Raw genomic sequence first — 115,343 nt, 5'->3', positions numbered from 1 at the left:
TTAACATCAATGCGGTAGTCGAATCGATGGATGCATCTACTATTTATGATGTGCCATTGTTGATGTTAAAAGAACAATTGGACAAAACTGTTTTATCGAAATTAAAGCTGCCAACCAAAAACGATCCGGACATGGAAAGCTGGAAAGATTTCCTTGGGCGTTTAAAAAATCCAACTGCCGAGGTAAAAATCGGATTAGTGGGTAAATATGTAGAATTGCCTGATGCTTATAAATCAATTATCGAGTCTTTTGTACACGCCGGTTCGAAAAACGAATGTAAAGTTAAGGTAGAGTATATTCACTCTGAAGGCATTTTCCCTGATAATGTGAAAGAGAAGTTGGGCCATTTACAGGGTATTTTGGTAGCACCAGGTTTTGGTAGCCGTGGTATTGAAGGTAAAATTGATACCATTAGATACGTTCGTGAGAACAATATTCCTTTCTTCGGAATTTGCTTGGGCATGCAGTGTGCAGTGATTGAATTTGGACGTAATGTTTTAGGTTTAAAAGATGCGCATACTACAGAAATTGAAGAAAACACTGCTAATCCGGTAATCAACATGATGGAAGAGCAGAAAAAAATAACCAATAAAGGCGGAACCATGCGTTTAGGCTCTTATCCTTGCGATATTAAAAAAGGCACCAAAGCGTATACTATTTACGGAAAAACGCATATTAATGAGCGCCACCGTCACCGTTACGAGTTTAACAATGAATATTTAAAGCAGTATGAAGATGCCGGAATGTTGGCATCGGGCATAAATCCACAAACCAATTTAGTTGAAATTGTGGAGCTTAAAAACCATCCATTTTTCGTAGGCGGACAGTTTCACCCAGAATTAAAATCAACAGTTGCTAATCCTCACCCACTTTTTGTTAAATTTGTCGCCGCTGCGATGGAGTTTAAGAAAAAGAAAACGAATTAAAAGCAGTACAAACAAGAATAATGGATAGAAATACCTTTACAGGATTGTTCCTGATTATGATCATTTTGGCAGGATCATTCTATTTTTTGAAGCCCAGCGAGGCGGATATTAAAAAAGCCAAAGAAACGGAACGTTTAGATTCTCTGAAAAAAGCTGGTGTTGCACCAATACAAAAAGATACCACCAAAACTGCAGTTGTTAACCCAGTTGTAGATTCTCTAGCCTTAAAAGGTCCATTCGGGACTGCTATCAGCGGCACTGAATCGAGCACAGTTTTAGAGAATGAGAACTTATTGATCACTTTAAGCAATAAAGGTGGTAAAATTTCATCAGTAGAAATTAAAGGGCAAAAAACCTTTGCAGGCCAACCGCTTATTTTATTTGAGGGTAACCAGAATAAATTTGGTTTAAGCCTTAATGCTTCCGGAAAAGTAATCAACACCAACGATTTATATTTTACGCCGACCAAAACTGGCAATACCGTTACCATGCGAGCCAATTATGGCGCAAATGCATACGTAGAATATGTTTACGATTTAAAAGCGCTGAGCAATAAGGTTGCTTTCAATGTTAACCTGGTTGGCTTACAACAGGTAATTGCTGGTACCACCATTGGTTTAAACTGGCAAACTACCTTGTTACAGCAAGAAAAATCAATCGAAAGCGAACACCGTTACTCTGCTCCTTATTACAAATATTTAGATGGAGATGTAAACCACTTAAGTGTATCTAAAGATGAGAAAGAAGATTTAGCCAAAGGCAAAATCCAATGGTTCTCATTTAAACAACACTTTTTCTCGGCTTCTTTAATTGCCAAACAAGCTTTTGAAAAAGGAAGTTTAGAGGTTAAAATCCCTACAGCTCCCGGTCAGGTTAAGTTTTATGATGCCAATATGCAATTGCCGTACGCGCACACTGCAAACCAGGTTTATGAAATGGAGTTTTATTTCGGAACAAACAAATTCTCAGCTTTAAAAGCGCAGGGATATGATTTAGAGCAACAGGTTGATATGGGTTACTGGCCTTTAAAATACATTAACCGTTTTATTGTATTGCCTGTATTTAATTTCTTAAACAGTTTTGGCTGGAACTACGGCTTAATCATTTTAGTGTTAACTATCTTATTAAAGGTTGCTTTATCACCTCTTACCTATAAGTCATATTTATCAATGGCTAAAATGAGGGTATTGAAGCCAGAAATGGATGAAATTAAGGCTAAAGTTGGTGAAGACAACCCAACATTGGTTCAACAGGAATATTTAAAGCTTTACAAAAAGGCCGGAGTGAACCCATTAGGCGGATGTTTGCCGATGGTATTACAGTTACCATTGGTTATGGCTTTCTTCTTCTTCTTCCCTAACTTATTTGAGTTACGCGGCGAGAGTTTCCTGTGGATGAAAGATTTATCAACTTATGATGAGTTTATCAAATTCGGGGTTAAAATCCCTTTCATTGGCGATCACCTGAGCTTAATGTGTGTTTTAATGACGGTTTCTACCTTAATCATGACTTACTTTAACAACCAGGTATCGGGTGCTACAGGCCAAATGAAGTACATTGGTTATATTATGCCAATAATTTTCTTGGGTGTTTTAAATAGCTACCCTGCCGGATTAAACTATTATTATTTCTTAGCCAACTTAATGACTTTCGGACAGCAGTTCTTAATCCGTAAAATGGTTGATGATGATAAAATACATGCTTTAATTCAACAGAATAAAGCAAGACCAGCTGACGAAAAAAAGAAAAAATCTAAATTCCAACAACGTTTAGATGATTATATGCGCCAGCAACAACAACAAGCTAAAAAGTAATCAAGCTTAAAATAAAAGGAAACCCCCGATCGCTTAAAAAGTGGTTGGGGGTTTTTGGTTTAGCGTATGGCGGTTGGCGTTAAGTGATCGTCATCTCGAGATAGATTTCTCGGCTACGCTGCACCCGATAGCTATCGGGTCCGCTCGAAATGACGGTACTTTTTGAGGTTCAACACATTAACATCTCTATCAATAATATTGATTTTATATAATAAATTCAAACTTGAAATGACGGTCTTTGTGTTGATTATTGAAAATTGGTTATTGGTTATTGGTTATTGGCTTTTTCCCATGCTCCCTCTTACATCATCCATCTTACATCCCAAATCCCTTTTTTATTGTATATTTGGCATACAAGTTTCTTAATAAGACAAAATTTTCCAATTTTAGAAGATTAAATCTCAACCAACAAATTAATTATTTTTTTAAAATGCAAAAGAGACTAACAATTATTCTGTTTTTCGTTGTCAGCTTTGCCTACGCACAAAAAAAACCATTGAACCATAGCGTTTATGATACATGGGAATCGGTAGGTTCGAAGCAGCTTTCCAATAATGGCCAGTGGGCAATGTACAGTATTCTACAACAGGAAGGCGATGCACAACTTTACATCAACAACCTTAAAACCAATACCAAACTGAATATACCAAGGGGAACAAATGCGCAATTTAGTAACGACTCTAAATTTGCAGCGTTTAACATCCGTCCGTTTAATAAAGACCTGCGCCAGGCAAAAATTAAAAAAACCAAGCCAGATGAGCAACCGAAAGATTCGCTGGGCATTGCAAACCTTAGCACCAATGCGATAACCAAAGTAGCAAGGGTAAAATCGTTTAAATTCCCTGAAGAAGGATTTGGCGTGATGGCTTTCTTATCAGAAAAACCCGATACTGCAAAAAAAGCAGTAAAGCCAGCAGAAAAAAAGGATGGCGAAATGGATTTTGCTGATGATGAACCAACCGGAAAAGGCAAAACTGAAGAAGGAACCGATTTAGTGGTTAAAAACCTGTTAACTGGAACGGATAAAACCTATAAATTCGTTACCGACTATTATTTCAGCAAGGACGGAAAGCAGCTTGTATTTGCCTGCAGCGGATCTAAAAAAGATAAAACAGCGCCTCAGGGTGTATTTTTATTGAACACGGATAAAGGCACACTTAAAACCTTAATTAAAGGCAAAGGCAGTTTTAAAAACTTTACTTTCGACGAAGAGAGTGAGCATGTAGCCTTTGTGGGTGAACAAAGTCCGGAGAAGAAAGAAATTAAAGATTATAATGTTTACTATAGTTCTTTAAGCTTAGATACCGCACAAATATTGGTTGATTTTGATATGCCTGGCCTGCCTGCAAAATGGTCGGTTAATGGTGATGGAAAAATCACTTTCAGCAAAGATGGCAAGAAGCTTTATTTCGGCATCTCTCCGATCAAAAGGCCTAAAGACACTACGATTATCGATTTTGAAGTGGCCAAAGTAGATGTTTGGAATTATAAAGACGATTATTTACAGCCTATGCAGCTTAAAAATGCTGATAGAGACAGTAAAAAAAGTTATTTATCGGTAATTGATGTTTACAGCAGCGACCCTAAAGTAATCCCCTTAACGGATATTACCCTGCCAGATGCAACAATGATGGCTGAAGGAGATGCTGAATGGGTGCTGGCTTCAACAGATTATGGCCGTAGAATTGAATCGCAATGGAGCGGCTCCACCACTAAGGATTACTATCTTGTTGATACCAAAAATGACCAGAAGAAAAAAATTATCGAAAAACTGAATGGCTTTGCAACCGCTTCTCCTGGTGGTAATTACATCTTATTCTTCGATAGAAAAGCCGGAAGCTGGAATACGTATCAGGTAGCCACAGCTAAAGTAACTACCTTAACGGCAGGCCTGAACGTAAAGTTTGTTGATGAAGAGAATGATGTACCTGATTTGCCTTCAGCTTATGGTTTAGCCACTTGGACCGAAGGTGATAAGGCTGTTCTGATTAATGATAAATATGATATCTGGTCGTTCTCACCAGATGGCAAAACTGCCCCTAAAAATATTACAGCTGGTTTCGGTAGGGCAAACAGCATCACTTTCCGATACGAAAGGGTGCAGCAGGATAACAGATTTGAAAGAAATGCGGATAAATTTGTTAAAGCCAACGAACTGGTTTGGTTAGATGGTTTCAACAACCTTACCAAAGAAAATGGTTTTTACCGTACCAATGTGGGTTCGGCAAAAGCGCCTGAACTGGTTATAATGGCTAAAACAAAATATTCTAATCTGGCCAAAGCCAAAGATGCTGATGTTTACATTTACGATAAGGGCAACTACGTAGAATCGCCCAATGTTTACGTTACTACCGATTTTAAAACCGAAACCAAATTAAGCAATACCAACCCGCAACAACAAAACTACAACTGGGGTACTGCCGAACTGGTTAAATGGACAACCCCAAAAGGTTATAAAGCTGAAGGTATTTTGTATAAGCCGGAAAATTTCGATCCGAACAAAAAATACCCGATGATTGCGTATTTCTACGAAAAACTTTCTGATGGCTTGTACACTTACCAGCCACCTGCACCTACGCCATCGCGTTTAAATATTTCATATTTTGTTAGCAATGGATACCTGGTTTTTGCTCCGGATATCAGCTACGAAACTGGCCATCCAGGCCAATCGGCTGTAGAATATATCAACTCTGGGGTAGAAAACCTAAAGAAAAACAGCTGGGTAGATGGCAGTAAAATCGGTATCCAGGGACAAAGCTGGGGCGGTTATCAGGTGGCCTATTTAATTACGCAGAACAATATGTATGCGGCCGCTTGGGCTGGTGCACCTGTTGCCAACATGACTTCTGCATATGGTGGTATCCGTTGGGAAAGCGGTATGAACCGTCAGTTCCAGTACGAAAAAACACAAAGCCGCATTGGCGCTACCCTTTGGGAGAAACCAGAACTGTACATCGAAAACTCTCCGTTATTTATGTTTCCTAAAGTAAATACACCTGTTGTAGTAATGGCAAACGATGCCGATGGCGCTGTGCCATGGTACCAGGGAATTGAAATGTTTACTGGACTACGCCGTTTGGGTAAACCGGTTTGGATGTTAAACTACAATGGCGAAGCGCATAACCTGGTGCAACGCCAAAACCGTAAAGATATCCAGATCCGTGAACAACAGTTTTTTGATTATTATTTAAAAGGTGCAAAAGCCCCGGCATGGATGACCAGCGGGATCCCGGCAACCGAAAAAGGAAAAACATGGGGTTTTGAGTTAACCGACGATAAACCATAACTGAGTTTGGAGTTATAAGCTGAGAGTTTAGAGACCATAGCAATAACTAAAAAATTTAAATCCATAATATAAAGCAATAGCTATTATTATGGATTTTTTTTTGATCACATATTTATCCTTATTTCTCCACAAGATAAATATGGCAATCGCAATAGATTCCTAACGCCAATCTCAACTCCAGACTATCCCCCTATGAACTCTCGGTTAAAAAAGCTATTTTCACGCATCAAAAAAACTAAACAAATTAAATGGCATTAAGCAGAATCTGGTCGGGATTTATTATTGTAGCTATTGTAGTAGCGTGTATTAAATGTTTTTTCTTCGGGCAAAGCGATATTTTTAATTGGATGGTGATTGGTAAGGCCGATGATCCTTTGAACCCGCTGCACCTCAATGGCATTATCGAAACGTGTTTAGGGGCTGTAGACATCTGTTTAAAACTGATTGGCATTATGGCTTTGTTTATGGGGTTTATGACCATAGCCGAAAATGCAGGCGGGATCAGACTGTTATCCAGAATTGTGGGGCCATTTTTCTCTAAACTTTTCCCCGAAATCCCAAAGGGGCACCCCGCAACGGGACATATGGTGATGAATTTTTCGGCAAATCTTTTAGGTTTGGATAATGCTGCAACCCCATTTGGACTAAAAGCAATGGAAAGTTTGCAAGAGCTCAATCCTAAAAAAGATGTAGCTTCCAATGCGCAAATTATGTTTTTATGTTTGCATGCATCGGGTTTAACTTTGATACCGGTAAGCATTATTGCGGCTAGGGCATCTTTAAAAATTCCCTCAGCTAATCCTACTGATATTTTTGTACCCTGTATGATTGCTACTTTTGTGGCTACCTTGGCGGCTATGTTTATTGTTTCTTTTAAACAAAAAATAAATGTTTTTCAACCAGTAATCCTGGCTTGGGTTTTGGGCTTATCAACGCTAATCGGTGGTTTGGTAGTTTATTTAACCACTTTAAACCTTAAAGAATTACAATCCTTTTCAGGAATATTGAGCAATGGTTTAATTCTCCTGATCTTCTTTCTGATTATATTGGGTGGCTTGTATAAGAAAATAAATATTTTTGAAAGTTTTGTAGATGGTGCGAAAGGTGGTTTTGATACGGCAATCAGGATTATACCTTACCTGGTTGGCATGTTGGTTGCCATAAGCCTTCTGCGTACCAGTGGCACTTTCGACATTATAATTGATGGACTTAAAAGTTTGTGCACGGCATTAAATTTAGATTCCCGCTTCATTGATGGTATTCCAACAGCGCTGATTAAACCCTTGAGCGGAAGCGGTGCACGCGGGATGATGATTGATACGATGAATATCCATGGTGCAGATTCGTTCCCAGGTCGTTTAGCAGCTATTTTACAAGGTTCATCTGATACCACCTTTTATGTTATTGCTGTTTATTTTGGTTCAGTAGCTGTTAAAAACACCCGATATGCCGTTGGCGCCATGTTACTGGCAGATTTAGTTGGTATTATAACCGCTATTACACTCTGTTACATGTTTTTTGGTTAATAAACACCTACGATAAAAAATGCCTGCAAGATCATCTCCTGCAGGCATTTTTGCATTATAATAAAATAAATTAAAGATAGATTTACGACAACTGGGCTGGCAATGAAATTCTACTGATAATTTCGTCTATGGCATCGGGATCAATCGCCACATTTTTGGATGCACACCATTTTTCACTTTTATTATCTAACCAGATACAAAATGAATGGTAACCATCTAAAACAACAGCGTAAGTTTCATGAAAATCATCTTGAATACGCATGCAAAATCCTTTAAAAATTTTGCCTCTAACAATGAATTGCAGGGTTGAATAGTTTTCTAACATGGCTCATTATATTTTTGGTTAATTTATAACACTTTGTTAACGAGAATGTTTTGTTAATTTTAAGGAATCAACAAATTTTATTACTACCGTTAAAGAAAGCTTAACCTATGTTTAACATATTGGAATAGCCTTTAGCTATTAAACGTTTTTTTGCAGGTAAAAATATCTCGCACTGAAGATTTAATATTGTTCTTCCTTTCTTCACAATAGCGGTTTCTGCAACTATTTCATCGCCTTCACTGGCAGGTGCAAAATAATCAATATAGTTGTTTACGGTGGTATAACGCTCATTTAAACCCATGGTAAAAACGGTAGCGCCAATTAAATCATCAATAATCCCTGCGGTTACACCACCATGCAAAATCTGGTAAGGGTTGGTCATTTCTTTTCGGATGGTATACCGGCAAACCAGCACGCCATATTCTGCCTTTACCAAAACAGGTGCAAGCCAGTTCATAAAGTTAGATGGCGATGAGGTAATTACTTTTCCGGTTGATTGCCTTAAGAAATCTAACCGCTGCTCACTTAAAGATGCTTCCATATGGATGTAAGGTGTTGTGATGTAAGATGGATGAAGTAAAAATAGGGAAAAGTTTGGAAGTATAATATGAGATGGAAAATGTAAGATGGATGATGGGGATGAAAGTCCATTGCTCAAGATTCTCCAAATTGATACTTGATACTTGCTACTTGTTCTTAGTAGGAGAGGTTTGCCATAAAGGGTTACATTGATATAAAAGGAAATGGAAGATATACATATACCTCCCATTTCCTAAAACGAAACAATAAACCCTAAACAAGGATAGATGGAAGAAGTAAAATGTGATATGGGATTTAATTTTTTTCCTTCTTCATTTTAACTCAATGCTATCCATCTCCTTTCACACCTCTTACATCTTCCATCCTTAAAACGGTACAATAACCTTAAAGCTCATATTTCTGCCCATATTGTAAATGCCCGACCGTCCGTTGGGCGAAGCACTGTAATATTCAAAGTATTTTAATCTATTCAGGTTAGATTGATAGGCCACATTAAAAATATTATCTACCTGAAGAAAGATATCGCAGCGTACTTTACCATTTTTTGATTTGATGGCTGATCCTATCCCCGCATTAATCAATGTATAACCTTTGGTAAAGCTTTCAGTATCATCCAGTTCATAAAATTTATTTTGATCGGCTGAAACCGCGGCATCAACTTTAATATAAGGTTTGCTAAAAACCCCCATCGATTGCTGTGCGGTGGCTTTTATTTCTGTGCGGAGCTGCAAAGGTGGAATAAATGGTAAATATTTAGCCTTATCACCATGTTTATCCAATAGGGCTTTATTTTGGTTTAATCCGACTACATAAGCCAAACTGTTATTAAAACTTAACCATTTTAATGTGGAAGGATGAAGATTAACGGTAAGCTCTGCACCATACAAACGTGCCTTGCTCTGCTGGTACTGGTAGGTTAAATTACCCGGTACAATTACCACTGGATTTCCGCTCGCATCTGTTAAACGCGATTGGTAAATGTAATTCTGAATGTTGTTATTGAACAGTTCGACACTGATATCGGCATCTTTAAGGTAAGCAATAATGCCAATATCCTCTTGAAGGTTAAACTCTGGCTTAAAGGTTCGGTTACCCAGATAAACAATATGCGCACCGGGATCTAAACCATTTGAGCCTATTTCGGTAATGTTCGGTGCACGGTATCCCCTGGCAATATTGGCTTTGATCAACAGTTTTTCAGAGATATTATAGGTTAAGCCTAAACTTCCGGATAAGCCGTAGTAGTTTTTGTTAAAAGCAGGAAACTGCAGGTTCCCGGTCGGATCTGTTTGGTTAACCTGCTTGCCAAAACCCGTTTGCGGATTGGTACCTACAAAAAAATCGTTCCAATTGATATTTCTGCGGTCTAACCTGACCCCGCCCGAAACATCAACCTTGCCCATTGTTTTTTTGGCAAAATAAAAGGCGCCAATATCAAAAAGATCATAATCTGGGATCGGAAAATCGGTAGCGGCCTTACTCCTGTTCCCCTGGTACATTCCATTTACACCAATGGTGCTTTCTATACCCGAAAAATCGGGAAGGTTGTATTTAATATCGTAATTAAAGGTATTCAATACAACGTAAAGTCCGGCCTGGCTGGGCAAGGTTGGGTGGTTATACTCTCGCCTCACACTTTGCTGTCCGCCAATCAACAGGTTTAAATCGCTGTTTCCAAATTTGAACTGGCTGGTATTGTAAAAGCGGTAATGTTGAATGTGTTGATGTAAGGGATTAATGGAGTAGGTATTTAAATCGCTTTCTGGTACAATGGGTCTATTTTTAATATCATCTCCATCATCCAAAATCTGCCGGGTAAATTTCCTGGTTAAAGAATCTCTGCTCCCATCCGGAATTTCCATTAAATTATCATAATATGTTAGGGCCGTTTTAGAAAAGCCCCAATGTTTATCCACGCGGGCACTGGCCGATAGGTTGTATTCCCTAAAAGCTGTTCCGTAAACCAGTCCATCGATCTTATTTTCATAATTATGTGCTGTTTTTCCGGTTGCCCTGAGTGTAAATTTCCAATCGTTTTGAATATAGGCCAAACCAAGTGAGGCGCCGATCATACCATTGTTGCTCTGATAGTTGGTGGTAAAATCGCCTTTCAGTTTTCCAGGTTCAAAATCGGGGTTATACGGAATCATATTAATTACGCCCGCCAGTGCATCCGAGCCGTATGTTAAACTCGCTGGTCCTTTTACCACTTCGGCCCTTGCAATGCCGTATTCATCAACCTCTATGCCATGCTCATCGCCCCACTGCTGCCCTTCCTGCCTCAAACCATCGTAAAGGGTTAAAACCCGGTTGTAGCCCAGGCCACGTATAAAAGGTTTAGAAACATTCGGTCCGGTGGTAACGGCGGTAACCCCGGGCACACCTTTAACAATGGCTTCGATAAGGTTGGTATTTACATGCTGATCCATACTTTTTTTGGAAAGTACAGCAATGGGCACCGGACTTTTGCGCAGTTCTGTTGCACGGCTTACACCTGTAATTACAATATCGCTCAGGTTTGATTCCATTAAGGATAATTCTACATTCAGATCGGTAGTGTCGTTCTTAACCGTTACTTTAAGTTTTTTGCTCTGATGCCCCACTCCCGAAAATAAAACATCGTAATTGCCAGATGGAATGTTGTTGAACTGATAAGCACCGGCTGGATTTGATTTGGTTGATCTGTTTAAGACCAGTATTTTAACCGTGATATTTTCTGTCGGATTGGTTTTTGAAGTTACGGTACCCTTTAGCACAGCTTGCTGCGCATTGGATGCCAGGCTGATAAAAACAAAGGCTATAAGAAGTAAAAGCGCTCTCATGAAATGATATTTGTCTAAATATAAATTTAGACAAATCTAAATTTAATTTTATACTTATCAAATATATTTTTTAGATAATATTTAAAGCCTGTAAAAAAATTAAAATGAATTATCAAATCACAGTCGTACCTCATCTGGCAAATGAAAAAAGCACAACCTATAAAAAGAATTGATATATTAGTTTCAAACTCAATAAAGCCGCTATGGATAATAATACAGCTAAAAATTTAAAAGATGGCGACCAATGTTTGGTGATTGGTGGCACACATAAAGGTAAATCGGGCACTGTACGGGATATCAATACCAGCAAAACCGGTCATATTACCATTACGGTTGAACAGGAAAATGGAGTACGCTTTAAAACGTTGGGAAGAAACGTAAAGGTTGTGGCTCCAAGCAAATAATCAGTAAAGGTTCGATTAAAAATTAAAAGGCAGATTTAGAAAATTAAACTACTGCCATACCGTTATAAAAGTGGCTTTAAAGACATACTGAGTCTAAATGTAATGTCATAAGCAATTTAAGTAAAGGTGTAGGTGGCCACAAGTGCCATAATTTTTATAATTTTAGCATCAATATGCCTAATATGCCCGTAACCCCGCTTTCAGAAGCAGATTTAATAGTATTTGAGGATCAACTTGCCAACAAGGATAAATCTATTCAAGAGCACTTTTCTGTACTTACCAATTTATACCAGCGGTTTGAATTAAATGAGCAGGCATTGGGCAAATTTGAACACCTTGCCTCTGCACAGCGGATCAAAAATGATTACGAACTAAAAAAATCGCATTGGGATGGCGAACTTGCAGAATTAAAGAAACAATTTAAACTGCTCGATAACCGGATTGTAGCGGCAGAACAAAAACTATCGAGGGGTATTCCAGATGATCTGCTGATTATGGAAAAACTTATTACAGAGCAAGAGTTAATTGTTGCCGACCAAGAAAAACTAAACCAGGCCGAAGCTGCCCTCATTAGCCATGTGAGGGAAATCGATATAGAGTATGGTAAACAGCAGGAAAAGTTAAACCAGCAAAAAGCACAGAACGGAACTTCGGAAAAAATTGATGTGAAAGCTAAAATCAGCCAGATTAAAGCCACTGAAAAAAAACTAAAACTAAAGGTTAACCTTTTTACGCTCTTACCAATCCTGGGTATTCCCCTTATCATCGATTATTTAACCAGTAGTATTGGTATTTTAAGTACCAAACAGGGCCATTCATTACTTACTGGTCATCTCTTCTTTTTGGTTACGTTAATTTTAATTGAACTGTTTTTGGGCGATAAGATCAGAAAATTTGTTTCCTTCTATTTCGCATCAAGCTATCTTAAAACACAGCTGAACCTTCTTCAACAGTATACTAGCGAAAACCAGCAAAGCATTAAAAGGCTCGAAAACACCTATAAAATTAAAATGCCCGAGATCAATTGATCAGCGGTGCAGCTTAATGTTCCAGTATAAAATTGTGGGTAAAATGCATATTTAACTTGCTATTTTTATCTTAATTTTATATTCCAAAATAGAACAAAAACACGTCTTTTAGCAGAATACAATATTTAAACCACAAACAAATAAATTATGGCATCAATTAATCCTTACCTTACTTTTAACGGTAATTGCGAAGCTGCATTTACCTTTTATAAATCCGTTTTTGGAGGCGAATTTCCTTACATCGGTAAATTTAAAGATATGCCTCCTGCAGAAGGCAGCGCGCCTTTATCAGCAGAAGATGGAGAAAAAATTATGCACGTTTCTCTTCCCATCAGTAAAGAAACCATATTAATGGGCAGCGATACTGCTGAGGCTTTCGGACCTGCAGTTACCGAAGGCAATAACTTTGCCATTTCCATCAATACTGATAGCACTGAAGAGGCAGATCGCCTTTTTAATGGCTTATCTGCTGGTGGAAAGGTAACCATGCCAATGAACAAAACTTTTTGGGGTGCTTATTTTGGCATGTTTACGGATCAATTTGGCATCAACTGGATGGTTAATTTTGATGAAAACCCACAAATGTAGTTCGTATCCTTACAAAAAAGAGGCTGTTAACTATCGCCTCTTTTTTGCTCCATCCATTTGGCTACAAACCAGCTGCTTCGATCTTTATAGGCCATATCAATAAGAATTGTATACGGAAAATATCCAGATTTTCTATTCTATACTTTTTTATGGGGAATTACGCTATATTGGTTCTTTAATATTTTTCATTCAACATCGTAGATATTTTTTAGGGCGCCAATGTTCTTTTATCATTTATCCGAGCGGTAAAGAAGTTAAATATCATTCATTAAATATTCCAAAACGAACATGAAAGCATCTACGGAGATTGCGGAGATAATTAGAGATTTAGAAAAGGAAAAGTCCGATCTTAAGCTGGATAACGAATTATTAAAGCGCTTAAACATAGCTCTGAAGGTTGCCGAAGAAAAGAATGCCATATTAAATTCGATTATTGAATGTTCTGACGATGCCATTATCAGTAAAGATCTTGAAAGTATTGTAACAAGCTGGAATGAAGCCGCGGTGCGGATATTTGGATATAAGCCGGAAGAAATGATCGGACAATCCATCATCAAGATTATCCCTACTGATAGACATGATGAAGAACCGAAAATTCTTAGTCAACTTAAAAGCGGAATACGGGTTGACCATTTCGAAACCGTAAGGATGAAAAAGGACGGAACGCTCATCCACGTATCGCTCACCATATCGCCCATTAAAGATGGCTCGGGCAAAGTGATAGGCCTTTCGAAAATTGCGCGGGATATTACCGAACGAAAACAGACCGAAACAAAGAAAGATGAATTTATCGGTTTTGTTAGCCATGAATTAAAAACACCACTCACATCTTTGCGCTCATACATTCAGGTTGCCCTGCATAAGGCAAGAGGCGAAAAACAGGCGCAGATCAGTCATGCGCTATCACGGGCCGAATTTCAGACTAAAAAAATGGAAAGCATTATCACGGATTTCCTAAATATCTCCAGACTGGAAGACGGGCACATGAAATTGGAAATGGACAGTTTTGACCTGGCTCCACTGATTAGAAACTGTATGGCCGATGCGGCCATTACGAGTTCGAAACACGAATTGATATACGACGGTGAAGAAGAAGCCTTGGCATATGGCGATGCAGAAAAAATAGCATTGGTGCTCACCAATTTAATTAGTAATGCGCAGAAATATTCGCCACAAGGAGGCCCAATAGCCATCTCATGCACCAAACAAGATGATACTTTTTTAATTGGCATTAAGGATAATGGTATTGGCATTTCGGTAGAAGACCAAAAAAATATGTTCCAAAAGTTTTACCGGATTACCTCTGAACAGACTAAGCTCATTAGTGGTTTTGGTATAGGCCTATATCTCGCCTCTTCAATTATGGAACTGCATGGATCCAAAATCACCGTGGAAAGTGATTTGGGCAAAGGTTCCATTTTTACTTTTGAAATCAAGGCAAAAAAATAATTTCAGCTGTTTTTTTGGGCATAATTAGTTAAATTAGAAAGCATTATCTCTATTCTGCCTTGTACAACACAAAAAACATTAAAGCTGCTCATGTTCACCAATTTTACGCCTCAAGAAAAATCGGTTCATTACCCAGAAGATAGACGCCTTATTTTTGGCCTTAAACCTAAAGTGCTGCGTATTACCGCAGTAATTCTATTTATGATTATTAGCCTGGCCTGGGCGCAATACCTTATCTACGGATTACCTGAAGATCCATCGCTTAAACTTCCGCCCATCGAAAGTGTAGCTGTTAAAGGCTTTCCAACTTGGGTAATTATCTGCCATTGGATCAATTTTTTCTTTCTCGTGATATTAATCAGAAGCGGCCTTTCAATTTTAATGGACCATCCCCGCCTGTATTGGAACAATGGATGTAAGCCTGAATCGGAATGGCTAAAATTTACACCGCTTAAGGTACCCTTGGATAAGTGGTGGACGGCAAAAGACGATGCGCGTTACATCAGCCCTGTGTGGGCTTTACCTGGATACAGACATACCGTAGGCATTGCGCGTGGCTGGCATTTTATACACGTTCCTTTTTTTGTAACCAATGGGATAATATTTGTGAGCATGCTTTTTCTTACCGACCATTGGAAGCGTTTGGTACCAACAGATTGGCACATACTCTCTGATTCATGGAGTGTATTTGTACATTACATTACCTTTCATCTACCAGTTGAACCTAATGGATTTTACAACTACAATGCCCTACAAAAGCTTTCCTATTTTGGGATGGTATTTGTTTTAGCGCCTTTGGCTATGCTCAGTGGCATGTGCATGTCGCCTGCATTGGAAAACCGTTTTCATTGGCTGCCTAAAATCTTCGGCAATCGCCAAGGGGCTAGATCAGTTCACTTTTTGGTTATGCTGGCTTATATTGTATTTATAGTTATCCATGTTTGCATGGTTATAATAAGTGGCTTTGTTAGAAATATGAACCACATTACCTTGGGTACCGATAGTGCAGACGATAAAACAGGTATGTATATTGGACTTTCTATCATTCTTTTAATTATAGCGTTCTTATTTTTGGCTCATTATATTTCTTGGAAAAAACCACGGTGGATACAAAATAGCGGAGCATTGATTAATGGAACTTTATGGGAACTCACCATTAATAAACTTAAACCAAAAGCCTATTATACAAAAAAAGATATCTCCCCTTATTTTTGGGTAAATGGCAAATTACCTACTGACGAAAACTGGGTAGCGCTTTCGAAAAACGACTTTAAGGATTTTAAATTACAAATTGGCGGACTGGTATCAAACCCTATCGAGCTATCCCTAGCTGAATTGAAATCGATAGGTAAAGAACAGCATATTACCATGCACCATTGCATACAAGGCTGGTCAGGCGTTGCAGAATGGGGCGGATTATCCTTAAGCGCATTGATTGATCTGGTAAAGCCGCACCCAAATGCCAAAATTGCGGTGTTTTACTCATTCGGTGAAGGACTTTATGGTGGTGTTTATTACGATACGCACACTGTAGATAACTGCCGAAAACCCAGTTCGGTTTTAGCATGGGAAATGAATTACGAACCATTGCCACTGGCCTACGGTGCGCCATTGAGGTTGCGCATAGAAAACCAATTGGGCTACAAACAGGTTAAATGGATAGCGCGTATCGAATTTGTTGAAAGCTTTGCGCAAATTGGTAAAGGCTATGGCAGTAAAAATGCCGATGATGAATATTTTGACCTGCTAGCAAATACCTAATCACCTTGGTATAGCAAGCAAGGCGGGGATTTAAAAGTTACACAGGCAATGTAAAATAAAATGTACTGCCTATGCCTACTGTACTTTCTACCCCAATTTCGCCACCATGCCCTTTAATTATTTCGCTGCATAGATAAAGGCCAATACCAAAACCGGCAATTAGTTTATTATTTTGGCCACGATAAAACCTTTCGAAGAGTTTAGGCAACTCTCCTTCCATAATTCCCCTGCCTTCATCTTTAACCCTAACCTGCACATTTTCACCCATCTGAAAGCAGGAAACCTGAATTTTACTGCCTTTTTCGGCATATTTTACCGCATTGTTAATGAGGTTGATAATCACCTGAGAAATCTTTCCCCGATCTGCATTAACTGTTACCGACTCAAAAGAATCGAAATTAAACTTGTGTGTAGAATACAAAATTCTGGTTTCTTCTTCTATATCTGCAATCAGCTCAGCAATATCGAATGGAGCTTTTTCAATAAACAGTTTATTGGATTCGAGCCTCGAAAGATTTAAAAAGCCGTTGATCATATTCGTCATCCGCTTAGTCTTTTTAATAGATTGAGCAATGGCTTTTTCTCTCAATGCCTGGTTATCTTTACCGCTCTCACTCTCTACAAGCTGTAGGTAGGCTGAAAGGGATGTTAGCGGGGTTTTAAGTTCGTGGCTAACCATGCCGATAAAATCATTTTTACGCATTTCACTTTCCTTAATCTCGGTAATATCGCGGGTGGTTCCGGCAACAGCTTCCACTTCGCCATCCTGGTTAATTACCGGTGTAAAAATGTAATCGTAAATACGCGTTCCAAGTACAGCATGTGGGAAAGAAACTTCGCCCCTGATGGGCTGTTTGGTGGTTTTAACCAGATCTATTTCCCTCTCGTGCATTTCTGCATGCCAAGGTTCGTAACCATTATCAAGTAAACCCTTTCCAACAGCGTTTTCCCAGGTTTTGCCCCACATGGTTAGCAGGGCATTATTGGCGTAGATAAAATTATAGTTCAGATCAAAAACATACATTAAATCGGGCGTGTTATTGGTTATGGTTTCGTACAACCTTTTTTGCTGTTCCGATTGTTCTTTTGATGTTCTTAAGGCTTCTTCTGTTCTTTTGGTTTCGGTAATGTCACTAGCGGTTCCAAACCACTCAATAATTTCGCCCTGCTTGTTCAAAATTGGAACGGCGCGCGATAGTGTCCAACCAATTGAACCATCGGCCTGAAGTACCCTGTGTTCCAACTGGAATATTTTTTTCTCAGAAATGGCTTCATTAATAGCTGCTTCTACCTTAGGCCGGTCGAGCTCATAAATATATTTAGGTATCCAATCGGCTATGGTTTCGTCTGTATCAGTTAAAAAACCACGCCCATATAACTGGCGCATTTCCTGCCAGTTAGGGCTCATCCGATAAATGATATCCGATGTTGCTGTAACCAGGGCGCGAAAGCGCTGTTCGCTTGCAATAACAGTTTCTTCGGTAAAATTTGGTTGATCAGACAGCATAGTTTTGTTCTAATTTGGAGCAAAAAATACAAATATAACCCCAAATATCGATCTTTGTTTTTGATTTTCACCAAATCTTTTAACGGTTGTAAAGGCATTAAATACGAGCGTTATTTCAATGAAATTAACTACCGGTATTTAATGCTTAAGCCAATGCCATATCCTACTGGTGGTTTTTAAGCCATTCTAAACGGCGCTGGTCGGCAAGGTGTTTTATCTTAAAATTTTCGAACCGGGCTTCAAATCCATTGCCATCTGGACTGGCCGCCATAAGACCGATCATTACCGGTGCGTTATCCTGTAATGGTGCATTACGGGTCATGATGTAATTTTTATCATCGAGCGAATAAAAAATTTCTATGGCATCCAGCCTCCTTACGGCCTTGATCCAGATAAAAGGCGGAACTTTTTCTAAAGGCAGCACACTCCAATCGCTTTTCTCGTGGGTAACCACAGTGCTCACATTAAATTTACCATCTACAAACTCCACTCCTGTTTTAATGTAATTTTTATGATCGGTACGGATCATAAGCCCCATCTGATCAAAACGTGCTTTGTAAGCGCCCGTTAATTTAACTTTTGCCTCAAACTCACCACCATAGGTTGTATAATAAAATGGGGCATCATCAACGGTAAATCCATAATGCGAAATGCGCCAATAATCGCTGCTAGGTGTAACCTGCATCACTAGGCTGTTGTTTTTAATCTCCCATTTTTCGGGTTCGTTATACCACTGCATTTTTTCAAGCGTTTGCGCTTTTAGGGAGTTTAGGCTAAGCATAAGGCCAAGCACGAAAAAAATTCTTTTCATCAGTTTATTTAAATTTTATTGTTCTTATTCTGCGCTACAGGTAATGTAAGGCCTTTAAAACTTACTTCTTGGCTGATGTTTTATGTTCCGATCGCTTAAAACACCATCCATCTTTAGTAAGTTCGCAAAGTTATATTGAGTTTAAACTTAATTCAATGGTGATAAATAACCATAGCCAGAATACATCCTATGCGCAACCTGCTTGATATTAAACTACTGCTGCAGCCCTTTGAGACCTCGGCAAATCCTGAACTGAAATTAGAAAATGGCAGGCGCATTGCCCAAATGTATGCCCAGCTTGAAAACAGTCTTAGCGTACTAAGTGATATGAAAGCCAGGAAAAGCTATATTTATTATGGTCCGATTGCGGAGGAGATTGGTTTGGAACAACAGGAAACGGAAATTAACTCCATCTGGGAAGATGAATTGCTTAAACGCGTACATCCAGAAGATTTACAAAAGAAATACCGCCTGGAGTTTCAGTTTTTCCAGCTGCTAAACACCGTTGATGCAACTGAGCGCGCGGATTATCAGCTCATTACAAAACTCAGGATACGCAATTACAAGGACAGGTATATTCCCATCAAACACCGTTTATTGTACCTCAGCAGTGCTGAAAATGGCAGCATATGGCTGGCGCTTTGTTTATACAACAATGTTATCGATCATCCTGAATTTGAAATTCCGCAAGGGGCCATCCTGAATATTAGAACTGGTAAAATTATCGACCATAACCAACAGCGCTTTGCGGATATCCTATCGCCAAGGGAGAAAGAGATTTTACAGTTGATTAAGCATGGCCGCAGAAGTAAAGAAATTGCCGATAAACTGGCGTTAAGTATCAATACGGTTAACCGGCACAGGCAGAACATTTTTCAAAAATTAAATGTAACGAATGCACTCGAAGCGTGTAGGGTTGCAGAAACAACCGGCTTATATTAAAACCTTAAATACAGCGTAAGGAACTGCCTCTCCTTTGAACCGGCCATTCTTTTTCCTGCTATTGGGCTCTTGCCCTGTATTTGATTGATTACTTCTACAGAAACTGCCTCTCCTTTAAAATCCTGCACTAATTCCTGCCGGCAGAACCGACCTAACTACGTGATGTAGATGACGTTCCAGCCATGGCTTTCATTAGGTGATGTAGCTCACTGTGATGTGGGTGTAGCGAAACTACCACGACATCCGTTTGCGGGGTAAAACATATCTTACCACGAATGAAAAAAACATTTAACCTATTAAAAAGCTTAACAGGCGTATGCTTACTGGCCACCATACTGCTATCATGCAAAAAAGAAGAATCGGGAACGGAACAACCAGCCCCTACAACAGCAGCCATCTCTTTTAACAATGGCATAGCGGGCTTAGGCAAGCTCGATTTTTATATTAACGGTACCAAACAGGCCAGCTTAGACGGAAACCTTCACAGTGGCTATAGCGAATTGAAACCTGGAAGTATTGAGGTAAAAGCAACGGGCAGCATTTCTATTTCAGCAGCAGCGCAAACAGGTAGTGCTACTTTCACAGCTATTGCCGGCAAAAATTATTCTGTTTATGCCTGCGGGGCGGCTGATGCTCCACAAATTGTGTATTCGGAAGATAATTTAAATGCCCCTGCGGCAGGCAGTGGCAAGATCCGCTTTATTAATCTTTACGCAGGATCAAAAGGTTTAGATCTTAATGTGCGTGGTAAACAGCCGGTTTTCAGTAACCTCCTCTACAAAAATTCAACAAATTTTGAAAATATGGCCGCGGCCAGCGAAGTTAGTTTTGAGCTAAGGGAAAATGGAAGTGAGCAGGTTATCTTTAGCCTCGAAAAGGTAAAGATTGAAACAGATAAGATTTACACCATCATTGCTACTGCCAATAGTACCGAAATTAACAGTGCTGCTAAGCTGGTTATCATTACCAACAAGTAATCATTATAAAGCTGTAGCTAGGTGAAACTACCAGGCTACAGCTTTTTCTTTAAATAATATATCCATTAAATGGAGACCTAACTCAAGACAATCAATTTTATCTGAATGTTTTAAAAAAGGAACAAAATTCTTATCCAATAAATGCTAAAGATTTAATTCAACAGCTGTTTTTTAAACATATTGGGACTGATTCCAACCTCTTTTTTAAACAAACGCGAGAAATAGGAAAGGTTTTCGAACCCTAGCGCATAGGCAATTTCCGAAACTGATCTATCCTGGCCAATTAAGCGGTTTTTTGCTTCTGAGATTAAATAAATATGAATGTGTTCCAGCGCCGTCTTACCGCTTTCCTGTTTTAAAATATCACTTAAATAACCTGCAGAAAGGTTCAACTTTTCGGCCAGGTAATGCACAGAGGGCAGTCCCCTACTAGCCAGTAATCCGCTGGCCACATAAGTATCTATCTCCTGATTGAAACGGGTAACTGTTTTGCCCGAAATCTCTGTACGGTTAAGGAACTGCCTTTTATAAAACCGCTGACTGTATTTCAGCAGTGTATCTACATTGGCTAAAATGAGTTCGCGGCTATATTCATCTTGGTTATTGCGGTATTCGGTTTCAATTTTGTGGTAAAGTTCCCAAGCTATTTTCTCCTCGTTAGGCGAAAGGTGCAGTGCCTCATTGGTTTCGTAATCGAAATAGTGGTATTTTTTGATGCTATCGTGTAAGCTGTGTCCGTTCAGGTAATCTGTGTGGATGAAAATCAAAAAGCCATCTTCATCAAATTCGAGATTTTTCATCTCTATCAGTTGATTGGGCTTAAAAAACATCATCGAACCGCTTTGATGGTCATATTTGGTACGTCCATAAAGAATTTGCCCGGCCACAATTTTCTTAAAGCCAATCATATAGAAATCGCTGGTAAATTCCCTATCTCCAATGCTGCATTGGTGGTTGCACTGGTAAATGCTGAACATCGGATTTTCGGGTGGAGGAAAACCGTTTCCCTGGTGCAGTTCTATTAAACTTTTATAATGTTTCATGCCTTTAAAAGGTAATATTACAAGCTACACATTTGCGGTATATAGCTTGTAATAAAATATATTAAATGATCTATTAATGACCATGGGCATCGGCCGATACTGTAGCCCATTCTTCAAATTCGGCCAGGCGATCGGCATATACCTGCTTAACAGCCGGATAAGCCACCTTGCCCAATAAGAAATGCAAAGGAGGTTTAGGGCTATCAATCAAGGCCAGTACAGCCGGTGCTGTGGTTTCGGGATTACCCCAACTATCGGATGTAGCGCCTTCAAAAAAAGCTTTCTTAACCGGTTCGTAAACAGGATTAGGTGTGGTTTGAAAAGCAGAAGCACCAGACCAATCGGTAGAAAAACCATTGGGTTCGATTAAACTTACATTAATGCCAAAACCTTTTACTTCTGAAGCCAATGTTTCACTTAAACCATTAACAGCATATTTAGAGGCGTTGTATATGCCCAGTACTGGCAAACTTACTAAACCCAAGAAACTGGATACCTGGATAATATGTCCGGCATTTTGCGCACGCATTACCGGAACAATAGCCTGTGTTACCCAAAGGAGTCCAAAGAAATTGGTTTCCATCTGTGCGCGTGCCTGTTGTTCGGTGGTTTCTTCAATGGCACCGAACAGACCAAATCCAGCGTTGTTGATCAGTACATCAATGCGGCCAAAATGTTGCTTAACTTGATCAATTGCTGCAAAACAGGCTTCTCTGTTGTTCACATCCAGCTGAACCGGAAATACCGCATCGCCATAAGCTGCTACCAAATCATTTAAATCGGCAATATTACGTGCAGTTGCTGCCACTTTATCGCCACGTTCTAAAAGGGCTTTGGCCCAGATTTTACCAAAGCCACGTGAGGCACCGGTAATTAAAATTATTTTCGACATTTTTTCTTTGTTAAATATTGATAACAAAGGTATTGGCTGTGGCTAAGCACAGTTTACACAAAACACGGAACTATTAGCACATTTTGCGGTTGAGATACTTTTTTGGCCGGTGCATAAATGCCGGGTTACTGAGCCACGGTAAAAATGAAATTATTTTTTTCATAATTTGAGTACTTTTGTTACCTTCGTGCCGAGAGCGTTAATTTAGATACGGGGGCAACGGTGAAAGCTGTTCCCCCGTTTTTTTTTTGCGCGGCAATTGGGTCCGTATTCTAAATGATTTAAGTTTAAATCTGGTAAAGAAAATTTATTTATTTTTTCAAAAACCCCTTTCGGGAATATTCCGTATATCTCTTTTGATTTAAGAAAATATACCTGTAGGCTACCTACACCGAATAGTTTATGATACCTGAAACTTACCGTACAAGCTACCTCCTGCCACTTTTCAACTATCTGGAACAGTACCATCCCCTTTCATTAGGTTTTATGGCCGAACACCAGGCTTATTGCAAACACCTCCACATCAAGAAAAATAAATTCATTTTATCTCCAATTGATCAGAATGCTTCGCTGTACTTTATTATAAGCGGGATGGTGCGCGGCTTTGTGAAACATGGCGGAAAAGAAATTACCACCTGGTTCAGCTGTGAGGGAGAGGTAGTTGGCGCCATATTCCATCCCGAGCAGCACAACCAACACTCCATAGAATATCTGCAGGCCCTGGAAGATTGCGAACTGATCTGTATCCCATATACGCTTATCGAATCGCTATATTCTATGCACGTAGAAGCCAGTATTATCGGCCGGAAACTTCTCGCCTTAAAATATTATGCAGCCTCAGAACGGGCCTTGTTGGCGCGTATCCCAAATGCATCCGACCGCTATAAAAGGCTTCAGGAGAACCGTTCGGTACAGTTCGAGCGGATTCCTTTACGTCATTTGGCAAGCTATCTGGGCATGCGCATGGAAACATTGAGCAGAATCCGTAACAAGGATGCAGGTGGAAACCTTTAAAATACAAAAAACGGCCGTTTTTAATGGCCGTTTCTGATTAACAGGGTACTAAAACAAAAATTATTTCTTCTGGTTATGCTATTTTTTAAATTCAACCTTAAATCCTGTAACTAACCAAGCTGGATAATCACTTGGTTTTTGGATCACCAGTGCATCATCCTGTTGCGTCCAATTTAATTTCTTATTGCTGCCTAACATAGTAACATTGGCAATAGCTTTATCCAGCATTTTAGATTTTTTACCTAAAAGGTTCATTTTAATTTCACCCTGAGGAATGTTTAAGCAAAATGCATATAGATTGCCATTTTTAGTTGTATAGCGGATATCTGTTGCCTCGTACGTGCGCATATCTGCCAAACCTCCGAAGCGGCCTTTTTTCTGATTTGATTTGTTGGTAGAAGGTCCCTCGCCGTAAGCTTTCCAAGGCCTGGTGGCATAGATGCCTTCACCATTTATTTTGATCCAATCGCCTATTTCGGTTACAATTTTGATAACATCGGGCTCTAGGTTGCCTTCGGGTGTCTGTACAATGTTGATCAATAAATTACCGTTCTTACTTACAACATCTAACAATAGCTGCGCAATTTCGTCTGCACTCTTATATTTTTGGCCTGTTCTGTAGTACCAATCGCCGATAGATGTATCGGTTTGCCACGGAAAAGGGCTTATGGAATCCAGTACCCCTTGTTCTATATCCTGTGCCCATTTACCTTCTGAAGGTTGTTTTGGTGTGTAAATGGCCTCGAGCTTACCTTTGTTCTTAGCCAGATCCTGGTTATAGTAATGTGCAACCATTTCAAGGCCAATATCTCCAAAAGGCAACTTACTGTCTGAATAAAGAAGATCGGGATGGTAATTATCAACCAGCTCGTTTACATAGGCCTGCCATTTTTTATGCCATCCTGGGTTATTGGTAAGCCATTCGTTTATATTGCTCGAATCGGCAGGCAAATGGTAGAGATCTGCATATTTTGGATCTCGGCCATCATAAGGTATCCCTGCAAATTGGCCGGTTTTATCGGCTCCATGACTTGGCTGAAACCAATTGAAACTGGCCGCCAAATGTTCAGAAATACCAAAACGTAGTCCTTGTTTTTTAGCTGCTTGCTGCCACAGCCCTACAACATCTTTATGTGGGCCCATATTAACCGAATTCCATTTATGGATTTTTGAGTTCCATAAAAAAAACATATCGTGGTGCGAACCCATGCTCACAAAATATTTAGCTCCCGCTTTTTTATACAAAGCCATTAGGGCCTCGGGGTCCCATTTTTCTGCTTTCCATAGCGGAATAATATCTTTATATCCAAACTTAGAAGGTGTTCCGTAATTGGCTACGTGGTATTTATTCTGGGAACTGCCTTGAATGTACATTTTTTTGGCATACCAATCGCCCTGGCGTGGAACGGCCTGTGGCCCCCAGTGCGACCAGATTCCAAATTTTGCATCACGGAACCATTCTGGATATTGGTACTGCTTCAGGGATTCGTCTGTTGGCTTAAATTTTCCTTCATCAGTTTTCAACTTACTTTGCTGCGCTTTTACATTTACCGCCAAAGCAAATGCAATACAACCTACTAATAATGTTTTTTTCATTTAATGATTATTTAAATCGATAGATATCTCCCTAATGCGTTTGGTAGCGGGCGAATACAGTTGCCATTCAGTTATATTTGGTAAGCTATATCAAAAATAGATAAGCAATCCGATGTAAATTTGCATTAATTAGACTTTTTGTTTTAAAAATCCGACATTTAGCGCCATGATTAAAAGACTGTTGCAGCACAACTTTTCACTGCTCAATGTAGATTATGTAAAACTTAGTGCCAAGTGGGATTATCGAAATGTAATTAGCCCGTATTACCGCATTTATTATATAGACGGGGGTTCGGGCGAGCTCTCCGACCAAACAAATGTGTTGGCGTTGGAAAAAGGCTATTTATACATTATTCCGAGTTTTACGCTTTGCAATCTGCGCTGTATGGATCATTTAAGTCAATATTTCGTTCAGTTCTTTGAAGAATCGGCAGATGGTGTTTCTCTTTATGCCCAAAGCCGTGCGGTTTCCAAAATAAAAGCCGAGCAGATCGACATTGATCTTTTTAAGCGTTTGCTCGAAATCAATCCTGGCAGGGGTATCAACCGGTCGGACGATCCAAAAATCTACGAAAAAAATATCTTTTATAAGGAATACCAAGAATTGAACAACCGGCAGAGTTTGGCTTATTACATGGAAACGCAGGGTATTTTGCTCCAACTGATGGGCCGTTTGATGCAGTCGCAACCGTTTCCTAAACAAGAGCATAAAGCCACTCCTGTTAAAATTGCTGAAACAGTAAGCCATATTTTGGTCAACCTGCACCAGCCCCTATCGGTTACTATGCTTGCAGCGCGCGTTAATCAGCATCCAGATTATTTTTCGAGGCAATTTAAAACTTTTACAGGCGAGCGCCCTGCAGCATATATTCACCAAAAACGTATTGAGCGGGCACAGTACCTATTGGCTACCAGCCGGCTTTCTTACTCAGAAATAGCTGTGCAAACAGGTTTCGAAACGCTTTCTTATTTTTCAACTTCATTCAAAAAATTAACGGGAATGTCTCCCCGTGCATATAAGAAACAGGTGTATACGGTGGGCTTTACCCTATAAAATTAATGATTGCGGTTAAATGCGGTTCTATTTATCAACAGGCTGTGCATAATTTCCAAACCATTATTTCCTGCCTGCTATATACTTTAGCTTAAAATTAACACCATGGGCGCAATCACCAACGTAGAAGAGTATAGAAAAGCATTATTAAGGGTAAACCAGTTGATGAATAAAGGCAGTCAGGGGATTTCAAATGAAGAAATGTCGGAAATTACTGCTTTAAGGGCAATGGCAACCAATTATGAGAAGGTACGCTATGATTACAGCCGTTCTTCAACACTCAGCGAGCTCAACTCACTGGAATACTAATTAAGCTTGCTTTTTAAACGGCATAGTTAGAAATAAACAATTTCCACTAGCAAAACCGGAATTACCAGATTGGCCTGGAAAGTTCGCGCTTTGATTTTACTTCTAGGCGGAAATTAAAATCTTGGGTAAAATCATAGCTATACACTTTCAGCGCTACATTGATATCTTCTCTGAATAACTGGGAAACATATTTGCAGAATATCGGACGGAAAGAGGCCAGATTAACACCGGGTGTACATACAATCATTACCTCGCCCGGAGATTGCCGAACTGAACTGGCAATCAGTTTGGGCCAACGGAGTTTAATCTGTAGCGGTACCGATTCGTAGTAATTGCGGTCGATGTAAGCACCGGCTCCCCTAATCAGTTCTTTGGGCAGCACCTCTCCTGAAAGCTGTTTCCACTCTCCCCTGATCTTGGTTAGCCTAACCTCTGGTCCGTATTCTTCACTCAGGCACCAAGGATGATCAACGCTGGCCTGTACAAGCCGGCATACCCTGGGGTTTCCGTAAATATCTTTTGAGTGGTAATGAAGTTCGGTCATGAGATTTAGATGGGCTGCGAAATTAAGGATATCATCCAAAATGGCAAATTAAAACTATCAACAGTGTTTTATATTATTGCAGCCAACATAACCAAGCAGTCAACATCAGGGGAATGATCGGCTTATAAAGACCACACGGCCAGTTCGTAACCATCTGGATCAAGGAAATGAAAGCGGCGCCCACCCGGAAAAGAAAATATTTCTTTTGCAATGCTACCCCCTGCGCGCAAAACACTTTCTCTGGTTTTCTCTAAATCATCGGAATAGAGTACAATTAGAATGCTTCCTTTTACAGGTGTGCCTTCGGTAAAACCACCGTCTACAAAATCTCCTTCAAATGATGTGTATTGAGGTCCGTAATCGGTAAAGGCCCATCCAAATGCGTTTGCATAAAATGCTTTTGCCTTTAGGATGTCGCTTGTAAGAAATTCGAGGTATTGCACCTGTTGGTGCCTCAATTTTTGTGGTGTATTGCTATTGTCCATGATTTGTATTTAATTGATAAAAATACCAATAATATACTATGGCTTAATAGAAAATCAAAAAGCACCTGGGCTATTGTTATTTAGCATCAGTTGGGTTTCTATCCGGTGAACAAAATCGTCGATATCAAATGGTTTTTTAATAAAATCCTGCGCGCCACAATGCTCAGCAACCTGAACAGCAGTATAATTTGCACTCATCATCAGCACCGGAACGGATCTGGTTTCGGTATTTTCTTTTAACATCCGGCATACTTCCATTCCGCTTCCATCGGGCAGCATCACATCCAATACAAAAGCGTCGGCATACTTACCGGGCGCCTCGCTCATAAAGGAGGCGATGGTAGCATAGCTACAAACTTGATAATGTTCACTTCTCAGCAGAAATTCTATAATTTCCCTGATATCATTATCATCTTCCAACACACATATTCTTTTCCTTCCACCAAGCTTTCCCATACCTTTATTATCTTTATTACCCAACACTTACAAAGGCAACAGTAAACGCCGGATTAAGTTTCATTTTTGCACAGAATATAGCTATAGCGTGTACCAATATTTAACCTAAGTACCTAATTGATATAATAGTTAAGTGGATTAATGATTGAAAAATATAAAATTCAGTAAAAATTATGGTTTGGGTAAGGTAAACCAAAAGGTTGTTCCCTGGCCTATAACGCTATCAACACCAACCTGGCCGCCATGCCTTCTAATAATTTCAGCGCTGATGTATAGGCCCAAACCTAAACCTTGGCTGTTTTTAGATTTTTCGCCGGACTGCCAGTATCGGTCGAAAAGATGGGTAATTTTATCGGGCGCTATTCCTGCACCTTGATCTATCACCGAAAGACGGACTTCATTCTCCAATTCTTCCGTTTTAAGGATAATTATTTTACTCTGGGGAGCATATTTAAATGCATTATTGATAAAATTGATAATTACTTGTCCTATTCTATTCTGATCAGCATCTATGCTTATTGGCGTGGCATCGACCGATAATTTAGGCAACTCTTCTTCGCTGAGGTGGATATAACAATCTTCGAGGATACTGGAAAGATCAAACCTTGTTTTATTCAATGTAAGGTTACCTTCTGAATATTTTCCAGCCTCTAACAAATCTTCAACCATCCCATTTACCTTATTCATGCTGCGCACGGCCGAATCAAGTAATTTCAGCACAGCTTCGTCTGTTATGCGGCCTTTAATCCGGTCGAGCATTTGCAGGTTACCTTTCAGCGCGGTTAGTGGTGTTTTGAGTTCGTGGCTTGCAACAGATAAAAATTCATCCTTTCGCAGGTCGTAGTTCTTCTTTTCGGTAATCAACTGGGTAACGCCAACCATCCGCACAGCATTGCCTCTTACATCATACCTCGGACTTCCATTGGCCTGAATCCAGTGTAAGCTACCATCAGGGCGTTTAATCTGATACTGTGCGTTATAAATGGTATTTTTTTGGATTGATTCGGCTACTTTATCCCTCACCATATCCCGGTATTCCGGAATAATGGCATCAAAAAGATCTGCAAAGTCGAAACGTTCATCCAAACGCTTTCCAAAATTGAGTTTGCATTGGTCGCTGCATTCCATCAGGCCGGTGCTTAATTCAAGATCATAACTTCCCAACTTTCCGGCCTGTAGGGCGAGCGATAGTGTATGCTCGTTTTCGTTAAGCTTTTCGTTGGTTAAATTAAGCTGTTCGTTTGTCGATCTATACTCCTCATTTATAACAGCCAGCTCTTCCATCGTTGTTTGAAGTTCCTCATTAGTTGCCTGATACTCTTCATTTAGTACCTGAAGATCTTCATTTAGCGCATGGAGTTCGAGATTGACCTGGGCCTCTTTTTCCTGTCTTTCATCAAGTGCATTTTCTATTTTTAGCCTATCGGTAACATCCTTGGCCGAATTGATAATTGCATAGGTTTTGCCATCTTCGCCAACAACAGCTTGATAGCTAAAATCAAAAGGTGTAGGTGTAAGCACCCCATCTATATCCAAATTGGCAAAGGTATTCCTGGCTTCGTAAGTTGTAGATTCTTCCCAAACCTGCATCAATATTGGAATAAATTCGGCAAATTCGGGAGCGGCATCAATAAGTTTTTTACCGATAATGTTCTTATCCTTTTTCCATAATTTCAGCATTTCATTATTGATGTAACCGATATGCAGTTCTTTGCTGGTATAAACTACGATACCATCCAAAGCATGGGCAAGAATATGGAGAAGTTCTGCTGGGTTGGGCAATTGGTATGTATTGGGAATGTTCAAAAGAGTATTTTAATTTAAGGTAAAGATACAGAATTAAGCCCCCTACTAAAAGAATAAACCATTCCCTATTGGGGTGTTTTGTTTAATATTAGGCTTTTACCAAAGCCGCCAAATAAAAAAGCCCCTCCAATGCAAGAGGGGCAAATAAGTATTCTAAATCGTCCCGTTGATTTAATTTTTACCTACAACCAAGATAGGCAGATTTTTAAAAAAAATATATCCTCTACCAAAGGTTGTACCTGATATGTATAAAACTGTAAAGCAATAGCTTAGTACCCATATCACCAAATTCTTTTTGAACTTTAGATACACATAGGCGAAATACTATTGTAAGCCAGTGTACATGGCCCTAAAGGCGATCAAAAATTACTTATATTTGGTTAAATGCGATACACATCCCTGTTTCTCTGTAAAATCTACTTACCGCCTCAGCCTGCTACGGATGGATTGGTTGGCGTTCACAAAGTAGCTTATCTCCATCCTAAAATAAATTTGGTTTACGCTCCAATTACATCAACAAAAATCTAAATTAATTTTTTTTATGAATTTATCTAACATACAATCTCCAGGCGTTTATATCAATGAACTCAACGCTATGCCCAACAGTGTGGTTCCGGTTGCTACAGCAGTTCCTGCGTTTATCGGTTATACGCCACAGGCAAGCTTCGAGGGTAAATCTTACCTGAATGTACCCCAGAAAATTACTTCATTTGCTGATTTCATTGCGATTTATTGCTATCCAGATCCAGCGCCTCCAGCAGATCCGGCTAAACAGTATAGTCCCGAATATTATCTGGTAAAGCAAAATGCCCAGCCTACAGATCCTGACTATGTGTTGATTGATAGCACCTATTATTCCATACTTCCTGATGCCAGTACCATTTATTACCTATACAACAGCGTAAAACTGTTTTACGAAAATGGAGGTGCTGATGCGTATATTGTTTCGGTTGGAAGCTATGGCAAGCCATCAAAAACGCCGATGGAACCAGGCAAACAACTGGTCAATCTAAATGTTAAGCTGAGTGATCTTACTGCCGGATTAGCTTTACTCTGCAATGAACAAGAACCAACTATGTACATCTGCCCCGAGGCAACCTTGCTTTCTGTTGAGGATAATGGCACCCTGATGCAGTATATGCTTTTACAGGCTACAGAAATGCAGACTGCCATCTGTATTTTCGATGTAATTGGTGGGAAAAACCCTGACCCGATCCTCTACAAGCAAGATATCCAAACATTCAGGAATAATACTGGACAAACAGGGCTTAATTATGGTGCAGCTTACTATCCTTTTATCGGCACCACCCTAATGCAGACTACTGACATTGACTACACCAATTTATTTGGCGGTAATGTTGCTGCGTTGATGCCCTTACTCAACCCTGCAGATAATCCAAATCCAGCTGCTGCACAGATTTTGTCAAATATCATCAGTCCATCTGGCCCGCCCCTAACTGTCTCTCAATACCACCGTGCGCTACAAAATGCCAGTAAAACTTATAGTATGATTATTGCCCAGGTTTTAACTGGAGCAAACATTTTACCCCCGAGTGGTGCAATGGCAGGTGTGATTACAGTTACCGATAACCAAAACGGCCCATGGCAGGCACCTGCAAATACCAGTATTGTTGGTGCTGTATCACTCCCGATCAGGCTATCGGATAGCCAGCAAGCGGATCTGAATATTGATGCTGTTACCGGAAAATCAATAAACGCCATCCGGTTTTTTAATGGCATGGGAATTCTGATTTGGGGCGCACGCAGCTTGGATGGCAATAGCCAGGACTGGAAATATATCCAAGTGAGGCGAACAATTACTTTTCTGGAGCAATCGTGTAAATTGGCCTGCCACCCTTTTGTTTTTCAGCCCAATGATAAAAATACATGGGAAGCTGTAAAATCAACACTCAGCAATTTTTTAACATCGGTATGGAAAGAAGGTGGTTTAATGGGTGCCACGCCATCAGAGGCTTTCTCGGTTGATTGTGGTTTGGGAACAACCATGACCGGAGATGATATACTGAATGGTTTAATGACGGTATCAATTAAGGTTGCAGTAGTTAGGCCTGAAGAATTTATTGTCATTACCTTTCAACAGCAAATGCCTACATCTACATCATAATCTTACAGATATTAATACAGGTAGGATTTGACAATAATAATGGGAGATGGTAAAAATATTCTCCCATTATTATTACGCTAAAAAACAGCAAACTACTAAGGTTTTATTTCTGTAGGCACCAAGTGGTCATTGCCCTTTGGTTCTGCACATTGGTCGTTTTAATGGGCTCGTGTAAAGTGGCTGCGAGCTTATTGGTAAAGCTCAACAGCATATTCTGATTGACTAAAAAACGTTCGGAACCATCAGGCAATGTATATCTACCATTCCCAATTGGTTTAACCAGTTGCTCTATTCCAATATCCGAAGCCAAACGGCAGAAAAAATATCCCCCCGGGCGGATTACCCGCCACATGGAGTTTAGCATTTTTTCGAAATGCGGCAAATTATCTGCAAAATGAAGTACTGCACTACTGATCACCAGGTCAAATCTTTCATCTTCAAACGGAAGCTCTTCTACAAACCCTAACCTAAAATTATCTTCGGGCGCAGTTTCTTTGTATGGGCTTGCAAGCTGTTTAATGTAAGCGATGTTGCTAGCTGAAGAATCGATCCCGAAAACGTGATATCCGGTACGCAAAAAGTAATTTACATTCCTGCCCTGTCCACATCCTGCATCTAGAATATTCTGGCAGCCATCGTAAGTGCCCTTTAACAGCTGATCAAACAAATAAATATCGATGTTACCGATTAAATCACGTAGTTCTTCGTTCATGCTATAAATTGTAAACACAAAAATAACAATACAAAATGGATTGGCGCTATCGCTTTCGGATCTTCCTTACACCGCCATGTGCTATGCATCATGTGATAAAACCTTTGAGATATAACCATCAACAGGGTACAAGCGAACTTAGTAGCTTAATTCAATTTTTTAAGATGCGCTATACTCCAGAGCAAAAAAGATAAAAATCTACAGCGGACGACTACAATATTGATAATAAGCAAAATACCTAATAACTGGTATTGGTTAACACAACCATAAAGAATAAATTTAACCTAAGCATTCAGCACATTCTTTTTATGCCAGGATGAAGAATGGACTTTCTTTCTATCGTTTACACATCTAAATAAATACGCTATGAACCAAACACCTTACATCTGCCTCAAACGTAGCCCAAAAACCTTGGGAACAATCTTAAACCAACCTTAAAAAACTATATTATGGCAAATTGGAATCCAAACAACCTCGCTTGTACCACTCTTTGGACAACTCTGTTCAAAATGAAACAACTCGACAGCAATTTTACTGATAGTGGCGCGCTCAAAATGAGCGAACTGCTTTATTTCAATCCTTTGGGCACCGCCGCAGACAAGCTCAAAAGTGCTAAAATCATGGCCGATCAGCTTGATGTAGTATTTAGGATCGGCCGCGGTGCGGTGTATGAAAAAGACATCGACCGTGCAAAGGCTATGGAAATTTTAGTACCCATCCTGTTAAATGCTGATAAACTGGTGAAAGACCTGGCCGGTGCAGCAGATGATATTTACCGTTTTTGGCAAGAATCTAAAAGTCTGTAAAATTATGAAAAAACTATGCTTATTCTTAGTGCTGTCCACTATCTTAACCAGCGTTAATGCGCAGACTACATTAGATGATGCGTCGAAGATTATAAAAGGCAATGAAGGCAAGGACGATGGCTTTAAGGCCGCCATTTCTTCTGTCATCAAAGATCCAGATCTATATAACCACATCTGGAAAAGACTGATTGATAGCCTTGCGGGAGATAAAAAAAAGCCATGGAATTTCTTAAGAGACCTGAATATCAAGTTCAAGACTTTCCAAACTGAAGATCATCCCTCTACCAGCCTAGGACTGTCTTATGATTTCAATTTTGATTATGCCAAATATGCTGAAAAAGGGCTGCGCCGATCAGAAGTCAGCTTTGGGCTTTCGGCAACTGGAAATGTTGCGTTTAAAAAAGCCCTCAACCCAGCAGACTTTCTGGATAGCAAGCTCAAATTCAGTTATGTACTTTTCTTTGGTGGGGTGAGCAGTAAAGGTAACCCTGAAATTTTTACCGAGCTTAACCGCATCCAGGCAAACTTGGTGAAGTACAACAATCCGCAGAGTCCGGAGGCCCTAAAAGAATGGGAGAACTTTGATAAATTTCTGCAGCTTAGCGACCAATATTATATCGGCTTTATGCCCAAGGCGGCTTTGGAAAGTAATCAGGATTTCAGCAAAAAACAGTTTGCTCCGGGCCTTTCGCTCGATCTTGGCGCGAAAGCATGGTCTAATAAAAGTACCCTTGCCTGGCTAAACGTTTTTGACTATCCTTTTGCCCTGATTAGGCTCATTACCGGGGCAGACCAAACTTATACCGTGTACGGCGCAACGCTGCCAACCCTCCAGGGAACAATAGATTATGTTGTGCCACAGGATGATGCTGAACGGAAGAATCTCCTAGGAAATCTTGATCCTTTCACCCGCTTTAAGCTGGAAACCTCTTTCCGTACATTGGTAGCCAAGGTGGGTAAGGAAAAGGTATTTCTGAACGCTAACCTGCGCTATTACCGGGAACTGGGCGCTCCAACCGAGATTAAAAATGCCGGGCTGGCCAGTCAAACCTATTTTGTTGGAACACTGCAGAGCAGTTCAGGACTTTTTGTGAGCTATGCCAAGGGTAAACTTCCGTTTGATGCTAAATCTGATGCCATCTATTCGCTTGGACTTAATTTCAAACTCAATTGATCATAATACCGAAACCAGAAATTTAACTGGGTGGCACTAAAATAACAAAGGCTTTCAGTAATTAACTGAAAGCCTTTTGTACCCCGGAAGGGATTCGAACCCCTGACCCACGGTTTAGAAAACCGTTGCTCTATCCAACTGAGCTACCGAGGCTCATTTTTTAATGAGCTGCAAATATAGAAGTTCTATTTAATAAGTAAAAATATATTTGAAACTATTTAAAAGGCACATTTTCAATTTTAAATAAGTGTTTAAAATTGAAGCAATTAAAATCGAATTCAGCTAAAATATTTTTAATTACCAGTGGCGAAATACAGCAATATCACTTTATCTTTGTTTTTTAACAAAGGCTAGACCCTGAAAAATAATGATTAAAAAGTTAGTTAGGCGTCTTCACCGTTCCAAATATCATCATCAGCATGCCTGATTTCATCATGATTGGCGGTTACACTTTTCAGTTCTTCGTGGTGATAATTCCTTTCTGGATTTTCAGGCAATCCGTTATCATGCTCTAAAGGCGCTTTTCTTAAATGCTCGGGCTTTTTAACCTCTGGTAAATCATCGTGTATTACCGATGGCGTTAAAATTTTCTTTTTGGGATTATTGCTGTTTTCCATAGTTTTAAAAGCTCAAATTTCAAGCCACAAACAAAGGTGTATTTAAATTTTGGTAACCAACGCTATTTTAGGAAATATTTGAAGCAACGCTTGCCTATCCAAAGGAATTTTACTTATAGCAAAACAGATGCTTCTTTCCGAGTATTCAGTGATTCCGTGGCAAAGAAAAAAGGTTCTTGAAGATGTGAGCTATGGCAGTGGATTATAAATTTGGAAAGCAGGTTTCTGTTCTTTTGGGTTACGGTAGTCCTGCTCTACACTTTACTCGTTACACTCGTGACCGTTCCGATCACGTTTATTTATTGGGGCCGGTGCTGCTATTTGCGGTTTTAATAGCGATCGCATTTAAAGATCAAATTTTCGGTGTTTTTCTGAGCCTCCGTGGCAAAAAAATGGTTGATGGAAATAGCCCTGATGAGCTTAAGTATGGACTTTGGTAAGCTTATTGTTTTTCCTAAAAGAAAATGGTTCGTGGAGACACGAACCACGGCAACAGTGAAGATTGCATTTAAAGATCAAATTCTCCGTGTTTTTCTGAGCCTCCGTGGCAAAAAAATGGTTGATGGAAATAGCCCTGATGAGCTTAAGTATGGACTTCTTATTGTTTTTCCTAAAAGAAAATGGTTCGTGGAGACACGAACCATGGCAACAGTGAAGACTGCATTTAAGATCAAATTCTCCGTGTTTTTCTGAGCCTCCGTGGCAAAAAAATGGTTGATGGAGATAGCCCTGATGAGCTTAAGTATGAACTTTGGTAAGCTTATTGTTTTTCCTAAAAGAAAATGGTTCGTGGAGACACAAACCATGGCAACAGCTGTTCAAAATGAACAGTGTTAAACAGATGCACACAAAAAAATCAGTATTTATCTATGTGCATCTGTGTTAGGAGCAAAATATTACTTAGTAGTTGCCGGTTACGCCTATCTCTAAGCCCCTTAATTCGGCCAAACCGCGTAACCTACCAATTGCCGAGTAACCTGGGTTGGTTACTTTCCCCAAATCATCCAACATCTGGTGGCCATGGTCTGGACGGAACGGGATGGATTTATCGCGTAAAGCATTCTCTTCGGTGAGCGCCTTCATGATTTCGTACATGTTTACATCGCCGCCCAAATGATCGGCCTCGTAAAAACTGCCATCTTCATCTTTGGTAACGTTACGTAAATGCGCAAAGTAAACCCGTTCTTTAACGGCATTAAAAATTTCGAGGGCATTATTGTCTACCCCCGCACCTAATGATCCGGTACAGAAACAAACACCGTTAAAGGCCTGATCTACCTCTTTAATGATGTAATTAAAATCTTCTAAAGTACTGGCAATTCTTGGCAGGCCCAAAATTGGATAAGGTGGATCATCCGGGTGGATGGTCATTTTAATGCCTTCCTCGGTACAAACCTCTGCTATAGAGGATAAGAAAAACTTTAAATTCTCTTTCAGTCCCTGTGTACCGATGGCTTTATATTCGTTAATGCTGTTGCGCAGTGTTTCCAGTTCAATTTCCTTTTCGTTCGGGATCCCCATCAGCACATTGACGCGCAGGTCAGCTAAATCCTGCTCGGTTAATGTAGCAAATTTATGTTTCGCACGCTCTAAAATAGATGATGAATAATCAGCCTCTGCGCCTTCGCGCTTTAAAATATACAGATCAAAAATGGCCAGATCGATCCAGTTAAAGTAAAGTGCCTTAGATCCGTCGGTCATTTCCAGGTCCAACTGCGTGCGTGTCCAATCCAGTACCGGCATAAAATTGTAACATACAATCTTTATCCCACAGGCAGATAAATTGCGCAAAGAGGTTTTATAGTTTTCAAGGTACTGACCTGCATCGGCCCTACGGGTTTTTATGGCTTCGTGCACGGGTACACTTTCTACTACCGACCAGGTTAAACCGGCAGCTTCAATAATGGCTTTTCTTTCCTGGATATCTGCCAAGGGCCATACTTCGCCATGGGCAATGTGGTGCAATGCCGATACAATCCCGGTGGCACCTGCCTGTTTAACATCCTGTAAGCTTACCGGGTCATTTGGACCATACCAACGCCAGGTTTGTTCTAATTTTTTATATTCCATAATGTGATTACACAGATTAATTTTTTGTTTCTACACCCCCGAAAAAGCGGTAAATCCGCCATCAACTTTAATATTTTCTCCATTTACAAATTTTGAGGCATCGCTGAGCAGATAAACCAATGCCCCGATCAGTTCTGCTGGTTCGCCAAAGCGTTTAAATGGTGTTTTGGCAATAATCGACTGCCCGCGTGCGGTTAACGTTCCATCTTCATTGGTAAGCAGGGCCCTGTTCTGATTGGTAATAAAGAAACCCGGTACAATGGCATTCATTCTGATTTTATCATCGTAGCGGTTAGCCAATTCTACGGCCATCCATTTGGTATAACTCTCAATAGCCGATTTTGCCAGCGAATAACCCAATACCCGCGTAAGTGCCTGCGTAGCGGAAACAGAAGAAATGTTAACAATACTGCCTCCATTTTTGGCTATTTCTTTACCGAAAATCTGTGTAGGCATAATGGTTCCGAATAAATTTAAATCGAATGCCTGCTTCAACGCGTTAACGTTTAGGTCGAATACATCGCTCCCGGGCTGGATTACCGCTTCGGCAACGTTACCGCCAGCTGCATTTACCAAGGCATCTATACGGCCAAATTCTGTTATAATCCTTGCATTGGCATCAAGCAGATCCTGCTCGTTCAATACATCTGCTATAATATAAATGGCTTTACCGCCTGCATTGGTTACCTCGGCGGCTCTTTGTTTGGCTACCTCCTCGTTTCTGCCAATCACTACAATTGTGGCTCCGGCCGAGTTTAATCCGTTAATAAAAGCCTCGCCTAAAATGCCGGTAGCGCCCGTAACCACTACAACTTTATTTTTAAGCGAAAAAAGGCTTTCTGCTTCTTTCATCATCTGTTAAGTTTTTAAAATTTATTCTACTACTAAGGTGGTTATGGAGTGTGGTAAACTGGTTGTTGTTGCAGCTTCTCCTTTTATCCATAAACTATACTTTAATTTATCGTCTGATTGGTTCATCACCACTACCACCAACTTACCATCTGTATTTAAAAATGCTGTTGATTGCAGTTTATCACGGCTACTAGCTGCACCAATCCTTTTAGCGCCTGGACGGATAAATTTAGAAAAATGCCCCATATAATAATAGGCATTTGTGTAAATCAATTTATCATTTTTAGTATCGGCGTGTACGGGTGCAAAACAGAAATTCCCCACGTGGTTTGGTCCACCTTTTTCATCTAAAAGAATATTCCAATCTGTCCATGCGGCAGTTCCGGCATTAAAATCATTGATCATCGAATACCCGTAACGCTCACCCAATGTCCAGTCGTCCAATTTGTTAACGTCGTATTTTTCTTTGCAACCTTCGGTAAAAATCAATGCTTTATCCGGATAGGCTTCGTGCGTTTGTTTTACATTACCGAACTGCATACCACTGCCTGTCCAGGTTTCGTACCAGTGGAAACCAATGCCCCAAACATATTTTGCCGCATCATTATCGTTTAGTATGGTGCTTGCACGCTGAAAAATCTGATCGCGGTTATGGTCCCAGGCAATTAGTTTTTTTGAAGAAAGACCTGCTTTTTGCAAAGTTGGACCTAAAAAACCTTTGATAAAATCGCGTTCTTCTTCTGCTGTAAACACGCACGATTCCCATTTCTGTTTGGCCATAGGTTCATTTTGAACGCTCAAGCCCCAAATTGGGATACCCATAGCCTCGTAAGTTTTAATAAATTTAACGTAGTGGTTTGCCCAGCTCTGACGGTAAGCAGGCAGTAAGTGTCCACCCTGAATTAAGCTATTGTTATCTTTCATCCAGGCTGGTGGCGACCAAGGACTCACAAACAACGGCAATTTACCTCCCGATGCGGCAATGGCCTGCTTAATAAGCGGAATTTTATACGTTTCATCGTGTGCTACACTAAATGTTTTTAAATCTTTATCGTTGTCCTGCACATAGGTATAGCTACCGCTAGAAAAATCGCAACTGGCAATATTGGTACGCGCTAGAGTATAGCCAATGCCTTTATCTTTACTGTAATAAGCGGTTAAGAGTTCTTGTTGGTTTTTCTTCGATAGCTTGGCAAATGTTTCGGCAGAGGCATCTGTAAGTGCGCCACCTATACCTACCAAAGTTTGGTATTTTACAGTCGGGTCGACAAAAATACAGGGCTCTGTTTCAAAGGGTTGCTTATTCTCAACAAAACTTAATGTTTCGGTTTTACTGATGCGGTATTCCGATTTATCGGCAGTGGTGTAAACCGTTACTTTTTTATTGGCAACGGTATAGGTTTGCACGGGTTTAACCACTTTTTTGTTTTGGGCAGCCACATTAAATGCAGTTGCCAAAATCAATAGCATGTTCAGATTCTGTTTCATTATTATATGATTTAGTATTTCTACGCTTTAAAGCAGCGTATTTATCCAATTATGGACAGTCGAATTTCCGAATAAATTGATCATTTTAGCCATAAACAATCAAATTTTATCTATCAATTTCATATCGAAATTAGAACATGCCCCTAACCGTTTAAAGCTTAACATGATAAGCTATAAATCTCCTTTAAGCTATTTTAAACTTTTATTGATCTGGTTAAGCAGGTAACCATTTAAATCGGCATCGTACTCCCAGAACATTACACCCCCCATTCCATTCTTCAATACATAATTACACTTCTCCTTTACCGATTTTTCATCATCAAAGGTCATGTATTCTTGACTCACCGGATTGTAGATATAGGAAGCCCTAGCCTCTTTATCATAATATTTGGTGAAGCCTTTTTGGTTGATGAGACTATCTTTTATAAAAGTATAACCCTTTCCATATCTGCCACTCAACACTGAATCGCCTAAACCATTTGTTGAGCTGGGTTTAAGTGTAAAGGCCCTGCTGTAAAAAGCTATGCCCATAACCAACTTAGCGGGTGGCACGCCTGCAGCCACAAATTCGCGGAAACTTTTATCGGCATAATTATCTGCAGGGTGTGCTTTGGAATTGTAAAGGTTAGTATGGTGCCCAGCAAAGTTTCCGTTGTAAAAATCATAGGTCATTAGGTTAACAAAATCCAGGTATTGCTGGGCTTTATCCATTTCGGTATGGCGGATAAAATTAGTAAAACCGCCCACAGCAATGGTTAAAAGCTTTTTGGCATGTTGCTGCTTTTCGAGCGTATCGAGCTCCAAGCGCAACTCTTTAAGCAATAAGGTAAAGTTCTGTTTATCTTCGGGCCTGTAAACATTCCCCTCTTCGCCGGCAATTGCAGGGTACTCCCAGTCGATATCGACACCATCCAACTTATATTTCTCGATAATTTTAACCGCACTTTGGGCAAAGGCTTTGCGCGAAGTATCGCTAAGCGCAGCATCAGAAAAGTTTTCGCTCCAGGCCCATCCACCAATAGAAATCAGGATTTTGAGCGCTGGGTTTTTAACTTTAAGCTGGTTAAGCTGCTGTAAATTAACCGTATCGGTTGCCTCGCGGTGTAAAAATGCACGGTTATTTTTTACATCAACAAAAGCATAGTTAATGTGCGTTAATTTCTCTGCCGAAATTTTACGCACATCTACCAGCCCTTTATAACCACCAACATAGCCTATAATTACCTTGTTTTTAGGTGCACGGTCGGTACGCATTGCTACAAGTAGACCTGCGGTGATTACAATACAGACAATTAGCTTTAAAATCCTCATGTGGTTAGTTTTTACTTCTTAGCAAAGCTTCCAGATAATAATAATCGGCATAATTGATAGGTACATCTATTTCTGAATTTGCCGGACGGTGGCCTGTACTGTGCTCTAAAATAAATCCATAATTATCGCCCGGTTTGCTGGTATATTTTGTGCTCAGGGAACGTAAAATTTTATCAGCGGCTGCTTTATATTTTTTACCATTTGTGCTGTATTTTGCCAATTCGTAAAGTGCCGATGCGGTAATCGAAGCTGCAGAAGCATCTCTAGAAACATTAGGGATTTTTGGATCGTTATAGTCCCAATAAGGAATTCCATCAGCTGGCGTAATTTTACTGTTTAAGATAAATCCCGCAACACCATCAGCCTGAGCCAAATATGCTTTATTTTTAGTTTCGCGGTAACACATGGTATAACCGTACAAGGCCCATGCCTGTCCACGTGCCCAGGCCGATTCATTAGCATACCCTTGTGCCGTTACCTTTTGGCGAACGTTCCCGGTTAAAGTATCGTAATCGATTACATGGTATGAGCTAAAATCTGGCCTAAAATGATTTTTGATGGTAGTATTGGCATGAGAAACGGCAATTTTATAAAAAGATGAATCTCCTGTCAGTTTGGTGGTTTCGAACAATAGTTCAAGGTTCATCATGTTATCGATAATAACCGGATATTTCCATTTATCGCCATTATGATCCCAAGATTTTAAAACACCAGCCTTTGCATTAAACCTGGTAGAAAGTGATTTTGCCGCTTGGATAATTACCGCTTTGTAGGCCGGATCGTTGGTTAATCGGTATCCGTTGCCAAATGGGCAGTAAATCATGAAACCAAGATCGTGCGTTCCCTTGTTAAACTGCTCTTTTTTGATGTCTTCCGTATATTTTTTAGCTAGGTCAAGCCATTTTTTGTCCTTAGTATACTGATAAAGGTACCAAAGTTCTGCAGGAAAAAATCCGCTGGTCCAATCTTTAGAAATCACCATTTTAAACTGCCCGTTTTCTACAGTTCTTGGCGAAACCAGATTAGGTTTTACTTTTCTGGCCGAATCTACATTTTTGATCAGTACTTCGGTTTGTTTGGCAGCAGATGCAAAGGCTTTGGCAACATTTACTTGTTGTGCTTTTACTACGCTGAAAGACAGCATGCTTAATGCCGTTATGGTTAGTTTTATATTCATGTTATAACCAGATTAATGGGTTACGGATAGGTAAATTTCTAATTACTTCTTCTACTTGTGGGTTATGGTCTAATTTTGCCCAAGTGGCAAACCAATCGCCTTTATTGTATTTAACAGCACCAAATAATAAAAATGGCTGTGCTACGGGCCAATTCTCCCAATACATCACGTCGGGCTGTAAGGTCCACTTTGTTTTATCGGCTATAAATGGGTATAAATAGTTGATTGCTTTTTTAATTGATTTGCCATCTGCGGTTTCAAAATCCCAGAGGTTATCTTTTGGGATAGAAAGGATCTGGCAGAGCATGGTCATGGCATCCAGGTTAAAGATCGAATAACCGTAAGGCTTTGTTCTCACAGTTTCGAGCGGAAAACTTCCATCATTACCCATCTGGTTGGGTAAAAGAATGTTTTTATAACTGGTACGCAGAGAATCGAGCATATTTTCATCGCCACAAAGTTTGGCAAACGAAGCCACCTGCATGGCCCAACAGGTGGCATGGTTATTTTTTACGGTTTTCTCCTGAATGCCCGGTTTGCTCGTGTTGAGCCATAAAGTATAATCGGCAAACCATTTTTTAACACCCTTGGCCGTTTTAGGATCGAAAGCTTTGGCTTTCTGCATCACAAATGCCCCCTGTGCTACTTCCATTAAATGAATGGTATCGATAATGCCATAGTTACGGCCTGTAAATTTCCCTTTAACGGCCTGCGCAAAAAGCAGGTTGGGATTCATTAGGGTTTCAGCGTTAATAAACCAGGCCTGAAAATGCTTAACGGCTTCTTTCACGTATTTTTCATCGCCGGTAATTTTGTAGGCAGAAGCTAAAGCGCCGATAATCTTACTAAAACGAACCATGGCTTTGCGGTGGGCCAAAAAGTTATCGGGATTGGTCAGTCCATCCCTGTTGATATAAGGCCCATCAGGGTTTTGTGGATCGGGCCAGAAATAATCGGCTTCGGAGAAGAAGTCGTGTTTTCCACCTGCACTCCTTGGCGAAGAGGAAGCGGTAACGGTAACCGGTTTTTGCTGCATGGCCGAGGCGGCCTCGGCCAATACCTGTTTTTTAAGCAAAACTTCTGCCTGCTTTTTTAAATCTGTTCCTTTCGGATTGTCTTTCTGGGTTGCAATGGCTCTCGCGGTTAAACAGAGCAGCAGCAATAATGCATAAGGGATGATTTTTTTCATTGGTTTATTTCCTAGATGTAGCTTTATAATGTTGTAAATACCGTTTTTAAACCTTCTGATGCGACAGAAACAACACTTTGACCTTTGTTTAAGTGCACCTTGATGATGGCCCTGCCATTATAGGCCTGCACCTTACGTGAACCGGAAGAAGTACCTTGATTATCAATCAATTTACCATCACCAGTTAAACCAAAATTAATCCAGTTAATGGCATCCAAACAGGCTATTCCTTTATCATCAAATAGTTTAACTTCTATTGTAGCCACATCGCCCTGCTGATCGATCTTTTTCAATTCCATTTTAGCAGGTTTGGTCCATTTTTCAGTTTGGTAGGTAAACCTGATTTCGTCGGTAACAGTTTCTTTTCCTTTTTTGGCAATTACTTTTACCGTATTTTCACCTTTTACGAAAGGAAGATTCCAGCGCAAACCTGCCGCAGGGTAATCCTGGCTATTGCGTTTTTTGCTGCCGAAACTTTTTCCGTTCAGGAAAATTTCAGCCTCGGTGCAGTTCGAATAAACTTTTACCATTTTCTCTTCACCAGCATCGCCCCAGCGCACAGGCCAGGTGTGGCCATAAAGATGAACCATTGGTTTATCTGTCCAGTAGGATTGGAAAACATAATAAGCTTCTTTCTTGGTAAAATCGCGTTCCACTACCCCTTTTTGGTTCATGTATGGAACGGGGTTATCAGGACGAACCGGTGTAGAAAAATCTTTAAAAGGCCAGTAAGCCGTACCACTTAACCAAGGCATTGTTTCTTGCTCTTTTAAATGCCAATCGATTAAATTGGTAATGTAAGATTCGCTCCAATCGCCATCCTTAGAAATCCTTGCCGCCCCACCGTACAAAGAGGCATCGCCTGCACGTTCATCGGCGCTGCCACCGGTTTTAATTTTACTTAAGGCCTTATCGGGGTTTTCTGAATGCCTTAAAGCATGACTATCTCCGCCCCACTCTACATGTAAAAACCGTTTTACCTTGGCAAATTCATCTTCCGAAGCTTTTTTATAATCGGTATAGGCGCCACGGTACCAGCCCGCCCAAATGGATGGAGAATATACATCAACAATGTCGCTACAGAAATCGCACCTGCGGATAGCGGTATAACGCGATTTATCTAACTGGTGCGATAAATCGTTCAGCTCTTTCATAAAAGCCCTGATTTTTTCTTTATCAAATTCAGGAAAATCGCCTGGCCAGTCGTTTTCATTGCCCATGCCCCAAATAATAATGGATGGGTGGTTGTAATGCTGCTCAACCATATTGGTGAGCATCCTTTTAGCCTGCTGTTTGTACACATCGCCGCCCAAACCGCCACGGCACCACGGAATTTCTTCCCAAACCAATATGCCCAAACTATCGCAAAGGTTTAATACAATGCGCGATTGCTGGTAATGGCCCAAACGGATAAAATTAACGCCCATATCTTTCATCATCAGCATTTCGGTCCTGATCATCTCCTCCGTCATGGCTGCTGCCACACCTGCATGGTCTTCGTGGCGGTGCGTTCCGCGCAACAACAAACGCTTTCCGTTTAGGTTAAATGGCCCCTTTTCTACAAATTCGATATTGCGGAAACCGATTTTTTCTTCGCCTTTGTAATTCCCTGTCGAAGCAATTACTTCGTACTGCACCGTATATTGAACTGGCTTATCGGTCGACCACAGTTGCGGCTTCTTCACTTCCAACGCCCATAAATCAATATCGCCGCTTAGGTTGCTGAGTTTTTTCTCTGTTTTGGCCACCATTTTACCGGCTGCATCGAGCAATTTTAACTGAACAATGGCTTCGCCAATGCCCGAAGGATTGTACAAACGGGTTTTAACATGCAGTTTACCCACTTTCCCCTGAGCATCTACCTCTGCTTTGGCAAACATTTTATCGACCGATAAGGCCGGCGAGTAAACCAAATTGAGGTAGCGGTAAAGACCACCGTACACATTAAAATCTGAAAGATCAGAAGGGATCATTTCAAGATCTCTTGTGTTATCGGTTCTTATCGAAACGGGAACTTTGCCCTTAAACTGTTTTTGGTAAACATCTGTTTTTTTGAAGGCTGCTACAGCCTCGGTAATATCAGCCGTCCATTCGTCGTAACCACCTACATGTGTGGCTACTTTCGTGGTGTAAACATACACTTCTGTCTTTTGTCCGGCGCCTTCAAAATGCAGTACCGATCTTCCGTTTTGATAGGGATTATCGATTTTAAGCTGTGTACGGTACCATGCTGGCCCCTGATAATAATTTACATCCGGATCTACCGCATCTTCGGCATTTACACAATGTGGAAGATTTACTTTCTGCCAAAGAGGTACTGCTTCAGGATTTCCTACGCCAACCGGGCGTACAGCTTCCCAAATGCCGCCAAGATCTTGCTTTAAAAACTCCCAATTGTTATTTAAACGGACAGATTGCTGTGCGAACAGCAATTGATTGGCAAACAGGGCAATAAATAAAAATAAGTATCTAACTAACTTTAACATGTATATTGAATTAAACTTTTAAACGCATTTTTTTCTTCTCTAAAAAATTTACGATTCCAATTACCAAAAAAGCAACAAAAAATGACCTTATGATGCCCCCAAAGCCTGAACTTAAAAAATGAGGGAAGTGGAAATGTGCCAAATGCAAAAAAGAGTATAAGAGGTAAGGAATAAGGTAGCAGGTTAGCGTACTGGTGCCTGCAGGTTTGATGATTTTAAACCAGTCTTTTTTCTTTTTCACATCAACAACATAAATCAATACCTCAAAAGCGATAATGGTAATGCCCATGCATACAAATATCCAGGCCGGAGTGCTGTAAATCTTAGAAATCCCCCCTGTGTAAGGTCTGATAAACATGCCGAAAGCAAACGATAAAAGACCATAAAAGGTAATCAGTATCCAAAAATCGAGGTATTTTTGATACCCGATCAGCTTTTTGTACATAGAGGTGATCAACACGCCGCCCAACATTAAGGTAATGGAAGAAGCATCGCCGATGATCCATAAATGGTAAGGAAACAGCCCCATGTGCGAAGTAATGTTGATGGCCGCAAAGGCTACAAAAGCCAGCATCAGCAGCAAAATATTTCCTTTTGAAAAAAGATATACAAAAGCCGAAACCAGATAAGCCCAACCAATAATACCCAGAATACCCCACCAATGCGGCTTTAAACCTTCTGGATTTTCTGCCGAACCGCCTTTATATAGCACAGCTAGCAAAACAATCAACACAATACCGACGCCGATAAAGGCATTCTTTTTTACTTTGGAAAGCGTTGCGGGATAATCTAACCACACCAGAAAAAAACCTACAGTTAGTAATATGGTATAAACTGGATAGGACAGCAAAGCTGCCTGCTCATTATAATTTTCTAAATTAACATGAAAAAAGCCCATTATAATTAATGCCAAGGCCCTTAAAACAAGATAGCCGGATATAGAAAACTGCCCTAGGCCTTTATCTTTTCTGCTTTGGATGGCAAATGGTAATGAAAGGCCAACGATAAATAGAAAAGCTGGAAAAATCAGGTCGGAAAAGCCCATCCCATCTGCATCGGCGGGTGCATGTTCTATCCATCCAGGGATATGCGATACGCCTGCAACATCGTTCACAAAGATCATTAGAAACATGGTTATGGCCCTTAAAACGTCGATAGATAAAATACGGAGCGGCAGCTGGTTCATATTTATGGATTAATAGATTTTTCTAAGCTGAATGGCATTTAAAATGGGTTTACCCTGAATGGAATTGAAATCAACTGAGATGCCTTTGCCATTGTGAACGCTTATCCTTGTTGTTTTTTTAACGGCTGTGGTGTACCCAAAATCGGCAGCAAGGTTTACCTTATCCATAAACGGCACACCATTAACAGCCACATCAAAAACACGTTGTTCTTCTACTTCTTTTTTGTGGTTGTTATCTAAATTATAAGCCAAAGCCTCTTTAGTTTCACCCCCCACCAGTTCAGCAAAGTGCAGTGCTACTTCGTATTCACCATCGGGTACATCGAATTTAAACTGCTTAATGCCTACCTGCTGCGTTTGGTAAACGGGATCGTTATCGGTACCTAAAATATTTTTATCGCTGCCATAGGTAATGCGGTTATTGGTTCCTTTGTAAGGTTCGCCACCTATCCAGCCCCAGCTCCCTAATTTGTAAGCTTGGTCGGGCATCCAAAGCTGATGCTCTTTTTCGTCGATATAAAATCGTTTCGAACCTAGGAGGATATTGATGTTTTTAAAAGGAATTTGGGTATCGGTAAACTTAAATGGCTGCAACTGGAAATTGATATCGGCCTGATCGCTCTGATCGCCCGACACTACACGCAACTGGTTTTTGCCAGCAACAAAAGGTACCTGCCAATCGATAATGTGGTCTACAGCTTCTTTTACGCCCAAACTTTTACCGTTTAAGAAAAGCTCAGCAGATTTGAGGTTTGTAGCTACCTGAAGTGGCTGCGTACTGTTCAAAGCGGCCGAATCTGCTGTACCCGTTCTATCTTTCCATTGTGCTGAAGTGATTTTAAGGTATGGTTTACCCAATAAATAGGCCTGATAAAGGAAATAAGTATCTTTTGGCTCGCGACCAATGGTTAACAGTCCTTTATTATTGATGTGCGGCATGGTTTCTTCGCGGGTTTCGGAGTTGAAATCGGCCAGGTTCCAGGCTTCACCTCCGGCTACAAAAGGCCTGCTCAGCATGGCATTTAAATACACCTGGTTGAATTTGACACCGTACTCAACACTTTTATCGAAACGGATGGGCGAAAAAGACCGGACCCTCGGATCGGCATCTGCACCATATTCGGTAACGATAAAAGGTGTATTGGGCAATTCTTTGTGGTGACGGTCTAAAAACTTGGCAAAATCTTCCGGAACGCCCGAATACCAACCAGAATATAAGTTCCAGCCTACAATCATCGGGATTTTTGTTAAACCTACTTTGTTGTAAATATCCCATGCCCCATGGTTAACCAAAAGGGTATATCTTGAAGGATCCTGTTTACGGGTTAAACTATCCAGTTTTTGAGCAAGTTCGCGTACATGGTCGAAATAAATCTGCTGACGGGGTTTATCGTTCGAAAATTTTAAGCGCAGCAAAATCTCGTTCATATAGGCCCAGATGATGATGCTCGGGTGATTGAAATTCTGTTGGATCATCTCTGTCTGCATATTCAAACAGTTATTGGTAAAAGCTTCGCTTTCGGTAATGGTGTTTACCACAGGGATTTCTACCGAAGCTAAAATACCCAAACGATCGCAGGCTTCTAAAATCTGAGGATCCTGCGGATAATGGGCTACCCTTAAAAAATTACCGCCCATGGCTTTAAGCAGCTCTATATCCCTGATCTGTAAAGCATCTGGGGTAGCATTCCCCCTATTTTCGTAATCTTGGTGACGGCTTGCACCGATGATTTTAACCGGTTTATCGTTTAAGAAAAAACCTTCATTTGCATCGAACTTAAACCAACGGAACCCCAATGGATTGGAAACCTGATCGATTACAGTTTTTGTTTTTGCATCTATAATTTTGGTTACCACACGGTACAGGTAAGGATTTTCAGGCGACCATAACGTTGGTTTCTGGATGGATTTAATATCCTGAACGACCACCATATTAGCCCCTTTATTGATATTTACCGCAGTGGTTTGATTGGCAACGGCATTGCCCCTTGCATCGAAAATTGTGTTAATAACCTGAACTTTTTGATTGGCTGCTGAAGCGTTATCGATTGAACTTTTAACCTGTACACTGGCTTTTGAAGCCGAAATCTGCGGCGTAGTAATGAAAATTCCGCTGCTTCCATTTTCTTTTTGCGAAAAATGAACAGGATTGGTAATCAGCAGATTTACATTGCGGTAAAGGCCACCAAAAAAAGTAAAATCGGCCGTTAATGGTGGAATATCTTCATTGAAACGGTTATTGGCCCTTACTTCGATTACGTCGTCATTATAATTTAGAAAAGCTGAAATGGGTACAATAAAACGGGTATAACTGCCAATGTGTTTGGCTGCAGATTTGCCGTTAACCAATATTTCTGCCTCTTGCGCTACACCATTAAAAACCAAAAAAATGTCTTTTCCTTTTGCAGTTTCATTGAGTTTTAGTTTACGTTTATAAATGCCCAGGCCACGGTAATAGCCAGGTGCATCATCCAAAACGTCTTTATCATTCCAGGTATGTGGGACATTTACCTTTTCAACCGGACCGTTTTCTTTGTTAAATTCCCATTGATCGTTCAGGCTGATGGTTTTCCGACCTGCATCCTGAGCAAAGCTGGTTAAGCCGGTTGCTGCTGCAATAAGTATTAATAAAAGTGATTTCGCTTTTAACATTCGTTTAGTTTTTCAGTTCAGTTTATCTGGTTAGAGTGGCCACAGTGTATTTCTTTTTACCACAAAGGCACCAAGTTTTTTTATTATCCATGGTCTGTGTGTTCATAGACCATTTATTTGTTCTTATCCATGGTCTGTGTCGCCACAGTCCATATTGTTATTTTTCACAAAGCTTCTCCGTGTTTCTATGTCTCCGTGGCTTTTCCATGGTCTGTGTCCACACAGACCATTTATATTTTTCATAATGAACATTATACAAGTCCTTCATGCTTCTGTGTCTCCGTGGCTAACTATTTTTTTGCCACGGATGCACGGAGGGCACGGAAAGTTATCTTACCCACCATGGTCTGTGTCCTCACAGACCATTTGTTTGTTTCATTCAAATTTCCTTACACAAATTCGCAAGCCACCACTTTCCATGGTTCGTGTCTTCACGAACCATTTATACAAGTCCTTCATGCTTTATGTCTTCGTGGCTATAACAACGTAAAATCTTTCTCAAGCTTAATATTGTTAGAAGCTGTGCCAATCATCAATTTAAAATCGCCTGCTTCGGCTACCCATTTAAGCTGTTGGTTATAAAAAGAAAGATTTTCTTTATCAATTGTGAATGTTATCGTTCTGCTCTCTCCTGCTTTCAGCATTACTTTTTGAAAATCTTTCAGTTCTTTAACAGGACGTACTATTGAAGAAAATTTATCCTGCAGGTACAATTGCACTACTTCTTCGCCAGCGTATTTACCGGTATTTTTTAGGGTGAAGCTTACCATAATTTTTTCTTCCGGTTTGATCTGTGTTTTATTCAAAGCCAAATCAGCGTAATCGAATGTAGTGTAGCTTAATCCATAGCCAAAGGCAAATTTCGGACTGTTCGGCATATCTAAATACGCAGAACGGTAACGGGTATCTTTATCATTTTTAGCCGGACGACCTGTACTTAAATAATTGTAATACAAAGGAATCTGTCCCTCATCCCTTGGAAATGTCATCGGTAATTTACCAGATGGGTTATAATCGCCATAAAGCACATTGGCCATGGCATTACCAGCTTCGCTACCCAACCACCAGGTGTACATGATGGCTGGAACATTATCGGCTGTCCAGTTAAAAATTAATGGGCGGCCAGCCATTACCAATACCACTACGGGTTTCCCTGTAGCCTGGATGGCTTTAATCAGCTCTTCTTGCACGCCAGGCATATGTATATTGGCCCTACTTTTGGCTTCACCGCTCATATCCAATGTTTCGCCAACCGCCATAATAACCACGTCGGCCTGTTTTGCAACTGCTACGGCTTCAGCGAAACCGGTTTTAGAAGAATCTGCCACTTCGCAGCCTTTCGCATACACTAATTCGGTTTGACTGCCTACCTTATTTTTTAAACCCTGATAAAGTGAAACCAGGTTATCTTTTTCCCAGGCAATTGACCAAAAGCCCTGCATATCTTTTTCCGATTTGCCCAATGGACCAATTACTGCGATTTTTTTAAGGTTTTTGGATAATGGCAAAAGCTCTTTTTCGTTTTTCAACAGCACAATGCTTTTCTCGGCCATTTTTAAAACGGCTTTTCTGTTTTCGGGAGCGTTCAGTTCTTTTTCCTGGCGGCTTTCGTTACTGAAACGGTATGGATCATCAAATAAACCCAATTCGAATTTCTTGCGCAGTATTCTTCTTACGGCATCATCAATTAAGGCCATTGGCACTTTTTTATCTGCAACTAACTTGGCTAAACTCGGTAGATAACTTCTACTTTCCATATCCATATCGCTACCGGCTTTAATCGCCAGTTCGGCAGCTTGCTCTTTGTCTTTTGCATAACCATGGGCAATCATCTCTCCAATCGAACCCCAATCGCTTACCACAAAGCCCTGATATTTCCAGAGGCCTTTTAAAATATCGCGTTGCAGATAACTGTTGCCAGTTGCCGGAATGCCATTCAGGGTATTAAAAGAGTTCATAAAAGTTGCTGCTCCGGCATCAACTGCAGCTTTAAATGGTGGCAGATAAGTTTCCCATAGTGTATGCTCACTCATATCAACAGCATTGTAATCTCTTCCGGCAATAGCGGCACCATAAGCGGCAAAATGCTTGGCACAGGCCATAATGGCATCCAGGTTACCTAAGCCTTTCCCCTGAAAACCCTTTACACGAGCAAAGGCAATTTTTGAACCCAGGTAGGTATCTTCTCCGGCCCCTTCCATTACCCTTCCCCAACGCGGATCCCGGGCAATATCAACCATGGGGGCAAATGTCCAATGTACGCCAGCTGCAGCAGTTTCGCGTGCTGCCACCCTGGCCCCATTTTCTATTTCGGCCAAATCCCAACTTGCTGCCTCTGCCAAAGGAATGGGAAAGGTAACGCGATAGCCGTGGATCACATCTAATCCAAAAATTAATGGAATTTTCATGCGCGATTGCATAGCAACCTCCTGAACTTCGCGGGTTTCTTTTGCGCCGCGTACATTCAGCATAGAACCCAATTTACCATCGCGGATATCTTTTAACTTATTCGGGTTATTGGTGATCGGCCCTGTGGCATCCCGATCGCCAGTGTATTGGTTCAACTGCCCGATTTTTTCATTTAATGTCATCAGTTTTAAAACCGAATCAATCTTCTTTTCAATCCTTTTATCCTGCGCCGAAACCTTTGAATAAGAGGCTGCTAAAAGTAAAGCGAATGGTAAATATTTTCTCATCAATGTTTTTTCTATTTAATTCCGTCTAAAATTCCTTGATAAGCTGCTTTCCGCTGATACTGCGCATCAAATGGCAAAGGCCAATCAGCGCGCTTGTAAAAGGAAGGTATCCAACTATCTGTATCGGTAACATTCCATTGCGTAATGCCGTATTGTTGATTTTTTGGAATAGAGTTGTAGGCTTTAACAATAACCTTGTATTTAGCGGCCTGTTGCTCGCCCAAAGCCACAGTATAGCTTGCACCTGGTACATTATCGGGATTGAGCGAAATATCCAATTCCGAAATATGAACCTTTAAACCAGTTGCTGCCGCAGTTGTAATTGCAGATGCTAGGTTTGCATCGCTTTGGGTAACACGGGTATGCATCTGCAGGCCTATTCCATCAATCGGGATGCCTTTGCTTTTTAAATCGCTAACCAGTTTTAAAATTGCCGTGCGCTTGGTAACGCTATATTCGTGCCCATAGTCGTTATAAAAAAGCAATGCACTGGGATCTGCTTCATGTGCATATTGAAATGCCCTACCAATATAATCGGGCCCAAGTTTCTGTAACCAGATGGTATTGCGCAATGTTCCGTTCTCATCAATGGCTTCGTTTACCACATCCCACGACACCACCTTGCCTTTAAAGTGCCCTAAAACGGTTTGAATATGGGTTTTGAGTAGATTCTCCCAATCTGCAGTGCTTCCCTGAAAGTTATTTACCCAATCGGGCAGCGATTGATACCAGTTTAATGTATGACCATGAACACGCTTGCCATTGGCGATGGCAAAATCGACCAGGTAGTCTGCATCGCTCCAATTGTAGGTATCTTTAGCCGGATGTACTGCAGCAAATTTCATGGCATTTTCTGCCGTAACGCTATTAAATTCTTTAATAACCAGATTCCGGTAATTGGCATTACTTTTTAACAGATTTACATTAAGTGCAGCCCCCATCGGGAAAGGCATGTTTTTCTGTAACGTAATTTCTTCAGTACCATGGTTTGGCCATACCAAGCCTGGGTCGATACTCGTATTCTCCGACTTGGCGCAGGAGATACTGAGCAGCGACATGGAAAGTATCAATTTCGAAGTGAAGCCAATTTTCTTTAATCTCGCTATCATCCTATTTGTATTTGGTCTGTACCTGGTTGTAAAAATCTTTCAGCACGTAAAACGCTTTCTTTTTCTTACCGGTTTCGCTAATGAGGCCTTTACGGTTCCAGAAATTCTGATAAATAGGGTGCTGTCTTCTTGGCGACCTAAAATCGGTCAAAATCCAAGGCGTCATACCGCGCAATGCACTAATTTTACTCAATAAGGTAATCTGGTTTTTGTATAAAGCCTCCTGATATTCTTCGCTCCAACGGGTATTTTCATCGGCATGGAAACCACCAAGGGCATCGCCACCGAACTCGGTTATTACCACTGGTTTTTTATACTTGATATCGAAATTGTATTTGGTAATTTCTGATGGATTACCGCCCCAGTACCAACCGGCATATTCGTTAAAACTTACCAGATCTATTTTTTCGCCCAATGGATCGTTTAAAATAATGTTATTCCCTTCGCGGTGAACTTCAAGCGCTGCCGCTACTAAACGGGTATCGTCTAAATTGCGGGCAGTTTCGGCCAAATTGCTCATAAAGCTTAAACGCGCACTACTTAAAGGTGTTTCGTTACCGATAGACCATACAATAACACTTGCCCTGTTTTTATCGCGAACAATTAAATCGGTTAATTGCTGCTTGGCATTGGCGTAAGTTGCAGGGTTGGTCCAGCTAATGGTCCAATAAACCGGTACTTCTGCCCAAACCAATAAACCCATTTCATCGGCCAAGCGGATCATTTCTTCGTTGTGCGGATAGTGGGCCAGGCGCACATAATTGCAGTTCATATCCTTTGCCCACTGCAGCATCATGCGCATATCGCCTTCTGAACGCAAACGACCGGCTAAAAGCGGATTTTCGTCATGCAGGGAAATGCCCCTTAAAAAAACAGATTTACCATTTAACAAAATGCTATCGCCATCTACCTGAATGGTTCTGAAACCAATTTTATCGTTAATATTTTCTTTATCGGTTTTAATGTTTACGGCATAAAGTTTAGGGTTTTCAGGCGACCAAAGACCCAGATTGTTCCAGGTAAACTCATCGGCTATTTTACCTTCCGAATCGGTTTTATATTTCTTTTCGAGCTTGAGTTCGGGAATGGACAAGGTAACTTCCTGACCTGAAGTGGCATCGGCCAGTTTAACCGAAAAATTAAGGAGGTTATTGTTTCCTTTTACCAATTGAAGTTTGTAATCGCTGATAAAATGATCAGGAAATTCGGCCAGAAAAACATCGCGGGTTATGCCGCCGTAATTCCACCAATCGGTATTTACGGTAGGAATTTCGTCCTGCTTGCGGGTATTATCTACTTTTAGTACAATTGAATTTTCGCCTGCCTTTAAGTTGTTGGTTACATCAAACTGGAAAGGGGTAAAACCGCCTTTGTGCACGCCAAGCTTTTTGCCGTTTAAGTACACATGTGCTTCGTAATTTACCGCTCCGAAATAAACGAAATACCTTTTTCCTTTTTCGGGTTTGGCGTCGAACTTTTTGCGCAGCCAAACATTGCCTTCGTAAAGTTCGAGTTTTTCAGCCTGCGAGTTCCAATCGCCCGGAACGTTCATCTGCGGCGAATGATCGAAATCGTATTCAATCAGTTCTGATTTGTCTTTTTGAACTTTATCATCAAAATAACCTCCTGTTCCGGTTTTCGACTGATCGAAAGGTTCGTGCCTATAATCGTAATACCCATTTTCGTAAGGATCTACAATGTAATTCCACTTGCCATTTAGGCTTTGGATATTACGCCCTTGAATGTTCTGTATAGCCGTAACCTGACCGTAACTGATTGATGAAAGAAGCGAAAAGCAGATTAAAAATACGCTATAGGTTGTTTTTAGCATAACTTAAGTTTTTATTATTAATTAATTGATCGTTTCAAAACTAACAATTAATTAACGGACGGTGTTTCCACCGCCCGCCTAAATTTGAGCAAAATTTAGTTTTTGTTTAGTAACCAGGGTTCTGTCCCAGCTTTGGTGCTTTGTTTAATTCGTTCTGTGAAATGGGGTACAGGTAGTTTTTAGCTGTAAATACCCTGTTCTCTACCGTAAAAGGCGTGTAGGTAAAAGTGGTTGGACCTACCTGCGTAATCCGCATTCCTGTAACAGGTTTGTTAAACGTTATTTCTCCTTCTTTCCAGCGGCGTACATCGTAAAAACGCTGCTCTTCGAAGCAAAGTTCTACCCTGCGCTCGTTATGGATCCTTTTGCGCAATTCATCTTTTGTTGGTGCCACATAACCATTGGCTGCCGGGTTGGTGGTTTGCAAAGCTGGCATAGCCACTCCGCTCCTGCTCCTAATCGCGTTTAAGCTGCTTAAAATCTGTGTTAAAGCGCCAGTACCCTGTGCTTCGTTTAAGGCTTCGGCATAGTTTAAAAGCACTTCGGCATACCGGAAGAAAATCCACGGACGGCGAACCGTAGCACTGTTACCTGCCCAAGATGCACTCTCGCTCAAATATTTACGCATATAATAACCTGTTTTGGTTGCATTTACGTTTAAGCCTAAACCATCTTTACCGCCAACAAAGGTTTCAACCGGCTTACTTTTAAATAAAGTGAGTAGGTAAGCTGCATTGCCCGGAGCTGTTGCTGGCTGAATTGAAGCCGAGTTGTACAATATGGTAAAACCAAACCTTGGATCGCGGTTTGCGTAAGGGTTGGTAGCAACATAACCTGAACCTGCATCGGTAATTGGTCTGCCTGTGGTTTTCATTTCAAATGCATCTACCAATTCTTGTGTAGGGTTGGTACGGCCATTTGCAGCATCGTAACTGATTGGCGCATTGTTCAGTTCGATGGTATTGGTATTTAGTGTAGCGGTTGCAAAAATGGTTTCAATGTTAAAGGCGCCATTGTTCCATAACCAAATGTTTGGATATGAGGTGTAAATACCATGTTTGCCGGTATCCATTATCCTTTTTGCGGCATCTGCGGCAGCCTGCCATTTGGCAATATCGCCGCTTGGGTTGTACTGTGGACTAGCGGCATACAGCAATAATCTTGCTTTTAGCGCCATGGCAGCCGTTTGGGTAGCCCGGCCACGGAGTGGGGTATTCCACTCAGTTGGCGATAAAGGTAATCTTGAAATGGCTTCCTCGCAGTCATCCGAAATCTGTTTCACACATTGGTCAAAAGAGTTGCGTGGCAGATCCAGATCGTCGTTTACGGTAAGGGTACGGGTTACGATGGCAAAACTTCCGTAACGTTTAAGCAGTTCAAACTGAAAAAATGCCCTCAAGAAAAATGCCTGGCCTTTTAAGCGCGCTATTTGAGGTGCTAGTCCTTGATTAGCCGCATTGTTTAGCGGAAAAGTTTCATCAGCCGGAACAATAACCGCCCCATCTATATTTTCGAGAAACATATTGGCCTTGCGGATGCCCGAATACATGTTAAAATACACATCATCAAAGGTTTTAACCGGACTCCAGGTACCGTTATTCAATATATTTATGGATGAGTTTTGATTAGAATTAACTGCCTCATCAGAACCAGAAGCCAATAAAGCGCCATCATCCAGATCGTATCGATCGGAAAGTGAGGCATAAACATTATTCAGGAAATTTCTGGCGTAATCCGGATTGGCCCAAAGCTGCGCCTGGGTAATATCGTTACCCCCACTAAATTCGCCGTCCTGAAGAAATCCGTCTTTTTTACATCCAGCTGCATAAATGGCCACAACAGCTAGGATTAAATAAAATATATTTTTTTTCATCTCTTTTAGTTTTTTTTAAGGAGGTGAAACTTATAGGGTTTTATTTATCCGTTAGGGAAAGAAAACAGCTGTAAGTTTCACTGTCTTAGCTATTAAAATTTCAAATTCACACCGAACGAATATATTTTCATATAAGGATAAGATGAGTTGTAACCCGATTCTGGCAATTCCGGATCGATTGGAAGATCGCCGAGTTTATCAAAAGTGAGCAGGTTTAAGCCACTGGCATAAAAGCGCAGCTGTCTGATCTTTAATTTTCTGATAAACGATGGCGACAGTGAATAACCGATCTCCACATTTTTTAACCTGATATAATCGCCAGACCTGATCCAGAAATCAGAAGTGGCGGTATTGTTGCCACGATCAGTTAAAAGTAAACGTGGATATGGTGCACCAGGATTGCTTGGGGTCCATCTATCAACACTGAACTGGTTTAAAAATCCGTTGTTTGTATTGCCTGCGTTTACCAATTGCTGTATGGTAATCGATCGGCCGCTGGTACCCTGAAACAAGAAGTTGGCATCGAAATTGGCATACGAAACAGAAGCTCCGAAACCAAAGTAGGCTTTAGGTACAAAGTTGAAATCGGTTCTTACGCGGTCCAGATCATTAATTACGCCATCGCCGTTCTGATCTACATATTTGATATCGCCCGGTTTAACATCTTTTGATAACAACTGTTTTGCCGATGCATCTATCTGTGCCTGGTTTTGAAAAATACCATCTGAAATGAGCATCATGCTTACATAACCTGCTGCAGAATTGGCTGTAGCGGCAGGAGAAATTACACTTGAAATTGGATGCCCCAATTGTTTTTGATACTCTGGCAAACCTGCGCCCTCATTTATGGCCAGGATTTTACTGGTGCTGTAGGTAAAGTTACCAAACACATTCAGGTTTACGCCACCCAGTTTTTTGTTATAGTTTAGGCCAGTTTCAAAACCTTTGTAAGAAGCTTCTCCCTCGTTAACATAAATTAGCGCCTGACCTAAAAGACTTGGCAATAAAGAGGCCGTAGTTAAGTCTTTTCTATTTTCGTAGAAATAATCGGCACTGACAGATAGCGATTGTTTGAAAAGTTTGGCATCAAAACCAACACTGGTTTTATAAGCCTTTTCCCAGGTAAGGTATGGGTTGGCCAAAGCCAGTTGACCAGAACCACTTACGCCTGTGTAACCTGTACCGAAAGTATAACCTGCAGCGCTTCTGGTAAAGAAATCGTTGTAGGCAAATCTTCTAGCTGTACCAATGGCATCGTTACCCACCAGACCATAAGAACCTCTAATTTTCAAGAAATCAAGAAAACCAGTTGATCCTTTCATAAAATCTTCGTCAGAGATAATCCATCCGGCTGATGCCGCAGGGAAAAATCCATATCTAGAATGAGGGGCAAAATTTTCTGAACCCGCATACGAAGCTGTTAAATCAAGAAAATAACGTTGGATATAATTGTATGATAAACGGTTTGACCAGCCTTCGCGTCTTACATCCAAGCTACCGAAAGAAGCATAGTTGGCTCTCGAAACCCGGGTACTGAATTTAATATCGTGTTTTCCAAAAGTTCTGTTGTAATCAAATCCTGCCCAAAACTCACTTTTTCTAATATTTCCAGAGAAAACGTTAGATTGATAATCAACCTTGGCAGGCGTACCATATGTTGTATATGTTCCATCGGCCTTAAGCTCGGAAGTTGCATATTGCTGGGTAAAGCCCGAGCGGTACAAACCGGCAATATCATAGGCATAAAACACCTCGCCCGTTAAACCTTTTAATATGCCATCCATTTTTTGGCGGGCACTAAGGGTTGCCATCATATTACGTACCAGATCTGTACTTGCTCCTCGGGCCTCAAGCATGGCCTGTGGGTTATTTTGGGTAAAAATCGATGTTCCACCGTACGATCCGTTAGGGTTTATTACCGGGAAAGCATTTGCAGGCAGGGAATAAACGGTTGACAGGAATGTTGCCGTACCCGCATTTGGAAAGGTAAGGTTGGTAATCCTTCCACCAATATCCAAAGCCACATCCAAGTTTTTATTTACATGCAGATCGATATTTGTACGCAAGTTATAGCGGTTAAAATCAGTGTTGGCATCATAGGTATCGTTATGTCCGCCTTTGTAAAAACCACCTTGTTGATAAGCACTTAACAGGGTATAATATTTAATAAAAGCATTGCCACCGGTTACGGTTGCTACATAACGCTGTGTAGGTGCTACGCGTTTGGTAAAATCCCTAACAAAATTATTGTTTGGATATTTAATCGGGTCTGAACCATCCTGATAAGCCTGTAAAGCGGTAGGGCTGTAAATAGCTGTACCACCACTGTTAATCGAAGCCTCATTGTACAAAGTTGCGTAGCTGTAAGAATCTAAAGGAGCTGCAATCTGCAATGGCGCCTGTAAACCGGCCTGGGCATCAAAAGTAACGCTGGTAGAAGTTGCACTACCTCTTTTCGTTTTCACATAAACCACACCATTTGCCGAATACATGCCATACCAGGCTAAGGTTGCCGCATCTTTTAATACACTAACACTTTCAATTTCTGCTAAATCCATCGATCTAAAATCGCGTTCAATACCATCTACCAATACCAAAGGCTCCTGGTTGCTGTTGTAAGATGAACGGCCACGGATCAAGAAGCTGGATACATCATAACCAGGTTGCTGCGAACCGCTCGGGTAAATGGCCAGTCCCGGTAATCGGCCGGTAAATACATTGGTTAAGGATGATGATGGAATCTGTGGAAGGTTATTGGTACTTATTGTACTGATGGTTGCTGTAACCTCTCTTTTCTTCCTTACACCGAAAGGGATGTAAACATTATCGTCATCGCCAGCATCAATTAGTGCTTTGCTTAAAATAATATCGCCTTTGTTTACTTCTGCAGCTGGTTTAAGCAGCATAAGGTAGCCCACATATTTAAAAACAAGTACATCGCTTGTAGAGGCCGAAATGGTAAAAGTTCCATCAGCTCCGGTAGCTACCGATTTATTGGTTTTATCTTCCTGGATGGAGATGGCCACTCCGGCCATAGGCTTCTTATCTTGATCTACTACCTTGCCTGATACGGTAATCTGCTCATCAGGCGTTTGGCTGTAAACGTTTAGCATGCAAACCCATAAAAAAAGCAGGCAGGCTATATATTTATATTTTGATTTTAATAATTTCATTTTGAATAATCTTTTTAGCGTTACATTGATTAACTCACTATTCCCAACCTGGATTTTGTGCTAATACACCTTTGCTTTTATAAATTTCTGCTCTTGGAATCGGATACAGGTTTTGTTTCTCTGTCCAGGTTTTTTGGAATGTCTGGCTCAGTACAAATGGCGTATACACGAAACTTCCGTTGGCCTGTTTAACCACATCCATCCCTTTCATCGGAACGCCAATGGTTGTGGCACCAATTTTCCAGCGCATAATATCATACCAGCGGTGATCTTCGAAAGCCAATTCTATGGCACGCTCGTGTCGGATCACGGTACGCATTTCATCTTGCGTCATATTGGCTTTAAGTCCGTAAAGATTATCTGCTCCAGCTAGTATTCCGCTGCGTTTGCGGATGGCAATTAACTGTGCATAAACAAGGCCGTTAACATCGCCTGGGCCTACAGCCTCATTTTGTGCTTCGGCATAGTTTAGCAACACCTCTGCATAGCGGAAATAAATGTAGTTAAGCAAAGTAGTACTTCCTCCAACGGTACGGTAAACCTCTGGCCAGTACTTTTTGCAATAGTAACGGGTAGCGGTGTAGGTAATGGTTGTGCTATAATCAAGTGCGCCTGCTGGTGTAGACCACATTTGTATTGCCCTTCCCTGCCAAGGCCTATCATTATAAATAATATTATCGTAGAAGCGTGGCTCACGGTTGGCATAAGGTTTCTGCGGATCGTAGCCCGAAGTAGGGTCGGTAATGGCTTTTCCATTCGCCATTTCGTACATATCTACATGGTTCTGCGTAGGGTTCATCTGTCCCTGCGCACCACCCGATCCTGGCGACATTGAAAAATCCTGCATCATTTCTCCTGCCAAAGGTGTATTGCCCTTAATCCTGATCATGATATACTCGCTTGAAGTTGGCACATTCAGTATATCGCCATAGGTTAATTGTAATGCATAATTTCCAAACTCGCCGTTCATAATCCTTAAGGCGGCAGCAGCGGCAGCGGCCCATTTTGTTTTATCGCCAGTTGGGTTATTTAGCGGGCTTGCGGCATATAAAAGTACCCTGGTTCTTAAAGCCTGTACCGCGCCTTTGGTTGGGCGGCCATAATCTGCCGGAAGATAATCGGCATCGTTGCCCAATTTGGTTTCAGCAATGGCTAAATCAGCCAGGATGTATTTGGTTACCTCATCAAATGAACTGCGTGGCAGGTTCAACTCATCATTTACGGTGTAAACTTTATCCACAATGGGTACACCACCAAATCTTTTGGTCAATTCGAAATAAGACATGGCCCGTAAAAAACGCATCTCTCCTTCTACCCTAACAGGCTGAAAAATAGGCACCGTTGCAGGGGGCGCTGGCGGCACATCGGCAAGCCTCGATAGCATTTTGGTTTCGATGGCAATACCTGCATACATTCTTTTCCAGATATCGTAAATATCGTTTAATGATGCACCGTTAGAATGATCGTGATACAAACCACGGTTTAAGGTGGTTACCGTTCCTTCTGAGTTGCCCGAAACAGCCTCATCCGATGCTTGTGCCACACAGCCACGGTGATCGTTAAACCTTACATATTTATTGATTACGTAATTGTAGGCATTATCGGCAAATCTTGCTGCCTGAGCAGGATCTGCAAAAATTTCATCCTCGGTTAAAGCTACACCAGGTGTTCTCTCTAAATAGTCTTTTTTGCAGGAAATGGAAAACAGCGTTAATAAAATAATGGCTGTATATATTCTGTAGTTCTTCATGATCTTAAAATTGAACGTTTAAACCAAAATTGTAAATTCTCGATGTTGGATAAAGCGCCTGTAATGGGAAAGCCATATTTACGGTGTTTACATTTTCCGGATCGATATAAAACTTATATTTTGTCCAGGTGTAAATATTCTGGCCCTGTAAGAAAAGCCTCACATTGCTCAGCTTCAGCGAACTCATCCACGATTTTGGAAGTGTCCACGCCAGTTCAATGTTCCTGATTTTTAAATATGCCGAGTTCTGTAAGGTAAAATCGTTTAGTGCATAGTTTAAAGATGCTGTACCGCGGGCATGCAGGGCTGGCCAGGTTGCTGTAGCAGCAGTAGCTGGTGTCCAGGCATCCAACATAAAAGGATACATCTGCTGACCGTTGTTCTGCTCGTTTAAAATTACGTTCGAACTCACGTTAGCCACCCCTTGAAATAATGCAGAAAGTGAAAACCCTTTGTAGCTAACCCTTGGGCTAAAACTATAAATGTACTGTGGTGTATTGGTATAGCCAATTGCATCCTGATCCAGGTTGGTAATAACGCCATCGCCATCAAGATCCTTAAATTTTAAATCGCCTGGAATTGGGTTGTAGCCAGATAATTTTGGCGAAGCCGCAATATCAGCAGCCGATTGGAAAAAACCATCGGTCTTGTAACCAAAATACTGGCCAACGCTTGTTCCTTTTCTCGCCAATGAAAAAGGCATTCCGTCAGGTTCGTCGTTTTCGAGGATCTTATTCTTATTATAACTCAATTGTGCGTTTAAGCCCAGGGTTACACTGCCAACCACACGCTGGTAATCGAGCTCCACCTCATAACCTTTGTTGTATACAATACCTTTGTTTAGGTTTGGGTATGAGTGGCCAAACAGTGCTGAGCCACTTAAGGTTGGTGTTAAAATATCTTTACGGGTTTCGTCAAAAACATCGACCGTTAGTTTTAGGTTATCGCTCAAGAAACGGGCTTCCATACCAATGTTTCTTTTGGTACCGGTTTCCCAAGTAACTTTATCATTTCCTAAAGCATTATCGGCAATGTAAATGGTTGGATAATTAACCAAGGCCAAAGGGTTTCCGAACGGTGCACCAGAGTTACCCTGATAAGTGGTTAGGAACAAAAAGCGGTTATCCGAAATCCTATCGTTACCTACCTGACCGTAACTTCCCCTTATTTTTAGATAGGTTAAAATGTTGTTCTTTTTCCAGAAAGGCTCGTTGGTAAGGGTCCAACCTGCCGATACTGCCGGAAAGAAGCCATAACGCAATCCTTCTGCAAAGTTTTCCGACCCGTTGTAAGAACCATTAAACTCGGCAAAGTACCTTTCTCCGTAGTTATAAGTAACACGACCTACAATACCCTGCGATGCTCTTGGAGGTGCTGTAAAAGCTGTTCCACCGGTGGTACGGATAAGCTGACGGGTGCCCAATAGCAATCCGCCAACGTTGTGCTTGCCAAAATCGCGGTTATAATCAAAACCTGTTTGCAGGTTCATGTTGGTACTTCCACCGGTTACACCACCATCCTGTACGGCCCCCAGAGGCTCATCTCGGTTACGGGTATCGGTTGATAAGGTAGCTTGCCCTGTTGCCGGATTATAAACATAAGCGGCCCAATTGGCGTTCCGTCTTTCTGTATTGTTATAGTAAGAATCGTAGCCAAATACCGTTTTAAAGCCCAAACCTTTGGTAATGAAACCTAATTTATAGTTGAGGTTAAAGGTACTCTCGATGGTATTGTTATCGTCGTTACGGGTTCCGAAGCGGGTTAATACCGCAAATGGATTCCAGATATTGGTACCGATATTCGGGTTTGCCGTTATCCTGCCATCCGGAAGCGTTACCGGATAAGCGTAAGCCGGAACCTGTAAAATACGCGAAATCATCCCCTCTATCGTATCGTACGAGAAAGCAGAAGAAGACAATAAGCCTGCTGGCTGGTACCTGTTGGCAAAACGGCCGCCCAATTTAATTCCAACTGTAAAATCTTTGTTCAAGGTTAAATCTACGTTCGAACGGAAATTGTAACGGTTGTAATTGGGTACGGTATTGATGCCATAAGGCGAATCAAACTTTTTGAAGATACCATCCTGGAAGGCATAACCTGCCGAAACAAAATATTTGGCGATTTTGGTTCCGCCGTTGATGTTGATATTATGCTGTGTTTGAGAATAATACTTTTTGGTTAAATAATCAAACCATTGCACATCAGGATAGCCGATCGGATCTGATCCATCCTTAAATTTTTGCAGTTCGGCATCGGTAAAGAATGGTGCCTTACCATCGTTAACGTAAGATTGGTTTAGTAATGAAGCATTTTCGAAAGCCGGAAGACCAACAGCAAGACCTGTATAGGTTTGCAGCGCATAGTTACCGGTATAGGTAACCTTGGGTTTACCAATTTTACCTTGTTTGGTGGTAATTACGATAATACCATTTGCTCCCCTGATACCGTAGATGGCTGTTGATGCCGCATCTTTTAACACCGTTACGGATTCGATCTCACTGGCATCCACATCAGAAAAACTAGGACGCTCTACGCCATCGACCACTACAATTGCAGCATTGTTGTTCCCGTAAGTAGCCACACCCCTTACCTTTAACTGAGCTCCATCGGCACCCGGCTGCCCACTGGTTTGTACCGCCAATAAACCTGGCAATCTACCAATTAAAGCATTTGTAGGACTTGGCGTAGGCGATTTCATCACCTCTTCGGCACCAATCTGCGCAACGGCACCCGTTAAAGTAGATTTCTTCTGTACGCCGTAACCCACTACAATAACCTCATCCAATCCCTGCGAATCGTCTTCCAAAACCACATTTAAAACTGTTTTGTTGTTAACAGCCACTTCTTTAATGGTGTAGCCCACATAAGTGAAAGTTAGGGTAGCATTAGCGCCTACCTTTATCGAAAACTTACCATCGTTATCGGTTACCGCTCCAATTGTTGTTCCTTTAACCCTAACACTTACCCCTGGTAAGGTTATCCCCTTGTTATCTTTTACTGTTCCGTTAACCGTGCTTTGTGCATAAGCAGAAAAGGAAGAACCGATCAGAAAAATAAAGGCTAATGTATAAAATACCTTCAGCCATTGATTTTTTTCAAATCCAACAGATGACGGCGTACTTCTCAAATTGTAAAGTATATCCATAATTGTTATAAATATTAAATCTATCTTGTTAAAATTTAATGCGTAGTTAATACTGATTAACCAGATTTGTAAGGCTTACAGATCCAATTAATTTAATGTAAGATATTGCTCAGCGTAAAGCTGTTAAGCAACCGGTAAAAACATTTGCTTAGGCGCAGTTAGGCATCTTCAGAATTGTAGGATTTTGTCTTTAAACAGTAATATTTATGAGACAAAATAAAGTTAGTATTGGTAACTAAACTTGGTATTCCAGTAATAGCCCTTTTAAAACTGAAATTGGTTTGGGATGATTTCGTCATTGTTATTTGGTTAGTTTGTGTTAGCGGTAACGAATTTAGAAAAGGAAAAAACATAAAAGTGTTTTTAAATAGCTTAAAAGGCTATAAATTCATTTGAAACTACATTTCAAACGTTTGAAATAATTGCGTTTTTTTTCTTATCTATGCATTGAGATTGGAAAAGATGATGAATAATACTCCTGTTACGCTAAAGTTCTTGGCTGAAAAGTTAAAGATGTCAGTATCAACAGTATCAAAAGCGCTTAATAACTACCCTACCATAAATGAATACACCAAACAGCGTGTTCAGGAAATGGCGCGCGATCTACATTTTACCCCCAATAAATCAGCAATCAATTTAAAGGAGAAAAAATCGCGCATTATTGGTATTATATTACCTAATCTGTTAGACCATTTTTTTACCAGAAGCATTTACGGTGTAGAGCAGTTTGCCACGCAACATGGATACAATGTTATCATCAGTCAGTCTCACGATGACCTGGAAAAAGAAATCCAATCGGCCAATATGTTGTTAAGAAGCCGTGTTGATGGTTTAATTGTGGCCATTTCGAAACATACGCAGGATTTTGCGCATTTAGATCAGTTCGAAAACATGGGCATTCCGGTAGTGTACTATACCCGTAACCCGAGTTTTAACTTAAGCTGCCACAAGGTTTTGGGCAATACCTTTCAAGGATGCTACCAGGCAACTAAATTCCTGATTGATAGAGGTCACAAAAAAATTGCGTATTTGGGCGGGCCTAAAATGATCAACTTTACCCACGACCGTTTTAATGGCTACATTAATGCCTTAAAAGATAACAGTGTTCCATTTTCTTCAGAACTGGTGGCTTATACCGATTTTGACAAGGAGAACACTATATCAGCTATACAAAATCTTTTTGCCAACCGCGAAAATATGCCAACGGCCTTGGTAGCTTTTAAAGAACCCATTTTATTTGATGCCATAAAATACCTCAGATCGATAAACCATCCAAAGTTTAACGATATTGAATGTATAGGCTTTGGCAATACTTCATTTATCAGCTACCTGGATTCGCCACCAATTGCTTCGATAGAGGAAAATCCCGAATCGGTTGGAGAAAATGCGATTAAATTACTCATACAGCTTATTGATAAGGAAATCGATATACAGAACTACCAGAAAGTAATGGTTGATTGTAAATTGGTTGTGCACGAATAGGTGGAAAATACGCCCATATTTATCATTGAGAAATGATACAAACCCTTAATTACCATTAAGCTGATTAAGAGATAACCTTTCCATCAAAACTTAATGTCCTTAATACCTTAATGATCAAAACAAGCCTTTAAATTACCATTAAGAAGTTAAGTTGATTAAGAAATAACCTTTCCACCAAAACTTAATGTCCTTAATACCTTAATGATCAAAACAAGCCTTTAAATTACCATTAAGAAGTTAAGTTGATTAAGAAATAACCTTTAAAAACTTAATGTCCTTAATACCTTAATACCTTAATGGTCAAATAAGCATTAATTATCATTAAGCATTTAAGCTGATTAAGAAATAACCTTTAAAAACTTAATGTCCTTAATACCTTAGTGGGTCAAAACAAGCCTTTAAATTACCATTTAGCAGTTAAGCTGATTAGAAATAACCTTTAAAAACTTAATGCCCTTAATACCTTAGTGGGTCAAAACAAGCCTTTAAATTACCATTTAGCAGTTAAGTTAATTAGGAAATAACCTTTAAAAACTTAATGCCCTTAATACCTTAATGGTCAAAACAAGCCTTTAAATTACCTCAACGACATAGCGCTTCCCTTAAATTGATTCCGATGTTTTTCGTTGTATACAAAAGCTGCAACAATCAATAAGCCTGCAACACCTTCAAAAGCCACAACCATTTGTGTACCAAACAAATGCGCCAGGTAACCCATCAATAAACTGCCGATCGGCAATACTCCTTGATAGGCCATAATATAATAACTTAATGTTCTGCCCCGCATTAAATCATCAGCGTGGGTTTGCAGATACGTATTAATAGATGATGTTTGGGCCATTAAACCCAAGGCAGCCAAGCCGGTACATATTAACGCCAGCACCAAAGATGGAGAAATGGCCAGGGCAACTACCGAGATGGCCAATAAAATTCCCGAAAGCATAACTATTTTCTGCAGGTTCTGATTGGCTTTTAAGGTGGCCATATAAATTGCCCCGAAAAAGGCCCCGAATCCTGCCGCACTTTCGAACCAGCCAAAAGTTGTAGCATTACCATTAAAAATATCTTTGGCAAAAACCGGCAGTAACGTAGTAAACGGAATAACCAACAAGCTCGAGGCCGCCATCATCAAAACCATCGAAGCCAGATCGGGCGATGCTTTAAGGTAATCGTAACCTTTCTTTAAATCCATCCAGATGTTCTCTGTAGATTTTTTATGCTCAGTAAGTTTAAGCTTCATCATTACCATACAGCCCAGTACCGCAATAAAACTCACAAAATTGATCAAAAAACAGATATCCTCGCCCAGTGTACTTAAAATAACACCTGCCAGCGCCGGACCAATTAAGCGAGCCGCATTAAACATGGATGAGTTAAGTGCTATGGCATTTGGTAAATCTTCTTTATCATCAATTAAATTTACCATTAACGATTGCCGCGCAGTTACATCAAACGCATTTACCAGCCCCTGTACCAAGGATAATGCTGCAATCCAGAACATATCGTACACCTTAAACCAGATCATTAAAGCCAATGCCCCTGCCTGTAGCATTAAAATAACCTGGGTAATCACCAAAATTTTGTACTTATTGTGCCTATCTACATAACTGCCTGCATATGGCGCCAGCACCAAAGATGGTATTAAGCTTAAAAAAGTAATTAAGCCCAAAAGAAAAGCCGAACCCGTTAAACGGTATACCAACCAGCTGATGGCTACACGCTGCATCCACGTGCCTATTAACGAAATGGCTTGTCCTGTAAAAAATAACCTGTAATTATAATGCCTTAGCGAACGAAAAATACTCATGTTTAAAATAGTAAAGTAACTTTACAAAAATAGAAATTTCAGACGAAACTATAAAACGCAAAAAGCTCATTTTTATCACCTCAAAATCATAAATGATACATTCATTAAAAAAAAATCATCAACAAAAACAAAAGCTTATATTTGTAAAGTTTATTTACCAATAATATGCCTACGCAAACACAAGATATAGCCGCAAAACTAAGAAGTACCGTTACACGGTTAACCAGGCAGCTGCGCAAACAGAATGTAAGTTCGGAGTTTAGCAATGCAGAGCTGTTAACCATGTCGTTGCTAGAGCAGCACGGCAAAATGTTATCAACCGAACTGGCCGATATGGAAAGGGTTTCTAAGCAGGCTATTTCACAGATCATTAACCGTTTATTCGAGGCCAAATGTGTGGAGCGTTTTCCAAGTGAAGAAGACAAACGCAAGGTATTTATCGGTTTAACCAAACTCGGAGAAAAACACATCATCGCCAGCAGAAAGATAAAAGAAGAATGGCTGGTTCAAACCATGGAGAAAATTTTTTCCTCAGAAGAAATAAACCTGATACAGGCTTTCCTCCCACTCCTTTCGCGCCTGGTTGAACATAATGGTTCGAGGGTATAGTTTTCTTTTTTCCTTAGCTAAATAAGCCTTATCTTGCAGCTTTAAAATGGCACTACACTTTACATCAATAAATTCGGGCAGCAACGGCAATTGTTACTACGTGGGTAACGATAACGAAGCCATTTTGGTTGATGTTGGCTTAACCTGCAAAGAAGTAGAAAGAAGGATTGCGCGTTTGGGCCTGTCCATCCAAAAAATAAAGGCCATATTCATTTCGCACGAACATAGCGACCACATTAAGGGCTTAACTGTTTTTGCAAAGAAATACAAACTTCCGGTATACATCAGTTCCGCTACCTTAAAAAGCAGCCGATTGGTTTTAGATCAGCACAATACCTTTTCGCTAAACCATTTACAAAATATCCAGATCGGCAATTTAAAGGTTTCGGCCTTTTCTAAATTTCACGATGCAGCAGATCCTTATAGTTTTACCGTAGAATGTAACGGTGTAAGGGTTGGTGTATTTACCGATATTGGCGCCGTATGCGATCGATTAATCAGTCATTTCAAAAACTGTCATGCCGCTTTTTTGGAGGCCAATTACGATACGCAAATGATGGAAAATGGCAAATACCCCTATTTCTTGAAAAGAAGGATTATGGGCGGTCACGGTCACCTTAGCAACGCGCAGGCGCTGGCACTTTTTACCAGCCACAAGCCAGATTACATGAGCCATCTTTTATTGAGCCACTTATCTAAAGATAATAACGACCCCGACCTGGTTGAAAACCTTTTTAAAGCAGTTGCAGGCAATACTTTTGTTAAAGTAGCTTCACGTTACGAAGAAACGGAAGTATATTACATTGATTGCAATCAAAATGCACAAACAGCTTACAGTTTTAACCCAGAACTTTACCAGCCAGAGCAGCTTAATCTTTTTTAAAGGCTTAAAAACTTATTTTCCCAATACTAATTACCTTTTTGTAGCCTATTTCTCTTGGTTATTTAGAAAACCATGAAAATTGGACAGTTTTCTGACAATTTATTTCTTTTCCCAAAAACATTTTTAACTGTATCTGGTTATTACTATACTTCATAAATAGTTTGTTTGGTTTATTTGGGGCTTATGGATTTAAGCCCCTTTCTCTTTCCAAAAAACTCCGAGGGTACTAAAGAATATTTTGCATTTTGTTTGACCGTAAAAGGAATATAAGAGTCATTAAGCACATACGTCACAAATTTTAACAATCTTAGCTTATCGACATAAAAAAAGGTAAAATAGCTCTTCACCATCTTACCTTTTTAAATCTTTTCTAGAAAGACTATTCTCTTATCATGCTCACCTTTCCCATCTCACATCATCCATCCTTACAGATTTTTAACAATTGCCTCATCCAAAGGCTTAGTTTTTGAACGGAAACGGTGAACCAGCTCCCCTTTTTCGTTGATCAGGAATTTCTCAAAGTTCCATTTGATATCTCCTTGCTCTTCTGTATTGGTTTGAGAAGTAAGGTATTTAAACAATGGACTAATGTCATCACCCTTTACGCTGCTTTTTTCTGCCAACAAAAACGAAACATTGTATTTTCCTGTACAAAATTCTTTGATTTCGGCATTGGTAGAAAATTCCTGTCCACCAAAATTACCTGCAGGAAAACCAATTAGCACTACTTTTTTGCCGTATTGCTTTTGAAGTTTTTCCAAATCTTCGTACTGAGGGGTATAACCGCATTTAGAAGCAGTGTTAACAATCATGATTTTTTTGCCCTTAAACTGAGAAAGTTTAATTTCTTTACCATCAATAGTTTTAAAGCTAAAATTGTAAACATTTTTTGGAGGCGTTGGCACCAAAAAGTTTAGTAGAATTAAAATTGTGCTTATCATCGTTTTTTATTTTTATATACGAATATAGGCACAAATAGTTTTCGCTGAGGTAATGTTGTTGTAAATTAAATGATGGGTTATGCCATAGCAGAAACTAGAATGATGCCGCTATTCTAAATATGGGCGTCAAAAAAAATAATTCGGACCTAAAACCAGTGGTATTTAGGCTAATAAATCGCCTTACTTGCACATACTTTAATAAAAAATTTGTATTAAATTCTATTCAGGTTTGGATTTATGCTTTAATTATAGCTTTATTTGCACAAAAACGTATTTCATGGCCAAAAATTTATTAATCGTCGAGTCACCCGCAAAAGCTAAAACTATAGAAGGCTATCTAGGCAAAGATTTCCTGGTGAAATCTAGCTATGGCCACATCCGTGATTTAGTTAAAGGTGATATGGCAATTGATATCAACAATAATTTTGCCCAGACCTACGAAGTACCGGCCGACAAGAAAAACGTTGTAGCCGAGCTGAAGAAACTAGCCAAGGATGCCGAAATGGTATGGCTAGCATCCGATGAGGACCGCGAGGGAGAAGCCATTTCTTGGCACTTATTTGAAACTTTAGGCCTAAAAGTAGAGAAAACTAAGCGTATTGTTTTCCATGAGATTACCAAACCTGCCATTTTAAAAGCAATAGATAGTCCACGTGGAATTGATTACAATTTGGTAAACGCCCAGCAGGCACGCCGTGTTTTAGATCGGTTAGTGGGTTTCGAACTTTCTCCTGTTTTATGGAAAAAAGTTAAACCATCTTTATCAGCCGGCCGTGTACAATCTGTTGCCGTACGTTTAATTGTAGATAGAGAAAGGGAAGTTTTAAACTTCAATGCTGCTGCAGCTTATAAAATAACCGCGCAGTTTTCTACCGGAAAAGGAAAAGAACAGGTTAAAGCAGAACTTCCGCAACGTTTTGAAAGCGAAGCTGATGCTGAAAAATACCTTCAGGATTGTGCCCAGGCAAAATTTCATATTACGAGTTTAGAAACAAAACCTGCAAAACGCAACCCAGCTGCACCATTTACCACTTCAACCCTACAGCAGGAAGCTTCCAGAAAACTTGGCTTTTCGGTTGCACGTACCATGCAGGTAGCGCAAAGGCTTTACGAGGCCGGTAAGATTACCTACATGAGAACAGACTCTGTAAACTTATCAGAAACCGCCTTAAATGCCGCTGCTGCCGAAATTAAATCTGCTTATGGCGATAAATACCATCAACACCGTGTATATAAAACAAAATCTGCAGGCGCGCAGGAAGCTCACGAAGCCATCCGCCCTACTTATTTTGACAGGCACACGGTAGACGGCGATATTTCAGAGAAACGTTTATATGATCTGATCTGGAAACGTTCGATAGCCTCGCAGATGAGCGAGGCGCTGTTTGAAAAAACAACTGCTCAGATTACCGCTTCTACCCGCAAAGAACATTTAGTTGCCGAAGGTGAAGTATTGAAATTTGATGGTTTCCTTAAAGTTTATCTCGAATCGACCGATGATGAGGAACAAGAGGAAAAAGAAGGTGGATCTATTTTACCTCCTTTAGCCAAAGGGCAGGAATTATTTTTAAAAGAAATGCAGGCTACAGAGCGTTACTCGCGCCCACCTGCACGATATACGGAGGCCAGTTTAGTTAAGAAATTGGAAGAGCTTGGCATCGGCCGACCATCTACCTACGCCCCAACTATTTCTACCGTACAAAACCGTGGTTATGTTGTTAAAGAAGATAGAGATGGTAAGCAGCGCAAATTTACCGCGATTGTCCTGGCAGATGGAGTTGTTAAAAAAGAGATAAAATCAGAGGTAACCGGTGCCGAAAAATCTAAACTCTTTCCTACCGATATTGGTGAAGTCGTAAACGATTTCTTGGTAGAACACTTTAAAGGAATTGTAGATTTTAATTTCACGGCTAAAGTAGAAAAAGAGTTCGACGAGATTGCGCAAGGCTTACAAGAGTGGACCAAAATGCTTCATTCTTTTTACAGTCCTTTCCATACCGAAGTAGAAACCACATTAGAAACTGCCGAACGTGCTACGGGCGAACGCTTATTGGGCTTAGACCCCGCAACAGGCAAAAATGTATATACCAAAGTTGGTAAATTTGGTCCGCTGGTTCAAATTGGCGAACTTGATGAAGAAGAAAAGCCGCGTTATGCAAGTTTAATGCGCAACCAATCGGTAGCTACCATTACTTTAGCCGATGCTTTAGAATTATTCAAATTACCGTTTCAACTTCCTGATTTTGAAGGAAAAGAGGTTGTAATCGGTGTAGGCCGTTTTGGCCCATATGTTAAATGGGGCGAAAGTTTTATTTCACTTCCTAAAAATGAAGATCCGCTATCGGTTAATTATGATAGGGCTGTCGAAATTATCCGCGAAAAAATGGATGCCGATGCGCCTATTGCCCATTATCAGGGTTTAGGGGTTACCAAAGGCAAGGGCCGCTTTGGTCCGTTCATCAAGTGGAACGACCTTTTTATCAATATTCCGGCTAAAGGTTACGATTTCGATAATTTATCGCAAAGTGATATTGAAACCTTAATCGGTAAAAAAGTAGAAAAAGAGGCCAACAGATATATTAAAACCTGGGATGCAGAGAAAATTTCTATCGAAAATGGCCGTTGGGGACCGTTTATCCGTTTCGGCAAACTGATGCTAAAACTCAGGAACAATGAAGCTACCAAACAAAAATATACACCAGAAGAACTGGCTGATATTGATTTGGAAGTAGTTAAAAAAATGATTGTGGAGCAAGTGCCAAATGCTTTCGAAACGAAGAAAAAGGCACCTGCAAAGAAAAAAGCAACGCCGGCTAAAAAAGCTGTAGCAAAGAAAAAATAAATCATCGTCACCCTGAACTTGTTTCAGGGTCTCTATGTTGTAAGCGATGCTGAACCAAGTTCAGCATGACGACAAAGTACTTTTATGAAAGCAGATTTACCAGAAAATACCGTAGAAGATATTGCCATGGCCGTTGTGCTGATGAGCGAAACCCCGGAAGTAAAAAACTGGACAGTTTATCTTGTTAATTTAAAAAACGAGCCAATCACCAATGTTTTAATTAGCTCTAAAGGTTATGGTGAAAAAGACGGCAAGCAGGTTAAAACTTCTGTTTTGAGGCATTTTGTAGGTGATATGGAAGCACAATCATTTGCTGGTGTTGAAGCTATAGATCCTGAAGTTTTTGGCTTAACCAACGAATACTGGCTCAGTTATTACATCGGCAGCACCATTTACGATAAAAAGTTTATTTTCCTACCAGAAAGCATCATCGATTCTAATCTGATCAAAATTCCATTGGTAAATAGACCTGGGGTAATGATTAAATAAATTGGGAGTTTGGGGTGGTGAGTTTGGAGACCACTGCGGCGCCCCAAATACACCTTTTTAATACCCTAGGTTATTTGCACCCAAAACTGCACACTCCTAACTGTAAACTCCAAACTGAACTAAGGCACTTTAACAGCCTGTCTACCAATTAATTTCCAGCCGGCTTTTTCCTTACTCCAAATTAACAGGATATACAGTTTTACATTTCCTGGAACGTTTTTATCATTCGTTTTAGCACTTAATGTGTGGCGCACCAAGGCAGTTTTATTTTGAACAATAACGGTTTGATCGGTTAAATTGATATCCACAAAATCAGATTCTGCAGAAAGAAGAGAATGCATAAATTCTTGCTTGGTTTGAATTTTTCCGCTTGAATGACCGTAACTCAGGTTATTCAGGATTAATTTATCAAGTGCTACACTGTCAGGCGTAACCATCAGTTTGGTTAACTTATTTACAGCAGCTTCTACATCTGCTTTTTGGGCAAAACAAAAACTGACAGAAAATAACAGGCCTGAAAAAATTAAAAGTTTCTTTATCATATCTGGTTCTAATGAGGTTGATGCTGTAAACTTATCCAAAACCATGCAAAGGAACAAGTTGTAAGGCTTAATTTTCAACATAATTTCTTTTAACGTGAATTTTAGTTAATTTTCATCTGGAATATGCTGTATCGAATAATAATCATTCCGCTCGACACCAGCTTTTTCGCACATCTAAAAACGAAATTTCATTACCAATGGAACAACCATCTACCTATCAATCTTCTTCCAGAAAGAAATTTATCTTTATCGGCTTACTTGCGGTATCTATAGCAGCCATCGTATTTATTTATTTCAACAGGAAGAAAAAAAATCACGAAGAAAACCAGGCCTATGCAAAATACATAGAAGCTTATACCTCAGGAACCATTTCGAAAAAGAGTTTTATTAGGGTGCATCTGGCCAATGCGGCAACAGGGATGCAGGATTTAGGCAAAGCAGATTCGCGCGAACTTTTCGACTTCTCCCCTTCCATTTCAGGAAAAACCTATTGGATTGATCCGCAAACGGTAGAATTTAGGCCCGACGAAAACCTAAAACCTGGCAAAAATTACGAGGCTACCTTTAAACTATCAGAAGTTTCGGCAACGGAAAAAGGGCTTGAAGATTTTGATTTCGAATTTAAGGTAATTACCCCTGGCCTAATGCTTTCGCAGAACGGATTGGTTTCGCAGAACAATACGGCACTCGATTACATGAAACTAACCGGCGAAGTAGCCACAGCCGATGTAGAAGAAACCGGCAAGATCGAAAAAACCCTAAACCTTGATTTCGGTCAGAAATTAAAAATCAAATGGCAGCACGATCCTGCAAAAAACATTTCGAAATTCACGATCGATAGTATTAAAAAGGCAGGCAGCGATCAAAATCTAAAAATAGAATGGGATGGCGACCCCATTGATGCCGAACAGAAAGGTGAAATAGAAATCCGTGTTCCGGCATTGAATAAATTCGAAATATTGGATATGAAAGCCATTCAGGGGGAAGAAGATTACGCACTCGTGCAGTTCTCAGAGCCAATTGGCGTTGGGCAGGATTTAACAGGGATGATTACTTTGGGTAACCTGAGCGATTTGAGATATACTATTGATGCCAGTCAGGTTAAAGTGTACGCCGCAGAAGAATTGAAAGGTAATTATGCCCTAAATGTAAATGCCGGAATAGAGAACATTAATGCCAAAAAACTGGCAAACGGTAAAATGGCCAACCTTATATTCGAAGATAAACTGCCGGCCGTAACCATTGCTGGTGGAGGTACTATATTGCCCAATTCAGGCAAACTGGTGCTGCCATTCGAAGCCATCAATTTAAAAGCAGTTGATGTAACGGTCATCAAAATTTACGAAAACAACATTCCACAGTTTTTTCAAACCAATAGCTACAAAGACGGTAACGAACTGCGCCGCGTAGCCAAACCTATTTTGCAAAAAACAGTGCGTTTAGATGAAGACAAGGCGCTGAACCTGCATAAAAAGAACCGTTTTACACTTGATCTGGATAAAATGATCCGTACGGAGCCAGGGGCCATGTACCGGGTAACCATTGCTTTTAGGCAGGAATATAATGCCTACAACTGTAAAACCGGCGAAGAAAAAGTGGGCGATAGCGAAGAAGATAGTGAATATGGAGATTATGAAGGCTATGGAGAAAAGATTGATGAAGATGACGATTTTTGGCAGCGCTACAACAATTATTACCCGCCAAATTACAGATGGAGCGATAAAGACAACCCTTGTACCCCATCGTTTTACACCAACCAACGCTGGGCCAGCCGCAATTTAATTGCTTCTAATATAGGTTTGGTGGCCAAAAGAGGCAACGATAATTCTATGCTGATTGTAGCAACAGATTTATTAACGGCGAAACCACTAAGCGGGGTAAGCCTCGAACTGATGGATTACCAAAAACAGATCATTTTTACCACCAAAACAGATGGAGATGGCTTTGCCAAATTCGACCTTAAACGCCAGCCCTTTTTATTGATCGCAAAAAATGGTTCTGAACGTGGTTATTTAAAACTTGATGACGGAAGTTCGCTCCCTTTAAGCCGTTTCGATGTAGGCGGAGATGTGGTTCAAAGTGGCCTAAAAGGCTTTATTTATGGCGAACGCGGTGTTTGGAGGCCAGGCGACAGTTTATTTGTTTCTTTCGTTCTGGAAGATAAGCTCAAAAAACTTCCGGCCAATTATCCGGTAACCATGGAGTTTTATAATCCGAAAGGACAGCTTTATAAAAGATTGATTAACGGTAAACCTTTAAATGGATTTTACACCTTCAAAACAGCTACAGAAAGTACGGCCCCAACAGGCAACTGGATGGCCAAAGTTAAAGCAGGTGGTGCAACTTTTACCAAAACCCTAAAAATTGAAACGGTAATGCCTAACCGTTTGAAAATTGATTTCAACGTAGGCAACCGAAGCTATTTAAGCGCAGGAACCTCTGCGGCTACCCTATCGGCCAAATGGCTGTTTGGTGCTGTTGCACAAAACTTAAAGGCTAAGGTAGATGTAAACCTAAATACGACTGAAACTAAATTTAAAGGCTTTGAAGGTTTTAGCTTCGATAACCCTACCGTTAATTTCGAATCGCAGGTTAAAACCATTTTTGAAGGCACTTTAAATCAGAACGGTACGGCGCAGATTAACACCAATTTAAACGAAAACAATACCGCACCGGGTGTTTTAAGGGCTAATTTTACCACTAAGGTTTTCGAACCTGGCGGTAATTTCAGCATTGATAATTTTAGCATACCTTATCACGTGTACAGCAGTTATCTGGGCATTAGGCCGGCAAAAGGCGACCGTTTAAGTGGTATGCTGGTAACCGGACAAGACCATAAAATCGAAATTGTAAATGTTAATACCGATGGCAAACTTTTAAGCGGAAGTAAAACTGTTCAGGTAGAATTGTATAAAACACAATGGCGCTGGTGGTGGGAACAGGATGATCAGTACACCTACGCCAATTTTACACAAAACCAGTTTAACAAGCTGGTAGAGAGCCATCAAATTAACTTAACCAATGGTAAAGGAAGCTGGAATTTACGCGTTAACGAACCAGAATGGGGCCGTTATTTAATTTTGGTACGCGATGTAAACGGAGGCCATGTTACCGGAAAATCAGTATATGTAGATTGGCCTGGTTGGGCGCAGCGCGAGCAAGGAAGCAACCCAACTGAGGCCTCTATGCTATCATTCACGGCCAATAAAGAGAAATTTACCGTTGGCGAAGACATTACTTTAACGATTCCTACCGGCAAAAACGGCAGGGCGCTAATATCTATTGAAAATGGAAGCCGGGTATTAAAAACTTTTTGGATAGATACCAAAGCCGGACAAACACAATTTAAATTTAAGGCCGAAAAGGAAATGGCACCTAACGTGTTTGCCAACATTACCTTATTGCAGCCACATGCCCAAACGGTTAACGATCTACCGATCAGGATGTACGGGGCTATTCCACTTTCGGTAGAAGACCCAGAAACTATTTTAAAGCCAACCATTAAAATGGCCGATAAAATTAAACCGGAAACCGAAAACACCATTACCATTGGCGAACAGAACGGCAAGGCCATGACCTATACTATTGCACTGGTTGATGAAGGCTTACTGGATTTAACGCGCTTTAAAACGCCTGATCCACATGGTGCTTTTTATGCCCGCGAAGGCCTGGGTGTTAAAACATGGGATTTATTCGATTACGTTTTAGGTGCCTGGGGCGGAAATCTCGAACGGATATTAAGCATTGGTGGTGATGGTAGCATCAATAAAAACCTAAACCCTGCCAAAGCCAACCGTTTTAAAGCAGTTGTGAAATTTATGGGTCCTTTTACTATTGGTAAAGGAGAAAGTAAAACACACAGATTTAAATTGCCACAGTACATTGGCGCCGTTAGGGCTATGGTAGTGGCCGGACAAGATGCTGCCTATGGTTTTGCAGAAAAATCGGTCCAGGTTAAAAAGCCGCTAATGGTTTTGGCCACCTTGCCGAGGGTTATTGGCCCGGGCGAGCGTTTTACCTTACCTGTTACTGTTTTTGCTACCGAAAGCAACCTTAAAAATGTTTCAGTACAGCTTCAGGCCAGTAATTTAATTGTTCAGGGCAACAATAAACAACAGCTCTACTACAAGCAAACCGGCGAGCAAATGACTTATTTTGAAGTTACTGCACCAAATACCGTTGGTATTGCAAAAGTTAAGGTTACAGCGCAAAGCGGTAACGAAAAAACAGATTATGATGTGGAAATGGATATCAGAAATCCAAACCCATATGTAACCAACGTTGTATCTGCCACTGTGCAGCCACACACCAAATGGGCGGTAAATTATGCACCTATCGGGATGACTGGTACCAATTCAGGATCGCTCGAGGTTTCTTCCATCCCTGCTATTAGCCTGGGCAAAAGATTGAGTTATTTGATCCAATATCCTCACGGCTGTATCGAACAAACCACCTCTGGTATTTTCCCTCAGCTATATCTGGATAGATTGAGTCCATTAAACGAACAGCAAACGGCAAAAACAGAAAAGAATATTAAAGCCGGAATAAACAGGCTTAAAGGTTTCCAAACTACCGATGGTGGTTTATCTTACTGGCCGGGAGAAGGCAGTTCTGACGAATGGGGAAGCAATTATGCGGGCCACTTTTTAGTTGAGGCTCAAAATGCTGGTTATACCCTGCCTGTGGGCCTTTTAGATGAGCTGTTGCGTTATCAAAAATCAAAAGCAGCTAACTGGGCACCCAACAGCAATAATTTTTATGGTGGCGATTTATCTCAGGCTTACCGCTTGTATATGCTGGCCTTAGCTAAAAAGCCAGAAATGGCCGCAATGAACCGTTTAAAGGCCTTCGAATACCTGTCTGTTGCCGCAAAGTGGCGCTTGGCAGCCGCCTATAAGTTGGCTGGCCAGAACGATGTTGCCCAAAATATGATTAGGGGCTTAGATACTTCCATTCAGGCTTACAAACAATTGGGTGGCACATATGGTTCTGATGTACGCGATGAAGCGATGATTTTAGAGACGCTAACTTTATTGGGGCAGAAAGCAAAAGCTGCCAGTTTATTGCAACCTTTAGCGGCTAAATTGGGCGAAAATACCTGGTACAGTACGCAAACAACCGCTTATAGCTTATTGGCCATTGCCAAATTCTGCGGTACCAATCAATCGGCCAATAAACTGCAATATCAATATGTATTGGATGGAAAATCGGCAACTGTAAATGCGAATCAATACCTCAACACCACACCTGTAGTTTTTAAGGGAGGTACAGCTTCTGTTAGCAACAATGGCAATAATGTGTTATTTGTACGTTTGGTATTAGAAGGACAACCTGTTGCCGGTCAGAACAATTTCTTACCTAACCGCCCAGAGGTTTTGGATATGAATGTAATTTACAAACGCTTAAACGGAAAGATTTTAGATCCGACTACGCTGAAACAGGGTACTGACTTTTATGCAGAAGTAACGGTAAAAAATCCAGGTAGAATGGGATACTATGAACAAATGGCATTAACTCAGATTTTCCCTTCAGGCTGGGAAATCATCAATACCCGCGTGAGCGATAACCAGAGTATCCTGGCTTCATCTCCTTTCACCTATCAGGATATCAGGGATGACCGTGTTTTCACTTACTTCAACATCAGGGAAGGCGAAAGCTTGGTGTACAAAGTATTGCTCAATGCCTCTTATCTGGGTAAATATTATTTATCGGCTGTTCAGTGCGAAGCCATGTACAACAATGATATCTCGGCTACTGAAGCAGGCAAATGGGTACAGGTAGTGAAATAGTGTAGAAATAGTGGTTCGTGGAGACACGAACCATGGCCAAATATCGTTCAAACCTCGCAGGTTTTAAAAACCTGCGAGGTTTCTTATCATCAAATTTAAATGAACAAAAAGCCTAAATAACAATGGATAAAATATTTAAAGTCAAAAGAATGAGTTATTTGGAGAACTACCATCTTGATAGTGGTTCGTGGAGACACGAACCACGGCAAAAAGAAGAAAAATGATATCGAATTCGATAAATTTATTTTTAGATAAATACTTACAGCCTCGGTTCGTGTCTCCACGAACCGAAACTAAATAACAATGGATAAAATATTTGAAAGTAGAAGAAAGAATTACATAGAAATTGGAGAGATTTATTTTTGGACTGTTACCATTAACAAATGGCAAAAATTATTGGAAAAAGATGAATTTAAAAATATCATTTTGAATTCATTTGAATATTTAACTTCTTTAAACAAACTTGAAATTTTTGGCTTTGTTATCATGCCAAATCACATTCACGTAGTTTTGAGAACCAAAGAATTAAATGGAAAAGAAACTGTACAGGGTTCATTTTTAAAATATACTGCTCATGAATTTAAAAAGCTTCTAACTACAAATGATCTATTAAATTATCGGATATCTTTGGCCAATAAGAATTATGAATTTTGGCAACGAGATCCTTTAGCCATTCACTTGTACTCTCCGGAGGTTGCTTACCAAAAATTAGATTACCTACATAATAATCCTTGCACAACACACTGGCAATTGGCTTACGAACCTGAAGATTACTTATATTCGTCGGCATCCTTCTATGAAAATGATGATTTAAAATATTCATTTTTGAAAGATCTGAGACTAAAATTTTAGTAATAATTAACAATGGTTCGTGGAGACACGAACCACGGCAAAATATCGTTCAAACCTCGCAGGCTTTAAAAACCTGCGAGGTTTCTTATCATCAAATTTAAATGAACAAAAACCCAAAAGCATTCCTTATTTCCGATCTGATCTGCTTTGCCCTGCTTTTGGCATTTCTGTTTTCATTGCCGTCAAAACTGTTTAAAACACCTACATCCTATGTAATTGAAGCCAGCAATGGCAATTTACTGAGTGCTGCAATTGCCAGCGATGGCCAATGGCGTTTTCCTGTAGCCGATAGCGTTCCCGTAAAATTTAAGGATTGCATCATTGCTTTTGAAGACAAAAGGTTTTATCATCACATAGGTATCGATTTTTTAGCCATGAGCAGAGCCATGCGTCAAAACCTTAAAGCTAAAAGTGTAGTAAGTGGCGGCAGCACCTTATCCATGCAGGTAATCCGCTTATCGCGCAAACAAGACAGAACCTTTTGGCAGAAACTGCTGGAGGTGATTTTGGCCATACGTTTGGAAACAAAATATTCAAAAGAAGAAATTTTAGGCCTATACGCTGCCAATGCTCCATTTGGAAGTAATGTGGTGGGCCTAGAAGCTGCCAGTTGGCGCTATTACGGTAGAAATGCAAAAACCCTTTCTTGGGGCGAAATGGCAACGTTAGCTGTACTTCCGAATAGTCCATCGTTAGTTCATCCTGGTAAAAACGCCACTAAGCTGATCAAAAAAAGAAACGATTTATTAGATAAACTCGCAAAACTAAAATACATCGATCAGGCCACAGCCAATTTATCAAAATTGGAGCCTGTTCCAGGCAAACCGATGCCACTGCCTCAAAATGCACCGCATTTATTAAACCGCTTTAAAGCAGAACGGACTACCCTCCGCATTTCCACTACAAAAATTACTTCTACCTTGGATGAAAATATCCAGTTAAAGGTTAATGCCATTTTAAAACGCTACAATAACCGGTACCGGGCAAACGACATCAACAATATTTCTGCCTTGGTATTAAATGCCAGAACCGGTCAGGTGCTAAGCTATGTAGGCAATATTTATCAGCCTGAAAACGCCGATTTACAAAGCCATGTCGACATGATTAAGGCGCTTAGAAGCCCTGGAAGCACTTTAAAGCCATTACTTTATGCCAGCATGATGAATGATGGCTTTATCTTGCCGCATACCTTGATTCCAGATATCCCTACTCAAATTGCCGGTTATTCGCCACAGAATTATGATTTGGGATACGATGGCGCCATTGCCGCAGATAAAGCCTTAAGCCGTTCGTTAAACATACCCGCTGTAAAAATGCTGCAACAGTACAAATACGAACGTTTTTACGATAAGCTTAAAAAACTAGGCATAGGAACCTTAAACCAACCTGCCGATCACTACGGCTTATCCTTAATTTTGGGCGGTAGCGAAGTAACCATGTGGGATTTGGCCAACACGTACATGGGCATGGTACGTACTTTAAACCATTTCAATACTTTTAAAGGCTTATACAATCCGGCCGATTACCAGCCTGCGGATTATGTAAATGTTCCGCAAAAAGAAGAAAAAGATTACCAAAGAAATTCATTTTTAGATCATGGCTCCATTTGGGCAACTTTTAATGCCATGGAAGAAGTAATGCGCCCAGGTGATGAAGGTTTATGGGAGCAGTTTTCATCATCGCAAAGGGTAGCCTGGAAAACCGGTACCAGTTTTGGTTTCCGAGATGCCTGGGCAGTAGGCTTAACACCAGATTACGTGGTGTGTGTTTGGGTGGGCAATGCCGATGGCGAAGGCAGACCGGGTTTGGTAGGAATTGAAGCTGCCGCGCCTGTTTTATTCGATATATTTAGGTTATTACCCAACGGAAAGTGGTTTGAAACGCCCAGCACCAAACTAAAAAAGATCAAAATATGTAAACAGAGTGGTTACAAAGCTGGAGAATATTGTGAAAATACGATTGATGAACTGGTTCCACCAGCTGGCGAAAAAACAGCGGTTTGCCCTTACCATAAATTGGTTCATTTAGATAAAACAGGACAATATAGGGTTACCGACCAGTGTGAAAGTGTTACCAATATGTTGCACACAAACTGGTTCATTTTACCTCCCGCCATGGAGTATTACTACAAAATAAAAAACAGCGATTATAAACCACTACCTCCTTTTAAAGATGGATGCAACAGCACTGGCGGAAATAGTGTGATGGAAGTAATTTATCCCAAAAACAATGCGGTTGTATATATTCCTTTAGAATTAGATGGTACAAGGGGTAAAATTGTGATTAACGCAGCACACAGAAACCCACGATCAAAAATATACTGGCACATTGACCATGAATATATAGCCACCACAACTAATTTTCACCAATTGGCCATTAGTCCGCCACCCGGAAAACACACGTTAACATTGGTTGATGAAAATGGAGAAAGACTGGTACAGAACTTTACAGTTTTGGATAAGGAAAAGAAGTAAAATAAAAAACACAACAAACTGATATTAAAAAGATTACCAAATTAAAACTACTTTAATTATCTTTATTAAATCATTCGTCCTTTTCGTTTTTTTTTCTGACAACAATTACGTTTTCACCTTAAACCAGACTTGTTATGATCAGTAAATTGGGTTTTACCAAAATGGATATTAACGAATTTGAAACATGGGTTTCGAATTTGCGGATCGCCAGAACCATCTTATACATTCAGGAGCACCATACCTGGAGTCCAAGCTATGTTAATTTCAAAGTTGATAACCATTTTGAACTCCAACAGGGTATGAAAAGTTATCACGTCAGTCATAACGGCTGGATGGACATCGGCCAGCATTTCACCACCTTTCCTGATGGTGCCATTTTAACGGGAAGAAGCCTTGAAAGTACCCCCGCATGTATTTTAGGCTTTAACTCAAATGCCATTTGCATCGAAAACCTGGGCAATTTTGATACGGGCAAGGATGTAATGACCGCTGCACATAAAGATACAATTGTAAGGATGGCGGCCGCGCTCTGTAAGAAATTTGGCATTGCTGTAAATAGCGATAAAGTGGTTTACCACCATTGGTTTAATTTAACTACCGGAGTAAGAAACAATGGAACCGGCAACAATAAAACCTGTCCGGGTACTAACTTTTTTGGTGGTAACAAAGTGGCCGACTGCAATTCAAATTTCCTGCCTTTGGTAACTGCAGCTTTAAATGGTACGGTTCCGCAGGGGGCGCAAAACATTGTAAAATATGTTGTGGTTACAGCAGATACACTAAATATCCGTGAAGATGCTGTTGCCCAAAGTAAAAAAGTTAGTGGCGTTGAGCCTGCCCTTTTAGGGGCTATTTTACGTGTGTATGAGGAGAAAAATGGCTGGTATAAAATATCTGCTTCGCAACAGCATTGGGTAAATGGAAGTTTTACTAAAAATGTAACACGCGCCACAGTTAATGCCACTACTTTAAATGTAAGAAGCGGTCCAGGTACCACTTTTCCAAAAGTTTCTGCACTGACCCAAAATCAAGAGGTTTTTATCGTGGAAGAAAGTAATGGCTGGTGCAAAATAAGCAGCGATAACAAATGGGTTAAGAAAGAATTTTTAAGTTGAAGTTCATCTGAATTTCCACTATTGGCTCCCCGTTTTTCGGAACAAGTGGTCGAAATGCTTTGAATAATTGCTTTTCGAACAGCTAATATTCATTAATACCTATAGAACACACCGTCATTTCGATCCGATAGCTATCGGATGGAGTAAAGCGAAATGGAGAGATTTATTTAGACAGATTTCTCGACTACGTTGCTCTCCGCTCGAAATGACGATATTGTGAGTGGATTAATGCAAGTTAACTTCTTTATCATCACCGCTTACTTTTAGATAATAAATATTCCTCAGAAAACATACGGCTCAAATCCTCATAAGTTATCTTTCCACTTTGCAAAAGCACTCCCTAATTTAGAAGTAGCTAAAAAAGATTGTACCGGATCATCAATAAGCGCAATTCCCTGTGCTTCTATAAAACTGTAAAGCTTCTGGTAGTCTGGATAATCGGCATGGAATCTTTGCAATTCTTTTTCCAAATACTTTTTATCAAAACGTTTTAAGGCCTGTTTTTCTGATTGCCCCATTCTTTTTGCAAAATCTAAAAAGGTAAGGCATTGATAAATTAATCCGGTACCGTAGCGCAGTAAAGCCAAAAAAGTTTCAAAATCTTTGGCAGCCACATCGAAAGGAATACTTTCAGCGCTGATTAATATCACTGGAGAGGCATTTTCACTTTTCCAGATCGCCCAACCCGACCCATCGTTTGATTCGGCAAAAACCTCCAGGTCAGCCGAACGGTAATCTGCACCTATCAATTTGGGTAATTTGCTATTATCAGCTACCTCCATATCTACCGTAAAACCTGGTTCGCTAGCTAAAAAGGACTGAAATTTATTTACAAGATTTTCCATAAGCCAACTAAGTTTTATATCTGTCCAAATTTTGGGTTAACATGGCTTGTTCACCCTGTAAAATACGTGTTTTCAGTTCATTGTATAAATCTGTTTTATCGGTACCCGTAAATCCTACCTCGCCAAGATCTTTCCAATTATCATGTGTTTCTGCCTGATTTACCACCCCTCTCATCGTTTGAACATCAGCAGAAAGTTCGTTTTTCAATAAATCGACATTTTCTGCGCGCTTTTCTTTAGGCTTTTTGTTCTTATCGAGCCTAATTGCATCAACAGCAGCAGTAAAAGCTTTTAAAATCGGGCTGCTTTTTGGTCCAAAGGTTCTGCCTGCCTCGTGCCTGTATTTGTGTAAATTAATTACATAGGCCGAAGGGGCATGGCTTCCATCCAAAACATCTTTTATTGGATGGCTTGCCGGAAAATAAGGTTGGGCTGCCGAATAAATCAGCGCGGCTGCCTGAGGTTGATGATCGCCAGTCATTTGATCGCCTTTCGGAATCGGCACACTACCGTAGGTACCGGCCAAACCTTCTAAAGCGTATCTTTTTCTAATATCTGATAAATTTTCCCTTCCGATCAATGATCTTAACATAGCCGTTAAAGTGATCGAATTGGTCCAGAAATCGTTGGCATATTTTTCTAAATCTGCTTGCTGAGCTGGGTTTACTGCCCTTCCGGTATTGTCGTCAACTTTAATGGTATTTAATTTCTGCAGGTTTGGCGCTACACCCGTACGGTATAGGTTTTGTGCAGCAACAGCCTGAACATGTTTTGGATCTGTACTTGCAGTGGTATCAATAATATCCTGTAAAAATTTAACGATGGTTATGGGTTCGCTAGCCATCATTTCTACCCGATTTCCTTCACTCCCCCTCACAAAAATTAAATGATGCTGATTGTTTACATCGTCAAACTGTTCAGTTCTATCATACCAGGTATCATCACTAAAGCCTGATGGTGAATCGCAATTTGGAGAAAAAACAGTTAAAGCAGCAGTGTGGTATTTCCTTGCAGGAATTACAGTATGATTCCGATAATGATAATAAGGATACAAAATACCATGAACAACCGACATTCTTGGTCTTACTGTAAAATTGCTACGGTCTATATAGGCATTTGCCACTGTATTTGGCAGGGTAGAAATATATTGCAAATTATCAGGAACTCCAGTTGCCGCCTGTGCCTCTGCCCTACAATCCGTTTTATAATCGGTCCACCGCTCTCCACCTGCAGCAAAATCGCCAGACGGCGGGTTAATGCTGTAGTGATAAAAATCTGGCCCTACTTCATTATTTGGTCCACCGCCACCCGGTGGGGTATTTGGTATGATTGGCGTACCAGACGATTTTGGCGTAACACTATCTGCAAAATAAATTTTTCCATCGTACGGCGGCAAGCCTATAGCCCAGGCCGGACAATTGCCTGCTAAATTATTGCAGCCACATTCTATATTTGCGGCCATGTGCCAAGGTAAAATCATTGCCCATCTGCCGGTTTCGCCTTTGGCATCTGCCGCCCAATCAAACCCGGCATCGTGCTGCCTACAGCCTTCGTGGGTATTACAATCCTGAAAATTATGATACTCCCAAACAATACCTGTTGCTGGATCAAGCACTGGATGTACAGGTATCATTTTACATGTATCGCAGTTTACCCCACATGCACCTCTGCATAAAGCACCGCTTGCAATTCCCGGATTGTCTTTATAAACGGCAATCGGACCAGCAAGCCTAGGGCCAGGACCGTATCTACCCCCATGACCGGTGCCCGTATCATCCCAATTGCCTCCATGTAAAGATAGCGGCAGGTATCCGAGCGCTTTCAAAATACCGCACAAACCGGTAATTAAAGGACAATCATCAGTAAATCCACGTTCTCTGTTAATGGCTAATGGGATATCATCAAAAGGGATGTTCGAAAAAGTTGGTGGTGCCAGTGATATGCCCAAACCGCCAGGGCCGCCCCACGAAACACTTCCGGATAAGCCGAGCGACGCGGCTGCATCGCCATGCCATTGATATGGTTCCCAATAAATTCTGCAAAGGTTTAATCCCAAAACACTTAACTGTGCATAAGCCCCGGCAAAAAGATCGGCTGCAAGGCCTAAATCAAACTGAAAATCTGGACTAGCCGTAATTACGCCGCCACTATAGCCTAATGAGCCGCCTATATGCGTGGTTTGCGCACCGATGGCCCTTATAAATACTGCTGGACCACCTTCGGCACCTATTACCGGTATATTTACTGGAATAGGGATATCGCCAACCGGCAAAATACCAAACAAACGTAACTGCCCTTTTAATCCACCTGTAAAAGTAGCTCCCAACGATAAGGCACTGGTAATACTAATGCCTCCGCTAATGCTATAATTACTGGTGAGCGGGTTAATTAAAATATGCGTTGGATCAAAGCAGATAGGACCAATTTGCGCGCCAACTTCAGGTGTTATGCTTCCGGTAATGCCTATTTCTCCGGCAATAACCAAAGAAGGCGGTATTGGCAATTCAAAAATTGGAACCATAAAATCTTTGCTTATGGTTGGCAGCGTAAATTGAAATGCGTGCGCATCAAGCGGGCAACCGCCCGGTATATCAATTTCTAAACCGCTGCTGGTTATATTTACGCTCACACCAAAATAATCGGCCAATGCCTGCGCCGCCTCTCCCGCTTCAGTGGCCAGCCAATCTACAGCTTCTACACCTGCATCGTAAACTGCTCCTGCGGCATCGCCTACAGCCTCGCCAACCGCACTGGCGGCATCTCCAACTGTATCTGCAGCGTCGCTTAAGCCTTCACCTACGGTATCAACACCATCAGCCACATCATTGGCAAATTCATCCCAACTGTAGCGCTGAATTTCTGGCGATGCGCCCTGTTGCATGGTATGTGTTAACTCATGCGCCAGCAAAAACTTTCCACCCTGCGAATTTGGGTTATATTCGCCCTTGTTAAAATAAATATTATTGCCAACCGTAAATGCACGAGCATTAATGCTGTCGTTCATTTTTGCGGCATGAGAGGTATCATGGATGCGTACGCCTGAGAAATCTGCCCCCATTTTACTGCCCAGATCGGAACTTATGTGCCCGGGCAGCGTTGTACCTCCACCCCGTGTTGCCGAAATGCCCGATTGTACGCTCGCCGGTGCCGTTCCTCCTGCGGCAGAAGCCGATTCTGACTTGGCCTGCAAAACCTTAGGTTGGTCTATTTCTTTGATTTCTTCTGCCTTACGCGATAATTTTTCTTTGCTTTCGCTGCTTGCACATTTGCGCTGTAGCTTAGGCTTAATGGGTTCTTTTTCTTTGCGGGAAACCTGTTCCTCGTGTTCGCAACTGGTACATTTACGCTGTAACTTTGGCTTTTGTTCTACTGGCTTTACCTTAGGTGCTACCTGCTCTTCATGTGCGCAAGTGGCACATTTACGTTGTATTGAAGGCCTGCTCAGTGTTCTCATGACCGCAGTTTCTTTGCGCGCTATTTTTTTATCCTGACCACAGCTACTACACTTGCGCTGTACACGCATAGGTGATGCAGCAGCACCTAAACCAGACATACCAAGACCTGCGTTGCTAGGCATACGCATTACCCTTTCGGCAACCTGATCGGCTTCTTTTTCCTGTGGATCGTTTACTGCGCCTACTTTTAGTTTGGTTTGCACACAGCCATTTCCTGGCCTGCTGTTTGTAACAGGCTTAGATAAAGAATTGCCATATGCCAGTGCCGTACTCATTGCTACAATGTGCGCCCTGATTTTTTTAGTTCGCGTTTAATACCTTCTATAATATCTTTTTGCCTGATTTCTTTACCGCCATCTTTAAGCATCTGCATGGTTGCGTATTGTACGATATTGATAATTACACCACCGGTAAGTTCGAATTTCTGTGCAATCTCATTTAAATCTATTTTGGATTCTAGCTTGGTTAGCGCAGAAAAGCCCTGTTGCCAGAGTAAAACACGTTGGCTAACCTGTGGCATTGGGAATTCAATAATCGACTGAAAACGGCGCAAAAATGCCTGATCGATATTTTGTTTAAAATTACTGGCGAGTATAACCAAACCATTGTGGTCTTCTATCCGCTGTAACAGATAGCTCGTTTCCTGGTTGGCATATTTATCCCGGGCATCGCTTACATTGGTGCGTTTTCCAAAAAGTGCATCTGCCTCGTCAAAAAACAGTATCCATCCCTGGTTTTCCGCTGCATCGAAAACTTTCGCCAGATTTTTGCCTGTTTCACCAATGTATTTACTTACCACCCTGCTTAAATCGATACGGTAAACGGGTAAGTTGTGTTTTTTGCCCAAAACGGCTGCAGCCAACGATTTACCTGTTCCGGGCTGTCCGTAAAAAAGGGCTCTAAAACCTGGTTTGATCCTGTGTTTTAACCCAAGCTCATTCATCATGGTGGTGTTATGGGTTAACCACGAATTTAAGAACGCTAAGTTTTCCCGGGTATGTTCGGGTAAAACCAGATCGCCATACTCCATATTGGTTTCTATTAAATGGGCCGGAAAATCGGCCGAAAACCGGGGTTTGGATCTTTCGCCAGTGGTAAACTCTTCAAACCAGTTTTTATTGATGTGCAGGGGAATACTCGAAATGGGTTCGCCTGGGGGCAAAGGTTCATATTCCAGCACATTTAGCGCAAAAAGCGGATTACGGGCATCAAAGCGTTTTAGCAAATCGAACCTCAACATCAGGTCATCAGCTGCCAGCAGAAATAAAAATGTTTCGGCTGTAGGTAGGAAACCACTAAATACATTTCCTTTTTTGCCACCAAACTCGGTAAATATCTGTCCTGTTTGCGGGTTCTGCACTAAAAAAATATCCAGGCATTGTGGCTTAATCTGCGTTACCATAGCCAAAAAGAGCAAAAAACGATCGGCAAACTTCAGTTGATGCTGGATTAAAAAGCGGGCATAACTCGAATTGGAATGGCTAAGATCGGGCGGCTGTATATTAAAAATACTGGTATTTGCGGCAACACTGCCTGCGTTAATGGCGCTCCGAAGCAGCAACACTTTTTCAAACCAGTTTAATTCGGCCAAAAGTGCATCTGCATTCTCCTGCAGGAGTGTTGTGTTTACCAGTTCAGGTTTATCAAATAGTTGTTCCATGGTAAGCGAATTATGGATAATGACCAGGGTATGGTATCTAACAAAACATCAAATCCTTTTCTTTCTACATGTAAGTTATAGCTGCCATCCCGATAGATTAAACTTCCGTTCCTGATTAAGAATGTTTGTGTTAAGCCTTCTATAGATGTTGATCCTAATTTTGTCCAATGTTGGATCAGCACATTTTTTAACGCTACGCTTTCTCCCAGCTCTTCTTCAGTAAAACTGATTTCGTTCAGCGCTATTACCGCTTCGGGTTCGGCACCGCACAGTATTTTGTTAAAAACCAATCTGCTTTCATCTTCGGGCATTTCGTTGTACACCAGAAAATGCAGATATACTATTGCTTTGTTGCGACAAAATTCATCAATAAACTGATTGCCGTTGAGCAGTTTTAAAACATTAAACAGGTTTTTAAAATAGGGATATAATATGATCAAGCCTGCATTTTCAATTAACATCGAAGCGTTCTCAGGTACTTTATTCTGCTTAACGGGTATCGTTTTTTTAATCACTTGAATTGTGTTTGTTTTTTTCTGGATCAGGCCTTTGCTATTGACTATAGTAGCTAATAATTTATTCAACTGCCGAAGCAGGGAGTTTTCTTTATCGAGTTGAAGTCTTACCATGCTCAGCTCAATAGCAGCTACTAACGCTGGTTTAAATGCTGGCTTGTATTGCATAAAACTGAATAGCCAGGGTCCAAAATTATCGATAGCTGGCTGCTGCACATTTGTTACGACATTAGCCAACCAATATTCAAGCATAACATTAAATAAATCAGCTTTAATATTTGATTCTAAATACTTTAAAATTTGTACATCTGTTTTAAAATGATGATACCGATAAAAAAACAGTGGCTTACTAATTAACTGTATTAACCTACTGTAACTTTCGCTGTGCTGTTTAATAGCTGCTACAAATCCGCTGAAGAGGCTTTGATCACTAAGGTAAATATCCAATAAAATTTCGGCAGGTTTAAATGTAACTTCAGCAGATAACCACCACGGTTTTAAACCGGTTTGGCAATAAAAGGCTAAACATTCGTAAGCTGAAAAATGGATAGCCGTATCCTGAAGTATCTCCTTACTATCTTTTAAACTTTTTTGCTGCTTTCTAAGTACATCTATAAAGGAATTAACTTCAACATCCAAAACAAGATCGGTATTCATTTCAGCAAAATTCTGGCTTCTGAAATAACCGTAAAAATTTATAACAATCTGTTCCTCAATAGACTGAATAAGATTACCTAAAGAAACATCTCCTAAATCAATATTCAACTGATCGATGCGGATAGTCTGATCTGAAGCAAATTCATCAAAGATGTTGTTAAAAATATTTGGCAGCCGGGTTTTACAGAAGATACCAATTTCTGCCTGCACCTTTTCCCAATCCTGTTGGCTATTAACAGTGAGCAACATTTTTTGCGATTGGATAAGGTGATTGTTCATTTTTTTAACCCGTTAATTTTTACCGAACTCGAAATTTTCCTGAACGTCTGCATCTTTGATTTCAACCTGGCGTTCTTGTTTAATACCCAAATGATTGCCATCAACAACGGTTAAGATATAATTGCCAGGACTTAAATCCACGCTATATGTTTTAACGATAACCTCGTACTGTTTAACCACCTCTGCCCCCGTTTTTGCGTCGGTTACCGAAACTAAGTACCGCTGGCCACCGTTCAAATTACCAAAAAGCTTATGGGTTTCGGCATTTATCCTACCCATCCCGATAAAGAAAGTAATCCTATCAGCGCCTACTTCTTTTCCGGTTTCTCTTTCAATTACGGCGTATTCCAGTTCATCAATGGCAATAACCGACCGCATGGCCCTGCTATTTTTCTCTACGATTTTCGGATCCAGATTATAAACCAATATCTGTTTTTTCAAATTTGGCCTAGGTTCGTAAGTTTCTTCTTCAAATGTTACCGAACCATAAATAGGATCGCTTTTAACCACTACTTCGTACGATTCGGGATCGTACAGGTTATTAAGTACCTGTATTTTTGACGGGGTTACTTTTTCACGGTTATATACAACAACCCTCGAAATCGGCACCACCAAAGGTGTAAGTTCTTTATTGCGGTAATTTTTGGGATTACAATCGCAACAGTCATCATCTTCATATATCGTAAAATCGGCAATTACATTCGAGGCTATTCCATCTATCCCTTTAGTCCCAAGCTCTTCAACCAATTTATCGTAATAGGCATTAAATTTTCCTTCAAACTCACTTAAATACTTTGTTTCTTTTCTTTTTAACACCTGCACTTCAGCTTCATCATCAAGCGGCTTTCCCTTCTCAACTTTTTTTCTTCTTTCGGCCAAACCGGCTAAAAGCTTGTCATATTTGGCCTGCTCTTCTGCTTCTTCGTTTTTACTTTTCTCTATATCAGCTGTAATCGCCATTCTTTTAACTTCCAGTTCGGCAGATAAAGTTTTATTTAGCTCGTTTATTTCTTTGCTTTTATCCGGAACAGCGCTTTTGCGCATTAACACAATCCGCTCTTTATATTCTTTATCAAGCATTTTAATTTCATCCGTTTCGGCACCACGCGCTTTTAGTCTTTCCTTTCTGCTGGCCAGCTCTTCTTTAATCGTTTCTTCTTCTTTCTTCAGCTGATCATCGCTCAACACTTCCCTTTTCTCTATTTCGGCCACTTTATAGGCCAAGGTATCGTTATGCACAGCTTCTATTTGGGTCATTTCGTTTTCCTTTTTATCCAAGTACGACCTAATTTCTGTGGTTTTGGCATTATAACTCAGTTTAATGGCCTCTTCAGCTTTGGTAATCTCGGCTATTTCAGCTTCTTTCGCCGCTGGAGCAGCCGCGGCAGGTGCTTTTGCCCTATTGTAATTTTCTTCTTTGCCGGTATGGTAAAGCAAGAGTAAAGTATTGCCTTTATTTATCCCCGCCAAATGTTCTACAGCACCAGCAGTACGGATATAATCATAAAATGAAGCATTTACACCCAAACTTTTATTCCGCTGCAGCCTAATATCCGTTAACGTTCCGATGTTGATATAGGGTCTGATCATCAGCGTATTGATTAGCCTATGCACCAAACTGGCTATCATCAGGTACGAGATAAGCTTTGCATCCAGCTCTTTATTAATCATATCGGCCAAGAGCCTCATTCCTTTTACATAAGTTCCGATCAAGCCTGTGTAAACCGATTTAAATTTATTTTCATCAAAATCGGAGAATTCGAGCGGCAATGCAGCTATTAAATCTTCAATATTATCGTTAACACGTGCCACCAGGCGAAGGGCATCGCGCTGTGAATCATCGGTTGTTTGCTCCAAACGGCCTTTGCTGTTATTTATTTTTGCATAATTGGCCATGTTAATCCGCTCGCCAACCATACCTGCTTTAATAAATATACTGTTTACATTGGTAAACACCGATGTTTTTTCTGTTCTCATAGCGGCATCATCAAAGGCTGCTTTGCCCACAGTATCTGTATTAACGGTAGCTTCTCTTTTGGTATTTACACCACTTACAGCATCCTTTGCGGCATCTTTTACATCGTCCAGCCTGGCAACCATTTTTTCGGCCAGGGCGGTATATTTGATCAGGTTATTGAGGTAGTAAAGCATTACATTGCGCCACACCAGGTATTGCGAATCGAGATCAGGATACCTGCAAGTTGTTTTAACCACGCCACCGGTACCCATAAAAATAGAACGGACTTTAAACGGAAGATTAAAAGCCCGCTGTAATTTCTTATAAACCTGAACAGCTTCATCCTCTGGTACAGCCAAATGTCCTTCCATTCTGATAAAGCTGGTATCGGTAAAGTTGTACAACAAAGGTGCTTCTAACTTGCTCATACCATACTCCTGAACGTTTGCAGGCATTTGATAGTGATAACTTAAAGGTTTACCATTATCACAGCCATGACATAGCGATTCGTTCCAGTATTTTTCAAAATCTTCGATATTTGGATCGAAATAAATTGGCAGTGCCCGTTTACCTATATTTTGCCATTTCTCTTTGCTCGGTGTAGCTAAAATTCCTTTCTTTCCCTTTTCAGTCAGGTCATCGTAATAACCGTTGAGCATAGTGTAGGTTCTACCAAAAACGGAAACCAGTTTCTTGCTCCAATCTTTATATTCGTTAAACAAGGGCGAATATTCAAATTCCTGGCGGTTGGTTGAAGGTGGACAGGCTTTGGTACCAAGCATTAAGTGCATTGGAAAAGCATCTTCTTCGGGCAGGCAAGCGCTATGCAGGTGCATGGCTATGCAACGCAGCTCCTCATAAGATTTAATGATATCTTCGAAAGCATCGTAAACATACTGAAATCCATAAGCACTACCGGATAGGTATTTTGCAGATAAATCCATCAGTTTCTGCTCCCATTTATCCCTAATGCCATCAAAATCAACAGCAGGAAAATGACGCTGTAAAGCTGGCAGTTCTTTATAAATGATAGCAAGTTGTTGGGTTAACTGGCTGAGTATGGCTGCAACAGGACTCAAATATGCATTTACCAAAGCAGGGTAACTTTTTGCTATGGCAGCAGTAATGAGTGCACGTGGATAATCAATGTTTTCTAACTCATACAGAGCAGGATACATAGCGCCACCTTTATTTTTATTTAAGGTATTGATATCTACCAGATCCTGAGTTTTTATGAGCAATTTACGGACCGTATAGGTATTTTCCCTGCCCAAATCATCGCAGCTTTTGCCCAAACAGCTTTTAAGGTCTTTGGAAGCCGATTCTAAAAACAAAACAACCACGTAATCGCTTAAAATCAGCGAAGCATTAATTGGCGTGGCAGCCATTGCAGCAGCATTTTCTGTGGTTACCAGCTCTATCAGTGGCGCATTGTTAAAATATTTATAGCTTAATCCATCAGGCAGGGTGTATGGTTTAAAATGTGTTAACTCGCATTCGCCCAGCGAGATCAAAAAACCCCAAGAGGTAACCCCAAGACCTTTAGAAACATGTACGGTATTTACGCCAAAAGTAACGTGCAAACCACAAACAATGCCCCTTCCAATTAATCTGATTCTGGTTAATCTGCTTTCTTGAAACAAGAACTGTTGCATGGTATTAAGCTGACCTGCCGTAAGTACCTGGTTTTCTTCAAAAACCGTTGTTTTATTAATGAGTTCCATAGCTAGATTAATTAAAAAATGCCAATGTTAGTTTGATTTAAGATGAGTGGATTTTTCTGCACCTCGTTTTCGTTGCAGCTGTGCAGCTTACCTGATGGATAAACACTCCTTAAACCCTGTATGATTTCTATAAAATTTTTAAGCGCTTTAACCCTTTCCGCATCGCCTGCACTGGTGGTATTGATTTGAATAAGCCAATTTTTATAGGCCTTTTCAAACTGATCCATCTGTAATGGATTTATCCAACATACATTAAGCACAACGTGGGCAGGACACTCCTCACGCAATGTTTTCTCGATATAAGTTCTAAAATTGCGGTCGCGGAAACGGTCTGGCCAATAAGGCAATACGGCTGTCATTACGAAACTGTAGGTATCGGCAATTTTGCACTGCACGCAATCTACATCGGTATGGATATTTAAAAGTTTGTCAAAATCGCGTTTTTTAGGCCGCAGTAAAATATGTTCAATCAGGTGGATGCCTTCTCTATCAATAAAGGTTTTATTAAAAAAATCGAGCATATTGCCCGCAGCCAGTTTTTCCATCCCCGCACGGATAATAATTGTTTTGGGCGTAACGTTTTTAATGGCAAACAGCTTGGTGTAACTAATTTTGGGTGCAACTATAAAATCGAGTTCTATATCCGAAATCAGGGTTGTTTTATTGTCTGCATAACTGATAGCCAGTATCTGAAAATCAATTGTTGCTGCTGAGGGCTTAATTAAGCTCAGGGTATCGCCAATGCGCAGCCTATCGGTTAAATCAGTGCCGGTTATGGTAAGCTTGCGGCCATTTTCGAATAGGTAGGCATTAAATGTTTCGGTAAAACTTAATTGTCCATCCGGATAGTTATTAGGGAGTGTTTCGTTAATTTCTACCTTGATATTGGCGCCTAAAGCCACTGTATTGTTTACCGTATAAGTGCCATTATTGGCTAGCGAGCCTACAATTTTAACGATTGGATTGGCGGTGCTATCTTCAATAATCTGTGCCAGAACATAATTGTAATTTTTAGCCTTGGCTTTACCCATTACATTGCCGTAAATATCAAAAACCTCGAAATGGTAATTGGGCGTGTAAACAGTTACATTCTGTGGCTCGTAACGGTAATAATCTTCATCGGCGGCAAACCTGATGAGTTTCCATAGCAAGCTGATTTCGGTATTGTGCTTTGTTTCAGCAGCATCGATACCCTTAACTTCAGGCCCTTCAATTTCTCCGGTTAATATTACTTTACGGCCAGCATCTTCAACCGGTTTATCAAACAGCTCGTATCCGATTTTGTGCAGGTAAGGTGTAGTAGTGGTATCAACCGTATGCGATAGCACTTCAAAATAATTTAAAACCGGTGGACTCAAGTTTTTCCGGCTAGCCAAAACCTGGTTACACAATTCTTTGGTACACAACGCAATATGATCGCCAATTAATGTATTTACAGCGGTAAGGGTTAAGGTTGAATTTTTACTTTTTGCAATAATGCGCCCATCTATTAAATCGGTCAATAGCAGCACCTGGTGTTTACCGGCTGTGCTGCCTGCTACAACTTTATAATTGTTGATATGCACCGCGGCACTTATCAATTCTTCCATGGCTGATTTTGCTGCAACCACATCTGCATAAGGCCCAACCCCTTCAAAAAGCACTTTGGTAGAAACTTTGGTCACTATATTCCAAGTAGTAGAAACGGGCAAAATCCTGAATGCTTTAGAAAAATGAAGGTTTTCTGCTTTTTTTGCATCTACCCCCAAAAGCAGGCCAACGCGTTTTTCGTAACCAGAAACATTTTTATAAAACCAGCTAAGCTCATTGCGGTAATTAAAGGCTTTGCCCCTGTTGCTGCTAATTTCGGGGTAGGCATTTAAAAATGATAATTTATCTTTAATCAGTTCTGCTCCCGCTCTTTGTCCATCAATGGTATAGGCAATGAGGGCATAATCGCTAAACTGCTCACAAAAACGGGCCAAAAGGTGATCGAGAAATCGGTTTTTACGTTTTTCGAAATCGCGCTTACTTTCGGTAATCTGCTGCAGATGGGCCGTGTAGCCATCGCTAAAAATCCTTTGTTCAGTGGCATTGGGCACAATATCTATGTGGCCCGCCGTAGCTTTTAACGGTTCGCTGAAATAGGTTTTATTTAACAGAGGCTGCCCAAACTCATCTTGCTCCTGATTGAGGCTGAACAATGCCTTCAAGCCATTTATCTGCTGTAAATACCCATATAGCAGCTGATCAAAAAATGATAGAAAGCCCTTAAACTGTTTGGCCTGGGTAATCCGCAGGTTTCTTTCATCATCGGTTGTTGGCAAATTCGGAATTCCTTCCGACCCTACCCCATAAACCAGCGGAAAATCCTGTTGTATGGAAGTATAATCGGTGGTTTCGCGCCATTCGCCTACCGGCAAAGCACGATCGAGGATTGGATTTTCAGGGTAGCGTTTACGCGATGTAGCAAAAAGCTTTTTATATTTCGCCACCATTTCATCTTTATCAAGTGATAAAGGAAGCTTGTGTTTATAAAAAGATAAGTTAGAAAGGTTAACAGATAAACGGGGCACATAAAATTGATCTATGGCTAAGGAAAGGCACCATTTAACACTTTTCTTACTGATGTTGAGTACATTATCTTCAGGAAAATTTGCCAGCTGCAAACCACTAACAGATTGAACAACTTCCTTGCCATCAATTTTTACATCCATAATGATCCTGATCAGATCACTTACATGGATGGTACATTTCTGTTCGGATGCGTTCAGTTCGTCGTCATCAATAAAGCCATGTTCGAGGGCCGGGCCATCAAAAATATCCTCAGTAGTTTTCCCCCTGTTTTTCATATCGGGCAAGCTGTAGAAATATACATCGGGCGATAAAAACTGGGCAATCTGAAAATAAATTTCGGCAGCAACAGCAGAAGCATCAACAAAAGGATCGATTTCGATATCGCCGCATATGGCAATTTCTTCTACTTTGAGGGCTTTAGTACTTAAATAATCTTCGCAAAGCGGCCTGTTATCGTTTAGTCTATCTTCTGCTTTCTGTATAATGCTTTTTATTAGGCCGATTTTGCGTTTATAGGTTTGCAAAGGGCCATTTAAGGCGTTAAAAATAAAATCATTTACCTGGTCGTCAATTTCACTTAAGCCGCTCAATGCTACCTTAACGCCGGCAACAATATTAGTCCCGGTAAAGGTTACAGTTTTATCGGCATCATTGCTATCAATCAGTTCGTAACCATCTGGCAGCTCATCCACTTCAATTTTTAAACTTTTAATCTGCGGGATTATGGATAGATCCTTGCTAAAATCGACACTTACATCATCCCATCTCGGAAAATGGATCTCTATTTTTACTTCTACGCCTTCCAATAGCGGATCGGCAGCTGCCGAAAGGTTATGGATAATATAAACGGCAGAAATAGCATTGGAGTTTAAATCGCCGTAAACCAGTGATTGATCAAATTCTATCAGAAAATTATAGAGCCCTTTCACAAAAAAGCCTGTTCCATCTGTAGGTGTCGGAAAATAATCCAGCTTTTGTTGCACTTGGTTTACATAAAGCTTCATTTCGGCTTCATCGGCAGGAATTACCCAAGCATTTTTTATGCCCAGGGTTTCTGTTTCCGCCTGAATGGCCACATCCATCAAAAGTTTTCTAAAATCTTTAATGGTAACCGGTGCATTGTGCAGGATCTGCCTAGCGGTAAAAAAATTACGGAAATCAATCCCAGCCTCGGCAGCATTTGGGTCGTTCGCCAGTAAATCCTGCATATCAAAAGTTAAGCGGTAGCCCAAATCCGTAATGGCATAACAAAGTGCCTCGAGCGTGGTTACCCCCGGATCGTGAAGATTATAATCGCTCCAATTGCTTTTGCTTAAGGCCTGGATACGGTTAATCCCCATTTCACGCAGTTTATCAAACTGCATGCTCTCCTGCTGTGGACCGTTTTTCGATATGGTTTTTAAATCGCTCATTTATTACAACCGCATTCGTTAACTGGAACAAAATCACTATCTGTTATTATGGTATTATCATCACAGTCTACACATTCACAATCGGGGTTACTGATCCCGGAAATATCATTGATATTGAGGATGGTATGCTCGGGATAAGCAGTTAAAATACTTGCCGCCGTAGCTGTTTCTGCTGTTTCTAAATCCGTGGTTGAGATATCCTCTAAACCGGCAGGGCGCAGCAGGTACATTTTAAAACAGGTAATATAATCTACATAGGCCAGCTTTTCGAGCTGATAGATAATGGTCGATTTTTCTATCTTACCACCAAATTCCATCTGAGTAGCCGAATTACCGGTCCAAGGGGCCAACAGTGTTTTGATTTGGGCCTTAAGCTTTGGCAGGTAAATATTTTCTTCGAAACCATTGTGCAGTTTTACATGAAAATGAAGCTTAATCTGCTCGAATATTGGATTTTGCACATTTAGCTTGGCAAATACCGAATTGGTTTTGGCCAAATAGCTTTTTATCTGCTCTAATGTATTTTTAGAAACCTTTGGCTGTAATGGATTTGGCGCATTGCTGATCGAAATATCGGGCACAGCAATAATGGTTACCTGGCCCGGCGATAAGGCATTATAACTGCTTACATTGCCGTTATAGAAAGTATGGTTAATGCATTTTGCCGTGTATACATTTGGAAACTGGGCCAAAATTAGGCGTTCATAATCCCATAAGGTAATGGCACGGCGTTTATGCCTTAAAATTTCGCTCACCCTTAAATAATATTCGTTGCCGCTCTCTGCCGCCTTTCCATCAAATGAGCCATAAGGCTGAAGCACTTTTTTAACGGCACTATCGGGTTCTTTAAGTTTAGAAATCACCCCTGCTTCGATGGCTATTTGCTCGGGCACAACATCATCATAAACAGAAAATTCGGCTTCACTGGCTTGGGCGGTAATTGATATGATATCGCAAACGGCAGCTGCATTGGTAGTTACCGAAGCCCTTAGCCACAGTAAACCACTTGGTAATAAGGTATTATCTGCATTTACCGTTTTAGGAATATTTAGGGTAACAATACCGGTGGTTAAAAGTCCATTGGTTTGCTCTCTCAGTATCTCTATGTTTTTAAACTCCTGCCAGATGTTATGCTGCAGGTAAGCCCATTTTACGATAGCTTTATCGAAATCGGGATCGGCACTGCCCTCGCTTACCATAAAGAGCATGCTCAGGTTCTGGGGAACAACCGCATCACTTAAACCAATGTACAACTCGCCCTGGTTGGATTGGTTGGGAAGTAAATGCACAGCACCGTGGGTATAGGGATGTGCTTCTGCAGACCCAAAAGGTACAATAAAATAAAATTTATGGATGCGTGTATCATACACGGTTTTATCGCTGCCTGCTGCAAGCTGTATGGTTGCGGTACAGGTATAATCAATACTCAAATTCTGAATTACGGGCAAATAAGGGGCATTGGGCAGCACCGTACTGCCCGGGGTGGCTACATTATCCAATACTGCTTTGCTAAAAGCCGGTTGGTAGTCTGATTGACCGAAATTACCTGCGGTAAAGCTAAGTTTTAGGTAACCCCGTTCGGTATCTAAGGTGTAGTTATCGCCAGCATTGGTGTTGTAATCGGCTTCAAAATGCTCGGGGGTGCTTAATGTTTTGGAAAACTGAGCGGGTGGTGCAAGCGTATCTGAATCCGAATCGCCAAAGAGGTTTATTTCACTTGTAGCGGCTTTAATCCAGTTTCGGTGGGCAAGATAAGCAAGCTCTGCTTTAAAGCTCGAATTGTTTACGTAAACATCGGCATCTCTACCATTGCTTGCATTGGCCAAAACGGTATAAGCATCATAATAACTGGCAAAAGAAAGTGGTGGCAGGTTTAAAAAATCAAAATTTAGCGTTAAGCTTTGCAGTTCATGCTGAAAAACCTCGCTGCTGCCTATATAAAAATTAGCGCCAATGCTTGGTGAAGTCCCGAAAATAGCCATTGGTTTTGCGGCATCCAATTTGCCCAGACTATTTTGTACGGCAAGGTTTTTTATACCGGTTACGCTTGTATTTATGGTAATGCTGTTAATTGCGGCAAAAGTTAAGCTGGCGTAAAGGTTAGCCGCAGAAATGACCTCGACTTTCAAAACCGGAAAACTGGTTCTCAAATCGTTTAAATGAATTTTCTGACTGTAATTTATAAACTTAGGCTTACTTTCATCGGCATATAAAACCATTTCCAACTGGTTGGTGCTGGTAAAACTTACAGAAACGATATCCAGTTCGGCCCAGTCTTTTTCGGCGGTAAGCATCACCTTAAAATTTGCGGCGCTAATTACCGGAACTACGCCATACGGTGCATTGTATACAATGTTGAGGATTATTTTCCGTTTTCCCTCAGCCATCCTGAACAATGGAGAACTGATTGCAAAACCGATATTAGCTGTATCGCGTTTTATATCTCCACTGGCCAGGTGTATGGTATCGCCAAAAGTATCCCAGCTTCCATCCTGATTAAGCAGTTCCCCTCCCTTGCCATCGCTCGAATTGGCTATTGGCGAGGCGTAGATTTTGGTTCTTTCGGTTTCATCAACCTTGATTGATTTGATACTGGCCACCTGTGCATGGCTAAAGCTAAAAGTGGATAACAATTTATAAAACTGCTCTTGCTTTTTACTGTTTTTAGCCGCTTTGAATGCTGTTTTATCGTTAAGGATGTATTGGGATATGTGTTTGGCCAATTCAACAATCAAATATACCTGATCGGGCTTGGCCGCTTTTTTTTCAAAACCCAGAACGGTTTCAAAGAAATAATCCAAATGTTTGCCGGTAAACTGGTTAAGGTCTTTTTGGGCTATAGCATACAAATCCAAAAAGGCATCAAAAAGCGCCAAATGTGGCTCCGATGTACCATCCTCCCGAACTTCATCTAGGCTAAAAACACCTTTCCAGTCGGTTTTCTTCTCTATTCCATCATAATAATAATGGTTAACATAGGCTGCCAAACTTTCGCAAAACTGATAAAGACTGGCCTTACTTCTTTCATCAATGGCAACAAAAGATGCATCCAGGGCTTTTGGTAAGCGGTTTAAACGGTTTGTTCCGTTTCTTGGTGCAGTATTTTTATTGCAATTGGTACTCATATTTTCAAATATTTGTTCCTTCTGTTAAATAATAAGGGTAAACAATATTGTTCCGTGTATTGGTGCTTCTGATGGTGTAGGTTACCACCAGGTTGATGATCCCAAATTCCACGTTTTTAAAAACATCAAGTTTATCGAGTTTAATGCGCGGCTCGTAATAAATTATGGCTCTCCTAATCCGCTCGGTAATGCGGGTAACCAGCGTAACATTAATCGGTTCGAAAATTAAATCTTCCACGTTGCAGCCATACTCGGCCTGCATTACCCTTTCGCCTACAGCTGTTCCGAAAAGAATTTCAAGGCTCTGGTTAATATCTGCAACATCGCTTACCATACTCGTGGCAAAGCGGTTAACGCCATCGTACTTAACGATTTCTGGTGGGAATGCCCAGCCTTTGCCTAAAAAATTGCTTTCTGTATCCATTGCTAACCAATTGAAACTGTTGGACATCCTACCACGGCACTTGCGCCGCATATACACGTATCGCCTGTTCTTACTGCAGGCAAACCACCTATCAGCACGGTTGCGCTTCCTGCCGGGAAAGGACTTACCGTTGGCTGGTGGCTATTGGGCGGCAACACACATACATGGTTATCGCCAACTACACTGGCTGGCATACCACCAATTAATACTGTTGGTACCCCAGGGCCAATAATTGTTCCGCCGTGGTTGGTGGTATCGGTAACTCTTGCTGCGTTTGCCATGTTTAATTTATTTGTACCATACTTCCTTTAACTTTTGTAATGGCCGAAGAACTCACTTCGGTGCCTGCGCTTCCGCTCAGTTTTAATTCCGCGTTGGCATTGGTGGTGATGTTGGTTCCATCTATTTTAAAATCGCCCGAGGCTTTCAGGGTAATATCTTTTATGCTTTCGATCTTAATCCCATCGGCACTCATTTCTATTTTATTGCCGTTAATGTCCTGAATGGCCACCTGTTTCCCGTCTTCATCCAGTGTGATAAAATTCCCCCCGGGTGTTTCAATCTTGATGATCTTCTTATCATCATCAAACAAAACCTGCAATTTAGATCTGGTAGACAATCCCTTTAGGTTATTATCATCTTTAGCTTCTAAATGAGGTGGGAATGCGCTGCTGTACAGCCTGCCCAAAATCACGGCATCACGCGGGTCATCGTTAATAAAACCAATAATTACTTCGTCGTTTATTTCGGGGTTCCAAACCCATCCATGATCTTTTCCGGCATCAACGCTGGCCAATCTTGCCCAAATCCCATCACCTTCCTGTGCTACGGTGGGCAGGCGCACCCTTATCCTGTTTTCCCCATCCGGATCGCTTTCCAACTGGGTAACGATGCCGATCTGCAGTCCGTTTACTGGCGGAATAATTCCGGTAGCCTGCTTTTCTACAATGTCGTCAAAATTGTAACTGTGCAGTTTTTTATCCAATCCAAACTGAACATGGCTGTACCAGGCGGCTTCGCCAGAGTAGGAATGGATTACCCCGGTAACCCAGCATTTGCCACTAAAGCGATCGCCAAGGCCCATCAGTTCTACAATAATGCCGGGCTTTAACTTACTATCGCCCTGCACCCTAAAATTTCCAATAACACGGTTTAGCCTGCTTCTAAATAACTGGGCGGTTGCCCATTCGGCCGATTCTTGCTCGGCGACGTTTCCCGAATGGTATAAGCTATTGTCTTCCCAGCCCAATACCTCTGCAAGATCATCGCCCGATACATTTCCCTGTTGCGGTAAGGTTTTAGCCGCCGATATACTTTCTTTAACTTCTTGATCGGTATAATTCCAATTTTTGGTGGTTACCTGCGGATATTGTGTGCGGGCATCCATTTGGGCTTCAAAATCATAAATTTCTGTTCCGTAGGTGTAAGTTGCCGTACTCTGTTGACCTGCATCGGGCATACCAATGGTTAATTTCCCGGCCTCGGTTATTACCAAGGCACTGTTCAGTTCGGCCCGGGTGACGATAAAATCCCAATTGCTGCAATTAAACTGCACAAGCTGTTTGTGCTGCAGGTCCAAGCCATCAATATCGGCGGAAATTCCGCTTTGCCCAACCAGATCGGTTATTGCATCGCTATCGCTCACCTCTTCCCATATTTTATTTTTCCGGCCAGCGGTAAGTTTAATGGCCTTATCGCGGCATTCTATTTCCATCTGACTGCCTTCCTCGTTGGCCTTAATGGTCTGGCTGATGATTAAGCCCGAGAATATCACTTCGTTTTCGCCATTATAACCTGCAGCAATACTGATTTCGGCACCCGGAATAAAATCGGCCCCATTGCTCAATTCGAAATTCTGCGAAGCAGCACTGCCATCCATTACCACCACAGTGGCTTTGGGTATGGCATTAACCATATTGGTTACCACAATTTCCAAAATACCAACAGCATCGGATAAAGCTTGTCCGTTTATGGTAATGCTAAAACTTTGTACTCCTGAGTTAGCTGGCATGGCATTTATTTTTCAATAGGTGGAAAGGAAATATTCTGTCCCTGTTTTAATTTTCTGAAATTGTTCAGTTTATTGGCTTTGGCCACTTCTAAATAATATCGATCCGTTTTATAAATATGGTACGTCATTAAGGGAAGCGAATTATCGCCTTCTACGTTTCTGTAATGTGTTAAATCGGGCGAGCTGCGCCTTTGTTCGTTAGATTGCTCGGTAAGCGAGGTATAACTGGTAAAAGTGCAATCGGTTTTGGCCCTCAAGGGTTTCCCGGTATTATCAAATAAGGTATAAGTAACCTTAACTGCCGTAAGCATGCCCTGAAAAGTAAGCTCTCCCCAATGTATTTTCAGGAAATTTGGCTGATGTGTATCTTCTTTAATCTTAAAACAGGTATCGATAAATTTCTCAATTACCTTATGTACCGTTTTATTGCTTTGTACATCACCCTGAAAAGTAGAATTACCCGAATAGGAAGCAGATGTTGCATCCCACAACAAATCGAGGTTTAGCTCTTTGCCCCGGGTTGATTTAAATTCCCCTACACCATCGGCGGCATTAACGGGCGCTGCATTATCGAGCTCGTTTTTATAATCGATGAAATACGTATTGGGATTATACAATACCTTAAATGTTTCGATTGGTGAACCCGAAAAATTATGATCAGAATAAACATCGATTACGAGTTTTTCTAAATTACCCAATTCATCATGCAGCTGACTTAAAGCCATAATTACCTCTCATTCTTATTTTTGATCTGCAACCTCAGCTCTTCCAATGCCTTTTTTATTTTCTTATCCGTTACGGTTTGCCCTGTTCTGCTTGGTGGTGCAGAGCCGGCCACGTTATTGGTTACGGTAGCGGTAATGTTCAACTCTCTAATTTCTACTGGCATATTAAAAATCTATTAAACTTCTACCCGTCTAAAATATTGATGGGCAAACTCAATGCTTTCTATCACCAAACCATTCTGTTGTGCATTAAAACCTTCAATGCTCCACCGTACCGGATAGGCATTTACAAAGTTCCAGGCCTGCAATGGCTCGTGTTCATCGTTAAGCAGAATCAGCGTGATATCTTTCGGGCTAAACGTAAAACTTTCTACACATTCTTTAAACCAGTGCATGGCCTTTGAGTTAAACAACAAACCCCGTTTTAAGGTAAGGTTGCTATAGGTTATGGCCGTTGGCAGCTTGTGCGCAAAACGGTTTTCGCCGCCTTCCTTATATTCTTCTGTGGTAATGTTGGCCTCTAAACCTGTTGCATCTGTAAAGCCTATATCATCTACCCCATCGTAAGATAAACCCTCTATCTGCAGGAGGAAATGAAAACCAACCGGAGGAAAGGTGGGCTGTATTTTGCCTTTTAACGCCATGCCCTAGGTAAATTCGATGCTCAAACCTTCGTGTACCAGTTCTACAGTTTCAATGGCTACTTCGTTCCCTGTTGAATTTAGGGTTGGCCCATCTACTTTTGATGGCCATGCACGCCTAACTTTCCAAACTACTACAGGTTCGTGACTTTCATTCAGTAAACTGATGGTAAGGTCTCTCCGCTCAATTTTATTTAAGCTTACGGTATTAAACCATTGAAAAAGTTCATTGTCACCTTTGGTGATGCCCCTTTTCATGGAAATAGCAGTGTATTGCTGCATTCCTGGCATTTTGGTTACATGGTATTCGGGAGAGTTTCCTTCACGGTAATCTATTGATTGGGTTTCGACTGTTAAACCACTAACCTCCGTAAAACCAATTCGTGATCCGCCCCATTCCACCTGAAAGTGAAACACCGGCAATGGATAAGTATTTGCCATAATTTTATAATTTATGATGTATTATTCTTGTAGTTTATGTGAAAATTTCAGGATGATAAATTCTGCCGGTCTAACTGCGGCCATACCGATTTCTACATTCATCCTGCCCTCCAAAATATCAAGCGAAGTCATGGTCACGCCCAATCCAATCCTGACGAAATAAGCATCATCGGGCTTTGCTCCCTGTAAGGCACCCTGACGCCATAATTGGTTTAAAAAATTCTCGCACATGGCTTTAACCCGCAGCCAGGTATTGGCATCGTTTGCTTCAAAAACAACAAACTCAGTGGCTTTTTTTACGCTTTCTTCAACAAAATTGTAAAAACGCCTTACTGATATATACCGCCATTCGTCATCGTTTCCGGCCAAGGTGCGGGCACCCCAAACCAAAGTTCCTTTCCCTGTAAAAAAGCGGATTACATTGATTGATTTGCCTGTAGTTGGATCGATATTAAGGGTTTCCTGCTGTTGTGCAGTAACCTTTAAAGATGGACCTGTAACCATTTTTATACTCTCGTTGGCCGGGGCTTTCCAAACACCACGGTTATTATCCACGCGGGCCATAACTCCGGCCACTGCACTTGATGGAGGCAAATCGATTACGTTTTTATCTATCTCGGCTACCAACGCGCGATAGGTACTTAAGTCCATAGCTTTTATAGCCGCCAAGGTTAAGCCATTGTACGGTCCATCGGCTGCATTTACCGCATGTTTTACCACTATGCTATCATCATAGCCATAGCTCAATGTACTCTGTAGCCATGGATAATAAACCGCACCGTATTTTAAATAATCCATACTGATATCATCGCGTACTACACCGGCATCGGTAAAGGGAGAATCTGTAAGTACCCAGGCATCAAAAATGGCAATACGATCTTGCAGTTTAGCACATTGTGCCAAGGCATAATCATAAACATCCTTATAACCAGAAGTAGCCCCAAACGAAGTATGCCTATCGGTGAGTACGAGCATGGTTGGTTCATCTACCTTGGCTATTGCATCTAAACTGGCTTTAGCGGCTACATTGGTTACGGTTGAAGCATAATTACCGCTCGAAACAATGTAGCAAGGCCCACCGCCATTTGCATAAAACATTTGGATGGCATAGTACATGTACCGGCCGCTTACTGCGCTTTTTTTAGCATCGCAGGTAATTACCCGTTTTACTACTTTACCACCAACTTCGGTATCGGTTATGGTAGGTATGCCTGTAGATTGAAAAACAGCAGTTTCTGGATTGGCCCCACCGAAATATTTTTGATAATCGAGAAAAGAAGTAATGCGGATGGGCGTTGGCAGTTTACCTACAGCCGGCAGAATATCGTTTCCGTTTTCATCTTTAGCAAATTCAGTTCTACCCATAAAAGCAGGAATTGCCGTTTCAACAGGTGCTATTGATGCAGGCAGTTTACTTATTTCCTCTATATAAACGCCAGGGGTTTTATAATTGGTTGCCATAATTTTAAGATTTTGCTAATAGGTGAGAAAATTTAAGTACGATAAATTCTGCAGGCCTAACTGCAGCCATGCCAATTTCTATGATCAGCCTTCCTTCTAAAATATCGAGCGCCGTCATGGTGATGCCCAGGCCAACATTCACAAAAAATGCATCTTCAGGTTTGGCACCGGCCAAAGCGCCCTGCCGCCAAAGTTGGTTTAAAAAGTTCTGGCACATGGTTTTTACGCGCATCCAGGTTTTGGCATCATTCGGTTCAAATACCACAAACTCAGTTGCTTTCTTTATCGATTCTTCTACCATGATAAACAGCCTTCTAACGGGCACGTAACGCCATTCATTATCGTTTCCGGCCAAAGTTCTGGCTCCCCAAACCAAAGTTCCCCGGCCAGCAAACCTTCTAATTACATTTATACTTTTGCCCGAAGTAGCGTCAACATTGAGGTAATCCTGCTCCTCATCACTAATGGTAATCAAAGGCTTATCAACCGTTAACACGCTCACATTGGCAGGTGCTTTCCATACGCCGCGTTCGCTATCTACCCTGGCTATAACACCCGCCATAATACCTGATGGGTAAAGGGGCACGGTATAGGCATCTAAGGCAGCTTTTATCTGGTTGAACAGCACAAAATCATTGCTATCAAAACCGCCTTTTAAAAAGGGATCGCTTACAGTAATTCTTGGTATATTTCCCTTCGGATCATAAGCAATGGGGATGGTATTGCCTGCACTGCCCGCTGTTTTAGCTGTAATGGTTACTACTGCAAGGTTAACCGAGCTGTCTATCAAAGTGGCTAAATCGGTATTGGCTGCAATTGCAGTTCTTAAAGTACCTGCTGTTGCGGCTTCATCGGCTCCAATAGCTACGCCTGTAGGGCCAAAAGTAAAGCTAAAGCCAGCAATAGAAATAGAATGTCCGGTTAATGTTAAGCCATCTACGGTAATGGTTGCGACAGCTTTTACGGCAGCAACCGGGGCCGCGGTATCAATAACCTTGGTAATTGATTTTTTTGCATTCACCACTTTTTTGTAGATACCTAAATTATTGCCACTGCGGTTGTCGGCAGCAATTTTGATATCAGCATCTGCCACGCGGTTATAGCTGGCCCCACTTTGTATCTGCGGGTAATAGGCTGCGCCATATTTAAGGTTATCGGCACTCACCAAATCATTTCTAAATTTATCGGCCACCAGATAGGCTGTTGCCTGTCCCGCCTGTGGTGCATCTAGCAAGGCAAAGCGATCTTGCAGCTTTGCACACTGGGCAAGCATCGCATCATTCAACTCTTTAATGTCTGAGTTGGATCCAAGCGCAGTAATTTCGGGGATAAGCAATAGTGTAATCTCATCTTCGCGCTCGCAGGCCTGTAAACCCAGCTTTAACTCTGATTTGGCTATATCCGGCGTATCTTCAAAAGTACCTACTGATACCACCCAGCAAGCACCACCGCCATTTTCATAAAACATCTTTACATGGTAGTACAACAAATAGCCCGAAACGGTTGTAGCTGGACTAACATCAATCTTTGGCAGTAATTTTCCCGGTTCTGGCTCGTTAATGGTTACTTCGAGCACTTCGGGAAAAGCACCACCAAAAAAAACTTCAAACTCCAATAAGGAAGTAACCCGAACCGGCGTATTAATGGCAAAAGCCACTCCGTTTTTTTCACGCTTTGCGGTATAACCGACAAAGCCCGGTATTGCGGTTTCTACTTGTGCTATTGATGGGGGTATTGTCGAAATCTCTTCAATGTATACTCCTGGATGTTTATATGTTAGCGCCATATCATAATGAATTATTTTTAAACATATACATATATTTTACTCTCCTCGCCCGCCTGTTTTTCGGGTATCGGATTTGGCAAATTCTTGGTTAAAATAACTTCTGTTCCACCGTCCTTTTTACTCAGTTCTAAGCCTATTTTCACTTTTTGGTAAAATGGAATCTTTACGTTGCTTTTAAAGAGCAGTATATCCGCGTCGGCAATTTTATTAATGGGATCAGGATCGTTTGCCGGTATGGGATTGCCGGCAAAGGTATATTTAGCATAAACCGGGTTTCCGCTCGGTGTACCATCTAAGCTTTTATCTTTTACCAGCAGGTCAAAATCATCCAGATCTATACCGCTTTGGTTAACCACATAGTATTTCCAGATGGTAGATTTCCTTAAAAAACGGATGAAAAACTTGGTTTCCGTAACTGCGGCATTGCTTGCAGGCAGCTTTAATTCGAGTACCCCAAAAATGGATTGGGCACTTAAAGTATTGCTTTTAAAAATTTTATAGCTCAATAAATCATTTCCGGTATCGGCTGCATTTTTAATCGATATACTGTACAGGCCATCCGGCAATCGGCTCATATCCAGCAGTTTTTCAAAAAAGTCACTGCTATTCACTGCAATTTTATACGGACCACTAACGGGCTGCCCATCGGTATCGAAGGCAATGACCAGGTTATTTGTGGTTGATGAATTTACCCTTAACGTAGCCCCGGTATTGGCCGGCGGAAGGGTAAAAGTCAAATTCATTAAATCGCCCACAATCCCGTCTATAATCTGGTATTTAAGATCAGGATTTAAGGCATTATTCGAAAAGTAGATCTTTTTATTGCTTAAAAATTCCTTATCAGGAGCCGTTTCATTGAGCTGTGTAATACCCAAAAACTTTGCGGCCTGGTTAAGAAAAATGCCAAACTGCAGTGTCGTATCAGCAAATACTATTTTAGTTTTTAAATTATCGCCTACTTCGGTAATTACATTAAAACCGCTGTTAAAGGCTTTTAGCAACCAGCGCTGGTTAACCATTGTTTTTTGTGAGGCCATGGTGGGCACAAAGCGCAAATCGTTACACAAATTATCTTCGTAGTAATTGTGCTGCACATTAACTGAAAGCAATTTGCGATAAGCCGTCATAACTTGGTTTTTGTGTTTAATAAAATATTTTCCACTATTCCATCTGGCACCAATTGAACATTTTCCTGTACGGTAATCATCCTTATTTTGTATAAAACCGAAGGCAGGTAACTATGCCCTATAATGCTCCAAAAATGATTCATCTGTTCAAAATTGAAGCTAAAAAGCTCAGCACTTAAACGTTCTATGTTGCTATCCATAGTGGCCAGTAAAGGGGAATTGGCTTGGGTAAATACATTTTTGCTTTGAAAAAAGGAAATTACCTGCGAAAGCTTTTTTAAGCCTTCCAAATAATCCAATGTTGGCGATTCCGTACCGGCCTGGTTAAAATTTGCAGAAATGAGTACGTACAGGTTCAGGTAAATATCCGGATTACGGGTTTCTATTTCACCCATCATGTTCTTCACGGTAACGCGCTGATCTTTGATGGCCCTATCCTCTTCAATGTTCATTAAAGTTATGCCCATTGTTTTTTCGGGAATGGCCAGTTTACCCTCCGAAACAATGCTACTCACCACAATAAAATCATCATTTGCTGTGTTGGCAATATGGTTTAAATATCCATTTATTTCTCTCGAAAGGAAGTCCAAAGCAGTGTTAATCATAGATAAAAAAGTTGAGCAGATTTGTTTGGTAATCAAACGATTAACATAAACTTAGATAGGAAAACCGCTATAGTTATTAACATTTTAAAAAAAAGTTATCAACAATAAAAAAGGAATAAAAATGGCCTATTGCAAATTATTTAAGCACTTATTTCCTAGAAATCAATCGACGAAAAACCTAGTTATTAACAGCCTAATTATCAATTGTTTAAAATAGCTTAGGGGAATAATTCGAGTTTTTTGGTCACGGCAATTTATATTTTCACCAAAACAGCACTAAAACTCGGCGAAAAATGCATAAAAAAGGCTCAAACAGCCCAAAAAAGCGCATTATTAATAATACACGGGGAAAATATTTTTTGATTTCAGCAATAATCCCGTGATATGAACTAGAAATAAAAAATACGGATGACAATTTTTAGAAAGGTTTCTGCATGGATGGATGAGCAGCTTGCAATACCTGCTAGCCATAAGCTACTTATATCAGCTTTATAGATTGAGAAGGCTTAAATTTCGGTTCTTGTTACCACCAGCTTGCGCGCAATTGTACCGTAAACAATAAGGTATTGCGCAACCATGTAACTGGCCATAATTAATGCGCCGGCCTGCGGAAAAGGCTGGGCAAATTTGTTTACAGCCAAGGCACTATCAGATAGCAGAAAAGATAAGGCCCCATACAAAATCAATTTAAAACTAAAAATATTCACCTTGCCGTAGCGGTTAACAGCCATTATAGCCATTACCGTAATGATAATAGCATACATTAAAACCGGAAACTGCATGGCCCCAAGCATTGGCTGCAGGTAAAAAAACAAACCCGAGCAAAAGATGGCAAATACGCCTACAGCCCACAAAAAATAAGGTGTTTTATGCTTTGGATTGGACTTATGATCTAACGTAAATGCCCTGATGTAAAATATATGGCAAACCAAAAAAGCAACTAGGCCATAAATAAAAAAGCTGGGATGTTCACTTTGCATCATCAATAAAACATCTCCCAACCAGGCAAAAATAAGTCCGGTGAAAATCCTTTTGTGAAAACGGCCTTTTAAATTGGTTTCCAGATAAAGCCAGATCAAAAGTATCACTACAATAAGTGGTTTAGAGAAACTCCGCAACTGGGTATTGCCTACATATTCGGCATATAGCTGAACTACAAAAACTAGAAAAAAAATAAATGAAAATAATTTAGTCTTCATCGGAATTGGGGTTTGCCTTTTGCAAATTGAAAAACCAAATTACGGATATTAACTGGATGCCAACAAAAATTACTTGATATCCGACAGGAAATTTCAGCAGCAATAACAATAAGATACTAAATATCAGCCTAAAATATTCGAATTTAACCTGCCATTGTTTTTGCTCTAACAAAGCGCCGCAGGTAATTAAGGTGAGTAAAGTAAACACCGTTGCCGATATTAAGGAAAGCGATTCCATTTTAGCATACGAAAATAATATGGCCGAACCTGCGGCCAAAGCTACAACAAATTGTGCCAGCACATAGCCTGTTAGTTTGGATTGATACTCTGGGTTGTACTTCCTGTATTTTTCGGCGTTAATTTCTGGTGCCTGCTGAAAACCGCCCAAATGTGCCGGAAACCAACCCGGAGGCTTTAAAAACACTTTAATTTTATCACTCATTTTAGGCGATTCCTTAGCCGTTTTGATCAGGTCGTCCCAGTAATGAAGATTGGCCCAAACCGGGTTCCAACTTGCCAAAGGTTTGGTTATACCATAATAAACCTCTTCTTCTTCTTTTTGAAAAGTGCCGAAAAGCCTGTCCCAGATAATTAGCGTACCTGCATGGTTTTTATCAATGTACTTTGGATTAGAGCCGTGGTGTACCCGATGGTGCGAAGGCGTATTTAAGATGTACTCCAAAAATCCCATACGTTTAATGGCCCTGGTATGTATCCAAAACTGATATAAGGTATTAAACGAACTCAACGTTAAAAACATAATCGGATCGAAACCGACAAAAGCCAAAGGCAAATAAAACACCCAGCTAAACCACCCTTGAAACCAGCTTTGGCGTAAGGCTACGGTTAAATTATATTCTTCTGATTGGTGGTGAACAATATGGGCTGCCCAGAGTGCGTTGACCTGGTGGCTCATCCGGTGAAACCAATAATAAAAAAAATCGACGCCAATGAATAAAAGTATCCAAATCCAAATGGTTTTAGGCAGTTCGAAAAAACGCCAATGTTCAAAAATGTATTTATAGCCAAAAAACAGCGCCGTTTTCATAAATATGCCCGTAAGCTGCTGACCAATCCCCTGACTGAGGTTTGCAATACTATCGTTAAGCCGGTAATAGTTTAGCTTTTTATAGAAATTATAAGCCAGTTCTATACCTATCAGGATGAAAAATACCGGAACAGATAACGCAATGTAATCTACTTTCATAGCATCAGGAGAAAAATATTTGGTTAAAATTATTCAGAAAGAGCTTAAAATTACTCATAGTTTATTTAAATGCCAAGGTCTTCGCTATGTTACCATTAACAGCCCAATAGAAGAACCGTTATTTTGATCCGATAGCTATCGGATGGAGCCAGCCAATTTTTCATTGGCGGTGAAACTATAGACACAGATTTAGCTTCGCTGAGCACTTCGTGGTTCTCGACTACCTTACACCCGATAGCTATCGGGTCCGCTCGAAATGATTGTTATGATAAAAACAAATTTTAAGCAGCTATATTATAATTGTTTTTATAGCTCTCCTGGTTTTTTATAACTGCTGCAACTCTGAGCGCTATTTTGTTTCTGACCGCGTTAATTATGC

81 protein-coding genes and 1 tRNA gene (1 of these 82 running past the window's edge) are annotated in these 115,343 nt (G+C 40.7%); 28 read left to right on the top strand and 54 right to left on the bottom strand.

Going from position 1 to position 115,343, the window contains the following annotated elements:
* From ACS5PU_RS04025 to ACS5PU_RS04010, 4 genes are all read left to right on the top strand, one after another.
* A protein-coding gene (locus ACS5PU_RS04025) for a CTP synthase (RefSeq protein WP_439457989.1) crosses the window boundary here: on the top strand, window positions 1–926 show its 3' portion. Its footprint begins 691 nt before the window's first position; only the last 926 of its 1,617 coding nucleotides appear in the window; the start codon falls outside the window, past its left edge; its stop codon occupies window positions 924–926.
* Window positions 927–946: 20 nt separating this feature from the next.
* Window positions 947–2,740 carry a membrane protein insertase YidC gene (gene yidC, locus ACS5PU_RS04020; protein WP_439457988.1) on the top strand — a complete coding sequence of 598 codons (1,794 nt, stop codon included), beginning with the start codon at window positions 947–949 and terminating at the stop codon, window positions 2,738–2,740.
* Window positions 2,741–3,170: 430 nt separating this feature from the next.
* Window positions 3,171–6,026, top strand: a complete 2,856-nt coding sequence (locus ACS5PU_RS04015; RefSeq protein ID WP_439457987.1) for a prolyl oligopeptidase family serine peptidase — start codon at window positions 3,171–3,173, stop codon at window positions 6,024–6,026.
* Between the two features lie 248 nt (window positions 6,027–6,274).
* Window positions 6,275–7,552 (top strand): nucleoside recognition domain-containing protein, encoded by a 1,278-nt coding sequence (locus ACS5PU_RS04010; RefSeq protein WP_439457986.1) that lies wholly within the window; start codon window positions 6,275–6,277, stop codon window positions 7,550–7,552.
* Between the two features lie 82 nt (window positions 7,553–7,634).
* Here the strand turns inward: ACS5PU_RS04010 and ACS5PU_RS04005 are convergent, their stop codons facing one another.
* The 3 genes from ACS5PU_RS04005 to ACS5PU_RS03995 all read right to left on the bottom strand — a co-directional run bounded on the left by ACS5PU_RS04005 (window position 7,635) and on the right by ACS5PU_RS03995 (window position 11,239).
* Window positions 7,635–7,877, bottom strand: coding sequence for a hypothetical protein (locus ACS5PU_RS04005; RefSeq protein ID WP_439457985.1), 243 nt, complete (start codon window positions 7,875–7,877; stop codon window positions 7,635–7,637).
* Between the two features lie 100 nt (window positions 7,878–7,977).
* Complete coding sequence (locus tag ACS5PU_RS04000; protein ID WP_439457984.1) at window positions 7,978–8,418, bottom strand: PaaI family thioesterase; 441 nt, start codon at window positions 8,416–8,418, stop codon at window positions 7,978–7,980.
* A 364-nt stretch (window positions 8,419–8,782) separates the two neighbouring features.
* Entirely contained in the window at window positions 8,783–11,239 is a 2,457-nt protein-coding gene (locus ACS5PU_RS03995) for a TonB-dependent receptor (protein ID WP_439457983.1), read from the bottom strand.
* Between the two features lie 203 nt (window positions 11,240–11,442).
* Here ACS5PU_RS03995 and ACS5PU_RS03990 point away from each other — a divergent pair, with 203 nt between their 5' ends.
* From ACS5PU_RS03990 to ACS5PU_RS03970, 5 genes are all read left to right on the top strand, one after another.
* Window positions 11,443–11,643, top strand: a complete 201-nt coding sequence (locus ACS5PU_RS03990) for a KOW motif-containing protein (protein ID WP_439457982.1) — start codon at window positions 11,443–11,445, stop codon at window positions 11,641–11,643.
* 182 nt (window positions 11,644–11,825) lie between these two features.
* On the top strand, window positions 11,826–12,671 hold the full coding sequence (locus ACS5PU_RS03985) for a hypothetical protein (RefSeq protein ID WP_439457981.1): 846 nt from the start codon (window positions 11,826–11,828) through the stop codon (window positions 12,669–12,671).
* Window positions 12,672–12,818: 147 nt separating this feature from the next.
* Complete coding sequence (locus ACS5PU_RS03980) at window positions 12,819–13,259, top strand: VOC family protein (RefSeq protein ID WP_439457980.1); 441 nt, start codon at window positions 12,819–12,821, stop codon at window positions 13,257–13,259.
* A 288-nt stretch (window positions 13,260–13,547) separates the two neighbouring features.
* Window positions 13,548–14,708, top strand: a complete 1,161-nt coding sequence (locus ACS5PU_RS03975) for a PAS domain-containing sensor histidine kinase (RefSeq protein WP_439457979.1) — start codon at window positions 13,548–13,550, stop codon at window positions 14,706–14,708.
* A gap of 90 nt (window positions 14,709–14,798) precedes the next feature.
* Window positions 14,799–16,469, top strand: a complete 1,671-nt coding sequence (locus ACS5PU_RS03970; protein ID WP_439457978.1) for a molybdopterin-dependent oxidoreductase — start codon at window positions 14,799–14,801, stop codon at window positions 16,467–16,469.
* A 37-nt stretch (window positions 16,470–16,506) separates the two neighbouring features.
* On the opposite strand, the gene ACS5PU_RS03965 is transcribed toward ACS5PU_RS03970, so the two are convergent.
* The gene (locus ACS5PU_RS03965) at window positions 16,507–17,976 is read right to left on the bottom strand and encodes an ATP-binding protein (RefSeq protein ID WP_439457977.1); all 1,470 of its coding nucleotides are present in this window, start codon (window positions 17,974–17,976) and stop codon (window positions 16,507–16,509) included.
* A 163-nt stretch (window positions 17,977–18,139) separates the two neighbouring features.
* Window positions 18,140–18,787: a DUF1349 domain-containing protein gene (locus ACS5PU_RS03960; RefSeq protein ID WP_439457976.1), complete on the bottom strand. Its 648-nt coding sequence runs from the start codon at window positions 18,785–18,787 to the stop codon at window positions 18,140–18,142.
* 189 nt (window positions 18,788–18,976) lie between these two features.
* Here ACS5PU_RS03960 and ACS5PU_RS03955 point away from each other — a divergent pair, with 189 nt between their 5' ends.
* Complete coding sequence (locus ACS5PU_RS03955) at window positions 18,977–19,729, top strand: response regulator transcription factor (RefSeq protein WP_439457975.1); 753 nt, start codon at window positions 18,977–18,979, stop codon at window positions 19,727–19,729.
* 275 nt (window positions 19,730–20,004) lie between these two features.
* Complete coding sequence (locus tag ACS5PU_RS03950; RefSeq protein WP_439457974.1) at window positions 20,005–20,706, top strand: DUF4397 domain-containing protein; 702 nt, start codon at window positions 20,005–20,007, stop codon at window positions 20,704–20,706.
* Window positions 20,707–20,858: 152 nt separating this feature from the next.
* Here the strand turns inward: ACS5PU_RS03950 and ACS5PU_RS03945 are convergent, their stop codons facing one another.
* Window positions 20,859–21,749, bottom strand: a complete 891-nt coding sequence (locus ACS5PU_RS03945) for a helix-turn-helix domain-containing protein (protein WP_439457973.1) — start codon at window positions 21,747–21,749, stop codon at window positions 20,859–20,861.
* Between the two features lie 73 nt (window positions 21,750–21,822).
* A complete protein-coding gene (locus tag ACS5PU_RS03940; protein ID WP_439457972.1) occupies window positions 21,823–22,641 on the bottom strand; it encodes an SDR family NAD(P)-dependent oxidoreductase in 819 nt (272 codons plus the stop codon).
* A 402-nt stretch (window positions 22,642–23,043) separates the two neighbouring features.
* Here ACS5PU_RS03940 and ACS5PU_RS03935 point away from each other — a divergent pair, with 402 nt between their 5' ends.
* On the top strand, window positions 23,044–23,655 hold the full coding sequence (locus ACS5PU_RS03935) for a Crp/Fnr family transcriptional regulator (protein ID WP_439457971.1): 612 nt from the start codon (window positions 23,044–23,046) through the stop codon (window positions 23,653–23,655).
* Window positions 23,656–23,733: 78 nt separating this feature from the next.
* Here the strand turns inward: ACS5PU_RS03935 and ACS5PU_RS03930 are convergent, their stop codons facing one another.
* Window positions 23,734–25,251: an alpha-L-fucosidase gene (locus ACS5PU_RS03930; RefSeq protein WP_439457970.1), complete on the bottom strand. Its 1,518-nt coding sequence runs from the start codon at window positions 25,249–25,251 to the stop codon at window positions 23,734–23,736.
* Window positions 25,252–25,417: 166 nt separating this feature from the next.
* On the opposite strand from ACS5PU_RS03930, the gene ACS5PU_RS03925 reads away from it, so the two are divergent.
* Window positions 25,418–26,305: a helix-turn-helix domain-containing protein gene (locus ACS5PU_RS03925; RefSeq protein ID WP_439457969.1), complete on the top strand. Its 888-nt coding sequence runs from the start codon at window positions 25,418–25,420 to the stop codon at window positions 26,303–26,305.
* 105 nt (window positions 26,306–26,410) lie between these two features.
* Window positions 26,411–26,614 carry a hypothetical protein gene (locus ACS5PU_RS03920; protein ID WP_439457968.1) on the top strand — a complete coding sequence of 68 codons (204 nt, stop codon included), beginning with the start codon at window positions 26,411–26,413 and terminating at the stop codon, window positions 26,612–26,614.
* A 61-nt stretch (window positions 26,615–26,675) separates the two neighbouring features.
* Here ACS5PU_RS03920 and ACS5PU_RS03915 read toward each other — a convergent pair whose 3' ends face one another.
* From ACS5PU_RS03915 to ACS5PU_RS03900, 4 genes are all read right to left on the bottom strand, one after another.
* Window positions 26,676–27,158 carry a hypothetical protein gene (locus ACS5PU_RS03915; protein ID WP_439457967.1) on the bottom strand — a complete coding sequence of 161 codons (483 nt, stop codon included), beginning with the start codon at window positions 27,156–27,158 and terminating at the stop codon, window positions 26,676–26,678.
* A 122-nt stretch (window positions 27,159–27,280) separates the two neighbouring features.
* Window positions 27,281–27,643: a VOC family protein gene (locus tag ACS5PU_RS03910; protein ID WP_439457966.1), complete on the bottom strand. Its 363-nt coding sequence runs from the start codon at window positions 27,641–27,643 to the stop codon at window positions 27,281–27,283.
* Between the two features lie 54 nt (window positions 27,644–27,697).
* Window positions 27,698–28,099, bottom strand: coding sequence for a response regulator transcription factor (locus ACS5PU_RS03905; protein ID WP_439457965.1), 402 nt, complete (start codon window positions 28,097–28,099; stop codon window positions 27,698–27,700).
* Window positions 28,100–28,270: 171 nt separating this feature from the next.
* Entirely contained in the window at window positions 28,271–29,905 is a 1,635-nt protein-coding gene (locus ACS5PU_RS03900) for an ATP-binding protein (protein ID WP_439457964.1), read from the bottom strand.
* 541 nt (window positions 29,906–30,446) lie between these two features.
* Here ACS5PU_RS03900 and ACS5PU_RS03895 point away from each other — a divergent pair.
* Window positions 30,447–32,030: a phage tail sheath family protein gene (locus tag ACS5PU_RS03895; protein ID WP_439457963.1), complete on the top strand. Its 1,584-nt coding sequence runs from the start codon at window positions 30,447–30,449 to the stop codon at window positions 32,028–32,030.
* A 103-nt stretch (window positions 32,031–32,133) separates the two neighbouring features.
* Here ACS5PU_RS03895 and ACS5PU_RS03890 read toward each other — a convergent pair whose 3' ends face one another.
* Window positions 32,134–32,742, bottom strand: coding sequence for a class I SAM-dependent methyltransferase (locus ACS5PU_RS03890; protein ID WP_439457962.1), 609 nt, complete (start codon window positions 32,740–32,742; stop codon window positions 32,134–32,136).
* A gap of 509 nt (window positions 32,743–33,251) precedes the next feature.
* On the opposite strand from ACS5PU_RS03890, the gene ACS5PU_RS03885 reads away from it, so the two are divergent.
* Both ACS5PU_RS03885 and ACS5PU_RS03880 read left to right on the top strand, forming a co-directional pair.
* Window positions 33,252–33,548, top strand: coding sequence for a hypothetical protein (locus tag ACS5PU_RS03885; protein ID WP_439457961.1), 297 nt, complete (start codon window positions 33,252–33,254; stop codon window positions 33,546–33,548).
* A gap of 4 nt (window positions 33,549–33,552) precedes the next feature.
* Window positions 33,553–34,722, top strand: a complete 1,170-nt coding sequence (locus ACS5PU_RS03880) for a hypothetical protein (protein WP_439457960.1) — start codon at window positions 33,553–33,555, stop codon at window positions 34,720–34,722.
* A 79-nt stretch (window positions 34,723–34,801) separates the two neighbouring features.
* Here ACS5PU_RS03880 and ACS5PU_RS03875 read toward each other — a convergent pair.
* Both ACS5PU_RS03875 and ACS5PU_RS03870 read right to left on the bottom strand, forming a co-directional pair.
* Window positions 34,802–34,875, bottom strand: a tRNA-Arg gene (locus ACS5PU_RS03875).
* 230 nt (window positions 34,876–35,105) lie between these two features.
* Complete coding sequence (locus tag ACS5PU_RS03870) at window positions 35,106–35,339, bottom strand: hypothetical protein (RefSeq protein WP_439457959.1); 234 nt, start codon at window positions 35,337–35,339, stop codon at window positions 35,106–35,108.
* 191 nt (window positions 35,340–35,530) lie between these two features.
* On the opposite strand from ACS5PU_RS03870, the gene ACS5PU_RS03865 reads away from it, so the two are divergent.
* On the top strand, window positions 35,531–35,779 hold the full coding sequence (locus tag ACS5PU_RS03865; protein WP_439457958.1) for a hypothetical protein: 249 nt from the start codon (window positions 35,531–35,533) through the stop codon (window positions 35,777–35,779).
* Window positions 35,739–36,032, top strand: a complete 294-nt coding sequence (locus ACS5PU_RS03860) for a hypothetical protein (RefSeq protein ID WP_439457957.1) — start codon at window positions 35,739–35,741, stop codon at window positions 36,030–36,032. Before ACS5PU_RS03865 ends, ACS5PU_RS03860 begins: the two co-directional genes overlap by 41 nt.
* Window positions 36,033–36,239: 207 nt before the next feature.
* Here the strand turns inward: ACS5PU_RS03860 and uxuA are convergent, their stop codons facing one another.
* The 16 genes from uxuA to ACS5PU_RS03780 all read right to left on the bottom strand — a co-directional run bounded on the left by uxuA (window position 36,240) and on the right by ACS5PU_RS03780 (window position 65,327).
* Entirely contained in the window at window positions 36,240–37,409 is a 1,170-nt protein-coding gene (gene uxuA, locus ACS5PU_RS03855; protein WP_439457956.1) for a mannonate dehydratase, read from the bottom strand.
* 30 nt (window positions 37,410–37,439) lie between these two features.
* The gene (locus tag ACS5PU_RS03850) at window positions 37,440–38,264 is read right to left on the bottom strand and encodes an SDR family oxidoreductase (protein ID WP_439457955.1); all 825 of its coding nucleotides are present in this window, start codon (window positions 38,262–38,264) and stop codon (window positions 37,440–37,442) included.
* A gap of 18 nt (window positions 38,265–38,282) precedes the next feature.
* Window positions 38,283–39,749, bottom strand: a complete 1,467-nt coding sequence (locus tag ACS5PU_RS03845; protein ID WP_439457954.1) for a glycoside hydrolase family 30 protein — start codon at window positions 39,747–39,749, stop codon at window positions 38,283–38,285.
* 189 nt (window positions 39,750–39,938) lie between these two features.
* Window positions 39,939–41,060, bottom strand: a complete 1,122-nt coding sequence (locus tag ACS5PU_RS03840) for a glycoside hydrolase family 18 protein (protein ID WP_439457953.1) — start codon at window positions 41,058–41,060, stop codon at window positions 39,939–39,941.
* Window positions 41,061–41,064: 4 nt separating this feature from the next.
* Complete coding sequence (locus ACS5PU_RS03835) at window positions 41,065–42,237, bottom strand: glycoside hydrolase family 88 protein (protein WP_439457952.1); 1,173 nt, start codon at window positions 42,235–42,237, stop codon at window positions 41,065–41,067.
* 1 nt (window position 42,238) lies between these two features.
* On the bottom strand, window positions 42,239–43,426 hold the full coding sequence (locus ACS5PU_RS03830) for an alginate lyase family protein (protein WP_439457951.1): 1,188 nt from the start codon (window positions 43,424–43,426) through the stop codon (window positions 42,239–42,241).
* A 23-nt stretch (window positions 43,427–43,449) separates the two neighbouring features.
* Entirely contained in the window at window positions 43,450–45,912 is a 2,463-nt protein-coding gene (locus tag ACS5PU_RS03825) for a glycoside hydrolase family 2 TIM barrel-domain containing protein (RefSeq protein WP_439457950.1), read from the bottom strand.
* Window positions 45,913–45,922: 10 nt separating this feature from the next.
* On the bottom strand, window positions 45,923–47,098 hold the full coding sequence (locus ACS5PU_RS03820; protein ID WP_439457949.1) for a DUF5009 domain-containing protein: 1,176 nt from the start codon (window positions 47,096–47,098) through the stop codon (window positions 45,923–45,925).
* A 9-nt stretch (window positions 47,099–47,107) separates the two neighbouring features.
* On the bottom strand, window positions 47,108–49,750 hold the full coding sequence (locus ACS5PU_RS03815) for a glycoside hydrolase family 2 TIM barrel-domain containing protein (RefSeq protein WP_439457948.1): 2,643 nt from the start codon (window positions 49,748–49,750) through the stop codon (window positions 47,108–47,110).
* A 476-nt stretch (window positions 49,751–50,226) separates the two neighbouring features.
* A complete protein-coding gene (locus tag ACS5PU_RS03810) occupies window positions 50,227–52,446 on the bottom strand; it encodes a glycoside hydrolase family 3 N-terminal domain-containing protein (RefSeq protein ID WP_439457947.1) in 2,220 nt (739 codons plus the stop codon).
* An 11-nt stretch (window positions 52,447–52,457) separates the two neighbouring features.
* Complete coding sequence (locus ACS5PU_RS03805; protein ID WP_439457946.1) at window positions 52,458–53,555, bottom strand: endo-1,4-beta-xylanase; 1,098 nt, start codon at window positions 53,553–53,555, stop codon at window positions 52,458–52,460.
* 1 nt (window position 53,556) lies between these two features.
* Window positions 53,557–55,386 (bottom strand): glycoside hydrolase family 2 protein, encoded by a 1,830-nt coding sequence (locus tag ACS5PU_RS03800; RefSeq protein WP_439457945.1) that lies wholly within the window; start codon window positions 55,384–55,386, stop codon window positions 53,557–53,559.
* Between the two features lie 106 nt (window positions 55,387–55,492).
* Window positions 55,493–57,259, bottom strand: coding sequence for a RagB/SusD family nutrient uptake outer membrane protein (locus ACS5PU_RS03795; protein ID WP_439457944.1), 1,767 nt, complete (start codon window positions 57,257–57,259; stop codon window positions 55,493–55,495).
* Window positions 57,260–57,351: 92 nt separating this feature from the next.
* Window positions 57,352–60,432 (bottom strand): SusC/RagA family TonB-linked outer membrane protein, encoded by a 3,081-nt coding sequence (locus ACS5PU_RS03790; RefSeq protein ID WP_439457943.1) that lies wholly within the window; start codon window positions 60,430–60,432, stop codon window positions 57,352–57,354.
* A gap of 37 nt (window positions 60,433–60,469) precedes the next feature.
* Window positions 60,470–62,182: a RagB/SusD family nutrient uptake outer membrane protein gene (locus ACS5PU_RS03785; protein WP_439457942.1), complete on the bottom strand. Its 1,713-nt coding sequence runs from the start codon at window positions 62,180–62,182 to the stop codon at window positions 60,470–60,472.
* A 4-nt stretch (window positions 62,183–62,186) separates the two neighbouring features.
* Window positions 62,187–65,327, bottom strand: coding sequence for a SusC/RagA family TonB-linked outer membrane protein (locus tag ACS5PU_RS03780; RefSeq protein WP_439457941.1), 3,141 nt, complete (start codon window positions 65,325–65,327; stop codon window positions 62,187–62,189).
* Between the two features lie 462 nt (window positions 65,328–65,789).
* Between ACS5PU_RS03780 and ACS5PU_RS03775 the strand changes: the two genes are divergently transcribed.
* Window positions 65,790–66,809: a LacI family DNA-binding transcriptional regulator gene (locus tag ACS5PU_RS03775; protein WP_439457940.1), complete on the top strand. Its 1,020-nt coding sequence runs from the start codon at window positions 65,790–65,792 to the stop codon at window positions 66,807–66,809.
* Window positions 66,810–67,386: 577 nt separating this feature from the next.
* On the opposite strand, the gene ACS5PU_RS03770 is transcribed toward ACS5PU_RS03775, so the two are convergent.
* Window positions 67,387–68,616: an MFS transporter gene (locus tag ACS5PU_RS03770; protein WP_439457939.1), complete on the bottom strand. Its 1,230-nt coding sequence runs from the start codon at window positions 68,614–68,616 to the stop codon at window positions 67,387–67,389.
* A 165-nt stretch (window positions 68,617–68,781) separates the two neighbouring features.
* Between ACS5PU_RS03770 and ACS5PU_RS03765 the strand changes: the two genes are divergently transcribed.
* Both ACS5PU_RS03765 and ACS5PU_RS03760 read left to right on the top strand, forming a co-directional pair.
* A complete protein-coding gene (locus tag ACS5PU_RS03765) occupies window positions 68,782–69,225 on the top strand; it encodes a MarR family winged helix-turn-helix transcriptional regulator (RefSeq protein ID WP_439457938.1) in 444 nt (147 codons plus the stop codon).
* Between the two features lie 46 nt (window positions 69,226–69,271).
* Window positions 69,272–70,108, top strand: coding sequence for an MBL fold metallo-hydrolase (locus tag ACS5PU_RS03760; protein ID WP_439457937.1), 837 nt, complete (start codon window positions 69,272–69,274; stop codon window positions 70,106–70,108).
* A gap of 425 nt (window positions 70,109–70,533) precedes the next feature.
* On the opposite strand, the gene ACS5PU_RS03755 is transcribed toward ACS5PU_RS03760, so the two are convergent.
* A complete protein-coding gene (locus ACS5PU_RS03755; RefSeq protein ID WP_439457936.1) occupies window positions 70,534–71,049 on the bottom strand; it encodes a glutathione peroxidase in 516 nt (171 codons plus the stop codon).
* A gap of 277 nt (window positions 71,050–71,326) precedes the next feature.
* Between ACS5PU_RS03755 and topA the strand changes: the two genes are divergently transcribed.
* Window positions 71,327–73,891, top strand: coding sequence for a type I DNA topoisomerase (gene topA, locus ACS5PU_RS03750; RefSeq protein ID WP_439457935.1), 2,565 nt, complete (start codon window positions 71,327–71,329; stop codon window positions 73,889–73,891).
* A gap of 84 nt (window positions 73,892–73,975) precedes the next feature.
* Window positions 73,976–74,380 (top strand): hypothetical protein, encoded by a 405-nt coding sequence (locus ACS5PU_RS03745; protein ID WP_439457934.1) that lies wholly within the window; start codon window positions 73,976–73,978, stop codon window positions 74,378–74,380.
* Window positions 74,381–74,499: 119 nt separating this feature from the next.
* On the opposite strand, the gene ACS5PU_RS03740 is transcribed toward ACS5PU_RS03745, so the two are convergent.
* Window positions 74,500–75,003 (bottom strand): nuclear transport factor 2 family protein, encoded by a 504-nt coding sequence (locus ACS5PU_RS03740; protein WP_439457933.1) that lies wholly within the window; start codon window positions 75,001–75,003, stop codon window positions 74,500–74,502.
* Between the two features lie 116 nt (window positions 75,004–75,119).
* Between ACS5PU_RS03740 and ACS5PU_RS03735 the strand changes: the two genes are divergently transcribed.
* From ACS5PU_RS03735 to ACS5PU_RS03720, 4 genes are all read left to right on the top strand, one after another.
* A complete protein-coding gene (locus tag ACS5PU_RS03735; protein WP_439457932.1) occupies window positions 75,120–80,711 on the top strand; it encodes an alpha-2-macroglobulin family protein in 5,592 nt (1,863 codons plus the stop codon).
* Window positions 80,712–81,014: 303 nt separating this feature from the next.
* Complete coding sequence (locus ACS5PU_RS03730) at window positions 81,015–81,563, top strand: transposase (protein WP_439457931.1); 549 nt, start codon at window positions 81,015–81,017, stop codon at window positions 81,561–81,563.
* A 101-nt stretch (window positions 81,564–81,664) separates the two neighbouring features.
* Entirely contained in the window at window positions 81,665–84,037 is a 2,373-nt protein-coding gene (gene pbpC, locus ACS5PU_RS03725; protein ID WP_439457930.1) for a penicillin-binding protein 1C, read from the top strand.
* Between the two features lie 134 nt (window positions 84,038–84,171).
* Window positions 84,172–85,152: an SH3 domain-containing protein gene (locus tag ACS5PU_RS03720; RefSeq protein WP_439457929.1), complete on the top strand. Its 981-nt coding sequence runs from the start codon at window positions 84,172–84,174 to the stop codon at window positions 85,150–85,152.
* Between the two features lie 305 nt (window positions 85,153–85,457).
* Here ACS5PU_RS03720 and ACS5PU_RS03715 read toward each other — a convergent pair whose 3' ends face one another.
* From ACS5PU_RS03715 to ACS5PU_RS03620, 20 genes are all read right to left on the bottom strand, one after another.
* On the bottom strand, window positions 85,458–85,997 hold the full coding sequence (locus ACS5PU_RS03715; RefSeq protein WP_439457928.1) for a hypothetical protein: 540 nt from the start codon (window positions 85,995–85,997) through the stop codon (window positions 85,458–85,460).
* A gap of 7 nt (window positions 85,998–86,004) precedes the next feature.
* Entirely contained in the window at window positions 86,005–89,727 is a 3,723-nt protein-coding gene (locus tag ACS5PU_RS03710) for an eCIS core domain-containing protein (protein WP_439457927.1), read from the bottom strand.
* A gap of 2 nt (window positions 89,728–89,729) precedes the next feature.
* Complete coding sequence (locus ACS5PU_RS03705; protein ID WP_439457926.1) at window positions 89,730–91,112, bottom strand: ATP-binding protein; 1,383 nt, start codon at window positions 91,110–91,112, stop codon at window positions 89,730–89,732.
* Window positions 91,079–92,563 (bottom strand): contractile injection system tape measure protein, encoded by a 1,485-nt coding sequence (locus tag ACS5PU_RS03700; protein WP_439457925.1) that lies wholly within the window; start codon window positions 92,561–92,563, stop codon window positions 91,079–91,081. The genes ACS5PU_RS03705 and ACS5PU_RS03700 overlap by 34 nt, the downstream gene beginning before the upstream one ends.
* A 12-nt stretch (window positions 92,564–92,575) precedes the next feature.
* Entirely contained in the window at window positions 92,576–96,244 is a 3,669-nt protein-coding gene (locus ACS5PU_RS03695; RefSeq protein WP_439457924.1) for a hypothetical protein, read from the bottom strand.
* Window positions 96,245–96,255: 11 nt separating this feature from the next.
* Window positions 96,256–100,212 carry a hypothetical protein gene (locus ACS5PU_RS03690; protein ID WP_439457923.1) on the bottom strand — a complete coding sequence of 1,319 codons (3,957 nt, stop codon included), beginning with the start codon at window positions 100,210–100,212 and terminating at the stop codon, window positions 96,256–96,258.
* The gene (locus ACS5PU_RS03685) at window positions 100,209–103,337 is read right to left on the bottom strand and encodes a hypothetical protein (protein WP_439457922.1); all 3,129 of its coding nucleotides are present in this window, start codon (window positions 103,335–103,337) and stop codon (window positions 100,209–100,211) included. The genes ACS5PU_RS03690 and ACS5PU_RS03685 overlap by 4 nt, the downstream gene beginning before the upstream one ends.
* A gap of 4 nt (window positions 103,338–103,341) precedes the next feature.
* The gene (locus ACS5PU_RS03680) at window positions 103,342–103,761 is read right to left on the bottom strand and encodes a GPW/gp25 family protein (RefSeq protein ID WP_439457921.1); all 420 of its coding nucleotides are present in this window, start codon (window positions 103,759–103,761) and stop codon (window positions 103,342–103,344) included.
* 2 nt (window positions 103,762–103,763) lie between these two features.
* Window positions 103,764–104,042: a PAAR domain-containing protein gene (locus ACS5PU_RS03675; protein WP_439457920.1), complete on the bottom strand. Its 279-nt coding sequence runs from the start codon at window positions 104,040–104,042 to the stop codon at window positions 103,764–103,766.
* 2 nt (window positions 104,043–104,044) lie between these two features.
* Window positions 104,045–105,772 carry a type VI secretion system tip protein VgrG gene (gene vgrG / locus ACS5PU_RS03670; protein WP_439457919.1) on the bottom strand — a complete coding sequence of 576 codons (1,728 nt, stop codon included), beginning with the start codon at window positions 105,770–105,772 and terminating at the stop codon, window positions 104,045–104,047.
* A 5-nt stretch (window positions 105,773–105,777) separates the two neighbouring features.
* Window positions 105,778–106,497, bottom strand: coding sequence for a CIS tube protein (locus ACS5PU_RS03665; RefSeq protein WP_439457918.1), 720 nt, complete (start codon window positions 106,495–106,497; stop codon window positions 105,778–105,780).
* 2 nt (window positions 106,498–106,499) lie between these two features.
* The gene (locus ACS5PU_RS03660) at window positions 106,500–106,661 is read right to left on the bottom strand and encodes a DUF5908 family protein (RefSeq protein ID WP_439457917.1); all 162 of its coding nucleotides are present in this window, start codon (window positions 106,659–106,661) and stop codon (window positions 106,500–106,502) included.
* 12 nt (window positions 106,662–106,673) lie between these two features.
* A complete protein-coding gene (locus tag ACS5PU_RS03655) occupies window positions 106,674–107,141 on the bottom strand; it encodes a phage tail protein (RefSeq protein WP_439457916.1) in 468 nt (155 codons plus the stop codon).
* A gap of 3 nt (window positions 107,142–107,144) precedes the next feature.
* Window positions 107,145–107,579: a phage tail protein gene (locus tag ACS5PU_RS03650; RefSeq protein ID WP_439457915.1), complete on the bottom strand. Its 435-nt coding sequence runs from the start codon at window positions 107,577–107,579 to the stop codon at window positions 107,145–107,147.
* Window positions 107,580–107,600: 21 nt separating this feature from the next.
* Window positions 107,601–109,040, bottom strand: coding sequence for a phage tail sheath family protein (locus ACS5PU_RS03645; RefSeq protein WP_439457914.1), 1,440 nt, complete (start codon window positions 109,038–109,040; stop codon window positions 107,601–107,603).
* 4 nt (window positions 109,041–109,044) lie between these two features.
* Window positions 109,045–110,826, bottom strand: coding sequence for a phage tail sheath C-terminal domain-containing protein (locus tag ACS5PU_RS03640; RefSeq protein ID WP_439457913.1), 1,782 nt, complete (start codon window positions 110,824–110,826; stop codon window positions 109,045–109,047).
* Window positions 110,827–110,843: 17 nt separating this feature from the next.
* The gene (locus ACS5PU_RS03635) at window positions 110,844–111,953 is read right to left on the bottom strand and encodes a hypothetical protein (RefSeq protein ID WP_439457912.1); all 1,110 of its coding nucleotides are present in this window, start codon (window positions 111,951–111,953) and stop codon (window positions 110,844–110,846) included.
* The gene (locus ACS5PU_RS03630) at window positions 111,950–112,558 is read right to left on the bottom strand and encodes a DUF4255 domain-containing protein (protein ID WP_439457911.1); all 609 of its coding nucleotides are present in this window, start codon (window positions 112,556–112,558) and stop codon (window positions 111,950–111,952) included. The genes ACS5PU_RS03635 and ACS5PU_RS03630 overlap by 4 nt, the downstream gene beginning before the upstream one ends.
* Window positions 112,559–113,064: 506 nt before the next feature.
* Window positions 113,065–113,757, bottom strand: coding sequence for a lysoplasmalogenase (locus tag ACS5PU_RS03625; RefSeq protein ID WP_439457910.1), 693 nt, complete (start codon window positions 113,755–113,757; stop codon window positions 113,065–113,067).
* A complete protein-coding gene (locus ACS5PU_RS03620) occupies window positions 113,747–114,964 on the bottom strand; it encodes a sterol desaturase family protein (protein WP_439457909.1) in 1,218 nt (405 codons plus the stop codon). The genes ACS5PU_RS03625 and ACS5PU_RS03620 overlap by 11 nt, the downstream gene beginning before the upstream one ends.
* Window positions 114,965–115,343 lie beyond the last annotated feature (379 nt).

Origin of the sequence: Pedobacter sp. GSP4, from assembly GCF_051857575.1 — a bacterium.
GTDB lineage: Bacteria > Bacteroidota > Bacteroidia > Sphingobacteriales > Sphingobacteriaceae > Pedobacter.
Note: the sequence above shows the minus strand (reverse complement) of the source record. Positions and strands in the feature narration are given on the sequence as shown.

What these genes read in the sequence shown, in the direction of transcription:
- yidC (WP_439457988.1), top strand. Translation starts at nt 947, where the DNA reads ATGGATAGAAATACCTTTACAGGATTGTTCCTGATTATGATCATTTTG.
- ACS5PU_RS04015 (WP_439457987.1), top strand. Translation starts at nt 3,171, where the DNA reads ATGCAAAAGAGACTAACAATTATTCTGTTTTTCGTTGTCAGCTTTGCC.
- ACS5PU_RS04010 (WP_439457986.1), top strand. Translation starts at nt 6,275, where the DNA reads ATGGCATTAAGCAGAATCTGGTCGGGATTTATTATTGTAGCTATTGTA.
- ACS5PU_RS04005 (WP_439457985.1), bottom strand. Translation starts at nt 7,877, where the DNA reads ATGTTAGAAAACTATTCAACCCTGCAATTCATTGTTAGAGGCAAAATT.
- ACS5PU_RS04000 (WP_439457984.1), bottom strand. Translation starts at nt 8,418, where the DNA reads ATGGAAGCATCTTTAAGTGAGCAGCGGTTAGATTTCTTAAGGCAATCA.
- ACS5PU_RS03995 (WP_439457983.1), bottom strand. Translation starts at nt 11,239, where the DNA reads ATGAGAGCGCTTTTACTTCTTATAGCCTTTGTTTTTATCAGCCTGGCA.
- ACS5PU_RS03990 (WP_439457982.1), top strand. Translation starts at nt 11,443, where the DNA reads ATGGATAATAATACAGCTAAAAATTTAAAAGATGGCGACCAATGTTTG.
- ACS5PU_RS03985 (WP_439457981.1), top strand. Translation starts at nt 11,826, where the DNA reads ATGCCCGTAACCCCGCTTTCAGAAGCAGATTTAATAGTATTTGAGGAT.
- ACS5PU_RS03980 (WP_439457980.1), top strand. Translation starts at nt 12,819, where the DNA reads ATGGCATCAATTAATCCTTACCTTACTTTTAACGGTAATTGCGAAGCT.
- ACS5PU_RS03975 (WP_439457979.1), top strand. Translation starts at nt 13,548, where the DNA reads ATGAAAGCATCTACGGAGATTGCGGAGATAATTAGAGATTTAGAAAAG.
- ACS5PU_RS03970 (WP_439457978.1), top strand. Translation starts at nt 14,799, where the DNA reads ATGTTCACCAATTTTACGCCTCAAGAAAAATCGGTTCATTACCCAGAA.
- ACS5PU_RS03965 (WP_439457977.1), bottom strand. Translation starts at nt 17,976, where the DNA reads ATGCTGTCTGATCAACCAAATTTTACCGAAGAAACTGTTATTGCAAGC.
- ACS5PU_RS03960 (WP_439457976.1), bottom strand. Translation starts at nt 18,787, where the DNA reads ATGAAAAGAATTTTTTTCGTGCTTGGCCTTATGCTTAGCCTAAACTCC.
- ACS5PU_RS03955 (WP_439457975.1), top strand. Translation starts at nt 18,977, where the DNA reads ATGCGCAACCTGCTTGATATTAAACTACTGCTGCAGCCCTTTGAGACC.
- ACS5PU_RS03950 (WP_439457974.1), top strand. Translation starts at nt 20,005, where the DNA reads ATGAAAAAAACATTTAACCTATTAAAAAGCTTAACAGGCGTATGCTTA.
- ACS5PU_RS03945 (WP_439457973.1), bottom strand. Translation starts at nt 21,749, where the DNA reads ATGAAACATTATAAAAGTTTAATAGAACTGCACCAGGGAAACGGTTTT.
- ACS5PU_RS03940 (WP_439457972.1), bottom strand. Translation starts at nt 22,641, where the DNA reads ATGTCGAAAATAATTTTAATTACCGGTGCCTCACGTGGCTTTGGTAAA.
- ACS5PU_RS03935 (WP_439457971.1), top strand. Translation starts at nt 23,044, where the DNA reads ATGATACCTGAAACTTACCGTACAAGCTACCTCCTGCCACTTTTCAAC.
- ACS5PU_RS03930 (WP_439457970.1), bottom strand. Translation starts at nt 25,251, where the DNA reads ATGAAAAAAACATTATTAGTAGGTTGTATTGCATTTGCTTTGGCGGTA.
- ACS5PU_RS03925 (WP_439457969.1), top strand. Translation starts at nt 25,418, where the DNA reads ATGATTAAAAGACTGTTGCAGCACAACTTTTCACTGCTCAATGTAGAT.
- ACS5PU_RS03920 (WP_439457968.1), top strand. Translation starts at nt 26,411, where the DNA reads ATGGGCGCAATCACCAACGTAGAAGAGTATAGAAAAGCATTATTAAGG.
- ACS5PU_RS03915 (WP_439457967.1), bottom strand. Translation starts at nt 27,158, where the DNA reads ATGACCGAACTTCATTACCACTCAAAAGATATTTACGGAAACCCCAGG.
- ACS5PU_RS03910 (WP_439457966.1), bottom strand. Translation starts at nt 27,643, where the DNA reads ATGGACAATAGCAATACACCACAAAAATTGAGGCACCAACAGGTGCAA.
- ACS5PU_RS03905 (WP_439457965.1), bottom strand. Translation starts at nt 28,099, where the DNA reads ATGGGAAAGCTTGGTGGAAGGAAAAGAATATGTGTGTTGGAAGATGAT.
- ACS5PU_RS03895 (WP_439457963.1), top strand. Translation starts at nt 30,447, where the DNA reads ATGAATTTATCTAACATACAATCTCCAGGCGTTTATATCAATGAACTC.
- ACS5PU_RS03890 (WP_439457962.1), bottom strand. Translation starts at nt 32,742, where the DNA reads ATGAACGAAGAACTACGTGATTTAATCGGTAACATCGATATTTATTTG.
- ACS5PU_RS03885 (WP_439457961.1), top strand. Translation starts at nt 33,252, where the DNA reads ATGAAACAACTCGACAGCAATTTTACTGATAGTGGCGCGCTCAAAATG.
- ACS5PU_RS03880 (WP_439457960.1), top strand. Translation starts at nt 33,553, where the DNA reads ATGAAAAAACTATGCTTATTCTTAGTGCTGTCCACTATCTTAACCAGC.
- ACS5PU_RS03870 (WP_439457959.1), bottom strand. Translation starts at nt 35,339, where the DNA reads ATGGAAAACAGCAATAATCCCAAAAAGAAAATTTTAACGCCATCGGTA.
- ACS5PU_RS03865 (WP_439457958.1), top strand. Translation starts at nt 35,531, where the DNA reads ATGGCAGTGGATTATAAATTTGGAAAGCAGGTTTCTGTTCTTTTGGGT.
- ACS5PU_RS03860 (WP_439457957.1), top strand. Translation starts at nt 35,739, where the DNA reads ATGGAAATAGCCCTGATGAGCTTAAGTATGGACTTTGGTAAGCTTATT.
- uxuA (WP_439457956.1), bottom strand. Translation starts at nt 37,409, where the DNA reads ATGGAATATAAAAAATTAGAACAAACCTGGCGTTGGTATGGTCCAAAT.
- ACS5PU_RS03850 (WP_439457955.1), bottom strand. Translation starts at nt 38,264, where the DNA reads ATGATGAAAGAAGCAGAAAGCCTTTTTTCGCTTAAAAATAAAGTTGTA.
- ACS5PU_RS03845 (WP_439457954.1), bottom strand. Translation starts at nt 39,749, where the DNA reads ATGAAACAGAATCTGAACATGCTATTGATTTTGGCAACTGCATTTAAT.
- ACS5PU_RS03840 (WP_439457953.1), bottom strand. Translation starts at nt 41,060, where the DNA reads ATGAGGATTTTAAAGCTAATTGTCTGTATTGTAATCACCGCAGGTCTA.
- ACS5PU_RS03835 (WP_439457952.1), bottom strand. Translation starts at nt 42,237, where the DNA reads ATGAATATAAAACTAACCATAACGGCATTAAGCATGCTGTCTTTCAGC.
- ACS5PU_RS03830 (WP_439457951.1), bottom strand. Translation starts at nt 43,426, where the DNA reads ATGAAAAAAATCATCCCTTATGCATTATTGCTGCTGCTCTGTTTAACC.
- ACS5PU_RS03825 (WP_439457950.1), bottom strand. Translation starts at nt 45,912, where the DNA reads ATGTTAAAGTTAGTTAGATACTTATTTTTATTTATTGCCCTGTTTGCC.
- ACS5PU_RS03820 (WP_439457949.1), bottom strand. Translation starts at nt 47,098, where the DNA reads ATGAACCAGCTGCCGCTCCGTATTTTATCTATCGACGTTTTAAGGGCC.
- ACS5PU_RS03815 (WP_439457948.1), bottom strand. Translation starts at nt 49,750, where the DNA reads ATGTTAAAAGCGAAATCACTTTTATTAATACTTATTGCAGCAGCAACC.
- ACS5PU_RS03810 (WP_439457947.1), bottom strand. Translation starts at nt 52,446, where the DNA reads ATGAGAAAATATTTACCATTCGCTTTACTTTTAGCAGCCTCTTATTCA.
- ACS5PU_RS03805 (WP_439457946.1), bottom strand. Translation starts at nt 53,555, where the DNA reads ATGATAGCGAGATTAAAGAAAATTGGCTTCACTTCGAAATTGATACTT.
- ACS5PU_RS03800 (WP_439457945.1), bottom strand. Translation starts at nt 55,386, where the DNA reads ATGCTAAAAACAACCTATAGCGTATTTTTAATCTGCTTTTCGCTTCTT.
- ACS5PU_RS03795 (WP_439457944.1), bottom strand. Translation starts at nt 57,259, where the DNA reads ATGAAAAAAAATATATTTTATTTAATCCTAGCTGTTGTGGCCATTTAT.
- ACS5PU_RS03790 (WP_439457943.1), bottom strand. Translation starts at nt 60,432, where the DNA reads ATGAAATTATTAAAATCAAAATATAAATATATAGCCTGCCTGCTTTTT.
- ACS5PU_RS03785 (WP_439457942.1), bottom strand. Translation starts at nt 62,182, where the DNA reads ATGAAGAACTACAGAATATATACAGCCATTATTTTATTAACGCTGTTT.
- ACS5PU_RS03780 (WP_439457941.1), bottom strand. Translation starts at nt 65,327, where the DNA reads ATGGATATACTTTACAATTTGAGAAGTACGCCGTCATCTGTTGGATTT.
- ACS5PU_RS03775 (WP_439457940.1), top strand. Translation starts at nt 65,790, where the DNA reads ATGATGAATAATACTCCTGTTACGCTAAAGTTCTTGGCTGAAAAGTTA.
- ACS5PU_RS03770 (WP_439457939.1), bottom strand. Translation starts at nt 68,616, where the DNA reads ATGAGTATTTTTCGTTCGCTAAGGCATTATAATTACAGGTTATTTTTT.
- ACS5PU_RS03765 (WP_439457938.1), top strand. Translation starts at nt 68,782, where the DNA reads ATGCCTACGCAAACACAAGATATAGCCGCAAAACTAAGAAGTACCGTT.
- ACS5PU_RS03760 (WP_439457937.1), top strand. Translation starts at nt 69,272, where the DNA reads ATGGCACTACACTTTACATCAATAAATTCGGGCAGCAACGGCAATTGT.
- ACS5PU_RS03755 (WP_439457936.1), bottom strand. Translation starts at nt 71,049, where the DNA reads ATGATAAGCACAATTTTAATTCTACTAAACTTTTTGGTGCCAACGCCT.
- topA (WP_439457935.1), top strand. Translation starts at nt 71,327, where the DNA reads ATGGCCAAAAATTTATTAATCGTCGAGTCACCCGCAAAAGCTAAAACT.
- ACS5PU_RS03745 (WP_439457934.1), top strand. Translation starts at nt 73,976, where the DNA reads ATGAAAGCAGATTTACCAGAAAATACCGTAGAAGATATTGCCATGGCC.
- ACS5PU_RS03740 (WP_439457933.1), bottom strand. Translation starts at nt 75,003, where the DNA reads ATGTTGAAAATTAAGCCTTACAACTTGTTCCTTTGCATGGTTTTGGAT.
- ACS5PU_RS03735 (WP_439457932.1), top strand. Translation starts at nt 75,120, where the DNA reads ATGGAACAACCATCTACCTATCAATCTTCTTCCAGAAAGAAATTTATC.
- ACS5PU_RS03730 (WP_439457931.1), top strand. Translation starts at nt 81,015, where the DNA reads ATGGATAAAATATTTGAAAGTAGAAGAAAGAATTACATAGAAATTGGA.
- pbpC (WP_439457930.1), top strand. Translation starts at nt 81,665, where the DNA reads ATGAACAAAAACCCAAAAGCATTCCTTATTTCCGATCTGATCTGCTTT.
- ACS5PU_RS03720 (WP_439457929.1), top strand. Translation starts at nt 84,172, where the DNA reads ATGATCAGTAAATTGGGTTTTACCAAAATGGATATTAACGAATTTGAA.
- ACS5PU_RS03715 (WP_439457928.1), bottom strand. Translation starts at nt 85,997, where the DNA reads ATGGAAAATCTTGTAAATAAATTTCAGTCCTTTTTAGCTAGCGAACCA.
- ACS5PU_RS03710 (WP_439457927.1), bottom strand. Translation starts at nt 89,727, where the DNA reads ATGAGTACGGCACTGGCATATGGCAATTCTTTATCTAAGCCTGTTACA.
- ACS5PU_RS03705 (WP_439457926.1), bottom strand. Translation starts at nt 91,112, where the DNA reads ATGGAACAACTATTTGATAAACCTGAACTGGTAAACACAACACTCCTG.
- ACS5PU_RS03700 (WP_439457925.1), bottom strand. Translation starts at nt 92,563, where the DNA reads ATGAACAATCACCTTATCCAATCGCAAAAAATGTTGCTCACTGTTAAT.
- ACS5PU_RS03695 (WP_439457924.1), bottom strand. Translation starts at nt 96,244, where the DNA reads ATGGAACTCATTAATAAAACAACGGTTTTTGAAGAAAACCAGGTACTT.
- ACS5PU_RS03690 (WP_439457923.1), bottom strand. Translation starts at nt 100,212, where the DNA reads ATGAGCGATTTAAAAACCATATCGAAAAACGGTCCACAGCAGGAGAGC.
- ACS5PU_RS03685 (WP_439457922.1), bottom strand. Translation starts at nt 103,337, where the DNA reads ATGAGTACCAATTGCAATAAAAATACTGCACCAAGAAACGGAACAAAC.
- ACS5PU_RS03680 (WP_439457921.1), bottom strand. Translation starts at nt 103,761, where the DNA reads ATGGATACAGAAAGCAATTTTTTAGGCAAAGGCTGGGCATTCCCACCA.
- ACS5PU_RS03675 (WP_439457920.1), bottom strand. Translation starts at nt 104,042, where the DNA reads ATGGCAAACGCAGCAAGAGTTACCGATACCACCAACCACGGCGGAACA.
- vgrG (WP_439457919.1), bottom strand. Translation starts at nt 105,772, where the DNA reads ATGCCAGCTAACTCAGGAGTACAAAGTTTTAGCATTACCATAAACGGA.
- ACS5PU_RS03665 (WP_439457918.1), bottom strand. Translation starts at nt 106,497, where the DNA reads ATGGCTTTAAGTCAGCTGCATGATGAATTGGGTAATTTAGAAAAACTC.
- ACS5PU_RS03660 (WP_439457917.1), bottom strand. Translation starts at nt 106,661, where the DNA reads ATGCCAGTAGAAATTAGAGAGTTGAACATTACCGCTACCGTAACCAAT.
- ACS5PU_RS03655 (WP_439457916.1), bottom strand. Translation starts at nt 107,141, where the DNA reads ATGGCGTTAAAAGGCAAAATACAGCCCACCTTTCCTCCGGTTGGTTTT.
- ACS5PU_RS03650 (WP_439457915.1), bottom strand. Translation starts at nt 107,579, where the DNA reads ATGGCAAATACTTATCCATTGCCGGTGTTTCACTTTCAGGTGGAATGG.
- ACS5PU_RS03645 (WP_439457914.1), bottom strand. Translation starts at nt 109,040, where the DNA reads ATGGCAACCAATTATAAAACCCCTGGCGTTTATATAGAGGAAATAAGT.
- ACS5PU_RS03640 (WP_439457913.1), bottom strand. Translation starts at nt 110,826, where the DNA reads ATGGCGCTAACATATAAACATCCAGGAGTATACATTGAAGAGATTTCG.
- ACS5PU_RS03635 (WP_439457912.1), bottom strand. Translation starts at nt 111,953, where the DNA reads ATGACGGCTTATCGCAAATTGCTTTCAGTTAATGTGCAGCACAATTAC.
- ACS5PU_RS03630 (WP_439457911.1), bottom strand. Translation starts at nt 112,558, where the DNA reads ATGATTAACACTGCTTTGGACTTCCTTTCGAGAGAAATAAATGGATAT.
- ACS5PU_RS03625 (WP_439457910.1), bottom strand. Translation starts at nt 113,757, where the DNA reads ATGAAGACTAAATTATTTTCATTTATTTTTTTTCTAGTTTTTGTAGTT.
- ACS5PU_RS03620 (WP_439457909.1), bottom strand. Translation starts at nt 114,964, where the DNA reads ATGAAAGTAGATTACATTGCGTTATCTGTTCCGGTATTTTTCATCCTG.